95 protein-coding genes and 1 riboswitch (2 of these 96 running past the window's edge) are annotated in these 115,343 nt (G+C 31.4%); of the genes, 39 read left to right on the forward strand and 56 right to left on the reverse strand.

Translation table 11 applies throughout. The annotated features are described in order from the left end of the window. Positions 1 to 48 carry the beginning of a PadR family transcriptional regulator gene (locus tag EQ921_RS04845; RefSeq protein ID WP_128153062.1) on the reverse strand. The gene continues 300 nt to the left of window position 1, outside the view, so 48 of the gene's 348 nt are visible here — the first part of the coding sequence; the start codon lies at positions 46 to 48; its stop codon lies beyond the left edge, outside the window. A gap of 143 nt (positions 49 to 191) precedes the next feature. Between EQ921_RS04845 and EQ921_RS04850 the strand changes: the two genes are divergently transcribed. The 3 genes from EQ921_RS04850 to EQ921_RS04860 all read left to right on the forward strand — a co-directional run bounded on the left by EQ921_RS04850 (position 192) and on the right by EQ921_RS04860 (position 2,663). Beyond that, positions 192 to 1,160: a glycosyltransferase gene (locus EQ921_RS04850; RefSeq protein WP_128330806.1), complete on the forward strand. Its 969-nt coding sequence runs from the start codon at positions 192 to 194 to the stop codon at positions 1,158 to 1,160. A gap of 3 nt (positions 1,161 to 1,163) precedes the next feature. Then, on the forward strand, positions 1,164 to 1,541 hold the full coding sequence (locus tag EQ921_RS04855; RefSeq protein WP_128330807.1) for a hypothetical protein: 378 nt from the start codon (positions 1,164 to 1,166) through the stop codon (positions 1,539 to 1,541). Positions 1,542 to 1,709: 168 nt separating this feature from the next. Then, entirely contained in the window at positions 1,710 to 2,663 is a 954-nt protein-coding gene (locus EQ921_RS04860; RefSeq protein ID WP_128330808.1) for a glycosyltransferase family 2 protein, read from the forward strand. Positions 2,664 to 2,671: 8 nt separating this feature from the next. Here the strand turns inward: EQ921_RS04860 and EQ921_RS04865 are convergent, their stop codons facing one another. From EQ921_RS04865 to EQ921_RS04875, 3 genes are all read right to left on the reverse strand, one after another. Further along, positions 2,672 to 3,538 (reverse strand): SDR family oxidoreductase, encoded by an 867-nt coding sequence (locus tag EQ921_RS04865; protein ID WP_128331158.1) that lies wholly within the window; start codon positions 3,536 to 3,538, stop codon positions 2,672 to 2,674. 82 nt (positions 3,539 to 3,620) lie between these two features. After that, positions 3,621 to 3,857 (reverse strand): hypothetical protein, encoded by a 237-nt coding sequence (locus EQ921_RS04870; protein WP_128153065.1) that lies wholly within the window; start codon positions 3,855 to 3,857, stop codon positions 3,621 to 3,623. A 19-nt stretch (positions 3,858 to 3,876) separates the two neighbouring features. Then, positions 3,877 to 4,209, reverse strand: coding sequence for a MerR family transcriptional regulator (locus EQ921_RS04875; RefSeq protein WP_128153066.1), 333 nt, complete (start codon positions 4,207 to 4,209; stop codon positions 3,877 to 3,879). 62 nt (positions 4,210 to 4,271) lie between these two features. Continuing rightward, positions 4,272 to 4,470: riboswitch (cobalamin riboswitch) on the forward strand. Positions 4,471 to 4,594: 124 nt separating this feature from the next. Here EQ921_RS04875 and EQ921_RS04880 point away from each other — a divergent pair. From EQ921_RS04880 to EQ921_RS04905, 6 genes are all read left to right on the forward strand, one after another. Continuing rightward, positions 4,595 to 6,607, forward strand: a complete 2,013-nt coding sequence (locus tag EQ921_RS04880; RefSeq protein WP_128330809.1) for a TonB-dependent receptor — start codon at positions 4,595 to 4,597, stop codon at positions 6,605 to 6,607. Between the two features lie 9 nt (positions 6,608 to 6,616). Next, complete coding sequence (locus EQ921_RS04885) at positions 6,617 to 7,711, forward strand: YncE family protein (protein WP_128153068.1); 1,095 nt, start codon at positions 6,617 to 6,619, stop codon at positions 7,709 to 7,711. A 5-nt stretch (positions 7,712 to 7,716) separates the two neighbouring features. Further along, the gene (locus EQ921_RS04890; RefSeq protein ID WP_221410469.1) at positions 7,717 to 8,868 is read left to right on the forward strand and encodes a YncE family protein; all 1,152 of its coding nucleotides are present in this window, start codon (positions 7,717 to 7,719) and stop codon (positions 8,866 to 8,868) included. A gap of 3 nt (positions 8,869 to 8,871) precedes the next feature. Then, positions 8,872 to 10,071, forward strand: coding sequence for a cell surface protein (locus tag EQ921_RS04895; protein WP_128330810.1), 1,200 nt, complete (start codon positions 8,872 to 8,874; stop codon positions 10,069 to 10,071). A gap of 31 nt (positions 10,072 to 10,102) precedes the next feature. Continuing rightward, on the forward strand, positions 10,103 to 11,701 hold the full coding sequence (locus EQ921_RS04900) for a DUF5074 domain-containing protein (protein ID WP_128330811.1): 1,599 nt from the start codon (positions 10,103 to 10,105) through the stop codon (positions 11,699 to 11,701). A 132-nt stretch (positions 11,702 to 11,833) separates the two neighbouring features. Then, positions 11,834 to 13,228, forward strand: coding sequence for an NADH-quinone oxidoreductase subunit N (locus tag EQ921_RS04905; RefSeq protein ID WP_128330812.1), 1,395 nt, complete (start codon positions 11,834 to 11,836; stop codon positions 13,226 to 13,228). A gap of 76 nt (positions 13,229 to 13,304) precedes the next feature. On the opposite strand, the gene EQ921_RS04910 is transcribed toward EQ921_RS04905, so the two are convergent. The 5 genes from EQ921_RS04910 to EQ921_RS04930 all read right to left on the reverse strand — a co-directional run bounded on the left by EQ921_RS04910 (position 13,305) and on the right by EQ921_RS04930 (position 17,229). After that, positions 13,305 to 14,450, reverse strand: coding sequence for an acyl-CoA dehydrogenase (locus EQ921_RS04910; protein WP_128331160.1), 1,146 nt, complete (start codon positions 14,448 to 14,450; stop codon positions 13,305 to 13,307). Between the two features lie 170 nt (positions 14,451 to 14,620). Continuing rightward, entirely contained in the window at positions 14,621 to 15,064 is a 444-nt protein-coding gene (locus EQ921_RS04915) for a carboxymuconolactone decarboxylase family protein (RefSeq protein ID WP_128330813.1), read from the reverse strand. Positions 15,065 to 15,130: 66 nt separating this feature from the next. Then, the gene (locus EQ921_RS04920; protein WP_164875583.1) at positions 15,131 to 15,706 is read right to left on the reverse strand and encodes a Crp/Fnr family transcriptional regulator; all 576 of its coding nucleotides are present in this window, start codon (positions 15,704 to 15,706) and stop codon (positions 15,131 to 15,133) included. After that, on the reverse strand, positions 15,706 to 16,128 hold the full coding sequence (locus tag EQ921_RS04925) for a GNAT family N-acetyltransferase (RefSeq protein WP_128153074.1): 423 nt from the start codon (positions 16,126 to 16,128) through the stop codon (positions 15,706 to 15,708). The genes EQ921_RS04920 and EQ921_RS04925 overlap by 1 nt, the downstream gene beginning before the upstream one ends. 12 nt (positions 16,129 to 16,140) lie before the next feature. Further along, positions 16,141 to 17,229 carry an agmatine/peptidylarginine deiminase gene (locus tag EQ921_RS04930; protein ID WP_128330815.1) on the reverse strand — a complete coding sequence of 363 codons (1,089 nt, stop codon included), beginning with the start codon at positions 17,227 to 17,229 and terminating at the stop codon, positions 16,141 to 16,143. Positions 17,230 to 17,269: 40 nt separating this feature from the next. On the opposite strand from EQ921_RS04930, the gene EQ921_RS04935 reads away from it, so the two are divergent. Then, positions 17,270 to 17,809 (forward strand): GtrA family protein, encoded by a 540-nt coding sequence (locus EQ921_RS04935; protein ID WP_128153076.1) that lies wholly within the window; start codon positions 17,270 to 17,272, stop codon positions 17,807 to 17,809. Between the two features lie 87 nt (positions 17,810 to 17,896). Continuing rightward, on the forward strand, positions 17,897 to 18,355 hold the full coding sequence (locus tag EQ921_RS04940) for a GtrA family protein (RefSeq protein ID WP_128330816.1): 459 nt from the start codon (positions 17,897 to 17,899) through the stop codon (positions 18,353 to 18,355). A gap of 4 nt (positions 18,356 to 18,359) precedes the next feature. Here EQ921_RS04940 and EQ921_RS04945 read toward each other — a convergent pair whose 3' ends face one another. The 6 genes from EQ921_RS04945 to EQ921_RS04970 all read right to left on the reverse strand — a co-directional run bounded on the left by EQ921_RS04945 (position 18,360) and on the right by EQ921_RS04970 (position 26,463). Then, complete coding sequence (locus EQ921_RS04945; RefSeq protein WP_128330817.1) at positions 18,360 to 19,280, reverse strand: LD-carboxypeptidase; 921 nt, start codon at positions 19,278 to 19,280, stop codon at positions 18,360 to 18,362. Positions 19,281 to 19,286: 6 nt separating this feature from the next. Further along, positions 19,287 to 19,736, reverse strand: coding sequence for a heme-binding domain-containing protein (locus EQ921_RS04950; RefSeq protein WP_128330818.1), 450 nt, complete (start codon positions 19,734 to 19,736; stop codon positions 19,287 to 19,289). Between the two features lie 37 nt (positions 19,737 to 19,773). Continuing rightward, positions 19,774 to 21,381 (reverse strand): Ig-like domain-containing protein, encoded by a 1,608-nt coding sequence (locus EQ921_RS04955; protein ID WP_128330819.1) that lies wholly within the window; start codon positions 21,379 to 21,381, stop codon positions 19,774 to 19,776. 71 nt (positions 21,382 to 21,452) lie between these two features. Then, complete coding sequence (locus EQ921_RS04960; protein WP_128330820.1) at positions 21,453 to 23,915, reverse strand: DUF2339 domain-containing protein; 2,463 nt, start codon at positions 23,913 to 23,915, stop codon at positions 21,453 to 21,455. 198 nt (positions 23,916 to 24,113) lie between these two features. Then, on the reverse strand, positions 24,114 to 25,226 hold the full coding sequence (locus EQ921_RS04965) for a DUF3810 domain-containing protein (RefSeq protein ID WP_128330821.1): 1,113 nt from the start codon (positions 25,224 to 25,226) through the stop codon (positions 24,114 to 24,116). Between the two features lie 7 nt (positions 25,227 to 25,233). Next, a complete protein-coding gene (locus EQ921_RS04970) occupies positions 25,234 to 26,463 on the reverse strand; it encodes an FtsX-like permease family protein (protein ID WP_128153083.1) in 1,230 nt (409 codons plus the stop codon). Between EQ921_RS04970 and EQ921_RS04975 the strand changes: the two genes are divergently transcribed. Further along, entirely contained in the window at positions 26,444 to 27,745 is a 1,302-nt protein-coding gene (locus EQ921_RS04975) for an exo-beta-N-acetylmuramidase NamZ domain-containing protein (protein ID WP_370449493.1), read from the forward strand. The two genes, EQ921_RS04970 and EQ921_RS04975, sit on opposite strands and share 20 nt — an antisense overlap. Positions 27,746 to 27,790: 45 nt before the next feature. Here the strand turns inward: EQ921_RS04975 and EQ921_RS04980 are convergent, their stop codons facing one another. The 9 genes from EQ921_RS04980 to EQ921_RS05020 all read right to left on the reverse strand — a co-directional run bounded on the left by EQ921_RS04980 (position 27,791) and on the right by EQ921_RS05020 (position 37,019). After that, a complete protein-coding gene (locus EQ921_RS04980) occupies positions 27,791 to 28,414 on the reverse strand; it encodes a hypothetical protein (protein WP_128330823.1) in 624 nt (207 codons plus the stop codon). Between the two features lie 65 nt (positions 28,415 to 28,479). After that, positions 28,480 to 29,286 (reverse strand): 4-hydroxy-tetrahydrodipicolinate reductase, encoded by an 807-nt coding sequence (gene dapB / locus EQ921_RS04985; protein WP_128330824.1) that lies wholly within the window; start codon positions 29,284 to 29,286, stop codon positions 28,480 to 28,482. Between the two features lie 5 nt (positions 29,287 to 29,291). Further along, positions 29,292 to 30,002 (reverse strand): VIT family protein, encoded by a 711-nt coding sequence (locus EQ921_RS04990; protein WP_128330825.1) that lies wholly within the window; start codon positions 30,000 to 30,002, stop codon positions 29,292 to 29,294. A gap of 205 nt (positions 30,003 to 30,207) precedes the next feature. Then, positions 30,208 to 30,861: a DUF2461 domain-containing protein gene (locus EQ921_RS04995; RefSeq protein WP_128330826.1), complete on the reverse strand. Its 654-nt coding sequence runs from the start codon at positions 30,859 to 30,861 to the stop codon at positions 30,208 to 30,210. Between the two features lie 28 nt (positions 30,862 to 30,889). Then, the gene (locus EQ921_RS05000) at positions 30,890 to 31,735 is read right to left on the reverse strand and encodes an alpha/beta fold hydrolase (RefSeq protein WP_128153089.1); all 846 of its coding nucleotides are present in this window, start codon (positions 31,733 to 31,735) and stop codon (positions 30,890 to 30,892) included. Positions 31,736 to 31,762: 27 nt separating this feature from the next. After that, complete coding sequence (locus EQ921_RS05005; protein ID WP_255424437.1) at positions 31,763 to 32,803, reverse strand: ATP-grasp domain-containing protein; 1,041 nt, start codon at positions 32,801 to 32,803, stop codon at positions 31,763 to 31,765. Between the two features lie 181 nt (positions 32,804 to 32,984). After that, on the reverse strand, positions 32,985 to 33,854 hold the full coding sequence (locus EQ921_RS05010; RefSeq protein WP_164875584.1) for a hypothetical protein: 870 nt from the start codon (positions 33,852 to 33,854) through the stop codon (positions 32,985 to 32,987). Positions 33,855 to 34,272: 418 nt separating this feature from the next. Further along, on the reverse strand, positions 34,273 to 35,805 hold the full coding sequence (gene guaA / locus EQ921_RS05015) for a glutamine-hydrolyzing GMP synthase (protein ID WP_128330829.1): 1,533 nt from the start codon (positions 35,803 to 35,805) through the stop codon (positions 34,273 to 34,275). Between the two features lie 35 nt (positions 35,806 to 35,840). Then, the gene (locus EQ921_RS05020; RefSeq protein ID WP_128330830.1) at positions 35,841 to 37,019 is read right to left on the reverse strand and encodes a sigma-54 dependent transcriptional regulator; all 1,179 of its coding nucleotides are present in this window, start codon (positions 37,017 to 37,019) and stop codon (positions 35,841 to 35,843) included. A gap of 169 nt (positions 37,020 to 37,188) precedes the next feature. Here EQ921_RS05020 and ribA point away from each other — a divergent pair, with 169 nt between their 5' ends. Further along, positions 37,189 to 37,776 (forward strand): GTP cyclohydrolase II, encoded by a 588-nt coding sequence (gene ribA / locus EQ921_RS05025; RefSeq protein ID WP_128330831.1) that lies wholly within the window; start codon positions 37,189 to 37,191, stop codon positions 37,774 to 37,776. Positions 37,777 to 37,798: 22 nt separating this feature from the next. Here the strand turns inward: ribA and EQ921_RS05030 are convergent, their stop codons facing one another. Further along, positions 37,799 to 39,481, reverse strand: coding sequence for a putative transporter (locus EQ921_RS05030; protein ID WP_128330832.1), 1,683 nt, complete (start codon positions 39,479 to 39,481; stop codon positions 37,799 to 37,801). Between the two features lie 90 nt (positions 39,482 to 39,571). Further along, positions 39,572 to 40,450, reverse strand: coding sequence for a hypothetical protein (locus EQ921_RS05035; protein WP_128330833.1), 879 nt, complete (start codon positions 40,448 to 40,450; stop codon positions 39,572 to 39,574). Positions 40,451 to 40,622: 172 nt separating this feature from the next. On the opposite strand from EQ921_RS05035, the gene pepT reads away from it, so the two are divergent. After that, entirely contained in the window at positions 40,623 to 41,870 is a 1,248-nt protein-coding gene (gene pepT, locus EQ921_RS05040; protein ID WP_128330834.1) for a peptidase T, read from the forward strand. Between the two features lie 60 nt (positions 41,871 to 41,930). Here the strand turns inward: pepT and EQ921_RS05045 are convergent, their stop codons facing one another. From EQ921_RS05045 to EQ921_RS05075, 7 genes are all read right to left on the reverse strand, one after another. After that, a complete protein-coding gene (locus EQ921_RS05045; protein ID WP_128153098.1) occupies positions 41,931 to 43,862 on the reverse strand; it encodes a site-specific recombinase in 1,932 nt (643 codons plus the stop codon). Positions 43,863 to 44,243: 381 nt separating this feature from the next. Further along, positions 44,244 to 44,717 carry an ankyrin repeat domain-containing protein gene (locus EQ921_RS05050; RefSeq protein ID WP_128153099.1) on the reverse strand — a complete coding sequence of 158 codons (474 nt, stop codon included), beginning with the start codon at positions 44,715 to 44,717 and terminating at the stop codon, positions 44,244 to 44,246. A 69-nt stretch (positions 44,718 to 44,786) separates the two neighbouring features. Then, a complete protein-coding gene (locus EQ921_RS05055) occupies positions 44,787 to 46,226 on the reverse strand; it encodes a catalase (RefSeq protein WP_128330835.1) in 1,440 nt (479 codons plus the stop codon). A 267-nt stretch (positions 46,227 to 46,493) separates the two neighbouring features. After that, positions 46,494 to 47,201, reverse strand: coding sequence for a hypothetical protein (locus tag EQ921_RS05060; RefSeq protein WP_128330836.1), 708 nt, complete (start codon positions 47,199 to 47,201; stop codon positions 46,494 to 46,496). 22 nt (positions 47,202 to 47,223) lie between these two features. After that, complete coding sequence (locus tag EQ921_RS05065; protein ID WP_128330837.1) at positions 47,224 to 47,877, reverse strand: hypothetical protein; 654 nt, start codon at positions 47,875 to 47,877, stop codon at positions 47,224 to 47,226. Between the two features lie 657 nt (positions 47,878 to 48,534). Continuing rightward, the gene (locus EQ921_RS05070) at positions 48,535 to 50,859 is read right to left on the reverse strand and encodes an ATP-dependent helicase (RefSeq protein ID WP_128330838.1); all 2,325 of its coding nucleotides are present in this window, start codon (positions 50,857 to 50,859) and stop codon (positions 48,535 to 48,537) included. A 223-nt stretch (positions 50,860 to 51,082) separates the two neighbouring features. Then, the gene (locus EQ921_RS05075) at positions 51,083 to 51,661 is read right to left on the reverse strand and encodes a DJ-1/PfpI family protein (RefSeq protein WP_128330839.1); all 579 of its coding nucleotides are present in this window, start codon (positions 51,659 to 51,661) and stop codon (positions 51,083 to 51,085) included. A 145-nt stretch (positions 51,662 to 51,806) separates the two neighbouring features. On the opposite strand from EQ921_RS05075, the gene EQ921_RS05080 reads away from it, so the two are divergent. Continuing rightward, positions 51,807 to 52,214 (forward strand): hypothetical protein, encoded by a 408-nt coding sequence (locus EQ921_RS05080; protein WP_128330840.1) that lies wholly within the window; start codon positions 51,807 to 51,809, stop codon positions 52,212 to 52,214. A gap of 99 nt (positions 52,215 to 52,313) precedes the next feature. Continuing rightward, positions 52,314 to 54,581 (forward strand): TonB-dependent siderophore receptor, encoded by a 2,268-nt coding sequence (locus EQ921_RS05085; RefSeq protein ID WP_128330841.1) that lies wholly within the window; start codon positions 52,314 to 52,316, stop codon positions 54,579 to 54,581. A gap of 75 nt (positions 54,582 to 54,656) precedes the next feature. On the opposite strand, the gene EQ921_RS05090 is transcribed toward EQ921_RS05085, so the two are convergent. The 9 genes from EQ921_RS05090 to EQ921_RS05130 all read right to left on the reverse strand — a co-directional run bounded on the left by EQ921_RS05090 (position 54,657) and on the right by EQ921_RS05130 (position 70,244). Continuing rightward, positions 54,657 to 54,932 (reverse strand): RNA-binding protein, encoded by a 276-nt coding sequence (locus tag EQ921_RS05090; protein ID WP_128153108.1) that lies wholly within the window; start codon positions 54,930 to 54,932, stop codon positions 54,657 to 54,659. Positions 54,933 to 55,233: 301 nt separating this feature from the next. Continuing rightward, positions 55,234 to 56,631: a di-heme oxidoredictase family protein gene (locus EQ921_RS05095; protein ID WP_128330842.1), complete on the reverse strand. Its 1,398-nt coding sequence runs from the start codon at positions 56,629 to 56,631 to the stop codon at positions 55,234 to 55,236. A gap of 79 nt (positions 56,632 to 56,710) precedes the next feature. Next, positions 56,711 to 57,844, reverse strand: a complete 1,134-nt coding sequence (locus EQ921_RS05100) for an imelysin family protein (protein WP_128330843.1) — start codon at positions 57,842 to 57,844, stop codon at positions 56,711 to 56,713. 22 nt (positions 57,845 to 57,866) lie between these two features. Continuing rightward, positions 57,867 to 59,237 (reverse strand): autotransporter outer membrane beta-barrel domain-containing protein, encoded by a 1,371-nt coding sequence (locus EQ921_RS05105; protein ID WP_185144509.1) that lies wholly within the window; start codon positions 59,235 to 59,237, stop codon positions 57,867 to 57,869. Positions 59,238 to 59,553: 316 nt separating this feature from the next. Next, positions 59,554 to 59,925 (reverse strand): VanZ family protein, encoded by a 372-nt coding sequence (locus tag EQ921_RS05110; RefSeq protein WP_128330844.1) that lies wholly within the window; start codon positions 59,923 to 59,925, stop codon positions 59,554 to 59,556. Next, positions 59,894 to 60,268: a glycine cleavage system protein GcvH gene (gcvH, locus tag EQ921_RS05115; protein WP_128153112.1), complete on the reverse strand. Its 375-nt coding sequence runs from the start codon at positions 60,266 to 60,268 to the stop codon at positions 59,894 to 59,896. The genes EQ921_RS05110 and gcvH overlap by 32 nt, the downstream gene beginning before the upstream one ends. Before the next feature lie 35 nt (positions 60,269 to 60,303). Then, on the reverse strand, positions 60,304 to 67,347 hold the full coding sequence (sprA, locus tag EQ921_RS05120) for a cell surface protein SprA (protein ID WP_164875585.1): 7,044 nt from the start codon (positions 67,345 to 67,347) through the stop codon (positions 60,304 to 60,306). An 11-nt stretch (positions 67,348 to 67,358) separates the two neighbouring features. Continuing rightward, complete coding sequence (ruvA, locus tag EQ921_RS05125; protein ID WP_128330846.1) at positions 67,359 to 67,940, reverse strand: Holliday junction branch migration protein RuvA; 582 nt, start codon at positions 67,938 to 67,940, stop codon at positions 67,359 to 67,361. Between the two features lie 30 nt (positions 67,941 to 67,970). Then, positions 67,971 to 70,244 carry an NADP-dependent malic enzyme gene (locus EQ921_RS05130; protein ID WP_128153115.1) on the reverse strand — a complete coding sequence of 758 codons (2,274 nt, stop codon included), beginning with the start codon at positions 70,242 to 70,244 and terminating at the stop codon, positions 67,971 to 67,973. Between the two features lie 392 nt (positions 70,245 to 70,636). Between EQ921_RS05130 and EQ921_RS05135 the strand changes: the two genes are divergently transcribed. From EQ921_RS05135 to EQ921_RS05160, 6 genes are all read left to right on the forward strand, one after another. Continuing rightward, a complete protein-coding gene (locus tag EQ921_RS05135) occupies positions 70,637 to 70,936 on the forward strand; it encodes a phage repressor protein (protein ID WP_128153116.1) in 300 nt (99 codons plus the stop codon). 108 nt (positions 70,937 to 71,044) lie between these two features. Beyond that, positions 71,045 to 71,839 (forward strand): hypothetical protein, encoded by a 795-nt coding sequence (locus EQ921_RS05140; protein ID WP_128153123.1) that lies wholly within the window; start codon positions 71,045 to 71,047, stop codon positions 71,837 to 71,839. A 24-nt stretch (positions 71,840 to 71,863) separates the two neighbouring features. Then, on the forward strand, positions 71,864 to 73,654 hold the full coding sequence (locus EQ921_RS05145) for a chloride channel protein (protein WP_128330847.1): 1,791 nt from the start codon (positions 71,864 to 71,866) through the stop codon (positions 73,652 to 73,654). A 28-nt stretch (positions 73,655 to 73,682) separates the two neighbouring features. Further along, a complete protein-coding gene (locus tag EQ921_RS05150) occupies positions 73,683 to 74,123 on the forward strand; it encodes a DinB family protein (protein ID WP_128330848.1) in 441 nt (146 codons plus the stop codon). Between the two features lie 208 nt (positions 74,124 to 74,331). After that, positions 74,332 to 75,168, forward strand: coding sequence for an AraC family transcriptional regulator (locus EQ921_RS05155; protein ID WP_128330849.1), 837 nt, complete (start codon positions 74,332 to 74,334; stop codon positions 75,166 to 75,168). A gap of 92 nt (positions 75,169 to 75,260) precedes the next feature. Next, complete coding sequence (locus EQ921_RS05160; protein WP_128330850.1) at positions 75,261 to 75,800, forward strand: YbhB/YbcL family Raf kinase inhibitor-like protein; 540 nt, start codon at positions 75,261 to 75,263, stop codon at positions 75,798 to 75,800. Positions 75,801 to 75,986: 186 nt separating this feature from the next. Here the strand turns inward: EQ921_RS05160 and EQ921_RS05165 are convergent, their stop codons facing one another. Continuing rightward, complete coding sequence (locus EQ921_RS05165; protein WP_128330851.1) at positions 75,987 to 76,892, reverse strand: DUF4822 domain-containing protein; 906 nt, start codon at positions 76,890 to 76,892, stop codon at positions 75,987 to 75,989. A 371-nt stretch (positions 76,893 to 77,263) separates the two neighbouring features. On the opposite strand from EQ921_RS05165, the gene EQ921_RS05170 reads away from it, so the two are divergent. After that, positions 77,264 to 78,118 carry a serine hydrolase gene (locus tag EQ921_RS05170; RefSeq protein WP_164875586.1) on the forward strand — a complete coding sequence of 285 codons (855 nt, stop codon included), beginning with the start codon at positions 77,264 to 77,266 and terminating at the stop codon, positions 78,116 to 78,118. Between the two features lie 28 nt (positions 78,119 to 78,146). On the opposite strand, the gene EQ921_RS05175 is transcribed toward EQ921_RS05170, so the two are convergent. Beyond that, a complete protein-coding gene (locus EQ921_RS05175) occupies positions 78,147 to 78,821 on the reverse strand; it encodes a helix-turn-helix domain-containing protein (RefSeq protein WP_128153130.1) in 675 nt (224 codons plus the stop codon). Between the two features lie 104 nt (positions 78,822 to 78,925). On the opposite strand from EQ921_RS05175, the gene EQ921_RS05180 reads away from it, so the two are divergent. From EQ921_RS05180 to EQ921_RS05220, 9 genes are all read left to right on the forward strand, one after another. Next, a complete protein-coding gene (locus EQ921_RS05180) occupies positions 78,926 to 79,321 on the forward strand; it encodes a molecular chaperone Tir (RefSeq protein ID WP_370449494.1) in 396 nt (131 codons plus the stop codon). An 8-nt stretch (positions 79,322 to 79,329) separates the two neighbouring features. After that, a complete protein-coding gene (locus EQ921_RS05185) occupies positions 79,330 to 80,031 on the forward strand; it encodes a PspA/IM30 family protein (protein ID WP_128330853.1) in 702 nt (233 codons plus the stop codon). Positions 80,032 to 80,077: 46 nt separating this feature from the next. Further along, a complete protein-coding gene (locus EQ921_RS05190) occupies positions 80,078 to 80,824 on the forward strand; it encodes an OB-fold-containig protein (RefSeq protein WP_128330854.1) in 747 nt (248 codons plus the stop codon). Positions 80,825 to 80,864: 40 nt separating this feature from the next. Continuing rightward, complete coding sequence (locus tag EQ921_RS05195) at positions 80,865 to 83,057, forward strand: flotillin family protein (RefSeq protein WP_128330855.1); 2,193 nt, start codon at positions 80,865 to 80,867, stop codon at positions 83,055 to 83,057. A 4-nt stretch (positions 83,058 to 83,061) separates the two neighbouring features. Beyond that, positions 83,062 to 83,769 carry a serine aminopeptidase domain-containing protein gene (locus EQ921_RS05200; protein ID WP_128330856.1) on the forward strand — a complete coding sequence of 236 codons (708 nt, stop codon included), beginning with the start codon at positions 83,062 to 83,064 and terminating at the stop codon, positions 83,767 to 83,769. A 96-nt stretch (positions 83,770 to 83,865) separates the two neighbouring features. Further along, a complete protein-coding gene (locus EQ921_RS05205; RefSeq protein ID WP_128330857.1) occupies positions 83,866 to 84,654 on the forward strand; it encodes a hypothetical protein in 789 nt (262 codons plus the stop codon). A gap of 87 nt (positions 84,655 to 84,741) precedes the next feature. Beyond that, entirely contained in the window at positions 84,742 to 89,613 is a 4,872-nt protein-coding gene (locus EQ921_RS05210) for a DNA repair ATPase (RefSeq protein WP_128330858.1), read from the forward strand. 107 nt (positions 89,614 to 89,720) lie between these two features. Beyond that, positions 89,721 to 90,773, forward strand: coding sequence for an AbiH family protein (locus EQ921_RS05215; RefSeq protein WP_128330859.1), 1,053 nt, complete (start codon positions 89,721 to 89,723; stop codon positions 90,771 to 90,773). A gap of 17 nt (positions 90,774 to 90,790) precedes the next feature. Then, entirely contained in the window at positions 90,791 to 91,219 is a 429-nt protein-coding gene (locus EQ921_RS05220) for a hypothetical protein (protein ID WP_128330860.1), read from the forward strand. 218 nt (positions 91,220 to 91,437) lie between these two features. On the opposite strand, the gene EQ921_RS05225 is transcribed toward EQ921_RS05220, so the two are convergent. Further along, positions 91,438 to 92,598 (reverse strand): hypothetical protein, encoded by a 1,161-nt coding sequence (locus EQ921_RS05225; protein WP_164875587.1) that lies wholly within the window; start codon positions 92,596 to 92,598, stop codon positions 91,438 to 91,440. Positions 92,599 to 92,826: 228 nt separating this feature from the next. Between EQ921_RS05225 and EQ921_RS05230 the strand changes: the two genes are divergently transcribed. After that, complete coding sequence (locus tag EQ921_RS05230; RefSeq protein ID WP_128330862.1) at positions 92,827 to 94,347, forward strand: YgcG family protein; 1,521 nt, start codon at positions 92,827 to 92,829, stop codon at positions 94,345 to 94,347. Between the two features lie 387 nt (positions 94,348 to 94,734). On the opposite strand, the gene EQ921_RS05235 is transcribed toward EQ921_RS05230, so the two are convergent. Next, positions 94,735 to 96,120: a hypothetical protein gene (locus EQ921_RS05235; RefSeq protein ID WP_128330863.1), complete on the reverse strand. Its 1,386-nt coding sequence runs from the start codon at positions 96,118 to 96,120 to the stop codon at positions 94,735 to 94,737. Between the two features lie 169 nt (positions 96,121 to 96,289). Next, the gene (locus tag EQ921_RS05240; protein ID WP_128330864.1) at positions 96,290 to 96,907 is read right to left on the reverse strand and encodes a hypothetical protein; all 618 of its coding nucleotides are present in this window, start codon (positions 96,905 to 96,907) and stop codon (positions 96,290 to 96,292) included. Between the two features lie 501 nt (positions 96,908 to 97,408). On the opposite strand from EQ921_RS05240, the gene EQ921_RS05245 reads away from it, so the two are divergent. Further along, positions 97,409 to 98,719: an MFS family transporter gene (locus EQ921_RS05245; protein ID WP_128330865.1), complete on the forward strand. Its 1,311-nt coding sequence runs from the start codon at positions 97,409 to 97,411 to the stop codon at positions 98,717 to 98,719. 69 nt (positions 98,720 to 98,788) lie between these two features. On the opposite strand, the gene EQ921_RS05250 is transcribed toward EQ921_RS05245, so the two are convergent. The 8 genes from EQ921_RS05250 to EQ921_RS05285 all read right to left on the reverse strand — a co-directional run bounded on the left by EQ921_RS05250 (position 98,789) and on the right by EQ921_RS05285 (position 109,228). Further along, positions 98,789 to 99,907 (reverse strand): MFS transporter, encoded by a 1,119-nt coding sequence (locus EQ921_RS05250; protein ID WP_128331162.1) that lies wholly within the window; start codon positions 99,905 to 99,907, stop codon positions 98,789 to 98,791. 175 nt (positions 99,908 to 100,082) lie between these two features. Further along, a complete protein-coding gene (locus tag EQ921_RS05255; RefSeq protein WP_128330866.1) occupies positions 100,083 to 101,585 on the reverse strand; it encodes an NAD(P)H-hydrate dehydratase in 1,503 nt (500 codons plus the stop codon). Between the two features lie 58 nt (positions 101,586 to 101,643). Next, on the reverse strand, positions 101,644 to 102,162 hold the full coding sequence (locus EQ921_RS05260; protein ID WP_128330867.1) for a DNA-3-methyladenine glycosylase: 519 nt from the start codon (positions 102,160 to 102,162) through the stop codon (positions 101,644 to 101,646). A 617-nt stretch (positions 102,163 to 102,779) separates the two neighbouring features. Further along, a complete protein-coding gene (pckA, locus tag EQ921_RS05265; RefSeq protein ID WP_128330868.1) occupies positions 102,780 to 104,372 on the reverse strand; it encodes a phosphoenolpyruvate carboxykinase (ATP) in 1,593 nt (530 codons plus the stop codon). A 204-nt stretch (positions 104,373 to 104,576) separates the two neighbouring features. Continuing rightward, complete coding sequence (locus EQ921_RS05270; protein ID WP_128330869.1) at positions 104,577 to 105,776, reverse strand: ABC transporter permease; 1,200 nt, start codon at positions 105,774 to 105,776, stop codon at positions 104,577 to 104,579. Beyond that, positions 105,766 to 106,935 (reverse strand): ABC transporter permease, encoded by a 1,170-nt coding sequence (locus EQ921_RS05275; RefSeq protein ID WP_128330870.1) that lies wholly within the window; start codon positions 106,933 to 106,935, stop codon positions 105,766 to 105,768. Before EQ921_RS05275 ends, EQ921_RS05270 begins: the two co-directional genes overlap by 11 nt. 1 nt (position 106,936) lies before the next feature. Further along, positions 106,937 to 107,932, reverse strand: a complete 996-nt coding sequence (locus EQ921_RS05280; RefSeq protein WP_128153149.1) for an HlyD family secretion protein — start codon at positions 107,930 to 107,932, stop codon at positions 106,937 to 106,939. A gap of 12 nt (positions 107,933 to 107,944) precedes the next feature. Beyond that, the gene (locus tag EQ921_RS05285; protein ID WP_255424440.1) at positions 107,945 to 109,228 is read right to left on the reverse strand and encodes a TolC family protein; all 1,284 of its coding nucleotides are present in this window, start codon (positions 109,226 to 109,228) and stop codon (positions 107,945 to 107,947) included. 240 nt (positions 109,229 to 109,468) lie between these two features. Between EQ921_RS05285 and namA the strand changes: the two genes are divergently transcribed. The 5 genes from namA (at position 109,469) to purH (ending at position 114,367) form a co-directional block, all read left to right on the forward strand. After that, on the forward strand, positions 109,469 to 110,527 hold the full coding sequence (namA, locus tag EQ921_RS05290) for an NADPH dehydrogenase NamA (protein WP_128330872.1): 1,059 nt from the start codon (positions 109,469 to 109,471) through the stop codon (positions 110,525 to 110,527). 263 nt (positions 110,528 to 110,790) lie between these two features. Beyond that, positions 110,791 to 111,150 (forward strand): DUF1573 domain-containing protein, encoded by a 360-nt coding sequence (locus EQ921_RS05295; protein ID WP_128330873.1) that lies wholly within the window; start codon positions 110,791 to 110,793, stop codon positions 111,148 to 111,150. Positions 111,151 to 111,174: 24 nt separating this feature from the next. Beyond that, on the forward strand, positions 111,175 to 111,585 hold the full coding sequence (locus tag EQ921_RS05300) for a DUF1573 domain-containing protein (RefSeq protein ID WP_128153153.1): 411 nt from the start codon (positions 111,175 to 111,177) through the stop codon (positions 111,583 to 111,585). A 196-nt stretch (positions 111,586 to 111,781) separates the two neighbouring features. Beyond that, a complete protein-coding gene (locus EQ921_RS05305) occupies positions 111,782 to 112,822 on the forward strand; it encodes a hypothetical protein (protein ID WP_128153154.1) in 1,041 nt (346 codons plus the stop codon). 36 nt (positions 112,823 to 112,858) lie between these two features. After that, entirely contained in the window at positions 112,859 to 114,367 is a 1,509-nt protein-coding gene (purH, locus tag EQ921_RS05310) for a bifunctional phosphoribosylaminoimidazolecarboxamide formyltransferase/IMP cyclohydrolase (protein WP_128330874.1), read from the forward strand. A gap of 72 nt (positions 114,368 to 114,439) precedes the next feature. Here purH and EQ921_RS05315 read toward each other — a convergent pair whose 3' ends face one another. Continuing rightward, positions 114,440 to 115,343, reverse strand: the 3' portion of a protein-coding gene (locus EQ921_RS05315) for a calcium:proton antiporter (protein ID WP_128330875.1). 215 nt of this gene lie beyond the right edge of the window; 904 of the gene's 1,119 nt are visible here — the last part of the coding sequence; the start codon falls outside the window, past its right edge; its stop codon occupies positions 114,440 to 114,442.

Below are 115,343 nucleotides of genomic sequence, written 5' to 3' on the forward strand. Positions count from 1 at the left end.
TTCTAAAACACCTTTACGCATCTGGGCCTTAATATTTTCCGTGTTCATTTAAAACTTTTAATTAAATAATACAGCAAATATAGTTATTATTTAGTATTATGCAATACAAAGTACTATTTTTTTAAAATTATTATTTTAAAATTAATATTCATACTTTTGTATAATTATTAAAAATACTTTATCTATTAATTATGTCTTCTCCTTTAGTCTCTGTTATTATGTCTGCCTATAATGCTGAAAAGTATATAGCTAAAGCAATAGAATCTGTAATTAATCAAACATTTACCGATTTTGAATTTTTAATTACTGATGATTATTCTAATGATTCAACAGCACAAATCATACAAAATTTCACCCTTCAAGATAAGAGAATTATCTTTATTCAAAATGAAAAAAATAGGGGTTTCGAAGGATATGTTGACAACCTAAATAATATGATTTCTCTAGCAAGAGGAAAATATATAGCGAAATTTGATGCGGATGACATTTGGTTATTAACTAAATTAGAAATTCAGTGCAATTATCTGGAAAAAAATCCTGAAACCGTCTTAATAAGTGCCAATGCTTATGTTATCGATGAACAAGACTCTATAATCGATAAAATTGTAACATCTAGTAATCAAGAAGTTATAAAGAGTAATTATTTAAAAAGCAATCCTTTTCATCATCCTTCCATCATGTTCAGGAACGAAGAAATTACTTACAGATCTAAAATGTTTTATCATGAGGACTATGATTTGTATTTACGATTATTTTCTTCTAATAAAAAGATGGAGAACTTTGAGGAAATTCTCTTTAAGTACCGAATTTTAAAAACTTCACTTTCAAGGAATAATTCAAATTTTATTAACTATCTTTTTAAGTTAAAAACAATAGAATTTTATAATCAAAGAATACAAAATAATAATAAAGATGAATATGACTCTTTCAATCCCCAAGACTTTATTCAAATAAACAATCTTAACTATAACTCTAAAGAAAGTGATCTGAAGTTAGGTCTAAAGGCTACACTGGTATTAAACGATTATATGAATTTCAAAATAATTGCCCGCAAATACAATCGTACTTCTTCTAATAAATTATTTATGCTAATCAGCTCTTTCATCTGTCTTAACAAAAATACTTTTGGATTAGCACATACACTGTATTCTAAATTATAAAAGATGGATATTCTTATAAAATCATTTAGTAGACCATATTATCCAGATAGATGTTTATTCAGCATTTATAAAAACATTAAAGATTTTAAAAATATACTTTTTAAATATCAGGAAGTTAATATAATAGAATCAGAAGCTTATTTAAAGAAAAATAAATCTATTGAAAAAAAACCTAAAACAGGAAAAAAAATTAACGGTTTTGAAATTCATTCTAAACTATGGATTGATTCTGTTACAAATAGTTCCAACTATGTTATTAGTACTGAAAATGATGTTTGGTTTACAAAATCAAATAACGTAAATCTTCTTTTAAAAATAATGAAAGATAAAAATATTTATCTACTTAAATTAAGTTGGTTTGGAAAGAAAAAAAGAGAATAAAATATCAATGACAACAGCCAGTGATATTTTAGGAATCAAATCGACTTATTCACTGCTACTTATTTATAATTAATATGTATTTTTTTAATCTCATAAACAAACTATTTCAAAATTTTGTTTTACGTAAAAACTTGTTAACATCAATCTTTTCTTATAAAAAATAAATATATGAAACCATTAGTAAGTATTATTTCAACATTTTATAACTCTGAAAAGTTTATTAAAAATGCTATGGACTATTTGCTTAATCAAACCTATTCGAATATAGAATTTATATGTGTGAATGACGGATCTGTTGATAATACTTTATCCATACTAACCAATTATTCAAAACAAGATTCCAGAATAAAGATTATAAATAAAAAAAATGAACGAGCTGCTCATTATGCAAGAGCCGCAGGTCAGGATATAGCTAGTGGGAAGTATTGTTTTTTATTTGATCATGACGACAAAATAAGTCTTGACCTTATTGAGTGTGCTGTAAATGAACTGGAAAAAAATGTGTTTGATATGGTTTCTCCTACAGTAATATCAAATGATAATTCTTTTTTGTTATCTCAACCTATTTCTGGTCTTGATGCTTTCAAGTTGACAATAGGAAACTGGAAAATACACTTAAGACCCATAATGAAAAGAGAAATTTTTCAATCTGTTTCTTTTAGAGATTTACCTCATGCAATTCTTAATGGTGATGAATATATTGATAGAAAAATCTTATTAAATTGTAAAAACATAGGTTTCTGTAATGGGACTTATTATTACACTCCTCATGAATTTTCTGAAACTAAAAATCAATCTGTTAGATTAATCGGAACTCTGGAAACTGATATTTTACTAAAAAAACTATTATGTGATATAAAATTATATGATGAGCTAAAATATAATTTAGAAAAATATAACCTGAGACATTTATTTGCCATGTTCAATTTATTGATGCAACTTAAGGGTAATATTTCTAAAGACGAATATGATATGAATATGTCTTTAATCAGAAAAGCTTATCATAATATCAACAAAAAATATATTCTTAAAATTACTAAAAATTTAAAAGTTAAAATTTATTATTCAATTATTTTATTTAGGTTCAACATATTATACAATTGGATTAAAATTAAAAATTAATATAAAATTTATTCCCGTTTTATACTTATTTCATCCCATTCTTCAGGGGTAATTTGGTCAAATATATTAAATTCTCCAGCACCTTGAAGCCATTCTCCTCCATCGATAGTTATAACTTCTCCGTTTATAAATGAAGAATAATCTGAAATAAGAAAAGCTGCTAAATTGGACAATTCCTGATGTTCACCTACTCTTTTCAATGGGTTTTTACTAGTTAAATCAAATTTTTCTTTTAAATGCCCAGGTAATAACCGTTCCCAGGCTCCTTTAGTGGGAAAAGGACCCGGAGCAATCGCATTAAACCTTATCTTGTATTTCCCCCATTCCACAGCCAAAGAACGTGTCATTGCTAGAACTCCTGCTTTAGCCATTGCTGATGGGACAACATAACCAGAACCTGTCCATGAGTAGGTAGTTACAATACTCAACACGGTACCTGGCAAGTTATTCTTAATCCAATATTTACCTATTGCCAACGTACAATTTTTACTACCTTTTAACACAATATCAATTATTACATCAAAAGCCCTGGATGATAATCTCTCAGTCGGAGATATAAAGTTTCCAGCAGCGTTATTTACTAAGATATCAATTTTACCCAAATGATCAATTACAAAGTTAACCATAGTTTCAACAGCCTCATATTCTCTAACATCCAAAGCATAAGTAAGAATTTCACCCTGCTTACATTCAGTTCTTAACTGCTGAGCAGTCTCTTTTAATTTATCTGAATTTCTGGAAACAATGACTACTTTAGCTCCCAATGTAAGAAAATATTGTGTCATGGATTTTCCCAAGCCCGTTCCTCCTCCCGTAACTATAACCACTTTTCCTTCAAGTGTTCCGGGCATCATCATTCCTTGATTATAGTTCATCATTTATATGTTTTGTTTATAGTAAATATAAAAAAAATAAGCAGTGATACTGCTTATTTTTCCATTTTTATTTTATTAAAAATTAATTTTCATCTTCCTCTTCGTACTTATCAATTTCGGCATCGCAAAAATCAAAAGCTTGCTGAAGTAATTCGTTTACCTCATTGGTAACATCTTCTTCTTCTCCTTCCAATTGATCGAACCATTCTACTTCTTCTTCCTCTACGTTTAAAATAAAACGAGGATATTCTGTGTGTACTACAAACAAGTCATCAGGAAAGTTAGAGTTGTCTGCAATTAAAAATTTTGGTAATTCCATTTTCTATTTAAATTTAAATTTAATCGTCTAATAAATCTTTTAGCTTAATCAGTTCTGCCTTAACCGCTTGTAAACGGGTAATAATTTCTATTTTTTTTGATATATTTGATTGAGTACTCAATACGGTTCTTGCCCCATCTAAAGTATACCCTTTTTCCTTAACCAAATGATATATGAGTCTAAGATTTTTTATATCTTCCGGTGTAAAAAATCTATCTCCTTTTTTATTTTTTTTTGGAGCAATTATATCGAACTCCTTCTCCCAGAATCGTATAAGAGAAGTATTTACCTGAAAAGCCTGTGCGACTTCTCCAATTGAGTAATACAATTTTTCAGGAAGTTGGATATTCATGATTCAAATCTATGATATTTTATTTACTTAATAAAAAATAATTGGCGAAGTAATTTAAATCTTTATATTTGTAAGTGATTGGTGTTTATCTGTTTTTATTTTCAAACAATATAAACTTAAAGGGAAATCCGGTGTAAATCCGGAACAGGCCCGCTACTGTAATCTCGCTATGTAATTTCAGAGATGTATTGAATCTATATTCATATACAATTCTTTTAAATGGGGAAAGTCAGAAAACCTGCCAAATCTATCGAAATATAGTTTTATAAGCTTTCGAGGAACAAAGCTGTAAACAATTTAAGTAATATTAAAGTGTATTGCTTTTGCTGTTTATTCACTTATTCCAAGCTGCAAATTTATATTTCATAAATATAGCTAATTACGAATGAACAGGAATAACAACATATTATTTTCCATAACCTTAATTTTTATTTCCACTTTTCTTTTTTCCCAGAATATTACTGATTCTGAAGAAAAAGACATTTCTGAGATTATTATTGAAGGAAAGAAACAAAATGATAATATAATTCCATATCAAAAGTTGTCCGGTAAAGAATTGGAAAAACTTAACAGCGTTACTGTTGCTGATGCTATCCGATTTTTTTCAGGTGTACAGTTAAAGGATTACGGAGGTATAGGCGGAATGAAAACGGTTAATATAAGAGGAATGGGTAGCCAGCACGTAGGTGTGTTTTATGACGGAATTCAGTTAGGTAATGCCCAGAACGGAACTGTTGATTTAGGAAAATTTTCATTAGACAATCTGGAATCCATTTCGTTGTACAATGGTCAGAAAAGTCAAATTCTTCAGACAGCTAAAGACTATAGTACTGCAGGAAGTATTTACTTAAAAAGTAAAAAGCCTGATTTTAAAATAAATAAAAAAACTAATTTAATAGTTAGTTATCGATCAGGTTCATTTTCACTTGTAAATCCTTCATTTATATGGGAGCAAAAAATTTCACCTTTTATTAGTACCTCTCTAAGTATTGACTTTCTCAATTCAAGCGGAAAATATAAATTTCGTCAGACTATGAGGACCTCAGGAGGTGCTATCGCTTGGGATACCACTGCAATCCGAAAAAATGGAAACATAAATGCAATAAGAGCAGAGGCAGGTATATTTGGAAATATTTACCGCGGAAAATGGAATTTTAAAAGCTATTTTTATGACTCTGAAAGAGGCATTCCTACGGCTATTGTTAAAAACGTATATGAAAAAAAACAAAAACAATGGGATACAAATTTTTTCATTCAGGGTTCTTTTGAAAAAGAAATAACTGATAAATACAAACTACTCCTAAACAGCAAATTTGCATATGACTATACTCATTATCTTAGCAATGATGAGTCTACTAAATACATAAATAATATTTATAAGCAAAAAGAATTTTATTTTTCACTAGCTCAAAAATATTCTTTATTACCATTTTGGGATTTAGGATTATCCGCAGACTATCAATATAACTCTCTGGATGCTAATCTTTACCAATTTGCTTACCCGGAAAGAAACACAGAACTTGTAGCACTGGCTAGTAATATTCAATTAAAACGCCTGAAATTTCAGGCCAGTGTTTTAGGAACATTTATTCAGGAAAAAATAAATAATAAATTATCTACACAGGCTTCACCTGATAAAAATGAATTTACTCCTACTCTTTTTCTTAGTTATAAGCCTTTTATCAAGAGTGATTTTACACTTCATGGCTTTTATAAGAGAATATTCAGGGCACCTACTTTTAATGATCTATACTATACTGAAATCGGCACTTCTAATTTAAAACCAGAATATACAACACAGTATGATTTCGGAATTAATTACAGTCAGGACTTTTCTTCCTCTGTAGTCAAAAATTGGGGATTTTCTGCCGATATCTATTATAATGAAGTCAGAGATAAAATTATTGCATTGGCTATACAGCCTTTCAGGTGGTCTATGATCAATTTAGGTGAAACTCGTATTAAAGGTATAGAAATATCTACCCAGACATCGGTATTAATTCAGAAAGAGATGTTGATTAATCTGAAAGCAGTTTATACTTATGAAGATGCACAGGATGTTACATCACCTAAAGATAGTTATTATAAAAATCAAATTCCATATATACCATGGAACAGTGGCAGCTTATTGGCTGGGCTGATATTTAAAAACTGGGATTTAAATTACAGTTTTATATACACCGGTGAAAGATACAATATGTCTGCTAATATTCCAGATAATTACGAAAAAGAATGGTATACCCATGATTTATCTCTATCTCATACCATTCAAGCCAATCATTTTAAGTTTAAAATAGCGGCTGAAGTTAATAATATTTTCGATAGACAGTATTATGTTATAAGAAATTATCCTATGCCTGGAAGAAATTACAGGCTTTCATTACGTATAAATTTATAAATTAAAAATATGAACTTTAAAAAATTACTTTTTCTTTTATTTGCAGTATTCAGTCTTATTTCCTGTAATAACGATGATATTTGGAGTGAGGCTTCCGACACAGTCACTTTAGGCAACGGATTATTTGTTCTAAATGAAGGTGCCATGGGTAATAATAACGCCTCACTGGATTTTTTAAATCTGGATACCGGAGAATATACATTAAGTGTTTATACAAAGGTAAATCCTGATATAGTAAATAAGCTGGGTGATATTGGTAATGATCTTCGAATATATAATGGAAAACTCTATGCGGTAATCAACGGTTCTAATTATATTGAAGTTATGGACGCCCAGACCGCCAAACATCTGGGACAAATAAAAATCAACAATTGCAGAAGCATTGTCTTTAATAATGGGTATGCCTATGTTACTTCATTTAACGGTCCTATTGTTTCCGGTCAAAAACGAACTGGTATTGTTTATAAAATAAATACTGCCGACTTATCTATAGTTAATGAAGTTGCCGTGGGTTATCAGCCGGAAGAAATGGCTATTGCCAATAATAAATTATATGTAGCTAACTCAGGAGGATATACACAGGATGATTTAGATAATACTGTATCTATTATTGATTTAAATACCTTTACGGAAACTCAGCGTAAAGTGGTTGCTCCTAATTTGTGGAGAGTGAGAACCGATAAAAATAATAAGGTATGGATTTCATCTAGAGGCAATGCACCCGGTTTGTCTGTTTTATCTCCGGAAAATGATGAAATAATAAAAACTTTTAATATTACGGTAAGTGATATGGCTTTTTATCAGGATAAACTTTATTACTATGGTACCGAATGGGTGGGCAGTACATCAACTAATCAATATGGGGTGATTGATATTACTACTCAAATAAAAATTGCTGATCGCTTTTTGGATGAATCCACACAATCTGAAATTAAAACTCCTTATGGTATAACTATCAACCCTAAAAATGGTGATATATTTATTGCAGATGCAACCAATTATTATTCACCAGGTAAATTGTACCGATTCAATTCAAGCGGAACTTTATTATCTGAAAATCAGACAGGAGTTATACCGGGACATTTCGCTTTCTTAACTAAATAGTTTCCATGAAAACTAATTATATAAAAAACGTAGGGATACTTTGTTTATCCCTTTTCGTTTTCTATTCATGTCACAATGATGAAATTTCGGCATTGGAACCTGAAAACGACCGTATCACTACTCCTGAAGATATTAATACGGATGGATTATATATTCTTAATGAAGGAAATATGGGCTATAATAAAGCATCTATAGATTATTTCGATTATACTAAAGGAACTTACTCAAAAAATATTTATGGAAAAGCTAATCCTTCAGTAGTTGGAAATTTAGGAGATGTAGGCAATGATATTCAAATATATGGTTCTAAACTATATGCAGTTATCAACGTATCTAATTACGTTGAAGTAATGAATGCGAAAAATGCAACACATATAGCAGAAATTAAAATTCCTAATTGCCGTTATATAATATTTGATAAAGGGTATGCATACATCTCATCGTATGCAGGGCCTGTAGGAATGGATCCTAACGCCCAGTTGGGGTATATAGCCAAAGTAGACACTGCTACTTTTGAGATAATTTCAAAAGAAACAGTGGGTTACCAACCAGAAGAGATGGCTATAGCTAATAATAAATTATACGTAGCCAATTCCGGAGGTTATCGTGCTCCTGACTATGATCACACTGTTTCTGTCATCGATCTTTCTACTTTTAAAGAAATAAAAAAAATAGAAGTGGATATTAATTTATGGAAAATAAAAAAAGATAAAAATAATAAACTTTGGGTTACTTCTCGCGGAAACTACAACGATATTCCTTCTAAGACTTTTATTATTGACCCCGAAACGGACAACGTTGAAAAAAAATTAGATATTCCAATTTCTGATATGGCTTTTATAGACGATAAAATTTATTTTTTTAGTTACCAATGGAGTACAAAAGATAAAATTAAAACTTATGGTATCATTGATATAAATACTCAAAAAATAATTTCTGACCAATTTATCAAAAATAATATAGAAAGCCAGATAACTGTCCCTTATGGCATAACGATAAATTCCGATAATGGAGATATCTTTATAACTGATGCTAAAAATTATGTAAGTCCCGGAACAATTTATTGCTTTGATAAATTTGGTTATTTAAAATGGAAAGCCGTTACCGGAGATATTCCCGGACATTTTGCCTTTTTACCTAAAAACTTAAAAAAATAGCCTATGAAAAAAATTATTTATATTTTTAATTTTACTTTACTTTTAGCTTCTACTATTAGCTGCTCTGGTGATGATTCTTCGGATACGGAACAAACAGAAAACATTGGAATTAATGACAGCTACAGTGTTAATAGATTAAAATTGTTGACTCTATCCCCACAATCAACGGCCGAATCCCCTACCACATTTGAATGGATTATTCAAAGCAAAACTACCCTAAAGGACTCTGTTAATATTAAAAATCAACAGTTGGAATTTCTTGCTTTGTATACAGGAGTATATCCTGTAATTTTAAAAATTACTCGGGGAAATGATGTCTTTACTAAACAAATATACATTTATGTAACTTTAGAAACGCCGTCTTACAGTCGTTATATTTCAAAAGTATATGATTTTTTTCCTGCTGTTGGCCAATTTACTAATACTTTACCTGAATGGATAGCTGGTGATTCAAGGGAAACTATGATAAAAAAAGCAGACCAGACATTAACAGGTCCCAATCCCGGAATGATTAGTTTAGGTGGATTTGGCGGTTATGTTATTTTTGGTTTTGACCATACTATAATTAATATAAAAGGAAAAAAAGATTTTAAAGTTTTAGGTAATGCCTTCTGGAGTAATGCTCTACCGAATGAAAGAGGTGGAAGTAGTGAGCCCGGTATTATAATGGTTTCTTATGATAAAAATAAGAATGGTATTCCGGATGATGATTGGTTTGAAATAGCTGGTAGTGAATATTATAAACAAGAAACTATTAAGAACTATTCTCTGACATATTATCAGCCACAAAAGCCTGAAACGGCTGAGGTAAATCCAACTTACATAAAATGGATGGATAATCAGGGAAATAAGGGTTTTAAAACAAAAAATCAATTTCATTCACAAAGCTATTACCCTGAATGGGTTAATTCGTCATCTTTAACATATACAGGAACCAAGCTACAGGATAATTATTACGATCTTAGCGGAAATGGTACTAACTGGATAGGAAAATCTTATGAATTTGGATATGCTGATAATGTACCCAACGACGATGATGCTTCGAATATTGATATAGACTGGGCGGTAGATAAATACGGAAATAAAGTGAGTTTACCCGGTATTGATTTTATAAAGGTTTATACAGGCGTCAATCAGGAAGCCGGAAATTTAGGAGAGGTTTCAACGGAAGTTACCGGAGCTTACGATCTTCATATAAAATAACAACAACAATAATAATAACTAATATAATTTAATGAAAAAACATTTATCCTTTTTTGCTTTCATCTTCTTTTTGGTAATAAGTTACTCTCAGGATTATTCAAAAGGAATATTTATAATTAATGAAGGCTGGTTCGGGCATGATAACGGCTCTGTAAATTTTTTAAACGATCAGGGCGAGTTTACTTATAACGCCTATAAATCAGCAAATGAAAATCTCTATACACTAGGAACAACCACCCAGTTTGCCACTATATATGGAGATCAGTTTTATTTTGTTTCCAAACAAGAGGGTAAAGGGGATTATTCCGGTAAAAAAATAGTGATTTCAGATTCAAAAAACCTTTTGAAAAAAGCGGAACTAACCCTGCCAGCTGATGGGAGATCTTTTGTAGGAGTTGATGAATCTAAAGGTTATATTGCGACTTCTAATGGTATCTATATTTTAAACCTACAAGAAATGTCTTTAGGAGATCTTATTGAAGGAAGTAATGGTTCACAGGTAGGGAATATGATACGAACTTCTCAATACGTATTTGCAGTAAAACAAAATACGGGAATCATAATTATTGATCCATCAAACAATTCTGTTGTAAAAACTCTTTCGGGAAGCTATACAACAATTGTTCAATCTAAAAACGGAGATGTGTGGGCAGGTGCAGGCAGCAAACTTGTAAAGATAAACCCGGTAACATTTACCACTGAAGAAATTCCTTTATCCGGTACATCTATCAGCGGTTCCTGGGGAGCCTGGAATGCCGGCAGTTTGTGTTCAAGCATTCAAAACAATGTTTTATACTGGACGAACAGCGGAACTTTCGGAGGTGGCTCTACCATTAGTAAATATGATATAGATGCTAAGGTATTGAATACTTCTTTTTTCACTTTGCCGGGACAAGAAGGAACTTATAAGCAGATTTTCTATGGTTCTGCACTACGAGTTGACCCTGTAAGTAACCGTCTGATTATTACTGCCACTGAGTCCGGTTGGGGTGCACATTACCAAAAAAATTGGGTACACATGGTTTCTGACCAAGGTGACTTAGTACATACGTTTTCACTTACAGATTATTACTGGTTTCCGGCAATTACTGTTTTTCCCGATAATTATTCACCACTTATAAACAGCCAGTTATCACAAACCATTAACGAACTTAAAAATACGATTCATATTGATTTAAAGAATATGGCAACTGATTCAGACAATTTAGATGCAGCAATTGTTAAGTCTGTTAATTATATTACCAATGAGCAGATTCTGGAAGCTTCAGTAAATAAAGAAGATGAATTGGTTCTTACTCCACTTAAACCTGGTAATGCTGAGATTGAAATTGTATTTAATTCAAATGGCAAGATAGCCCGACATGCTATGATTATAAATGTTCCCACCACTTTATCTAGTGAGGAAATTCAAATAAAAAAGGAACTTACCATTTATCCTAATCCATGTACTGATTATTTCTTTATTGATGTGTCCAAAAATGAAAATCTGAAGATTTTTTCAGTTAATGGACAACAAGTCTATGAACAATACCTTACCACTGGAAAAAACATGATTAATATTTCCCATTTAGCTCAAGGTATTTATTGGGTTAAAACAAGTAACGACAGTTATAAAATTATTAAAAAATAGATTTTATAACGTCTTTTATTTCAAAAAAACAGTTTGTTGTGCAAACTGTTTTTTTGTTTTTTTAATTTCTTAATTTAACTTAAATATAGTAACTTTGGCGCCGAACTAAATAAAATAAAATTCTAATTTAGGATGAGTATTATTATCATTATTTTTGTTACGGCTATCCTTAGTCTTTACTCTGGAGTTTTTGGTTCCGGTAAATATTCGCAACCTATTGCTGTTATCGGATTATTAGTTGCCTTTGCAGCTACTTTTTACGGAGAAGTTCCTTTCTTCTTAAAATATTCCTCCATGTTTGTATTTGACGGAACATCCAAAATTTTTACTCAAATAGTAATTATTGCGACATTATTAATTTTCTTATTGGGACGCTATGCATTCCGGTTAATTGATCATCATCAATCTGAAGTTTATTCTTTAATGTTATTTTCTTTAAGCGGTGGAATAGTACTTTTTTGCTATCAAAATCTTGTAACACTGTTTCTGGGTATAGAAATATTATCTATCCCCCTTTATGTACTGGCAGGGAGTAACAAAAGCGATTTAAGATCGAATGAGGCTTCAATGAAATATTTCCTCTTAGGAGCTTTTGCTACCGGTTTCTTATTATTTGGTATAGCTTTAATCTACGGTACATCAGGTTCATTTGATATTGCTGCTATAAGACACTACAGCCTTGAAACAAAAAATGTTCCTACCATTTATATTACTGGGATAATTTTAATGTTAGTAGGACTATTATTTAAAATTTCCATAGTTCCATTTCATTTCTGGGCACCGGATGTATACGAAGGAACTCCTTCTTTGATTACAGCATTTATGGCTTCTGTCGTAAAAATTAGTGGATTTGTTGCTTTGTATAAATTAGTTGAAACTGTATTTGTAGGTCAGCTAAACGAATGGCAATATGTAATTTTTTATACAGCTATCCTAACTTTACTGGTTGCAAATATTATTGGAATTTTACAAAAAAATGCAAAAAGAATGCTGGCATATTCCAGTATATCCCATGCAGGTTATCTTTTATTAATTTATTTTAATACTGATTCAAATTCTGTTTATATATTAGCATTTTACCTGTTAGCTTATTCTTTAGCTACGGTAGGAGCTTTCGCCAGTCTTATTTATGTTGAGAGAGTATCACATGGTTCTTCTACTTTTGAAGTCTTTAACGGTTTAGCAAAAAAACAACCGCTTCTGGCTTTCACAACCTCTATCTCGTTGCTTTCAATGGCCGGAATTCCTTTAACCTCAGGGTTTATTGCCAAATTATCATTATTTACACAAACTATGGGTACTCAGCCTGTGTTGGTAATTATTGCTGTCATAGGATCTGCTATCAGCATAGCTTATTATCTTAAACTTATTATAGCTATGTATTTTAAACCGGGTTATCAGGAACTTCAGAATGCTCAAAAAGCTCCGGTTATATATAACTTGGTTGCTTTAATCGTAGTAGTCTTGATTATTGCTTTAGGAGTTTATCCTGCACCTATTTTCAATTGTTTATCAATAAGCTGGTAAATTAAATCTAAAAATAATACAACCTTCTATAAAAAAAATCCTCTCAATATGAGAGGATTTTTTTTATAGAAAAAATTTAATTTTGTTGCTGTAATCCTCTAGATATAACTATTTTTTGAATTTCGGAAGTTCCTTCGTATATCTGAGTTATTTTGGCGTCTCTCATCAATCTTTCAACGTGATATTCTTTCACATATCCATACCCTCCAAATATCTGAACTGCTTCAATGGTAGTTTCCATCGCTATTCTGGATGCATATAATTTAGCCATTGCGCCGGATTGATCATAGTTTTTGCGGGTATCTTTATCCCATGCTGCTTTTAAGCATAAAAACCTTGCTGCCTGAATCTGTGTTGCCATATCTGCAAGTTTAAATGCTATCGCCTGATGATTAAAAATTTCTTTACCAAAAGTTTTTCTTTCCTGAGAATAATTTAAAGCCAATTCGTAAGCTCCGGAGGCTATTCCCAATGCTTGTGAAGCAATACCTATTCTTCCCCCTGCCAACGTTTTCATTGCAAATTTAAATCCGAATCCGTCCTCTCCTATCCTATTTTCTTTGGGAACTTTAACATCAGTGAACATTAGTGAATGAGTATCAGACCCCCTGATTCCTAATTTATTCTCTTTAGGGCCTATTTCAAAACCCTGCATATCTCTATCAACAATGAAAACGTTTATTCCTTTATGTCCTTTATCCTGATGTGTCTGAGCAACTACCAGATAAACCGAAGCTGAATTTCCGTTAGTTATCCAGTTTTTTGTTCCATTTAACAGATAAAAATCTCCCATATCTACTGCTGTTGTATGCTGACGGGTCGCATCTGAACCTGCCTCTGGTTCTGATAAAGCAAATGCTCCTAAAATTTCACCCTTCGATAATCGGGGTAAATATTTTTGTTTCTGTTCTTCGGTTCCATATTCTTCTATTCCCCAACAAACCAATGAATTATTTACAGACATAATCACAGCTGAGGAAGCATCTATTTTTGAAATTTCTTCCATAGCAAGCACATAGGAAACTGTGTCCATTCCACTCCCACCGTAATTTGGATCAACCATCATTCCTAAAAAACCCAGTCCTCCCATTTTTTTTATCTGATTAGTAGGGAATTTTTGTAATTCATCTCTTTCTATAACTCCAGGTAATAATTCACTTTGAGCAAAATCCCTCGCAGCTTGTTTTATCATTTCCTGCTCTTCAGTTAATTGAAAATCTATCATAAACTGTAATTTTAAATTTATAGCAATTAATAACCCCTTATTATTACTTGTACTAAATATAATAATTTTTATTCAGATTATATTTATCAAATCAATAAAAAATGCCGGATTTATTTCATAAATAAATCCGGCATTTAAAAATTTTAGTTAAAATTCAGTTTATTTTGCTATACACTTTCAGGCAGCATTTTTGTTGATATTGCTATACGATTCCAAGAGTTGATAATGGTTATGGCCATCAATATTTGGGCTAAATATTTTTCACCTAATAATTGAAGCGCTTCTTCATAGGTTTCATCGCTCACCCCTTTCTTATTAATCAAAGTAACCTCTTCAGTCAGTTGTAATATAATTCTTTCTTCTTTTGTAAAAAAAGGTACTTCTCTCCACACTCCTACTAAATTAATACGTTTTTGCGTTTCACCTGTTTTAAGAGCCTCTCTTGTATGTAAATCTAAACAGAAGGCACACCCATTTATTTGTGAAGCTCTTATTTTTAATAATTCTCTATGAGTCATAGTTATTTCAGAATTATCTAAATATTTTTCGAAACTATACATAATTTTATAAGCTTCAGGCTCTAATTTACTCATGTTTAACCTTGTATCCATAATGAAATATTTTAAATTATTGACTACAAAGTTTGCAATTCATGCCCGAAAAAAAATTAAGCCTGTTTAAGAAATGCTTCCTTTTCTAATTTCGCTTACATATTCTGGTGTAAGCCCTAAAAATGTTGATAAAATTTTCTGCGATACTCTTTGAACAAATTGAGGATAACTTTGTACAAAAGTTAAAAAAAGCTCTTTTTTGGGGGTTGTTAAAATAAGATATATTCTATGCATAGCTGCTGCAAAGGCGCGTTCTAACAACATTCTGAAATATTTTTCCAGTTTAGGTATGTCTTCCAGCAATTCATCCAGTTTTTTTCTGTTAATTTTCAGTACTTCTGCATTTTCAAGTGCCTGGATATAATACACAGAAGACTTATCCTTACCAAAGCTATCGTAATCGGTAATCCACCAATTTTCGATAGCAAATTGTATGGTTTGTTCTTTTCCTTCTTCAGTAAAGGTATACATTCTACATACTCCTGAAATTATAAAATAATTATACTGACATTTATCTCCTTGTTTTAGTAAATACTCTTTCTTGTTTATTTTCTGGTAAGTAAAGTAGTTGGTTAATTTGTTTTTGTCTTCGTTAGTCAGGAGCACGTAATTTTCTATGTGCTGAATTAGTTCTGAATACACTATAATTTTTTTATTAAATATTTGGGGTCTTCTTTATATCCTTGCCTTGTATAAAATTTTTGAGCTAATAGCCTACGACTTTGAGTGTGAAGTTCTATTCTATCACATTTTTTTTCTTTAGCTAGTTGAGTGCAATATTCTTCAATTTCTCTACCAATGCCATTACTTCTTATTTTTTGTTCTACCGCAAAATAAGATATTCTTAGATAGTCTCCTTCTCTGGCTAATTGAGGGATAAAGTGCAAAGAGATAAAAGCAACAACACTACTTTCTTTTTCATATACTAATAATTCGGCATCCTCATTATTAATGAGAATTTTAATTTTATCGGATAAAAATCCTTTTGAAACCGGATAATCCAATTGTTTCAAAAGTTCCCTTATGGCTGGTTCATCATTGACTGTTGCTTTTCTTATACTCATTTTGTATTCTATTTAGATAGCAGGCTCCTGCTGGCTAAGGCAATGAAAACTTCCTAACCCCCATACAATATCTGTAGAATCAATACCTATCACTTTTCTATCAGGAAAACACCGTGCAATAATATCTAATGCCACTTTGTCTTTTTCACAATTAAATATGGGTACAATAACGGATTTATTAGCAATATAAAAATTTGCATAGGATGCTGGTAAGCGATATCCTTCATAAACCACAGGATCAGGCATGGGTAGTTCAATAACATTCAAGGGATCTCCATTCAATAATTTCATTTCTTTCAACTGCTTAAGATTTTCTTGAAGAATTTCAAAATTATCATCTTGCGGGTTGTCTTCTACCACTGTTAATACCGTATTTTCATTAACAAACCGAACGGTATCATCTATGTGTCCGTCGGTATCATCCCCCACAATACCATCGCCTACCCAAAGCACTTGTTTAACTCCATAAAAATCCATCAGATACTTTTCTATTTCTGACTGATTTAAATGTGGATTGCGATTCTTATTTAAAAGACAGGAACGTGAAGTTATTACTGTTCCATTTCCATTAAATTCAACGGAACCACCTTCCATAATAATTCCAGGGATAAAAACAGGCAGTTTTTCTTCTTTTGCTATGTGAAGTGGAATTTCATTATCTAAATGAAACGGAGGATATTTATCACCCCAGGAATTAAAATTCCATTTAACCAACACTTTTTTGTGCTCAAGGGAATTCGGATTGATAAGAAAGGCAGGACCATGATCTCTACACCAGGCATCATTCGTTGGATGAATATAAAAATTTATTTTATCTAAGTCGGCCTCTGTGTTCTGTAATATTTGTAAAGCAAATTCTTTCATTTTTACGTCTACAACATTAATATTAACCACTTCACCTTGTGAAACCTCTGCTATAAACTCTGCATATGGTTTAAATATTTTATCTATTTTACCCGGCCAGGAAGATTCTTTATGAGGCCAGGACAACCAGGTTGCTTTGTGAGGCGCAAATTCTGCAGGAAAGTAGTATCCAAGCTCTGCTGGAGTTTTTCCTTGAAATTCGGCTGGTGTATATACATTTAAATCTTTAAAAGTCATATTCTTATGATTATATTTAATCCTGAATTAATAAATTAACTTGAACAAAATTACTGAAATAAAAAAAAATAAACTATTTTTGCATGGTTTTATTTGTTCTACTAATTTGACACATGATAAAGTGATTGCTTCTTTAAAAAGACATAAACGACAACTTATACTGTTCTTCATAGCCGGGGTTCTTAGTGCTATCATTGAAATTTCTTTAATGAAAATCTTAAGTTTACCTCAAATGTTGCCCAGCATTTTTTCTTTTGAAAATAAATCGTATTCTTATCCTATTTCTAATTTGCTTTCAACAGGAGGTGGAATTTTAAGTAATTATTTTTTTAGTATACGATACGTTTTTGAAAGAGGAAAACACTCCAAGAAAAAAGAATTTTATCTTTTTATTACTCTTTCTATAATTACCATGTTTATGAGCTGGGGTATTTTCGCTTTATTTCATTCGTTTATAAATAAACCTGTCAACTTGTTGGTTTATACTGTTGGCGATATCGTTTTCTGTAAAGCTGCCGCAATTTTTCTGGTTTCCCTGGTAAATTATGTTGCTAAAAAGAAAATTGTTTTTTCTAACTAGCAAAGATTAAATAATTCTTACTTACATGTATAGTAGCTTTACAAAGAATTATTTTGTCTAATCATCTATTTAACTAAAATATTTTATATGATCTTAGCCATTAAAAAGCATAAAAGACAAGTATTCTTATTTTTAATTGCTGGTGCAGTCAGTGCCTGTATTGAAATTTTTTCACTTCTAATTTTTGAAAAATTTCTACCTGTATATTTTTCTTTTGAAAACTTAAAAAACGGATATCCTTTATCCAGTATACTTGCTACCGGGGCTGGAATTTTAAGTAATTATATATTAAGCATTCGATATGTTTTTAAACGTGGAAAACATTCTAAAAGGAAAGAATTCTCTCTTTTTCTAATTTTATCTATTGGAACTGTGATAATGACCTGGGCATTATTTACCTTTTTTCTATCAATATCCACATATTTATTTAGTGATATAGTATTTAAACATTCAAAATTGAATATTATTTTTAGCAGAGCTGCTGCTATTTCCATAGTATCAGTTTTAAACTATTGGTTAAAAAAGAAACTTGTGTTTACGAGTTAATATATTAAAGATTATTAGTAATAACTACCTTGTCTTTTGTGACAATCAGTTTAGTACCTGCTCCCATAATCAATGCCCTAGTATCGTAGATATGTCCTGTAGGAAATCCAAAAACTTTAGGTATATGATAATTTTTAAATCTTTCCGAAATCACTTCGTATGCCATACTATCAAACGGTTCGTCATATTGACTATTTTCTTCCTTTGAATCCATTTTAGTAAAGCCACCGACTATTAATCCTGTAATTCCTTTCAGAGCTCCTGCTCTCTCCAAACCTATAAGCATGCGGTCAATATGATAATAATTTTCATACCAATCTTCTATAAAAAGAATTTTATCTTTAAAATGGTCTAATGTGTTACTACCTAATAAACTATATAATATTGATAAGTTTCCTCCAGTTAGAAGTCCTTGCGCCTCGCCTTGCTGATTAAATGAATCGGGGGAAATTGTGTAATTTAAACTTTGCTGTTGAAGTGCTTGAGTTAAAGTTGAGTAAGTATCCTGAGACTGTCCTTGTGGAAGCGGTTTACATACTGTAGCATGAAGACTGGGAAATCCTCTTCGGTTAAAGTGTTGATGAAATACTGTATTATCTGAATAACCTATCAGCCATTTGGGATTTTTTTTAAATTTATTAAGATTTAAACGATCTACAATTTGTACTCCTCCATATCCTCCTCTTGCAAACCATATTGCTTTGGCATAGGGATGATCTAAGGCCCACTGCAAATCACTTAAGCGTTCTGGTGGCGTTCCTGAATACTTGTATGCAAAATTATATTGGTTAAAAGTATTCTGAGCTATTTCATAATTCCAATCATTAGCTTTTATTACATTTAACGCTGGCTGTATTTGATCCTCCGTAACCATTCCTGCAGGAGCTGTAATTAAAACCGTATCCCCTTTTTTTAATCTTTCCATACCCTTTTATTTATCACTTTTTTTATCGAAAATTTCAAACCAATTTAGTAAAATTGTTTTTTCTTGTGATGTAAGTTCTGCTTCCTTATGCATCCACACATAAGAGCTTAATGGCATTGTTTCTCTTTTTATAGCACTAACCAGTCCTGAATTTATGTGTTCTTTCTGATACATATTATAATTTCCGAATTCGGAGAAGTTTAAGTATTCTTTTCCTTCATTTATATGCCCTTTAATATACCAGGAAATGGGGGCTAAATTTGTATACCAAGGATACTTCACTTCATTCGAATGACAATCGTAACATGCCTTTTTAATAATTTCAGCTATCTGCGCTGGTGCATGTGTTATTTTAATATAATCTTTATTCGGATCTACCGGTGGATTATTTTTATCTATTCTTATAAGCTGTATAAGTAAAATAACTATTATAATTATTCCTATTTTCTTTTTCATTTCCAGCTTTTGTGAATGTCTTTATACTTCATTTTTTCTATAAAACCCATACTTCATTAAGATTCCAAAAAGCTCTGACATCTATCGGAACAGGATATATATAAGTTTTTTCAGCCGGAATAAAGTGCTCTATATCTGCTGCATCCCAAATACCATTGTTATTTTCATCTACCAGAATCCTGATAATATATTTACCCGGTTTTAAATTTTTAAATTCAAAGAAATCCTTTTCTCCATATATTTCCTGAATAGTCTCATATTTTTCTGTTAACAATTGAAAAAAGAATTTAGAATCGGGCTTATTTTGTATTCTCAGGCTTAAATTACCGTAATCGCTTTGTTTTTTGGTCTGAATAGAATAGCTAAGTGTATCTTTATTTTTCTGTCCTAAAAAGTCCTGAACTGCTTCAGAATTAATTTTGATTTCATACGTTGTATCAAAAGTAATCGGAAACTTTATATTCAGCTTTCTGGCATCTCCTTCATCAATTTCTGCATCAAAATCCATAGGCTCTTTTCCCTTTAACAACTCAATCTTTTTTTTATTTACTTGATCTATATAATTATTAGATTTTAATGTAAAAATAGTAGATGGAGTAATTTCTTTTTCTTCTGCTGACAAGGTTAGTTCTGATTCTGATTTTGGATCGTATAAAACATTCAGTGTATCTTTTTTTTCTTTGTATTGAGTCAGGAATTTTATCCTTCCTTTCTTATCTAATCCTTTTAACTCTTTACTGTTGAAATAAATATATAAACTATCTGCAAATGGTTTATGATTTTGTTTTATTTCCGGAAAATTTTTTTCTAAAGGTTTTATCTTAATATTTTCAGGATTACCCTTAAATTTAAATTTAATTACACCCAACGACTCCTGCTCTGCTCCTACTGCTTTATAAGCCTGTTTTAAAGGGGAAAGTATTAGATCGTAAGTTTCTCCTTTTTGTGGATCTACACTTTGTGTATAAAATCCTGCATTTTCTTTGGCGGGATCTAATAGTAAGTTTGAATTTAAATCATTGAATACTATCAGCTTATAATTTCCCTGATGTAAATGTGTTAGCTTATAAGCTCCTGTGGAATCTGTTCTTGATATATAATACGGTTTATTTTTCAAATTAATGGAATCTTTGCCTAAAGAATCCTGATAAATTTTATATAGTGATACTAAAACTGATTTTGGCGGATCTCTTTCAAGACTTTGTCTTACTCTTCCACTTAAACTTAAACTATCTATTCGGTTACCCGTAGAAAAGGTATACGAGAAGTTTGTTAATTTGTTTCCTTCATTATTATCCTGAATTGCTGAACCAAAATTAATCGTATAGGTAGTATTATTTTCCAACGGTTCAAAAAATTTTATTGATATATATTTTCTGGCAGTTGATGATGGCTCAATTGAGGGTGTGATTTTAGGTGGCGGTGAAATAACAACTTGCTTGGAAATATCTTTAACAATTACATATTCATCAAAATTGAGTGTAATTTCTTTAATTTTAGTGTCTACTTTTACAGCTAATGTATCGGGTTTAGAGCCTAAAAATTTGGGTGGTGTTATATCTTTGGGTCCTCCGCTTGGAGTTCCTACTCGTGCACAAGAAATTACCAGACAGCTAAGGATAAACAAATTAAGTGCTTTTTGCATATACAAAAATATATTTTTATAAATGCAAAGATACTTATTGTAATCTATTAATTTACAAACTTAGTTTTTATCTATTTTAGGTCGGTTTCTTCACTTTTAGACTCATCTTCGTTTTTAACCAAAATTTTTAATTTTTGATATAAAAATGACGTGCAAAGTAAAATGATTCCTAAAAGTATAAAAGATATAATTTTACCTGTCTGGCTCATTTGCCATATATCATATAAATACAATTTCAAAATTATTAAACCAAACAAAGCCAGTGATATTTTTCTGAGAATAACTTTATTTTTTTTCATGCCCAGTATAATTAATATCAGACCGGATATCCCCCAAATTATTGGATATACAATTGTATGTATATCAAACAGCACAGTATGCGAATATTTTAACAATACTGTATTATCAATTTCGACACTAAGAGCAATTAATGATGAAACGGCTACTATCCAATAAGGAATTTCGTTGTTTTGATTTGTATTTTTATTACAAAACAATTTAACTAAATAGATAAAAAGTGGGATGGTTAAATAATGTATTAAATGGAGCGTTAACCTGAATTTAGGAGAATAAAATATCATATCTGTCGAGTTGGAAACTACTTTTAACAGATAAACAACTGAATATAAAATAACTAGTCCTCCCAATACAATATAGGATAATTTTGATATTTTTTTACGATTTATAAAATAGTAAATGGCTGCATAAGTGTATATATAAACCCCTTGCAATAATGCAATCTGAGGAAAAGCGTAGTATCTTTCATATAATTGAGAGGTAAGCTCAGATAAGGGAAAGATAAAACCTAAGAACCAAATACTGTTTATAATCCATTCCTTTATATTGGATATGCCGAATATTTTTAATGTTTGAGAATTTAATTCTACTGATTCACAATTTTTAATCATATATTTAATAATCAATAAACATAAGATTATAAACAATGCGGTAATAAATATAGGACTTATAGTTATGGTTTTATACTCTATGCTAAAATGATCCAGATTTACAATCCCGTTTAAAAATATATCCGAAATATAACCATTTACATAGTCTTTTAAGAGTGATAGCATGGATAGGCCTATTAATAAATAAAAACTTTTTTTGAAAATGTTTATTCCTGTATTTTTATACAACCAAAAAACAATGACTGATTCTACTCCCCAGAACATTGTTATTACTGTTCCTTTTAACTGAATAGGTATGGCCAGAGTTATAAATGCTAATACGATTCCTAAAAGTAATTGAAAAAAAAGGCTTTGTTTCTGCTTGGTAATTAATAATATGAAAACGGGTATTACATTAATTACTGCCATTAACATAGTTATCAAACCTTTAACATCTCTTGGATATAAATCGTATATATAAATTAAAGATAAGTAAAGTATGAAATTGTTACTTAATACAATAACTATCTGATATGGAGAAAATTTTATATTTTTATAAAATTCTATTAATGCTAAAGTATAAAATTGAACGAAAAATAACACACTAAAGACTGTTGCTCCTTCTCTATTTTCTGAACGAAAGGAGGTAATTAGCCAGAAACTATAGAAAACAAATGTTAATACATAACTGAGGATGCTTACTATCTTCCATTTTTTCTTATATGCCAATATGAGCATTCCTGAATTAAGTATAAATATATAAGAAAATAAGGTAATATAATTTCCACTTTCTGTACTAACTAAAAGCGGAGAAGCAAACCCTCCGAGTAATGAAAATATTGCTAGTATTCTCTCATTGTAGAATAATGATAATCCTACAGAAATAAGCGTTACTACTATGAGTAAACAAAAGGCTGTAGGTTGTGTAAATAGCATATATTCCCTATAGGCTATGGTTAGAGTAATATAAAATACAGATATTCCTCCCCCAGCGAGTAAAGCTGAAAAAGCTAAATATTTTTTTCTTAGTTTATGTGCGATTCCTATAATTCCTATACCTACAATCATACCAATTGCAACACGTCCTGATTCTCCAATCCAGTTCTGATCAATAGCATACTTTACAAAATAAGCAATTCCGAGCACTAAGGTTGTTATTCCTACCTTACTCAAAATATTCTCACCAAATAATTTTTCAAATTCGAAAGTTTTCTTTGAAGTCTCTTCTTTACTATTATCAACTACATCTTTATTTATATCATAAAATACAGAACCTTCCAATTCAGAGTTGGAATGTTGGATTTCTTGCTCTATTGTCTGATTTATAATTTCAGGCATTTTATCATCTGCAAGATCAGTGTTTAAAATTTCAGATTTTTCCGGTTCAAAAGATTTTATCTCAGAAGCAGTATCAAAATGAAAATCAGATTTCAACCCATCCATTGATTCTTGGTTGTTATCTTTGTTCTTTATTTCAATATCTTCAACCGGTGTATTACTTAGGATTTTATTTAAATTATCTTCTAACTTTTCAAATTTGTCAGTTAATGATTCAAATTTATTAATAACCTGAGTATTGCTAAAACTCAGTTTAAGTAATATGATTATTAATAAAATGATTATTAAAATTAATAGGATTTCCAGCATAATTGCATTAATTTTTAATTGTTTAAATTATTTTAATAAAATATTCAGATAGTATTATTTTGTCTGTAATATATTACTAAACTATAATTTATTTTTATAAATATAACTTCGATACTTAAACAGTATTTTGGCTTAAAGATCTTATCTCTGATTGTATTTGTACTATATTATCGGTTTATGTGTAATATTAATATGTTATTATTGAGTATTATTTATTGGCAGCTGGGATTGTTTAGCTTCTGCAAACAATGACGGGTAGCTATATTTATAAAAGTTAACTATCATTTTCACAACCTTACTGTATGCTAAAACTCCTTCCTGATTATTGGATTTCAAATATGTATCATTCATGTATAGAAATAAGTCAGAACCTATATTTGAACTTTGCGAATAAAATTTTATTTCTCTTTCTCTGTCTTTTTTCATCCCTTCGGAGAAATTAGCTGAAATACGTTTGTAATATAATGAATCACTATTATATATTTCTCTTAATATAAACATTAGAGCTTTATATTTTACACTATACTGAAATTCTTTATTTAAAGAATTTTCTCCCATGTAAAAAGAATAAAAGTTAGCTTCTCCCTCACCTGCTATTCCTGCCTGATGCCCCATTTCGTGAGCTATAGTAAATGGTATTGAGGTATCCGGATATCCTTCAACAAATTGTGCTTCACCTGTAAAAGGATTATAATAACCTGCCACACCTACTTTTCGCATTATTGAGCTATACATTGACACTTTCACATTTGGATGTTGCTCAGGTGTTTCAAAAAATGAGCTTTGTTCTTTGTAAAGAGCAGTTATCATTTCTCTAGTATCAATGGCAAATTCTCCCTCTTTGTTAGTTGATACATTTTTTCTCAACTCAAGACAATTGTTTAACAGATAATTAGCAACTACTTTTAAGTCCGCTTCATATAAATTATCTTCAGGTTTATCAAATTCTACAAACTGTTTACTATTATATAGCAAGCCAAAGGATAGCATAAATAAGCAATAAAATATATTTATGGTAAATAAAATTGCTACAAAATATTTGGATGCTTTTTGTTTCTTTTTTTTTATTTGTAATAAAATTCCTTTAAATAAACAAAAAACAAAAAAAATACCTAATAAGAAATACAAACAATCACCAATCGAGAAAGGAATCAGACCGAAAATACTATTTAAAACACTTTTAATTTTAAGCAGGAATCGAGTATAAAAATTCTCTCCTGATCCTATACTCATCTTTATAATTTGATATAAAAAAAACTGAAGAATCAAGGAAGATATAAGCCCTTCGATATTTACTCTGATTTTTTTCATTTTGAACTTACTGAAATTTAATTGCTTTTATAGGTGAAATTTTAGATATCAAATAAGAAGGCAACAAAAGTACTAATCCACTAATAATTATTGCTGAAATAGATATGATAATTATATGAATAAAGTTAATATAAACAGGTACTGTACTCACATAATAGTTTTCAGGATTTAACTTTATAATTTCAAAATATTTTTGAATATATAATAATGATATTGCTATGATGTTACCTATGATCAATCCAGGCATCATAATGAAAAGTGTATAGTTTACAAATATTTTTCGTATCTGCTTATTAGAAGCTCCAAGTGTTTTTAACATTCCAATAGAATTTATTCTTTCTATAATTAAAATTAGAAGAACCATAATAATATTTATAACAACAACAACCATCATAATTGCCAGTATAATGAATATATTGGTATCAAATATTTGTATCCAGTCATTAATTTGTGAAAAAGTAGTAGTAGCTTTCTCTGCAAAATTGTTATAACCAGCAAACTCTTCAATTTGTGGAAATATTTCATCCAGATTCTCAATATCTTTGATAAATATATCGTAACCACCTATATCTTCGGACTCCCAATGGTTTAATTTCTGAATATGTTGTATATCGCCTATTACAAAAACATCATCAATTTGTTTGATATCTGTACGAAATATACCTTTTACGGTAAAACGTCTGTAAATAGGATTTTGGTTTTCTCTGACAAAGAACATAACGAATGAGGAATTAACATCCAGTTTCATTTCTTTGGATATTTTTTCCGAGAGAATTACATCATTGCTAAGCTTATCTTTAGTAAATTCCGGAATACTTCCCTTTACTATAAATTCTTTGAAACGTTCTTTATCAAAATCATCAGTAACACCTTTAAGGATAACTCCTGCGAAACTAACTTCTGTACGTATTACTCCGCTTTTGGTAGCATACTCCTGAACGTTTGATACTTCGGGATTACCTGTAATTTTATCTATAAGAACATTCTTTTTATTTAACCTTGAACTGTTAAAAGAATTATTGCTATCATAACTTCTAATGGTTATATGACCATTAAAGTCAGCCATTTTTTGTTTAATAGCTTTTTTAGATCCTAATCCGATTGCAAGAGTTATTACAGAAACTATGATTCCTATGGCTACTGCAGTCTGCCCTATTCGAATTATAATTTGTGATAGATTATTTTTATTACTTTTGGAAAAAGCAATTTTCTTAGATATGAACCAGGTGAAACTCAACTCCAAAAATTTTTTTTTCAAATATACTCAATTGTTTAGTATTTTCTTTTGTTTTTGTTTGATTTCCTTATCCGCTCAGAATATAAAATCTACCAAGAACACAAATGAAACAATAATAACTGGGGCCCAACAGTATGAAAAATATATTCCTCTTCTCTCTGATAAAAAAGTTGGAATTGTAACGAATCAAACAGGAATTTTATATGTACAAAATATTTACAACAATTCGGATCATCCTGATATGAGTGAAAAATCTATAAAAATAGATACTATATCTATTGTAGACTTTCTTCTTTCAAAAAACATAAAAATTGAGAAAATATTTTCTCCAGAACATGGTTTTAGAGGAAAAGCTGATGCTGGAGAGCAGGTGAAGGATGAAAAAGATTCTAAAACCAATATCCACGTGATCTCATTATATGGAAAAAATAAAAAACCGACAACAGAACAACTTAAGGGGGTTGAAATAATTTTATTTGATCTGCAAGATGTAGGTGTACGCTTTTACACCTATATTTCTACTCTTCATTATGTAATGGAAGCTGCTGCTGAAAACAACATTCCTGTAATTGTTCTGGATAGACCTAATCCTAATGCTCACTATATTGACGGACCTGTCTTAAAACAAGGGTTTGAATCTTTTGTCGGGATGCATAGAGTACCCGTAGTTTATGGAATGACCATCGGAGAATATGCTTTAATGATTAATGGAGAAAAATGGCTGAAAAATAAAGTTTCTTGTGATTTAACCGTTATTAAACTACAAAATTATAATCATAAATTGAAATATTCTTTACCTGTAAATCCTTCTCCTAATTTAAGAACAGATCATGCTATTAATTTATACCCCAGCTTATGTTTTTTCGAAGGAACTAATGTTAGTGTAGGACGAGGTACTGATTTTCCGTTTGAAATGTATGGTTCTCCTTTTAACACTGCTTTTACGGATGAATTTATTCCCCAACCTAACAAGGGTGATAAAAATCCGAAATATAAGGGGCAAATTTGCTATGGTGAAGATTTAAGAGACGAGCCGTTTCTTTCTGAAATAAATCTTGAATGGCTACTCACTATATATTATAATAGCACAAATAGCACCAATTTACCTGTCGGATACTCTTTTTTCAATAAAAATCTGTTTTTTGATAAACTTGCAGGTACAGACCTGCTAAGAAAACAAATACTGGCAAGAAAATCTGAACAAGAAATTAAATTATCCTGGAAAAAAGATTTAGAAGATTTTAAAATTGTACGTTCCAAATATTTATTATATCCAGATTGATCAATAATAAATATGGTAAAAATTGACAATACATCTTAGATTAAATCAATTTTTTAAAAGCTTATTTTTTCGTATGTTAAGCATTATAGGTAGGGTATCATTCACACTTCTGTATAACAATAACTTATCATCAGACTTACCGTCACCGTCATTATCAGTTTTAAAGAGTGCAAATACATAATAATCTTTCGATCTACTAAATAAAAAATTCTGGTAAAGAAACAATGTATCATTTCGGAGGATGTAACTTCCTTTCATTACATCTACACCAAAGCATACATCTCTTTCCACAAAACTCTGATCATTTTTAAATTTTACCCGAATCATACAGTTTGCAATTCCCTCAGCTTCTGCAATTAACAAATTCTCATCTTCCCATTCATCATAATTCATTATGCCCATTGGCTTATTATATATAAATATAAGAATACCAGCAATTAATAAATTAACAATTAATCTGCTTTTATTTTTGAAGTTTTCTTCAACAGAAAAATAAATTTGATATAAGAGAGCAACAATAAGAGATAAATAACCGATGAATAAAATCAGGTAAACTGCTAGCGCAGAATCACCAATCCAAACTTCCCAATAGTATTGAGTGTTAACTGCCAGTAAAAATAAAATTACAATTAATAAAAGTAATTTATAACTTGTCAAAACTTTCTTCAAAGCATATTATTTTAGTAAGATTTGCTTAAATAAAAGCCTCAAATATAATAAAAATCATTTATTAATCAGAAATCCATAACTGTATCCAATCCTCTTCTGAGACCTGTGAAAGAATTTACTCTACGAACAGCTAGTAAGGCCCCTGCTACATAAGGCTTTGCACTACTTCCTGCTTCATGTCTTAAAATAAGCTTTTCATCTTCCATACCAAAAATAGTTTCCAGCGATATTACATAACCGGGTAATCTTACGGAATGTACCTGAGTACCTCCCATATCAGCTCCTCTTGTTTCTTTTATTCCTTGAGTATTATTAATTTGTACAGTTTTTTTAGATTTCCCATGCTTGGAAAGTCTATAAGCTAATTCCAATGCACTACCACTGGGCGAATCAATTTTTTTATCGCTTGCATAATCAATGATTTCCCAATAATTCATATAATTAGCAGCTATTTCAGCAAATTTGTTTAATAATACGACACTGATAGCAAAATTTCCTACTGCTAATACAGATCTATTATTATCTTCTGCAGCTTTTTGTATATTTTCATAATCATTATCTGAAAGACCAGAAGTTCCTATTACTACATTAACACCTTTATTTAATGCTGCCAAAACATTATGCTTTACAATTTCAGGTGAAGTATAATCAATAAGAACATCGCAAGAAATATTCAGAGCCTCTTCAATTGTTGAAAAAACTGGTATATTAACTCCTGTATTTAAGTTTAAAATGCTGTCTAAATTACCTGAAGCATTTTTTCTGGAAATTGCTGAAACGATTTCCATGTCAGGTGTTTTTACCATTTGTTTACATAATTCAGAAGCTGCCCAACCAGTTGCTCCTGCTACACATATTTTTAATTTTCTCATATATTTTAACCTTTTATATCAAAAAAAGAGCCTATTAATGCTGTTACCCCCATAGCTAATGTTCCCCAGATACATATTCTTACTAAACTTCTAATAATATCTGCTCCACCGGTTTTAGCCGCAATAATCCCTAATAATATCAAAAATACGAGAGCAAAAATATATTGATAAGTTACCATTTGTGAAACAGGGGCTAAAAACGAAACCAATAATGGCAAAATTCCTCCAATGATAAAAGAAATTAAAGAAGCTAAAGCCGCTTGTAATGGTTTTGCCTTACTAACGTCATTGATTCCTAACTCCTCTCTAGCATGAGCTTCTAAAGCATTATATTCAGTTAACTGACGTGCTACTTTTGCAGCTAGCTCTTCATCCAATCCTCTTTTGATATATATATTTTCCAATTCTTTTAGCTCAAGATCCGGAATTGTATCCAGTTCTTTTTGTTCTCTCCTTAAATCTGATACTTCAACATCTTCCTGAGAACTTACTGAAACATACTCGCCAGCTGCCATAGACATAGCCCCCGCTACCAGACCAGCTACAGCTGACACAATAATTGCCCCTCTATCCGCATTGGCAGATGCTACACCTATTACTAAACTAGTTGTTGATATTATTCCGTCATTTGCACCTAATACTGCTGCGCGTAACCATCCTACCCTATTCACATAATGTCTTACGTGAACTCCAACAGATTTTTCTTTCTGCTTCATTTTTAAATTTATATTAATATTCTTAACCTAATATGTAATGCTATTTTATGAAAGATGTGAAATAATTTGAAAATTTATCAAAAAAACGGATAGCTCAGATTAATTTTATAGTACAGCAAATTTAGATACGAAATTCTACACTAATAAAATTTGTTTACTAAAAATATACTGTTTCAATATTCAAATCATCAATTTTAAATTTAATTTAATCAAGAATTAAATTATTTATGTAATCATTGAAAGGTTGCATATTTGTGTAGACAGATACAGCCAACGTAACAAAATGAGTATCCAGTACCTGTTGATCTGTAATAGATTTAGTTACATAGAAATTTTTAAATTTGAGATACTCGGAGGAGGGATGTTCTTTGTCGAAACCATTGGGAACTCTTTTAAGAATAGTTTCATCTTTAGTTAAACCTCCAAATTCTTTGATAAAATTTTTATTTTCCACTATTTCCCTAAAAGATTCAAAATCATCATATATTCCTTTTCTTATTTTTTTTATCTGCTCTGGTGGCAACATATAGTGACCGCATGTAAGAAAACTTTTACCGGGTTCAATATGTAAATAATATCCTGAGTTTTTAATTTCACTAAATACAGCACTCATATAATTTTTATAAGGTGTTTTATCTGGTGAAAAACGGATATCTCTATATATACGAAATATACATTTTTTAGGATTTAAATATTTTATTGTGATATCTAGTTCAGATAGTCCGATTTGTAAATCTTTAACTAAATTTTCAAAATCTAAGCGAGACGTTTCGTACCAATCTTTATTTTCTGAAAACCACTCGCGATTATTATTTTTTTTTAAAGATTTTAAAAACTTTAACGTTTTTTTATGTAACATATCTTGCTTTATTTATGTTTTATGCTTATTAATTTTTTTCAACCCTTGAAATCCAATCCTTAAAATAAACCTTCAGTAGTTCAGGATGTTCAATTTGTAAATTATGCCCTGTATTATCTAATACTGAAAAGGTTAAATGTTCAAAATTAGGAGTGAGCTTAAAAGCGTCTTCAAATCCTACACAAGCATCCTGACTTCCTGTAAGAATTGTTGAAGGTTTTCTGAATTTTAAATTTTTCAATTCATTATGATAAGTATATTCGTAACCCGTTGCCTGTAATTGGTTTATAAACTCTAAATCTGCAATTTTCATTCCGGGTATAATATCTTCCTGATATTTTTTCCAAGTTTGTTCATTTCTGACTTCTGTGAAATTCAGATAATCAACAAACGTTTCTTCTTTTTTATACTTATTTATAAACGGATTACTCCAATCTAACTCCTTTTTAACGGGGAGAATACGTTTTGATCTATCCGGAACTGTACAAGGACATATCAAAAAAACACCATTTATACTATTTACATTTTTAAGCAATAAGCCTAAAGACAAATAGGCTCCATAGGATTGACCTACGAGTAAAAATTTAGCATCACCTATAACATCTGTTATAAATTCATTTAAAATTTCCACCATGTCATCCGAGCTATAAACTCTATTAATTTTTCCGGACTGTCCCATGCCCGGCAAATCCAAATATATTCGCTTATAGCCATTAATATTTTTTAAAGAATCTTCCATTGGATTTTTTAATGCTCTTCTGTCTAATGGAATCCCATGCAAAAAAACAATAGGTACTCCTTCTCCTATTTGTTCATAGCTTATTGATTTCCAACTTAATGTTGTTGTCATTGTTTCTAATGATTGAATTGACATGAATATTAATTTTAGTTTTTGTATTGATTACCAGCATTGGTTAAGCATATTTATTAATAAATCCGGGTACGTCCAGCCAATCCCTTTGGCTGCCAACATAGTTAAGCTGTCCTGCTCTTCTCTGTTAGGCCTACCGGCACCTGTCATGTTTGGTTTTAAATTAACATCAAACAAAAAATAATTACCATTTTTATTGGCTCTACAATCTACTCTTATGGGAGCTCTTGCTTCAATAAGTTCCGCAGCTTTTTCACATTGCTTACATAACATCTGTATTTTTGGCTCCTGAATTTCTCCTTTTGTCAAAATTTTACTGTTTGACATTACTGCAACAACTCCATTATATGGAGCGACTCCTTTTTCATGATTAAATCTTTTTACCGGTGGTAAACTCCAATAATTTGGTAGGTCTAATTTTTGATTTTCAATAATATAACTTCCAGGAGGCATAACAGTTATTGTTAATTCTTCTCCTGATAAAAATTCTTCCAGATACATATAATCACCATATATTCCACTTTTAAAAAGAGAGCTTGCTGTTTCCCATAATTCTTCCTTGGTATCAATCTTTGTAACCCCCTGACTGCCCCTGCCTCTAACTGGCTTTAGTATTACAGGATAATTCAGTTCAGATGGAATATCTTCTTTGTTAAAATTTCTGTTTAATAAATGGGAATAAGGAATCGGAAAATCGTATTTTTTCAGCCAAAGATTAGTTAAGTATTTATCATCATATTTATCAACAATTTCAGGTAATTGTCCAACTACTTTTACACTTTTTAAAAAGTCTTCTATTGGATGACCTTGATACAATACCGTATTTAACCATAAAACTTCAGCACCTAAGTCAATTGCTTCTGCGATACCAGTAAATGTATCCGGAAAAACCCAGTCTAAATCTATTCTAGGATTAGCAAAATTAACGGGAGTTATGACCGGAATTTTATTTATTTTTAATGCGTAAGCTATATCTGCTCCACTATCTGCATAACCTCCTTTCTTTAGCGGCTTAATAATTCCATTTTTTTCGGGCGGAGAAGAAAACTGATAAAGTACTGCTGTTTTCAAATTTTCACACTTTATGTAAAGCTACTAATTTATTACTAATACAGAAGAATGAATTTTTTTATTAAAATTTTATTATCACAATACTCCTGTTTTAATAGGAATTTATAAAAAACAGTTAATGCTTTTTTATTGTTATTAATAAATTTTAGTAGTGAGTAACTATCATAAGTACTAACCAAATTCAGGAATAAATCTTATTTACTATTTTTTTATCCTCTTTTATTTCTACTTTTGACGTATATTGAATTTCATTATTTATAAATTCAGATAAAACAACTTCTGAAGTAATAATTCTTCCTGTTTTCTTATCAAACTTATAATCTGCTAAAATTTCAAATTTATACTTATAATCAGGTAGTGAATCAATTTCATTAATTATAGACCCTACATCTGATAAATTGGCAATAATAGATTTTAATTTAACATGAATTATATTACCATAATCTTTAATAAAGACAGGATATAACTTATACTTAAGAACCAGTTCATTTATTAAATGAGAATTAAATATGTATTGACTTGTATAATTGGTTGATTGAAGATTATTTGATTTAAAAGAATAACATTCCGGAAATAATGCGATATATTGAATTTCTTTTTTAAAATTCCCTTCAAGATATATAAGGCTGGATTCTAAGTCCTCAATAAAGTTTTCCTGCTCTATTAGTTTTCTCATATATTCTGTTAAATTTTTTTCCTTCCAAAGATTCCATGATTTTTTGATTTCATCCGGATTCAACAACTTCTCAATTTTACCGTTCAAATTTCTTTTAATTGACATTTTTGTCATTATATCTGATAAAATCAATATTTTCTCAAGAGCACTCCTGTTTTCTTCATTTTTAGTTCCTCCATTAGCTGAAAGTAACACAGTTGTATTATACAAACTATTGTTTTGTATTCTTTGAACAAAATGAATATGTGAAACTGTATTTAAAGATAAATTAGGTGTTTGTGGACCAGCTACTGAATTGTAGCTTATCTGAATTCTATAGAAAGTCTCAAAACTTTGGGGCGATACAAGATTACTTTTGACAGACAAATTAAACATATTCTTTTCTTAAATAATTATTTATTAAAGTTTTTTTGATTACTTATTAAATTTTATAATTCATAGTTTTTGTTATAAGATTTAAACGTCAATCGCTCAACAGGCCTAAAGTAAGTATCTATAGCTTTTATATATTTACATTATTCATTAATTATAGTTTATAAACAATCATTTTATCTTAAAATTTTAAAATGAACTTAGATTGTTTTTATAAAACATAAATATAGTCATAATTTATAATAAATAAATATAGTTTTACGTATTTTTTAGTATCAAAAGAAATAAATATTAAAATGAAGTATCTAACAATTTAAATATCAGCATTTTATATTTATTATTTTTTATTTTTATTTTTTCTTTTATCAATAAAAAAAGCCTGATTAAAAATTAATCAGGCTTTTTTTTATATAATAATATTTTATTCCCATTCAATAGTTGCCGGTGGTTTTGATGAAATATCATAGGCAACTCTGTTAATTCCTTTAACTTCATTAATGATACGATTAGATATCAATTCTAAAAATTCATAGGACAATTTTGACCAGGTAGCTGTCATAAAATCAATAGTATTTGCAGATCTAACAACAGCAGTATATTCATACGTACGTTCATCTCCCATTACCCCGACCGATTTAACCGGAAGTAGTACTACAAATGCCTGACTTACTTTATCATATAAATCATTTTTATACAGTTCTTCTATAAATATATCGTCTGCCTCTTGTAAAATTTTTACTTTCTCTTCATCTACAGCTCCCAAAACCCTAATACCCAATCCTGGACCCGGAAAAGGGTGTCTGTAAACCAATTCTTCAGGAATACCTAATTCTACCCCTACTTTTCTTACCTCATCTTTAAATAATTCTCGTAAAGGTTCTAATAACTCCAGTTTCATTTCATCAGGTAATCCTCCTACATTGTGATGCGATTTAATCACTGCAGATGGACCTTTTACTGATTGAGATTCAATAACATCCGGATAAATAGTACCCTGAGCTAAAAAATCTACATTTTCAATTTTGTGAGCTTCTTCATCAAAAACCTGAATAAATTCGTTTCCGATAATTTTTCGCTTGCGTTCTGGATCATCAACACCTTTTAGTTTGAAAAAGAAACGTTCTTCAGCATTTACCCGCTTAATGTTCATATGAAAATGCTCTCCGTAAACCTGCATTACTTTATCTCCTTCATTTTTACGCAATAATCCTGTATCGACAAAAATACAGGTTAATTGATTACCTATCGCTTTATGGATAAGAACAGCAGCAACTGAAGAATCTACCCCTCCAGATAGTCCTAAAATAACTTTTTTATTTCCGACCTTTTCTTTAATTCTCTTGATTTCAGCCTGAATAAAATCTGTTAATTCCCAATTTTTTTCACAATTACAAATATCAAAAACAAAGTGTTTGATAATTTCACTACCGTATTCAGTATGGGATACTTCCGGATGAAACTGTACTGCATATATTTTTCTATCATCATTTGCCATGCAAGCGATAGAGTTGGTTGATGTACCAATTAATTCAAATCCTTCCGGTAACTGGCTAACTTCATCGAAGTGACTCATCCAAACCGTTGAATTTTCTGGAACCCCTGCTAATAGTTTATTTTGTTTTGATATTTTAAATTCAGATTTTCCATATTCACCCTTTATTCCTTCACTTACTACCCCTCCTAAAAGTTTAGCAGTAACCTGCATACCATAACAAATTCCTAAGACAGGAATTCCCTTCTCATACAGTTCTTTCTCTACCAGATTTGCATCCGGAGCATTCACTGAAGAGGGTCCTCCGGAAAGAATTATACCTTTAGGATTATGGCTTAAAATTTCATCCAAAGGAGTGTAAAATGGTAATATTTCAGCATAAACTCCAAATTCTCTTATACGGCGTCCAATCAATTGATTGTACTGAGAGCCGAAGTCTAATATAATAATTCCGTTTTTCATTAATATTAATTATTGGTTTATTAGTATGTTTTTTTTTAACAAAAGCTTTTAACATCATCCGGAGTAACCGGATCTCCTCCTAAAATGATTAACCGTTCCACTACGTTTCGCAATTCTCTGATATTCCCTGTCCAATCAAAAGATTGTAATAAATCTATAGCCTCTAAAGAAAATCGTTTTACTTTTGCTCCCTGCTCTTCTGCGATTACCTCTGCAAAATATTCAATTAATAAAGGTACGTCTTCTTTACGTTCTTTTAGTGATGGAACTTTTAATTCAATTACGGATAAACGATGAAATAAGTCTTCTCTGAATCTTCCTTTTTTTATCTCTTCTTTTAAGTCTTTATTCGTAGCTGCTAAAACCCTCACATCAACAGATATTTCGCTATCACTTCCTACTCTGCTGACTTTGCCTTCCTGTAATGCTCTTAACACTTTAGCTTGAGCCGGTAAACTCATATCTCCGATTTCGTCTAAGAAAATTGTCCCTTTATTAGCCAATTCAAACTTACCTTGTTTATCTTTTACAGCGCCGGTGAAAGACCCCTTCATGTGTCCGAATAATTCACTTTCAATTAGTTCGGAAGGAATTGCTGCACAGTTGACTTCTATTATAGGCATTATGGAACGTTCACTTTTTTCGTGAATGGAATGTGCTACTAATTCTTTTCCTGTTCCGTTAGGACCGGTAATTAAGACTCTGGCATCGGTTGGAGCTACTTTATCTATAATTGTTTTTATTTCCTCTAGTTTTTTAGAGTTTCCAATCATTTCGTATTTTTTACTGACTTTCTTTTTCAGTAATTTATTTTGATTGGATAGCTTTTGGTTTTCATGTAACAGATTCTTTTTATCTAAGGCATTTCTAACCGCACTCAATAATCTTCCTAAATCCGGTGGTTTAGATATATAATCAAAAGCACCTTTTTTAATACAGTTTACTGCTATTTCAATGGTACCGTGTCCAGATATCATGATAAAAGGCAAAGTAGGTTTATCAGACATCACTAAATCCAATAATTCTTCACCATCCATTTTAGGCATTTTAATATCACAAAGAACCAAATCGAAATCTTCTTTATCTATTAATAATTTGGCCTCTGCTCCATCAGGAGCTTCACTTATTTCAAATTCTTTATTTTCATCCAAAAGAATATTTTTCAATACCCTTCGTATAGTTTCTTCATCTTCTACAATCAAGATTTTGGCCATAATATTAATAAATTTTAATTTGCAAAGATACTTGTTTTTTTTTGCTAAAAAAATCAACTCTATAGGTTTGAATTTTAAAAATATAATTCAAATATCAATAAAAGATATTATAGACCTATTTACTGTGAACATATTTATACTAAATTTGTTGTAATCATAAATAATGAAGATGAAACGACAAGCAGAAGCCATACTACCTACAGATTGGGGAGAATTCGAAATGATTGCCTACTCAGATGATAATTCTAACTGGATGCCTCATCTTGCCCTTATAAGCAAAAAAACTGATTTAAGTAAAACAGTGAATATCAGAATTCATTCTGAATGTATTACTGGTGATCTATTTCATTCTAAAAGATGTGACTGTGGTAAACAGCTGGATACTGCTATGAAATATATTCACGAGAATGGTGGAGTTCTTCTTTATTTAAGACAAGAAGGCCGAAATATTGGTATAATTAACAAATTAAAGGCTTATAATCTTCAAGATCAAGGACTCAATACCGCAGAAGCAAATATTAAGCTTGGTTTTCCAGCTGATGCACGCGATTTTAAAATAGCAATTGATATTTTGAACGACCTAGGTATTGAATCAGTTAATTTGCTGACAAATAATCCTGAAAAAGTTCATTTTATTGAGGATAGCACAATTACATTAGAAAAAAGAATTCCTCTGGAAATTCATCCTGAAAAGGAAAATCTGGAATATTTAAAAACAAAAAAAGATTATTTCGGTCATTTTTTAGACCTGAAATAATCTTTTCTAAACCATTTTTTTATTAAAAAAACAACAACAAAATAAGTTGTGCCCCCATTATACGCATAAAGGTAGTCAAAGGGTAAACTGTGGCATAAGTAATCGCAGGTGCATCTGAACCCGCTGACTGGTTTGCGAAAGCTAATGCAGGAGGATCTGTGGATGCTCCCGCCATGAGTCCACATATTTCAAGAAAATTTAATCTAAAGAAAAACCTACCAACTAAAGCTCCGACAATTAAAGGTATTAATGTTATAAATACTCCATAAAGCATCCAATATAATCCTTCTCCTTCAGTTAGTGCTTTCCAGAATGTATCTCCAGCACCTAGCCCTACACTGGCCAAAAATAAAACAATTCCGATTTCTCTTACCATCAGGTTAGCGCTGCTTGATACATAATGAGTAACAGATATTCTACCTCCATAGCGACTAATTAAAATAGCAATAATAAGAGGTCCTCCGGCTAACCCCAGTTTTACGGGGACCGGAATTCCTGGGAACTGAAAAGGTATGCTACCTACTAAAACTCCAATTAGTATGCCTAGAAATAATTCTGCAATATGAGGAATTCCTAACTGTTTTTTTGAGTTTCCAAAATCTTTGGCAAGAGCTATAATATTTGCGTCTTCTCCAATTACTACCAGTGTATCTCCAAACTGAAGTTTGGTATTTCTGTCGGGTATAAATTCTACTCCTGCCCGCACAACCCTGGAAATTGTAACTCCATATTTATCTCTGATTCCTAATTCACCTAATCGTTTGGAATAGGCATAGGATTTAGTTACATTTATTTTTTTCGAAATGATGTTTTGTTTCCTTCCTTCGGAAGATAAGTCTATTTTAATTCTTTTTCCAATAACGCTCTCCAAAGCTTCCATGTCTTCAGCCGAACTGACAATTAATAATTTATCACCTTCATTTAATACATATTTTTTATCCGGTGTGAAAATACCTTCATCATGTTTTACTCTGGAAACTACAAAGTTAAATTTCATTATTTTCCATAAAACCCTAAGTTCTTTTCCAACAAGAGCGGGATTAGTTACTTCCACAACAATTTTTTGCAGTGTGCTACCGGTTTTGTGTTTTAGCTGATTTAACCTAGTCTCTGCTATTATATCTACATGGAAAAGCTTTTTCATTAATAACATGGTAAAAATAATTCCTATTACTCCAAACGGATAAGCTATAGCATAACCTGTTGATAGTGTCTGCATAATACTACTGTTTTCAGAATGATCAACAACTAAATCTTTTATTGTTTGCTGTGCAGCTCCTAAACCGGGAGTATTGGTAACAGCCCCGGACATAATTCCTACCATGGTAGAAATGGATGTTCCGCTTATGTAGTGAATGGCAACTGTGACAATTCCTCCTGTCACTACTATAATAATAGCTAATAAATTGAGAGTCAGCCCTTCTTTCTTAAACGATGAAAAAAAACCCGGTCCTACCTGCAATCCTATGGTATAAACGAAAAGAATTAACCCAAATTCTTTAATAAAATGTAGAATATGTTCATTGATTACATAACCGAAATGAGAAACAAAAATTCCCATAAACAAAACAAAAGTTATCCCGAAAGAAATACCAAAAAATTTAATTCTTCCTAAGGCCACACCTACACTTATAACGAAACTGTATATTAATACAGTGTATGCAACCGATTCATGATTGCTTAACAAATCCCATAACCAATTCATTTCAAATATATTTTTATAAGAAACAAAATTAGATAAAAAACAGGACGCTAAGAATGATTCTAATCAGTAAAAAACCTGTTATTTGTAAGGTTATTTGAAAAGTAAAGGTAAATATTTTGAGTTAAACAGTTCATCTATGCTTTTAAAAGTTTCTACTGGCTTGTCTAAATTTTTAGATGAATAAACATTTATATTCATTCCATTAGAATTACCGACCGGTTCATCTTGTGTATCAGAAGTACTCTTATCCATATACAGTTCAAAATACTGGCCATCTATATTACCCATTGTAAGAAGTATTTCCGATTTTAAAAAGGTAATATTATAAAGGAACAATAATGATTTTTCAGTATTACTAAAATCTCCAGATTCTTTATTACTATCAATTTTACCTATAAGTTTTTCCTTATTCGAAGATAAAGAGTATGCATAAATAATTCCTTTTAAATCTCTCCTGAATTGTATTGTTTTTTCAGAGGTTCTGTAAGTAGCTATAACTATTTTTCTTGAATCAGAATTATTGAAATAAGTTTCATTTTTTACTTTAGTAAATTCAATAGGAATCATAAAATAGGAAACCACTTTTTTACCATTTAACTGAGCCGGAATTATGTTTATTTTACCTGATTGTATAGAATCTTTTAACTTGCTCATTGCTAATAAAGCAGACTTTTTTAGCTTTGAATCATTATTACTGTTTTCTGTAATTGAAACAAGTAAATCTTTATCCTCTGTCAAAACATACTCTATCCAGATTTTTCCTTCCGCTTGACTATTTTTCGCATCTGCAAAATGTGTAATGTTATATGTTATAAACTTTTTCAGTTCATATTCATTACAAATATCTTTATCCACAGGTAATGAATTTTTGCACTCTGGAAATTCTATATATCCTTTCAGATCTTTTTCCTGTGAAAAAAACACTACCGGATATAATATTAAAATTGTTATGTATTTTGCTATATTCAATCTTTTTTACTCAAATATACTATAATATTTTCAGGTCTATATTTAATTAATGCCTATTGTAAAAATATTTTATATATCATTTAATTTTAATCTTATCAATTTCAAATATTACTAAATTTTTCTTTTAATTTTTATTATTGTTTTGATTAATTTTGATAAAAAATAGTTTGATATGTATTTAACTTCTTCAGCCGAATGGCAAGATAAACTTTTACAGCGATTTTTAACTTATGTACGAATATATTCTACCAGTCAACCCGGAGAAGATATTACTCCCAGTACTTTAAGGCAATGGGACATAGCCAAGCACTTGTTTAATGAGTTAAAATCTTTGGGGCTTGAAGATGTAAGTATTGACGACCATGGTTATGTAATGGGATATGTACCTTCTACACATGAAAAAGATTTACCCACGGTAGGATTTATTTCACATTATGATACATCTCCTGACTTCAGTGGTGAAAATGTCAATCCGATAATTTGGAAAAATTATGATGGTAAAGACTTATTGCTAAATGAAAAAACTGGTTTTACCTTAAAAGTCCTTGATTTCCCTGAATTAAAGGAACACATTGGCGAAAGTATTATAACTACTGACGGGACCACTCTTCTGGGAGCTGATGATAAGGCAGGTGTAGCTGAAATTGTAACAGCTGCAGAATATTTATTAGCTCATCCAGAAATAAAGCATGGTCGTATTGCTATTGGTTTTACACCGGATGAAGAAATTGGTAAGGGTGCAGATTTATTTGATGTTGAAAAATTTGGTGCCGAGTGGGCCTACACAATGGATGGTGGTGAAGTGGGTGAACTGGAATATGAAAACTTTAATGCCGGAGGTGCAGTAATTTCAATTGTTGGTAAAAGCGTACACCCAGGATCCGCTAAAAACAAAATGGTTAACGCAGCTTTACTTGCAGTAGAGTTTTCAAATCTAATGCCAGCAAATGAAACTCCTGCAACTACTGAAGGATATGAGGGATTTTTTCATCTGACCCATATTACAGGAAATGTGGAAAAAGCCAAATTGCACTATATTATCAGGGATCATGATCGTAAGTTATACGAAGAAAGAAAATTGTTTATGATTGAAACTGTTAATAATCTCAATTCCAAATATGGTGATAAAACTTTCAAAATTGATATTGAAGATCAATATTTTAATATGAAAGAAAAAATTGCTGGTAAAATGTTTATTATTGACATTGCTGAAAAAGCAATGAATAAAGTTGGAATTAAAGCCAATATAAAAGCTATTAGAGGTGGTACTGACGGTTCTAAACTTTCTTATATGGGATTGCCTTGTCCTAATATTTTTGCCGGAGGTTTAAACTTTCATGGTCCTTATGAATTTGTACCGTTAGAATCTATGATAAAAGCTACTAATGTGATTATAGCTATTGCTGAAAGTATTGATTAAAAAATTATTAATAATTTATTCATTAAAGTATAACAAGGAGAGTATTAAATTCTCCTTGTTTTATTTTATAGGCAGGAAAAAACGAACCGGGTTTTTAAGGAAAAGCTTAAATGCTGAATACAAAATCTTACCCATTTCCCTGGTTGGAACATTAACAGATTTCATCGCTACCCAAAGCGATAAAGAAAAGCTTATTAAAAAATTGAATATACCAATTCCAAAAATACCTGCAATTCCTAAAAGAAAGTCTTTCCATGATATATCGAAATGAAAATAACATAAAGCTATTGCATAATTTCCTCCAGAGAAAGTTATATGCCGTATATCAAAAGGAATTCCTAAAAAATTTCCAACTAAAAATGCACAGCCTAGGCATAAACCTAAAAAAGCATTACCTGCTATACCCCCTATTTTATTTTCGTACCAGTTTACCCATTTCCTTCTTCTTTTTTCCTTTATAAATCTTTTTAAAACCGGGTGATGAAACAATCTTTCCGGTATATTATGATAACGGGTATAATTTTCTGTAATTCCTGATACTAAGCCAGACATGAAAAGAAATATACCTGCTATAGCTCCAAACCAAAAAATTTTCCAATCCCACTTAACCACTTCATCTCTAAAAGCATGTGCTTTAGCCTGACTTATCAGTTCTACATCCATAAAATAGGTTATGGAGTAATAAATTAATGTTGCTGTTATAAACACTGCTACTACATTACCTATAAAGGCTATGAATTGGCTTCTGAACAACCGTGTAAAAAATAGTCCAAACTCGGTGTAATCACTCGCTGACTTTTCATCTTGATTTAATGTATGAGCCAATGCCGCAGCTGTCATTGCCGGCTGTTTAGTCGCTAGCGTCCAGTGAAGTAAATAAATAGCTATAAACCCCCATGCATAATTAAAACTATATAGAACAGCCTGTATAAAAGGAGTATGTACGCTCATACCCATCTGGTTTTTTATAAAGCACAAAACAGCTACTAATAAACCTCCTCCTGCTGCGGAATAAAACATCCGAAGATATTCTCTAGGAGTTGAAGTAATATATTTTTCACCAATCTGACGATTGTGCCAAGTAATAAGAAACGTAACAACATATAGGGTACTTTGGAAAGAGTTAATAACCCCGCTTTTGGGAGAATAAAAACCTAACCAGTTTTTAGTTATATGAGCCATTGCTATTGATAATGGTTTGTCATCCAGCAGATATAAGGCATTTAATAAAATACTCAACCGCTCCAGTTGTTGTCTTAAACGAGTAATCTTTATAGTTATTCTTAATGAAATTCCTTTTTTTTCTTTTTGACCTACCAGATTATCCAGATATAAAAGACATAATTTAGTCTGATGCTTTAGCTGATCGATTTTATCAGAATTAATAATTTCATGATCCTGAAGCGTGCGTATAAGGTTTAGTGTTAATTTCTGAAAAGGATTTTCTTCTATTCCTTTGATATAACTCATTTTAAATACTTCGGGATCTGCAGCTCCACCTATAATTCTATCTATTAAAATTATAGCTCCTTCCCTGATTTGTTTTTTAACATATTCTCTGTTACATATAACTGTATCATCGTTAAATAAGGCTTCGTAAAATTTAATCCATCTGTCAACAGGTATAATTTTAACAAAGTTGTGATTTCCATTTGAATACAAGACTTCATTACTTAACGAAATTAAAGTTTGATCATCGGAAATTTGCGGAAGTATTTTGTTTCCAATTTGTCTAAAGAATAAAGTGACCAGCTTATCATCAGAAAAAATTCTAAAATCAGTCATAAACTTCTGCATATGCAGATTTCTGAACAAAGGAGATAATTGTTCCAATAACTTTTCTTTTATTATTGGATTGGTATTAATTGCTTCGGTTAAAAAATCAATAAATTCAATTGAATTATCAAAATCTCTTTTACCATATTTAATCAAACTTAATAAAAAATTTCTCTCTCCTGTTTTCGTTAAAATGGTTTCTAATTTTTCAGTCATTTTCTCTTTTTCAGAATAACAAATATATTAAAAATTAATTTCATTAAATAGTATATTATCCTTAATTTATAATTAAATCAATATTTTTAGTTAAATTTTATCATTATTGTTAGTTTAAATAATACTACAACTCTTTTATTTGATTAAATTGTTTTTTTATTATCATTTTAGATTTATTTTATTTTTTTAATCTGTATTAAACTTAAATATCCTTTTAAATTAAACTACTATTTATTAAAAAATTATTGATTTTTAATCTGGAAAAAGGAACTCTTTAATTAAAAAGTTCCTTTTTCTACATTTTATTTTATAAACAGAATGCTAATTGATATTTAAAGTAAAATCCCTGTTTATTATAACGATTAACTAAAAAATAATCTTTTAAACTTCTAAAAGTTCAGCAATTTCTTTAAGACCTTGCATTCGTGCCTGAGAAGCTGCTGTATTTCCTCGTATATCTTTTATTTCGGGATTTGCTCCGTGTTTCAGTAATAATTTCACAAGATTTTTCCGGTTAAATGTTGCTGCATATACCAATGCCGTTGCTCCGCTGTGATTAACTTCGTTGATATTGGCCCCTTCATTAATTAAATTTTCTGCTATTTCTTCAAAACCTTTAAAACAAACTCCCATCAGTGCTGTATTTCCCGAAGCATCTTTTTCATCGATTAAAGGATGTAATGAAAGCAAATACTTAGTAATTTCTAAATTTCCATAATAGGTTGCCAGTAAGAGGGGAGTTGAACCTCTTCCATCTTTAGAATTTAAAAGAGTAATATCTTCATTTAGTATTTTTTTAACCGTCTCAGTATCCTCAGATCGTATTGCCTGAAACAATATTTCTTTATTTTCCATATGATTATAATCTATATAAAAACTGTACCCAATGATTTTAGATATCAGTCTTTCATATATTTTTTATTATTAAATTCCTAAAGCTTTTCTCACACCGTTTCCGTATTCAGGATCGGCAGCATCAAATAATTTCAACTGACGTTCTATAACTTCTCTTGAAACACCAGCCATAGCATCTTTAATATTATTAAACAATCTTTCTTTTTCTTCCGTACTAAATAAACGGAACAAATCTCCCGGTTGTTTAAAATCTCCATAGGTATCATTTTCTTCATAACGAGTAGCATCACCCTCAATTTTTAACGGTGGTTCCTGATAAGAATGATCTTCAACCGGTCCGTTTTTTGAATTAGGCTCGTAGTAAGCATCCGGATTTTCATTAAAATTATCAAAAAAACGCATTGCTCCGTCTTTATGATAGTGGTTAATTTCGGCTACTGCATGGTTTGCTGGTAGCATTTCATAATGAGTTCCAAGTCTATACCTATGAGCATCTGCATAGGAGAATATTCTTGCCTGTAACATTTTATCCGGGGAAAAACCTATTCCCGGTATTACATTAGAAGGAGAAAATGCAGCATTCTCTATGTGCTGAAAATAATTAGACGGATTTTCGTTCAATTCCATCAAGCCTATTTCTACTAAAGGATAATCTGAATGTGGCCAAACTTTGGTTAAATCAAATGGGTTATAAGGTGTTTGGGTAGCTTCTTCTTCCGGCATAATTTGAGCATAAACTTTCCACTGTGGAAAGTCTCCTTTTTCAATTGCTCCATATAATTGTTCCTGATAATATTCTCTTGTTTTGCCGTTTATTTGTTCTGATTCTTCGTTGGTAAAATTTTTAATTCCCTGCTGGGTTTTAAAATGAAGCCTTATCCAAAATCTTTCACCATTATTATTCCAAAAGGAATAGGTGTGAGAACTAAATCCGTGCATATGCATCGGGGTTTGGGGTATTCCTCTATCAGACATAAGTATTGTAACCTGATGCAAACTTTCCGGAGTTAATGACCAAAAGTCCCACATTGCTTCATTAGAACGTAAATTAGTTCTTGGGTGTCTTTTCTGAGTATGAATAAAATCGGGAAATTTATAACCGTCTCTTACAAAGAATACGGGAGTATTATTCCCCACCATGTCCCAGTTACCTTCTTCTGTATAAAATTTTAATGCGAAACCTCTCACATCTCTTTCAACATCAGCTGCTCCCATTTCACCGGCTACCGTAGAAAATCGAGCTAACATGCGAGTCTGTTTTCCAATCTGTGAAAATATTTTAGCCCTTGAATATTGAGTAATATCATTAGTTACTGTAAAAGTACCATATGCTCCCCAACCTTTTGCATGTACAACTCTTTCAGGAATCCTTTCTCTGTTTTGATGTGCTAATTTTTCTAACAATTGATAATCTTGTATCAAAACGGGCCCTCTTTGTCCTGCTGTTATTGATTTTTGATTACTCGCTAAAGGATTACCTGCACTGGTGGTCAATTTCTTCTTGCTCATATAATAAGTTTTTTAATTTTTAAATGATGGTTTAAAGGTAGATACATTTATATATTTACAATATATATGAATATCTCTTCTTTAAATTTCAAAATAGAAATAATCTATTTAAAATAATTAGTTGTTAGCAGTAATATATTATCTATTATCATACCAAAGAGCATTTAAATTTAGATGAAAAGCCTTATTTATCCTTATTTATATTTATTAAAAATAAAAAAGACCTTTAGGTATATTAAAGGTCTTTTTTTATTTTTAATTTAATTTCTATTTAAGATATTCTAATACATAATTATAGTTTCCTGCTTCATATACTACTGATACATTTGGTGCACCTGTAATAATTTGCCTGTTAGCTGCATCGAAAGAAAATACTGTATTGGTAAACAATTTTTTATCTTTATTGTATATAGTAACTCTGTAAAGTGTCGTTATAGCACTTGCAGTATCTGCTGGCAAATCACTTAAAGTTATTAATGTAGTGCTTCCATCTGCAGTAAATGAGCCTTTAAAACTGAAAACCTGATTATCATCAATTGCTAAATTTGTCACCATTTCAGTTTTATCAACTATATCCTGCCCTCCCAATCTTTTCCATTGACCTGAATTTAGACTAGCTGCCGTTGGATTTGAAAAATAATAAAATCCGGGACTTACATTAACTATTTTCCCCTGATTTGTCATAGTTTTTCCTGTACCCGAATTAAAAGCTAAAACACCATCAAAATAATATTCATTTACCAAAGCAAGATCCTGAGACAGTGTAATAAAGGTAAATTGTGTTAAATTTGCCCTTGGAAAACCTAAAAGTTTACCAAATCTATTTACTTTAAGCCCCATCAAACTAGCATCCAAAAAATAATTTGAATCTGATAAATTATTATCTATTTTCGAAAAAGCGGAAATTTGTGCATTTCCATGTAAAACAATAAATATTGATAAGAGTGTAAAAATTTGTACTATTTTTTTATACATAATTTCTAATTTTTCGAGTTTATTATTGTCGTCCGGCCATTAAGTACCATTTTGTACCATCTGAATACAAATGCAACGCCGCACCTTTAACTAAATTTGTAATATTACCCGGTGTCGTTCCTGTAAATGTCAATATTTGCCCACAATTATTAAATAAATAAACTGTACCGGTGATTGTAGTTGCGGAAGGAAAATTTACAGTACTATTATCTACACCTTCTGGATTAACCATCTCAAAGTAATTATACGAAGTATAACCAGACCAATCCACACTCGTGGAAACATTTACAGAGACTGCATTAGGAGTGAAACTTCCATTACCATAATCTTTAGCTTCTGATGATGCCGGAGCTACAGCTGTCCATTTTAAAGTAGTATTATTATAATAATAAAAACCTGTGCTGGTTATACCGGCTGTTTTTGGTGAAGATCCTCCGGTTACATCTGTAACAAATATCAATACTCCGTTTTGATTTTCTAAATAAACATCATCTTTAGCTACCAGTTGAGCTCTTGTAATCCGTGGAATTAAAATTCCATCCTGAGCTCCAGTATCATTTGGTTTACCATCTATTTGTAATGTAACTTTTGGGTCAACAGTATTTACTCCTACCTGCGCATTTATTAATGAACACATTCCTAAAATCATTGTTGATGCTATTAAACTTTTTTTCATAACTTAATTTTATTTATTATAACAATTTAGATTTTTGCCCTAATTATAGCATGCTGAAATTTATATACAACATATTAATATAAAAAACTAATTAAAAAATAATTATTACTAATATTATATACACTAAATAATATTTAGACACCATAAAATCCTATTATTATCAATTAATTATTTATTACACAACAATAATTTAATATATCTAAAAGAACTTTTGTTCGCTAAAAAAAAATTTATTAATACTATACATATGTTTCTAATTTTACATCATAAATATATTTTAATAAAATAAACTACCTTAGTTTAGTATAAAATACTATTCACAAAAGTCTAACATTTTTCATAAAAAAACAAATTAAATTTGATCTTTTTATAAAAATATAAAATAAATTTTTTTTTTATTTGTTTAATACAGCATAGAATATCATATATTATAAATTTATTTGTTATTAAAGTCATTTTTTATTATTAACTAATAAGCCATTTCTAAATTTTAACAAATTATTTTATAAATGATAATTAACCAATTCAGTTTACTATCATATGGAAACTATAGATATTTAATATAAGAATAAAGTATAAAGTATACAATACATAAAATGATTGCACTTATATAATACTTAAAGTAGATTTAAAATGAGTAAGAATATAAGCTTATTATTACAAAACTTTTAATTTAGCAAATTTCAATAAAAGTTTCTTTTCACCTTCATTTTCAAATTTAATAAGAGCTTTAGCATTCTCCGGATCACCTTCAATAGCAAGGACAACTCCTTTACCAAATCTATCATGCAAAACTTCATCCCCTGTTTTAAGATTTGAAATAGATCCACCCACAGGATGGGATATTTTGGCATTATTTATAGGTTTTAAATTCTGTGATACCGGTGCAGTTTTAGTTTCTTTAATTTTCTGATATTTAGGATTGGGACCTTTGGGGTATCGAGGAGCAAAATCGTCGTCAAATAAGTCTGAATCTAAGCCTGAATTGTTTTTAAATGCATTCCCAAATTCAATATTTAATATTTCTAAATGTTTATCACTGATTTCTTCCAAAAATCTGCTAGGCTCTCCATCCACAATTTTCCCCCATCTGAATCGGGTGGTAGCATAGGTAAAATAGGCCTTTTCTTCGGCTCTGGTTAAAGCTACATAAAAGAGACGTCTTTCTTCTTCCAAATCCTGGCGAGTATTCATTGACATTTGAGAAGGAAATAGGTTTTCTTCTAAGCCAACAATAAATACAACTGGGAATTCAAGGCCTTTAGCCAAATGAATGGTCATAAGAGAAACTTTATCTTCTTCTTCATCACCGTTATCCAAATCAGAGGCCAATGCAATATTTTCTAAAAAATAATTTAAGCTGGGATCTCCTTCATCTAGTTGTCTTTGCTCATCTACGAATCCTTGAATGCTATTCATTAATTCCTGAATATTCTCAACTCTTGATATCCCTTCAGGAGTATCGTCTTCTTTCAAATTTTTTAAAAGACCAGAAGTAACTGCTACTTTCATTGCTACTTCATAAACATCTTCGGTTTTAAGAAGTACCTGAAAACTCTGAATCATAGTCCAAAAATTGGAAAGTTTATCCGTTGTAGGTTTATTTAAACCTATAGCCTGACCATACATAGCTATATTTTCTAATATCTCATCCAGCGTTTTACCTTGTTGATCTGCTCCAACTATTAATTTATTTAAAGTTGTATCTCCAATACCTCTTGCCGGATAATTTATAATACGTAAAAGGGCTTCCTGATCTTTAGGATTTACTAATACGCGTAAGTAAGCTAATAAATCTTTTATTTCTTTTCGCTGATAAAATGATAATCCTCCAAATACCCTGTAAGAAATATTTTTTTTTCTTAATGCCTCTTCAATAGCACGTGATTGAGCATTTGTCCTATATAAAATGGCAAAATTCTTATTTTTTCTTTGCTGGGACATTTTTAATGAAAATATCTCTGCAGCTACATAATTCGCTTCATCTGCATCTGACAATGCTCTATAAATAGGAATTTTATCTCCGGATGGATTTTGTGTCCATACATTCTTTTCCAATTGTTCCCTATTCTTGGATATAACTTCATTTGCAGCTTCTACAATAACCTGAGTTGAGCGATAGTTCTGTTCCAATGGTATTACTTTTGCATCAGAATAATCTTTTTGAAAATTTAGAATATTTCTAATATTTGCTCCTCTAAAAGCATAAATCGACTGCGCGTCATCACCCACTACACAAATATTTTCAAAGCGAGAAGCCAATGCTTTTACTATAAGGTATTGAGAATGGTTGGTATCTTGGTACTCATCTACCATAATGTATCGAAATCGATCCTGATATTTAGCCAAAACTTCAGGAAATCTTGTAAGCAATTCGTTGGTTCGAAGCAATAAATCATCAAAATCCATTGCTCCAGACTTAAAGCATCTCTCTACATACGATTTATAAATTTCACCAATCTTAGGTCGCATGGCAGCAGCATCTGCTTCCATTAATTCTGGGTTATTGTAATAAGCCCGGACTGTAATCAAATTATTTTTATAAGTAGATATTCTGCCCAACACTTGTTTGGGCTTATAAATGTCAGTATCTAACTGCATTTCATTAATAACCTTTTTTATAACATTGACGCTGTCCTGTGAATCATATATTGTAAAATTAGATGGAAATCCTAATTTTTGAGCTTCAGATCTAAGTATTCTTGCAAACACGGAGTGAAAAGTACCCATCCATAAATTTTTTGCTTCCGTCCCTCCTATCAATGAAGATATTCTTTCTTTCATTTCTCTTGCTGCTTTATTAGTAAAAGTCAGGGCCAAAATATTAAATGAATCTACACCTTTGTCAATCAGGTGAGCAATACGGTATGTCAAAACTCTTGTTTTACCGGAACCGGCTCCAGCAATGATCATTAAAGGTCCATCTGTGGTACTAACGGCCTGTCTTTGAACTTCGTTTAAGTCTGCAAATAAATCTTTCATACAAGGCACAAAGTTACGGAAATTTGTGTTTTTGTCTGCTTATTTTTTTTAATCCCCAACAGGTTAAAATTTACCTTATACAAATTTTAAAATTTTAAGTTTACATTCTTATGTTAAAAAAAAAGAGGCTTATTTCGTATAAATAATATACTCTTTAAATGTATAAGTAATTGAAATAAAAATCTCACAGATATAGACTGTGAGATTTTTATTTGAAAAAGAATTAAAGAGATATTTTAACTCCCAATAATTTATAGAATTCTGATAGTAAAGCTGCATTGCCCGGCCAGGCTGGCGATGTCACTAAATTTCCATCTAAAACAGTATCTGCAGGTCCTACTTTTTTATAATTTCCTCCTGCCAATATTACTTCTGGTCCTACAGCATCGTAGCATGTAAGTGTTCTTCCTTCAATTACATTAGCAGCTGTAAGCACCTGTATACCATGACAAATAGCAGCTACCGGCTTATTATTTGAGAAAAAATGTTGAGTAAACTCGATAATTTTATTGTTTAATCTAATATATTCCGGCGCTCTACCTCCGGTTATAAATAATCCATCATATTCACTGACCTGAACTTCTGTGAAAGTTTTATTAATTACGAAGTTATGTCCCCGCAATTCCTGATATGTTTGAAATCCTACAAAATCATGGATAGACGTAGCAATACTATCACCTGATTTCTTATCAGGGCATATAACATCAACTTCTATTCCAATCGAAAGCATTGCCTGATAAGGAACCATGAGTTCATAATCTTCCACGAAATCGCCGGCAAATATCAAAATTTTTTTTTTCATAATTTTTATCTGAAATTTATGAAATAAAAATATAGTATTAAAATTGGAAACTAGTTTTAACAGAATATTAATGTTTGTTAGGTACGTATTTTTGAATTTCGTTTTATTTATAGGCTGATTTATAAAATAGTGGTAAATTTGCAATGTGAAATTTGTACAGTCATTATTTTTAGTTTGTCTTATTCTTTTTGCAAACATGAACTTTTTTGTGTACCAGAATTGGTGCCATGGAGAAAATATTGGCTATACTATTAACTCAAAAAAATTTAATAAGGCTCTCAGGGCTTCTACGCATAAAGAAAATACAAGTTTTAAAAAAGATAATTGCTGTAAAGATGTATTAATTAAATCTCATAGTCAATCTCTCTTTTCTACAGACAGCGGTTTTATATTATCAGTTTTAAATATTAACGGAATTATTCAAGAATGGAATTGGGATTTTACATATGTATCAAGCCTGGAACAAAAAATTATTCCGGGTCTATGTCCTAATCCTCCTCCAAAAAATAAGCAACTCTTTAAGCTATACTGCAGGTATACATTTTACGGTTAGTTTTCATTTGATTTTCGATTCATTAACATAATAAACTCAATCTGATCTGATCTGATTTGATTGGTTGAATTATGAATTATTATTTATTAAAAAAATCAAATGAAAACATATATAACATTATTATTTATAAGTGTGGGAATGCTTGTTTCTGCACAACATTCAATATTGAAAGGAAAATTATTTACATCTACAGAAGATGGAATAGTAGTACCTATAAATGGTGCCGATGTTCATTGGAAAGAGCATCCCGTTATGAAAACCGTATCCGATAGTCTTGGCAATTTCGAACTCATGTATCATGCCGGTTTATATAACATAATTGCTGAAAAAGAAGGATTTGTTCAGTTGGAAATGAAAATAGAATCTGTTAATGAACCTGTAGAGCTTTTTATGGAGGCTGAAAAAACTGCTGGAGAAAAATCTTTAAACGAAATTATAATTCGGGAGCGAGCCAAAGCTGTATCTATAAAATCAAACTCAGTATCGCTTACTTATACTATAAATAAATCGGAACTACTTAAAGCTGCTTGCTGTAACCTTGCAGAAAGCTTTGAAACTAATCCTACTGTAGATGTGTCTACAACCAATGCTGTTACTGGCTCTAAGCAAATAAAACTTTTAGGTTTAGATCAAAAGTACACCTCTATAACCGTCGAAAATATGCCTGAAGTGCGTGGCCTGACTTCTGCTAATGGTATTAATTACCTTCCCGGCACCTGGATTAATTCGATACAACTTACTAAAGGGGGAAGTACGGTAAACAATGGTTATGAAGGTATTACAGGACAAATTAATACTGAACTACTTAAATTTAAAGATAAAAATTTTACTCATATCAATTTTTTTGGTAATCAAAATGCAAGGCTTGAACTCAACGTAGTCAATGCTACTAAACTTGATCGTGATTGGAGCAACACATCACTTATCCATTTAAACGGTCGTTTTTCCAAAGAAGATATGAATCATGATGGTTTTCTTGACATGCCCCTTTCCAAACAGGTAAATGCTATGAACATTCTCCGGTATGATGGTATACAAAAAAATGGATGGGGATCCATTTTTGCAGTCCAGGCATTATATGATAAGCAAATCGGTGGTGAAAAAAAATTCAGAGAATCTACTGACAGACTTACGCAAAATTATTATGGACTTGGTATTGAAAATTCACATTTTGAAATCTGGAATAAGACAGGTTATGTTTTTTTAAATAAACCCTATCAGAGTATTGGATTACAGACTAAATACATTCATCACAATATCGACAGCTATTTTGGTCAAAGATTATATATTGGAAACCAAAATACGTTTTTCACTAATCTGATTTTTGAAAGTATTATTGGTAATACTAATAACAAATATTCACTGGGTGCGAGTTATCTGCACGATTCATATAATGAAGATTTTGAAAATGTAAATTTTAATAGAAATGAAAGTGTTCCTGGTTTGTTTGCGGAATATACCAACACTTCTTTAAAAAACTTAACTGTTGTTGCCGGAATACGGAGTGACTTTCATAATCTAGCGGGAACTCAGATACTTCCACGTTTAAACGTAAAATATTCTTTATTTCCTAAAACCACTTTACGTATGTCTGGCGGAAGAGGTATGAGAACCGCTAATATATTTGCTGAAAACATGCAATATTTTGCTTCATCCAGAAAACTACATATTAAACAAAATAATGGAGATGTCTATGGCCTTGAACCTGAAATTGCATGGAATTACGGTATTAGTATGATACAGGATTTTAATGTAGGTAAAGTTAAAAATACATTTACCATCGATTTTTACAGAACTGATTTTACTAACCAGGTGCTTACAGACCTTGATCATTCTGCTCAGGAATTATGGATATATAATCTTGAGGGGAAATCGTATTCGAATTCGTTTCAAGCCGTATGGGATATTTTTCCTATTCAAAATCTTGAATTGCATTTTGCCTATAAGTGGTATGATATAAAGGCTGAATATATGGATGGAAAAAAACAGGTTCCGTTTACTTCTAAAAACCGAGGGTTATTTACGGCTTCATATTCAACAAATGAAACCGACAAAAAAAGCAAATGGGTATTTGATTTTACTTTGCAGTATATAGGAAAACAAAGGCTCCCTGATACTTCCAGAAATCCTTTAGAATTTCAAAAAAGAGCATATTCTCCAGACTATGGACTTATGAACGCTCAAATTTCCAGACATTTTTCAGAAAAACTTCGTCTATATATTGGAGTAGAAAACTTAGGGGGTTATAAACAAAATCATCCGATTATTGATTCGGAGAATCCTTTTGGTTCTTATTTCGATACCTCAGTAGTTTATGCACCTATTGTTCCGGCCATGTTTTATGCAGGTTTTGATGTAAAATTATAATTAAAATGATAAATAAAAAAGCTCAAATACATAGTATTTGAGCTTTTTTATTATTTGCTTTATTTTAAAGCTAAATTAATAATTTCTTCTAAAATTATTTCTAGGTCTTTCTTCTCTTTCTCTTGCTTGGGAAACGTTAATTACTTTTCCGTCTACTTCTTTTTGATTTAGTTCTTCGATTGCTTTTCTTGCATCATCATCTGCCATTTCAACAAAACCAAATCCCCTTGATCTACCTGTTTCTCGATCGTTAATAATTTTAGCAGATTGTACATCTCCGTATTCAGAAAATAGGTCATGTAAATCTTCGTTTGACAACCTGTAGTTCAGGTTTGAAATAAAAATGTTCATATAAAAATATTAAAATTGATAAAAAAATTGTTTGAGAAAAAAATCAGACTAAAAACTATTTAATTGGGTACTAAAGTAGAAGAAAGTATAATGAAAATCTCAATGCGCTAATGTACATATTTTTTATTGAGAAACTACTATTTTATTGTTTTATTTTTTACATAATTAAAATTTAAATAATTAATTATGCTTTCATAATAAAAAAACTCTGAATAAAGTTTTATTCAGAGTACTATTCATATATTGTTTTAATATAAATTAATATAATAAATCCTTGGTTTTATTATCATGAATTTCCAGATTATAAAGAGTTTAGAAATGCTAGTAAAGACTCTCTTTTCTCAATGCTCAGAGCTTTAAATTTTTCTTTAGATGTTTGTGCTTCACCTCCGTGCCAAAGGATAGCTTCTGTTAAATTGTTCGCCCGGCCATCATGTAAAAACATTGTATGACTATTTACTTTATAGGTTAAGCCTATTCCCCATAATGGGGGAGTTTTCCACATGGTACCATCTGCCCGGAAGTCTGGCCGATTGTCTGCAAGGTTTTCTCCCATGTCATGTAATAACATATCCGTATATGGATAAAATGTTTGATATGACAATGTACTTACTGGGTTATATCCTGTTTTTTGTTTAGGTGTGTGACATACTGCGCAATCTAATTTTTCAAACAATGCTGCTCCTTTTTTTACCTGAGAATTGTTAATATTTCTTGGTGCCGGTACAGCTAATGTTCTACAGTAAAACTCAAGATATCCAATGTGTTCATCACTAATTTCAGGATCATCATCTAACCCATCCAACAATACCGGGTTATTTTCGTAAGGTCTGTAGGAGCTGGTGATTCCCATGTCTCCGTGTAATGCTCCTATAGTTTGCACTAAAACCGTTGGATTATTACCTTTCCATCCGAACCTACCTAAATCCATTTTTTGATTCACTTCATCCCAAACCCAATTTGCTATACCTTTAATTCCATTTCCATCTTTATCTGTGGGATCTTCCCGACTAAGTATATCCTGTACAGGAATGCTTTCAAGTAATCCTAAGCCAAAAACGGGTCTTCCTATCCTTGGAGAAAGCATATAACTGGCAGGTAATTTTGCTAACGGATGAATATCTATTAAGGAATAATTAGGCTTTTTTAATACAACCTGAGTTCCGTCTGCTAATGTTTCTGTTATTTGCGTGTGTGTAACTTTAAATCTTGCTTCTGGTTGAAATCCATAAACAGCCTGATTTTGAATCTGATCACCGAAAAAAGGATCTGGTTTAGGTCCGCCATGTTCATTGGTTCCCGGAATACTAATTCTTAAAAAAAATCCGCTTAAATCATTTATACTGGAGGGAAATGGTGCTCGTCCATCGCGCGGATGACAAGATTCACATGATCTGTTATTATAAACCGGCCCCAGCCCTGGTCGTACAGGATTAGGCGCTTTTACAAAGTTAGCTTCAAACAACACGTCTCCTCTATCATGTTTATAAATTTCGCCAGATGAAAGTCCATCAATCCTTTCTCCATAAGCTAAGTATGAGGTAGAAAATGTTGTTGTTGCTCCACCTGCAAATAAACGATCGCTTATATCCAATTGTTCTTCATCAACCACTGGTACATTTAATTCATCGTCTGAACAAGAATAACTTATTATAAGCAGTAGAGTTAAAATTATCTTTTTTAAATCTGTGTATTTCATGTTAGTTTTTACCATTTTATTTTTGAGTTAAAATGGCTGTTTTATTTTAAATTGGTTTTATTTTAAAAAGTTGTTAGTCTTAGAAATTATTTTGAATATACGGCTTAAGCTCCTGATCAATTATCAGTTGCAAATCATTAACTTTTTCCTGTGCTTGTTCTACTGCTGTAGGATTATTTATAACTGCATTGGTAAAATTGCCTAAACTTTTTATACTAGCTATTGCAGCATCCATGGCATTAATGATTTTAGTATCCAAAACAGGATTTTTGTCTTTCAGCAGGTTAGATAGAGAAACTCCTGAAGAAGTTCCGTATATTCCTGTATAGCTATTTTTAACTCCTTGAATATTATCTGCAAAATCTGTTACGGAATTTTTACTGAATCTTGATTCTTCTTGTGTTAAGTCAGCACTGGCTCCTGGAATAGGATTTCCACTTTCGTCTTTTGGAGCTAATACATTCCCAATTTTTTTATTAGCAACTTCTCCTGTAATTTCCTGCATTCCCTCAATTAATTGAATCAATACATCTTTATAAGTTAAAAAATCACCTTTGTTGCCTACACTTGGAGAGGTAAATGTATAGTAGTATTCCTGTTCCCACGCATCTTTAACGGCTTTTGTTTTAGCTACTAAATTTTGTGCTACCGCTTTAGCGAATTCTAATTCTCTCGAATTAGTAATTTTTGTTTTTTCGGTGAAATCTACCTGTTGATTTTCCATTCTTTCCGCCCAAAGCATATATTCTAAAGCATGAAACCCTCCTGTATTTTCCCCGTCAATAACTTCTGCGGTAATAGGTTTATTGTTATCCAAAATCTGATTGGTGGTTGTAACATCTATAGGCCAGGTATCAATAGCATCATCAACATTTTCCACACAAATTGAATTATGCTCTCCATGAACCGGACCAAATAAGAAAGCTTCAGAGTTTTCCCATGCTACACGAGCTTTTCTCCAGGCTTCTTTAGCTGTATTCAAAGTTGTTACATCATTAAGCTGAATAGCATTAACAGCCGTTTGTAGTTCCAATGTCTTAGTATATAAATCTCTATAATTCTCTACAATTCGATCAGCATTGTTTGCTACAATGTTTTCAATTTTCTTTTCTTCTGCTACTACCGGAATATCGTTTGAATCATTGTTACTGCAATTTTGAAAAAAAAGACTTCCTGCAGTGGCTAAACTTAGATAAAATAAAATTCTTTTCATTTTTGTTATTTTTATTTATTTATTAAAATTTAAAACCTAATCCTAGGCTAAATGTATTTTCTTTTTCGTGTTGTTTAGAAACAGCTAACGTATTACGATCTTGTTTGTAAGAACCCAGTACTCTGGTGGCATAATGTGCTTTTAATACCACCTGAGGGGTTACAAGCCAGTTTATACCTGCAGTGTATACATTACGTTTCCATCTTGGTTTTTTCACATATACTCCTTCTACTCCCTGCATGGTATTGTAATAATCATATCTGATAAAAGGATAGAGTGCCTGGTTTGTATTTTTGAAAAAAACCGGAAGTATATCGTAACCAATCTCTGCTGCTATTCCTAAGGCATTTTTACCTACAGGAGTTCTTTTATTTCCTAAACTTTTAGGTGAATACTTATTTGCTAGAGAAATTACATCTGAATTTTGTATATCTCCGTATAAAAAACTTGTATTAAATCTTAAGCGTTTTTCATTGTAGGTAAGATAAGCTCCTATTATTTTCACGTAACCTTTTTTATCTCCTATCCTAAGCTCGTTTTTCTTAGGTCGGTTTGCATTTGCATCATTTATATAAGCATAAATACCCGCATAGGTATCTTTATGAGTACCAAATTTATAGTTTATAGCTCCTGATACGGCTACACTTTCTGCATTTGCCATTTCGAACTTGGTCTGCTGTCCTTTTTTAATCCAATTCTTTGAAGAAAATTCAGATGAATCCAATCCATTGGTAAATGATAATTCGTAAAACCAATGGTTATCTATAAAACCATAGAACTGAATTCCATTCTCATACCAGCCTAATGGAAGCATAGTATTTTCCATTTCCGGACGATAAGCTGTAAAATATTGAGTCGGCGCATCTAATCTTTGTGCCAATCCTATATGTATTTTCATTCTTCCCAGCTTAATTTTCATCCATTTTTTTATATCAAAATTAATATACAATTGTTCGAGATTTACTTCTCCTCCCTGTTCAATTTCCTGTTCAAATTCTCCGGCTTCTTCATCTACATCATATTCCATAGTTGTTCCTACACCTCCATGTTCAAACTCAATCTCTGATCTCATACTTAGCCAATCGTTAAATCTGTATCCTAAATATAAATTCAGACGCTCCAGGTCTGTTTGATTTTTCAAATACGGATTTGTATCGTATTTATTGTTAAAATAGTTGATTGCCCCGTATCCGTTTAAAGTGAAGTTTTTTAAACTAAAGGCTGGATTTTTGTCGTTAAGATCTTTTTTTAATTCAGAAGCTATTTCAGCCCTTAATTCAGCTTTAATTTCTTCCTTAATCTTTTCTCTCTCTAAAGAGTCTATAGATTTTGTTTGGGATTTAACAATGATCATAACATTGCATAAGAGCAATAAGCAAAGGAACCTTTTCATATTGGAAATTTGTTAGTTTATATAATTTTCCAAATGTATATTTTTATTTAGTCTAATTTTACATAAAAGATATGATATATATCATATATATCAAGTTTATCATCTATTTATATATATATGATATAAATTGTGAATTTGCAAATATGTATATTAAAATAAATTACAAACAAGCTAATGATTATTATTTTAATTAAAAAAATGTAATATTTATAATTATTACATTTTTTATCTACTAAATTAATTTAATCGTTTAAACATTTACTAGCAAGTATCTCTTGAAAAAACAAAAAGCCTGAAAAAATCAGGCTTTTACTAATTATCTTTTAATTATATAAATCGGTATTAATGCCAGTAGACAACCTACAAAATCGGCAAACATATCAGAATATTCAAAAGATCTTCCCATGTTCATATATTCTTGTAAGAACTCTATAATTATACCATAAACTGTAAATATAAAAAGGAAAATAAGACTATGAATCTTAGGAAAGGACAAGCAAGCAAGCAATGTTAAAAGAAAAAATGTAACAGCATGCACCAACTTATCATTATAACTAAATTCAGAGAATAGCCCCCCATTTCCTGATGGCCTGAGCAAAAGCCATGCTAAAACAAAAAAATATATAAGAAATACAATTTTTATTTTTGGCTGGTATTTATCCAACCAATTCTTTATATTTTTCGGCATTTAATAAGTGAGTTGTAGATGAATCTGTTAGTTCTACCTTAATAATCCAACCTTTTCCATACGGATCTGAGTTGACTAAATCCGGAGTAGACTCCAACTCCTGATTAAGTTCCAAAATTTTACCGCTTACAGGCATATACAAATCAGAAACAGTTTTTACAGCTTCTACACTCCCGAAAACTTCTCCTGAATTTAAAGTTTCATCTAAGGTTTCAACGTCAAGAAAGACAATATCACCAAGTTCTTTTTGCGCAAAATCTGTAATACCTACATAAGCAATATTACCTTCTATTCTTACCCATTCATGTTCTGGGCTGTACAATAATTCTGATGGAATATTCATAAAATTTTATTTTAGATGTTCAATTGTTTTTTAAATTAATTTCCAAAAGTAAATGTTGCGCTTAATCCTGCTCTGATAGTAGATAAAGGATATGCCGTTGAAATTTTATATTTGGTAATCATTTGTTCATAGAAAAATTTCAGATTAAAATTTTTGGAAAAGTTATAGTCGGTTGAAAATTTAATGGATACTAAATTTTGACCTCCCGTCACCTGCGAATCCAATTCAACAAGCCTTCTTACTGTTGTTTTATTATCTCTGAAAGAAATATCACCACGAATGTTTAAGTCTCCTTTAATCGTTTTATCAGCTCCTCTATATCTCATTTTCAGCTTAACATCTTTAACTATATAACCCATTCCAAAAACAATTTCATTGCCATAATCTTCCTGCAAAGTATAATTTGTTAAACCTAAGGATGAAATTCTATCTTTGTTATAGGCTACCCGAATCTGAATATTGTTTCTCATAGTCATATCTGCACCAATTAATGGACTAAACCCTTCAGACATCACTACCGTACCATAGGTATAGTAATTAACTCTATTATTATTTAAATCCATAGCATCACTGTTCTGATAATAATCAGGATTGGTTTGTACTCCATTTACGGTGTAATTAGATACGTAACTATGGTTAATTCTAAATTCTTTAAACCAATAATTAATATAAGGAATATTTTTTAGACCTCCATAGGAAACCCTCCAGTTAGGTATAGGGAATCCCCTTTTATATCCTAACTTTTGTTTCTCCGGATTTTTACCTGTAAAGGCAGAGACAAATGCCGGCATTAAAACTTCAGAATTAGTAAGTCCGTATCCGTCCACATATCCGTCGTTATCTGTATCTGTTATTGGTTGTCCCTGTGATCTTGCTACTCTTTGTGAAAGTATTTTAGAGTTTTCAATCATTTTGTTATACACATAATCCCCAGATTTGAACGCTGTACCTATGGATATAACTGTTGAACTAAACATAGAAGTTCTATTTTCAAAAGTACGTGGCTGTATTGGATTTATCGGATATTTAATGCTTCCGTCGGAATTTGTTTCAACCAGATTATACCCTGATTGAGAAAGAGTTTTCTGATGATTTCTCAGAATATTTAAATCAATTTGCAACTGGTTTATCGGTTCTAACTGTAAATTAGCTGTCAGTTGAGAATTAGTGGTTCTTACATATGGAGTGGTCATTAACTCATTAGGTGATATCCATCCCTGTGTTATGGCTTTATTCCTTAAATCGAACTGTGAGCCAAACAAGAATCCAAATGTTGGTCCGGAAGTAGAACTTCCATAATTACCCACACCAAAAAAGTTAGGTTCCGGTAAAAATCCAGGTAAGACAGTTCCTTTATTTTCATTTAACTGTACCTGACCTCTTTTTAAACTACCTGCAATCATCCAAAGATAATCAGTAGGTTTATATTTGGTTTTAATGCTGTACTTTTTAAACGATTTTGGTTTTTTGAGTACAAAGTTAGCTTCATAGGCTCTGTTTAGAGAATCAATTTCTCTTTGTCTTTTACGCTTACGGTCTTCAAAGTTTTTGTAAGCATTAAAATAAGAATAAAATTTAGTAAAGTCTGCATTTCCTACTAATGTTACTGTTTGAGCATTTTGAGCTGTATTCCCCATACTTACTGATTGTTGTGTCAAATATGTTGAACTAGCCTGCCAATCGTATTGCCCTGTATAGCCTGCCTCCAGAGAGGTAAAATCCATATAAGGAAGTAAATGAATCGGAAGTTTGTAGTTTGCCTGAAATCTCTGGTTGTAATTGATAGGTCTTCCAGATTTAAATAGCCCACTCCAAATCATTCCATCATCCGGTAACCCGTTTCCGATATCGTCCAGAATAGTTCGAGTACTTGACGTAAAATCAAGCTTTAAAGAACGGGTAAGGTTAAAACCTACGTTATACTGCCATCCAAATAAGAAATTATTAGAGAATACAGGATTATAGCTACTAGGACTTCCATTCAGATAAGCATTTATATCTCTGTACTGAAATTCATTATAAGTTCTTGCTATATCTGTACGAAAAGATATCCGTGTGGGTACCGGATTAAAATTAACTTCTTTTAATGCTCTCAGATATTTTGCAAATCTACTTGTGTCCTGTACTATTCCTAATTTACGGAAAGGTTCATAAAATTTACCTTTAGGAGTAAAATCATAATTGAAAGCTGCCTGTAAATTTTGTTTTAAATTATATGATGTATATACATCTCTGTAATAATCTGTGGTATAAGAAAAGGAAGCGGATAAGTTTTCAACATCATAAAAACGTGCTTTTTTATTTCCTACCCTGTCTTTTCTCAAATTTGCTACTGAAAAATTCTTTTGAGATGAATAAGTTCTTACAATTTTTTTCAATTCATTTTCCCTCGGATCATTTTTCAGCTTAACATCATTATCTAAAGGATTATACTTTGGATCTATAAATGTTTCTGCTATACTTACACTTACCGGTATTTTAACCCCCCATTTTTCGGGAAGAACCTTGTCAACATTTACTGCAGCACTTACCATATACTGTTTAGTTTCATCCTGACTTCTTTCACTAGGTTTACTGTCTAAAGCCCCAAATCCGGCAGATTGATACGTTCCTGATGCTGATACTTGAGCAAAATCAGCCAAATTAAATGTTAAACTGGCATTGGCTGCATAACCTCCTTCATTGTCAATATCGGAGAGCCTTAATTCATTCAGCCACAAAATTATATGTTTAGTACTACCATTAGTACTACGTACCCCCATCATAATAGATGAAACATTACCTATTGAAGGTCTTCCTTTTACATAAATTAACTTATCTGCATCTCCTGTGATTGTACTCATGTATCTTACAGTGCTGTTATAAGCATTATTTCTGTCTTTTTCACTTTTAGCTGAAACCAAGTCACTTAGATTTAATTCTATAGTATTGTCTAAAGGCCAGATATCTAACGGAGACGTGGCTGAAACCGGAGTATATTTTAAAGGAATTTCATATTCATAATAGTTATCTGATAAATCACTTCCTAATCTAATGAAGAACTTAGTTTCTTTATCTACATAATTACTACTTATATCATTCATATTTTCGGCGTGTACAAACATTTTCAATGTTTTATAACGTCTCATATCCAGACCGATATTTTTATATATACCTCTGGGTTCGGAAGGTTTTAAGTCTTTAACTTCTAATTTTAAAGAAGATTCATTTTGCATTTGAGTACCTGTAGTGTTGCCTAGAATTTCTCGAGATATTCCCGGAGGCAAAACGTATGGAGGTCTGGATGTAGAATTTTCTTCCAAATTTACAGCACTTATCGCTACATTATTTACCGGCGCAACTGTAGCTACTCCTTCATTAGTATCATCTCCGCTATTTCCGCTTATTGCTGAAATATTTCTTTCATATTTCCTCCAGTCACTTCGTACCAAATCAAAGGTTGCAAATCGTAGGGTTACTGTATTCGTAAATCCTTTCATCAACATTCGTAAATAACGTACATTGTTTAAAATCTCGGATTTTCCTTGTGTTCCAAAATCTGAAACAGGTATACGAACCAAGTACCATGTATTAGTGCCAGGATGCCCGTTAGGCAATGTTGTCCTCCATATTTTTTTATCTGCTATATATTTATTGGTTGAGCTTTCCAAATCTGCATGAGTAAGCGTTAGTTTATATTGATTGTAATTTTCTGTTTCATCCAAGTTAAAATCCTTATTTAAATCTTCAGAATCCGGAGAAGCCGATGAAGCATCTAAAGAATTGGACGGAGAATTACCTTCAAGGTTTCTAAAATATTTATACCTGCTTACAATAGAACTTCTATCGTTGGAAGAATCCCAGGCATTATGCATGTAAAAAACAAAGTCATCTGCCGAAGGATCCAATTCATTAGTGAGCGGATTTCTATAGTTGGCCTGAACTCTTTTACCATAAAAAATACTTTCTTCCCAACTCATTAGCCCATCGTACCCCACGTCTTGTTTTTTTCTCGCTTCACCTTCTGTATCAAAGGCATAAATCAACGGATAATTTTTGGGCTGATACCCCCATATACTTTGCGTCATTTGAGTTCTATCATCGGTAACGCCATTTTCATACATCATATATCCATCTTTCAAAACATCTTCGGAAACATTTCCCAGATGAATAATCAACTCAGGATTATCTCCTAACGGATTTGATCCCGGTGATTGCATATCTGCATAGGGATCCATCATCCAAAACTCAAGATATTCAATATTAGCCTCTGAAAAATTGGTTACGCTTATAGGTCTCATTAAACCTCCCCAGCGTTTGGTATATTGACTAAAAGAATCGTCTTCTTCCGGGCTGAAATTGTACGGTCCTCTTTCCCTTGGATAGAACGAGACATCAAAAGTATTCATAAACAATTGTTCTCCGGCAATGTAATCTCTTTCTGAAAAAAGTTCTTTATTTTCAACTCTTCTCTGCATATGTAATGAAAGAGCATCTTTATCTATACCGGCAGGCTGTCCGCCTCCTATTCCAAAAAATCTAGGGTCTATGTTATACCAGCTTGTCAAGGCCCTCCCAAATCCGAAACTTAAAGAATCGGATTTAAATTTTGGTTCAACATCAAAATCACCATACAATTCAGGTCTACTGGCAATGCCCCAATAACTAGGGTCTTTTAAGCTTATTTTAGATGCTGTTGTTTCAAAATCATCTATATATGATTGATTACCAATAGTGGAGTTTTCACCTGGAAGTAATGCTGCTCCTTCAATTTTAAGACTCATATTTGAACGGGCTTCCGTTTTTACTCCCGGAATCCAGTTTGCTAATTTAGTTAAAAAAGGTACCTCCTTATTCAGCATCATATTTATACCCACCATAGAATTATTTACGGGTTCTGCTCCATATTGAACTTTTTGTGTTAAAGGACGTTCTTTATAATTTAAAAAGGTAGCACCTACTAAAAATTCTTCACTGAATTTATGTTCTACATTTAATCCCATAAATCTTTTTTTCTGCATATTAAATGCAAATTGATTTTCAAGACTTATATTTATAGGTACTCCTGAATTTTTATATGTTTCATTTATGATGGTAACCATACCCATTTGATAATCTACCACATAGTCGGCTCCTTCTACTAATGTTTGTCCGTTGGCAGTTACTTTTACAGAACCTCTGGGAACATTAAAAGCACCTAGTGGTATGCCGCTTCCTACTGTTCCTTTAAATCGTCCTTCAATGGTGTATCTTTCTGCTAAGGGGTCTGATGTAACTTCACGGCTTGATTTGAGCTTACGGTATAAATTATCAAATACAAATCTTGAATTGACTGACTGACTGGTCAGGTAATTACCGAAAGGTTCCACTTTAGTAAAAATCAATTTCCCTTTTTGAGAATTTATGGTTATTCCTTCGACAAAGTCAAATATACCATCGCCTTTGCCATTTGCAGAAGCATCATTGTTTAAATTTAATCTATCCCAGTTTAGTAGTTGGATCAACTGACGATTATTAACATTCGGATCTGGTAAATAGTTAATTTTACCTTGAGACGCATCCTGATACAAGACGTTAAGCATAAAGTCTTCAGAGGTAATTTGGGAACCGTCTAAACCATAAATATTTTTCATCATTAAATTCCACATCGGTGATTCTGTAACAACTACCTGATTGGGTTTTAATAACTTAACAACTAAAACTTTGGATGTTTCACTGGAAAATTCACCAACTTTATATATTTTAGAAGGATTCCTTGAATCTGTATACTGAAAAGCAACCGCAAGCAACTGATCATTATTCAGCTTCTGATTTAAGGATATATAACCTAATTGAGCGTTATATGTATACTCAGATTCAGAAAGCTTTTTTACCCGTTTATGGGTAACAAAGTTTTCTCCGCTCACGTAATTTACTACTCCGCCCTGATAGTCGGGAAGAGATCTTCCATTTACAGCATTGTAAACTGTAGATGCATCTCTTATTATATCTCCGAGACTTGTGATTGATGAATAAATTCCCTGGTTATCATTGCTTGGTAAATCGGAGCTTAAGTTTGATTCTCCTAAGTCTCTTAATGCTAATATAGGTCTTTGTTCCTGCAAATTAGAATTTCCCTGATCAATACGCCAGACCTCCATTCGGGTAATATTGATAGTAGAATTTATATAAGGATAATTTAATAAGGCGTTATCATAATTGTTTCTAAAATATTGACCTAAAAAATAGTGTTGATTTTCTTCGTATTCGGCTACTTTGAGTTTAAAGGTATTCACAACCCCTCCTCCCTGAACAGTAATATTACGTGCTTCAGACTGCTGTTCTGAAAAAACAGTGGTAAGATAGGTGTTTCCAAACTGGAACTCTCCTTTTACCCCAAATAAAGATTGAGCTCCGGTTATCAGACTGGTACTTAAAGGCATACTTACATTACCAAATTCTATTTTCTTTACGATCTGATCTTCTCCTCCGGCCAGGGCGTCTGGTTTCCATGCCAGGTTTAGCCTGTTTTCAAAATTAAATCCGGCCTGTGTATCATAATTAACTCCTAACTGTACATTTTTACCTACACTTCCCTGTAAGCTCATTTGTATTCTCTGACGGAGATCTATGGTAAAATTCTTTCTGTTTTGAGGTAGGATTTGAGGATTATCAATTTTTTGATATAAAATACCCAAATCAAAGGAAGCAAATCCGGAGGGTCTTAATTCAATACGATTTCCACCGAATATTTTTTCAAATATTTTTGACTTGACAGTAATTCCTGGAATAAATCTTTTATCTTTTCCATTGGTTCCTGACTTAGCTGTTTTATTTGCTTCTTCCTGTAATCTGTTTTTTTCCCTGTAATACTCTTTGGATTTTTGTTGCATTACGTATTGGGTATATTCGTCAGGTGTCATCGTCACAGGTGTACCTACCACTACTCCTCCCACCTTAGGGTAGAGTATGTAATTTCCTGCTTTATAATCATAATAGGCTTCATACTTAACGGGATCGTCAAGACTAAGGCCTTGTTCATCTGTATTTTCCTGAGCTAATAAAGAATTGTTTCCTATGATAATAAATAAAAAAAGTAAACAACAATAAATTTTCCTCAAAGCTTTCAAGTTTATAGTTTTTTTAGAGTTTCTTTTATCAGGGTTTCCACTTGTATTTCCGGATTGCCCTCTAATATTTTATCGATAATTTTTTCTGTAATTTTTTTGGAAATACCTAGTACTTCTAAAGCACTTAACGCTTCAAATTTGTTTTTATTGCTTGAACCTGCTTCTAAAACTTCGGATGTTTCCAAGCCTGTAATTTTATCTCGAAGATCGAGTATAATCCTCTGTGCAGTTTTTGTACCTATTCCTTTAATCTTTTGAAGGGCAAGGTTATTTCCACTGGAAATTGCTGTAGCAATTTCAACTGAAGACATGGAGGACAACATCATTATTGCTGAGGCTGGACCTACGCCATTCACACTTATTAATAAATTAAATAAGGCTCTTTCTGCTTTGGTTGAAAAACCATATAACAGGTGTGCATCTTCTCTTATAATTTCCTGAACATATAAGTGTGTTTTATCTAATTTCTGCACCTCTGTATAGGTTTGCAAACTTATAGTTGCAGAGTATCCCACTCCGTTACAATCGATTACGATACTGGAGGGGGATACTTCAAATATATTTCCTGACAAATGAGTTATCATATATTAAATAACTTTTGGCTAAAATAATTATTATTTTCTTAATTGGGCATCAATTACTGCAAGTGTTGCTAAATTAACTATTTCGTCAACACTGGATCGTAAACTCATTACTTGTATTGGCTTGCTTAGTCCCATTAAAACCGGACCAATAATCTGTGATGATTTTAATCCTTTTACCAGTTTAAAACTTAAATTTGCTGAAGTTAAATCAGGAAATATTAAAACATTAGCCGGCTTGTCTCCAATTTTTGAAAAAGGAAAAGCACTTAACAATTCTTCATCTAGTGCAAAATCCGGCTGCATTTCTCCATCTACGATTAGTTCCGGATCTATTTCATGCAGAATTCTAACCGCTTTTGCTACTTTTTTGGATATTGGTGAATAATTTGAAAAGTTTTCATACGATAATAGAGCTACTCTTGGTTTAATAGCAAGAGCTTTTGCAAAATTTGCAGTTAGTTGAGTAATTTCGACTAAATCATCAGTAGTAGGATCTACATTTACAGAAGTATCTGCAACAAAAATAGGTCCTTTTTTGGTAACCATAATCATAGCAGAAGCTACTTTCTTGGAAGTTTCCACTCTATCTATAACTTCAAGAATTGGGTGAAGTACACTTTTATAACTTTTTGAAAATCCTGTAAGCAATGCGTCAGCATCGCCCATTTCAACTGCCAAAGGTCCATAGTAATCCCGACTTTTTAAAAGTCTGTTTGCCTGATATATTGAACTTATTCCGTTTCTTTTTCTTTTGTTGTATAAGTAGTCTGCATATTTTTCAAATCGTTCTTTATTTTCTATATCATCCATATCCCAGATTGGAATATTATCGAAATCCAAATTATAATTTTTCTTAGCAGCTTCTATTTTTGATCTTTTTCCTAACAGGATAGGTTTTGCAATACCTTCTTCAGAGAGGATTTGAGCTGCTTTTAATACATTGTACTCTTCTGCGTTATTCAGTAATATTTTTTTCGGATTTGCCTTTGCTCTTGTTTGTAAAATACGGATTAGCTTTTGATCAGTACCTCCCAGCCTATCCAGTAATTCTTCTTCATAACTGTTCCAATCTTTGATTGGAGCGCCTGCAACCCCACTTTCCATAGCTGCTTTGGCTACTGCCATTGAAACTCTGGTTATTAAACGGTTATCAAATGGTTTAGGAATTATATATTCTCGACCAAATTTCATGTTCTTCACATTATATGCCAGACTTACCTGCTCCGGTACGCTTTCTTTTGCCAGTTCCGCCAATGCTCTTACAGCTGCAAGCTGCATTTCCTGATTGATATCTGTAGCACGAACATCCAGCGCTCCTCTAAATATATAAGGAAATCCTAATACATTATTTACCTGATTAGGATAATCACTTCTACCGGTTGCCATTATAACATCTTTTCTTGTCTCAATAGCCAGATTATAATCAATTTCCGGTGTTGGATTTGCCATAGCAAAAACAATTGGGTCTGCATTCATTGAGGTTAGCATGGACGGGGAAACTATATTACCTTTGGAAAGGCCTATGAATACATCACTGTTTTTCATGGCATCTTCCAATGTTCTGTCAGAAGTTTCCACGGCAAATTCCTGCTTTTCTTCGTTAAGATCTGTTCTCCCTTTATATATTACTCCTTTGCTATCACACATAAGTATATTTTCGGGTCTTGCTCCTAGAGCTTTATATAATCGTGTACAAGATATAGCTGCTGCTCCGGCACCGCTAACTACTATTTTAACTTTTGAAATATCTTTGGAAGTTAATTCCAAAGCATTTAAAAGAGCTGCGGCAGATATAATTGCCGTCCCGTGCTGATCATCGTGCATTACAGGAATGTCCAATTCTGCTTTTAATCTTTTTTCAATTTCGAAAGCTTCGGGAGCCTTAATATCTTCAAGATTAATTCCACCAAATGTGGGTGCAATTGATTTTACTATTTCTATAAATTTATCCGGATTGGTTTCATTAACTTCAATATCAAATACATTAATACCTGCAAATATTTTAAATAACAACCCTTTTCCTTCCATTACAGGTTTTGAAGCATCTGCTCCTATATCTCCTAATCCTAATACTGCTGTACCGTTAGATATTACAGCTACTAAATTTCCTTTTGATGTATATTTATAAGCGTCTGCAGGATTTCTGTTTATTTCCATACAAGGTTCTGCCACTCCAGGAGAATAAGCTAAAGCCAAGTCTCTTTGGGTAGAATGTGGCTTAGTGGGAACTACTTCTATTTTTCCTTCAGGTTTAGAACTGTGATATTCTAAAGCTGCTTCTCTTAAATTTTTTTCTTTTGACATTTTTTATCGTTTTTTCTTAGCTTTTTTCTGTTTTTATAACTTACAAAAGTACATTTTTTTTATTTAGATGTTGAGTTGTTATACAGATTTATCTTTATACAAACTCTATTTATTTTCATGTGTTTACACTATATAAATAAAAATACATAAAACTATATACGATAAGATACTTACATTTAGTATATGCTCTACACATTATTTAAGTTTACTATCAGCTAAAGTTGCAACTTTATATAATTTTTCACATTATTTTCTAACTACGCAAATACACTTCGTCTTTCATTTCTACCTTTGTGCTGTCTTATTATTATATGTTCATTAATTGATTGTTACTGCTTACTTAAATAATATATACTAAGGTTCTATTTATTATTTAAATAAATTTTAGCAATATGAATAAAAATTGGAAAATAGAAAAACTCCTTAACGGAGAAACTATTGTTTCACGAGAACCAGGTAATTCTATGTTACCTATTTTAAAATCTAAACAGGCTGTAATTTTAGAACCTGTAAGATGGGAAGACTGTTGTGAAGGAGATATAGTTTTCTGCAAAGTGCGGGGAAATATATTTACACACCTTGTAAAAGGTAAAAACACCAAAAGAGGACTTCTTATCGGGAATAACCGTGGACACACCAACGGATGGACAAAAAGTGTGTATGGCAAAGTCATTGAGATTCTTAATGACTAGCCTAAAAAAGTTAAAAAACTATTTTTATATTTTCAATACATGATTTGCTTAGTTATATTTAATATTTAGGTTTGTACCTAAAAAAATGTAATTTTGCAAAAAAAATTCATGAAAACTCCTTTAGATACTCGTGTTGAAAAGTTGAAACAACAAGGTTATGATTTATCTTTAAATAAAGTTCTGGATGATGCTTTTAGTGCCTGGAAAAAAATACTTTTTATGGGTATTGTCTATGTACTTTTCTCTTATTTATTCAGTAATCTGGTTTCTTTATTCTTATCCAACATTTTAGGAACTAAAGACTTAGATACTGAATTTAGTAATTCAATAATGAGTTTAAGTCAAAAACCTAATGGTTTTACTGAAATGATCCCCTTATTTCAGGAATATATGTACAACCCCCTAATTTTATCTAAAGCATTCATCTCTTCTTTCATTAACTTACTTATTTTCCCTATGGGAGCAGGGCTTATTTACTGTGCTTATCAGGCCGACAAAACAGGTACTACATCTTTTAAAGATCTGATCAGAGGATTTCAGGGCAATAAATTTATTAACCTTTTAGGACTAACCATTATTGTTTCTGTAGTAACTCTTTTAAGTGCATTTTTACTGTTTATTCCTTTATTATATATAATTCCTGCATTTTTACTTGCTGGAGCTTTTATTATTATAGACGAGGTTTCTCTATCCAAGGCCATCAAAAATAGTATAAAAATTGTTAATATGAATTTTGGTAAGGTTTTACTTGTATCCGTTGTATCTTTTTTGATAAGTAAAGTTTTAGGTGTTGCGATGTGTGGAATCGGATTAATTATTACCATACCATACTCTTTTGCTATTGTATATTCAGTGTATAAAAACACTATAGAGACCGTAAAAACTGAAGACATTTCTGAATAAAGTATAATTTTAAAAATATAAATTTTGATACCCACATTATTAAAGAGGCTTCGTATAAAATACAATATTGCCATTCGTAAGTTCAGGTATCAAAATCCGGAGGCTTTTGTATATCTGGTAAGTACCTTAATCGGCATTACTGGCGGATTGAGTGCTGTTATCTTAAAGAATCTTGTAAGCTTTACAGAGGAGCTTGTTTATCACAATGAAAATATTCATTATAATTACTGGACTATCATATTACCAGCCATAGGTATTCTGCTTACGGTTATTTATATCAAATATTTTGTCAAAGCAAACATTAGCCATGGAGTTGAAAAAGTACTATATGCTATATCTAAAAACAGGAGTAAAATTGACAAAAAAAATACTTATAGTTCCGTTATATCAAGTAGCTTAACAGTAGGATTTGGCGGTTCTGTAGGATTAGAAGCTCCTATAGTATACACCGGAGCTGCTATCGGATCCAATATAGCTCAAAAATTTAATTTAAATTTAAAATTAAGAACTCTTTTTATAGCTTGTGGCTGTTCAGCAGCAATTGCAGGAATATTTAAGGCACCGATAGCTGCCATTATTTTTTCTTTGGAAGTTTTAATGATTGATTTAAGCATGTGGTCTTTAATACCTATTTTAATTTCGTCCACTACCGGAGCTTTAGTTTCTTATTTTTTATTGGGAGATAAAATATCTTTCTATTTTGCTATTTTTGAACCTTTTGATAAAACTAAAATTCCCTTTTATGTTCTGTTAGGAATGTCCTGCGGTTTTTTCTCCCTATATTTTACTAAGGTAAGTCGCTTAACCGAGAAGTTTTTTTCAAAGTATAAAAATAAATATTTGAAGGCTCTACTGGGAGGTGGTGCGGTGGGAATTCTCATATTTGTATTTCCCCCTCTGTTTGGTGAAGGATATATTGGCCTCCAGCATTTAATGAGTGATCACCCGGAAAGCATTGCTAATAATTCTTTTTTTTATTCACTCCGTTCCCATGATTATTTTCTTATCATTTTTTTGATTGGAATATTATTTATTAAAGTTATTGCCAGTAGCTTTACAACAGCTTCCGGCGGTATCGGAGGGGTTTTTGCTCCGGCTCTTTTTACTGGTGGAATTTTAGGTTTTGTTTTTGCAAAAATCATCAACCTATTTAATTGGGTTAAACTTTCTGAGCATAATTTTACATTAGTAGGAATGGCTGGTGTTATGGCAGGAATTATGCATGCTCCTATGACTTCTATTTTTTTAATTGCTGAAATTACCGGAGGCTATAATTTATTATTTCCATTAATAATAACCTCTTCAGTTGCATATTTAGTGAAATACCGACTAGATAAATACTCTGTCTATACGTATAACCTAAAACGGCAAAATCAGATGATTACACATAATAAAGACAAAGAAGCAATTCGAAGGATGAATATGGAAGATTTAATTGAAACTGATTTTATTACAGTTCCCTTAACCTTATCTTTATCAAAATTTATTAAAGAAGAAATTCCTAAATCAAGGAAAAATCTATTTGTTGTTGAGAATGTTGAAGGAATTTTTATAGGTGTTATTTTGGTAGACGAACTTATGGATGTCTTATTGAACAAAGAAAAATACGAAAATTTAAAGATCGTTGATGTTGTATCTAAACCTCCGGCAGTCATTAATCTTCACGATGATAATGAGGCGGTTTTTAAATTATTTGATCAAACTAATTCATGGTACCTTCCTGTTGTTGAAAATAAAAAATATATAGGTATGCTTTCCAAATCCAAATTACTTCAGAAATACAGAAAATTAATCGTAGATTTTTCAGAGGATTAAATTCTTTAGATTGTAATTTAAAATAAGCATGAAAAAATCTGATATAAGTCCAATGCCTCAGTATTTTGACAAATATATAAATTTGGTAAAAGATATTGAGTTACTTGATGCTTTTGAAAGCAGCCTTGAAGATCTTTATACTTTGGATACTTGTCTTTTAGAAAAAATAGGAAATAAGACCTACCTGAAAGATAAATGGGAAATTAAAGAGATTATACAACATATTACTGATATAGAAAGACTTTTAACTTCAGGCGTATTACGTTTTTCCAGAAATGAACCTAACTTTATTATCAGTTTTGACGAAAATAGACTTACAAAAAACTCTAAAGCTAAAAACAAAAAATTGGCTTATATACTAGAAGAATTAATATCAGTAAGAAGGTCTACAATTTGTCTTTATCAGAGTTTTGATGAAGAAGATTTACAAAAAAAGGAATTAATTGGAGATATGAAATCTCTGTATTAGCAATGGGTTTTAACATTATAGGACATCAGATGCATCATCTTAATTTTATAAAATCTAACTATTATCCACTTATAGAATTTTAAATTTTCCGACAATTAATATACCATTTAACATCTAAATTGAAAACCTAGCTGATAAATAATTCCCTTTACCTTTACATTACACCAATGTCATATTATTTCTTAATTATATATTTATCTTTTTTATTATGCAATCTTTATTTAAACTACCGGAAGATTTATTTCACAATCAAACTGATATAAATTTTTACATTTATACTAATAATTCATCCAACCGAAACCGGATAGTATTTTCTCATCATGTACTATGCTTTCTTATTAAAGGTGTCAAAGAAATTCATCATGCCAATTTTCACCAAACTATAACTAATTCTCAGTATTTTCTGCTTCCCTCCGGAAGAACTTTAATGACTGATAAAATAAATAATAATGAATATAAAAGCCTATTGTTATTTTTTTCTGACAATTTTCTTTCCCAATTTTGTCTTAGTAATACTATAGACTTTACGAATAAAAATATGGCTACCAATATTGAAGTCTTTAAAAAAGATAATTTTATACGTAATTATGAAAACTCATTATTGCTACTTAAAAATGAAATTCTCAACAGTGAAGAATTAAAAAAAATAAAATTGAATGAAATTCTTAATTATATACTTATAAATTCGAAGGAAAAGATGTTTTCATTTATCAGCAACTGTTTTCGGCAAAAAGACAAAATAGTATTTATGCAGGTTATAGAAAAGAATAAATATACCAATCTTACAATCAAGGAACTTTCTTTTCTTTGTAATATGAGTATTTCTACATTTAAACGCAATTTTCATGAAATATACGCAACTACTCCAAAAAAATATTTTATTGATCATAAAATGTTGAAAGCTAAAAAACTCCTAATGAAAGGTAAATACATATCAGACATATCTGAAGAACTACAATATCAAAACTTATCCTCTTTTAGTAAAGAGTTTAAAAAATATTTCGGTGTTTCTCCCAAAGAATTTACTAATAATATAACTTACTAAAATTTGAACGTTCTGGATAAGTAATAAATCTTTTAAGATAATCTTTCTTACCACTTCTAATCATAGTTTTGTTGAAAATAAAAAACAAAATTATGAAAAAAGTATTTTTTATACTGATAACTTGTGCATATTGTTCCATACAGGCACAAAACTTTACTTTAAAAAGTAACACACTTCAGGGGCAGGCAGAAAGTAATCTCATGTTTAATGGAATGGGATGTAATGGAGAAAATATGTCTCCACAACTATTTTGGGAAAATGTACCAATTCAGACTCAGAGTTTTGCTATTACCATCTTTGATCCGGATGCACCCACAGGAAGCGGATGGTGGCATTGGGTGGCGTATAATATCCCCTCAGATATAAGAGAAATGAAAGCAAATGCAGGAAATATAACAAAAAAGATCGCGCCTTTAGGAACTATACAAAGTAAAACAGATTATGGTACGTATGGATATGGAGGCCCCTGTCCTCCAACAGGAGATCGTCCACATCAATATATAATTACAATATATGCATTAGACACCCCACTTTTAGATTTGGATAAAGATGCTTCACCTGCTTTAGTAGGCTTCTATTTACAACAACATACTATTCAAAAAGCATCTTTGATATTTTATTCTCAACGTTAAAATTTATAAATTACATGTATTAAATCTTAATTTTTAAGTATTTACATTTAATTTAATCTTTATACATCTTTTACTTTAATATAAATTTTCAAAAGATTAAATTCTTGCGTTTGCAAGAATAAACAAAGGGTGTCAGGATTTATAAAACCTGACACCACTTCTTAAATAAATTTATTATGAAAAAATCTATTGCCCTAAAGGCTCATGCTCCACGCGTAATAATCTGGAATCTACCTGAATATCGTAGGTAAATTTTGTTGAAGTAAGTTCCGTAATAGCTACTGTTCGGCTCCATAGTACTTCTCCGTTATTATTTTTTGCAATTAAATTTCTTAATTTACCATCTAACGAAACATACCATTCTCCTTGAGATCTTACATTGGATTTATCTCCATAAGCAGTAATCATAAAATTACCGTTTGAAAATTCCCCCCTGTCGTTTTTAGGAAAATATAAATTTCCTGAGTTATTGATATAATAAGCATCTCCTGAGAAATTAGAAGCAGGTGCCACCGTCCTGTCCATTTCAACTGCATTTTCTTGTCCGTTGGTTATGTCCCACACTTTTGTAGTTGTCCAATCCGTTGAAGCCAGAACCTGAGCCGGGGTTAAAACCTCATTATGATTAACAGGTATATGTTCAACATAATAAATTATGGAAGGATCACTGCTATCAGGGATAGCATAAGTAAAAATAGTATGACTTAAAGCCATAATATCTACATTTCTTTCAAAAGCTACACTATTATCAGAGTTATAAACTACCAGTTTTCTCTGAGATTCATCATTGATTAAAGACCATTCACCAAATATTTTGGGCTGATCTGTAAAATCAACAATTCTAAATGTACCATCGGTTCTATAATACGCATATCCTGCATAATTTGAAGCCGGTGCAACGGATAAATCTAATTGATTTCCACGGTTATCAGTTACTTTAGTAGTTATCCAAACGTGAGTGGATAAAATATCACTTTTAGTTTCTCCCTGCGGAGATAAATTTGTTACTAAGTCATCATCTGAACAGGATACATTTAGAATTAAGGTAGTGATAGACATAAATATTACACTAATCAAACGTTTTGTTGTCATTTTAAATATTTTTATTAGTTTCAAACAAAACTATTTCTAAATTTAGACTAATCTCTTATCCTAAATCAATTTTTAATACAAAATAATTGTTATCTTTGATTGTCTGTAGCTGCCTTAAGTATGCTCATTCGATAATCATATTGAAAGTAAAGATTCATTCAAAATTTCAAAATATTTATCAAATAAAATTAAATTTTAAAAACTAATTTATCTATCTTAATTTGTATTTATTCTATTAAACTATTTATAATAAATTATTTATTGCTAAATAATTTATATTATACTTAGCAATACCCTTGTTTAAATATCATAATAAATAATGTAAATTTATGAAATCGAGTAATTGTCTTATATATGTAATTTTCCCAGTAATGTTGCTATTTCTAGCAGGGTGTAAAACTCAATCTATAAAATCTGAATTCAATGATTCTATTTATCATTTAATTAAAAATAAAAAGTTAGATATAGGGATTTCAGTAAGAGATAATACCGGTGATGAAATTGTATCATATAACCAAAATAAAAAATATAAATTGTATAGTGTATCAAAATATTTTTTAGGATTATATATACTAGATCAGGTTGATAAAGGTAATCTTAATTTAAACCAACCTGTAATATTTTCCAAAAAAGACCTAAAGCCTGATCTTTATAGTCCTTTAAGAGATAGTAACCCACTAGGAACAACTCTAACTTTAAAAGAATCAATTAAATATTTAATAGAAGATAGTGATAATAATGTATTTGATAAATTGATTGATATTTCAGGAGGATTTCAAAGGTTGAATTTATTTGTGCACCAAATTGTTCCAAACAAAAATAAATTTGCTATTAATGCAGGGTATTCTGATTCAGAAACATTGTTCCAATCAAATGTAATTACTCCCAGTCTAACAACTGAAATCCTTTACAAGATGGAAAACAGACAAATTATTTCTGATGAAAGTTTAAATTTACTGAAATTTTATATGCAACACTCTGTAAATAATAAGCGGATTCAGGGGTTGTTACAAACTAAGACAAAATCTTTTCATAAATCAGGCACATCAGGAAGAAAAGATGGAATTATAACTGCTACCAATGACATTGGCATTGTAGAATTACAAGACGAACAATCATTTAGTATAGCTGTATTTATTTCAAACTCACACGAAGATGATGCCACTAATGAATATATAATTGCTAAACTGGCAGATATAATCTATGATAGATTAAACAATATGTAAAATTGTAGGCTTACCTTTTTATAGACTATTAAAACTCCTGAGAATACAAAGCTCTGAGTACCCAGTATTGATTATTTGAATTTAAATTGAATTCGTATTTAACCAGCTCGTTTAAAACCAAGAAAATACCCTGATTGTTTTTTTCAAAAATTCCCATTTTTATACCTTCATCATTAATACTGATTCCGAATCTACTGTTGAGCCTATGAATATTTTCCTTACTGACTGATTCCAATATCAGTATATCTCCGTTTTTATAAGCAAATTTTTCCGGAAGATTATATGAATTATCTATTTCAATGGCTAATAAATCAAAAGGTGAATCATTAGGAATACACATCATAGGTAATTTTTCCAAAAAGTCCGATTCATTAAAATTCTGTATAAATTCAGAAAAATTAGCAGAAGAAATATAAGGTATTTCAACAAACTTATCTTTCCTTTTTAGCATTTCCATATCTATAACCAAGCTGGAATCAAAGTGCAGCAATTCATTCACCGAAAGATCCCTTAAAATAAAATCATCCAGCGGAATGCCAAAATATTTAGCAATATTAACTACAATTTCTATTTTAGGTTCTGCTCTTAATTCTTCATAAGAACTTATGTTTCCCCTTGTGAGCTTGAATAAATCAGCAAACGCTTGTTGACTCAACCCTTTGACTCCTCTGATTTTTTTTATATTTCTTCCGATTTTACTCATAAAAAGATGCTAAAAATTTTTGCAATTAAAAAATATTTAGCTATATTTGCTAAAATTATTAGCAAATATATCACTTATATTTGATATGACTAAAACCTATGATCATGTATTTTAAAAAAATTGAAACCTTTATTTCTGAACTTGGACATACCATATCCTTCAAAGATGAGGAAAAAGGCATTTTCTGCATTGAAAATGAAGAAGATGGAATCAAAAACCTCGTCATAGGAGTTGCTCCGCCCATTGTTGTACTAGAGCAGTATATTTTTACATTATATCAGGATGACAAAGAAATATTTAAATCTTTATTACAAAAAAACCGGGATATAGTACATGGTGCATTTGTACTGGACGAAACCGGAAAAAGAGTTATATTCCGCTACACGATGCAAATTGAAAATCTCGACATAAATGAACTGGAAGGAGCCTTAAACTCTTTAGGATTATTACTAAGCGAATATTACGAACAAATACTGACATTTTCTAAAACAAAAAAATAAAAACCATCATGAATATATTTAAAAGACTTTTACGAATAGGCACAGCGGAAATACACTCCGTTGTCGATAAAATGGAAGATCCGATACGAATGACCGAACAAGGCATCCGGGAGATGAAAGAAGATTTGGAAAAAAGCCTGGAAGCCTTAGCAAGAGTAAAAGCTTTAGCTATACGTGCAAAAAATGACAGTTCTAAAAAAACTTCTGAAGCGGAAGATTATGAAAATAAAGCTTTTTTACTCATGTCCAAAGCCCAAAAAGGTGAACTTGATGCTGCACAGGCAGAAAAATTAGCCAAAGAAGCCCTCTCTCTTAAAGCAAGACTGCATTCTGAAGTAGAAATTCTTAATGGAGAAAAAATCCAGCATGAAAAAGCAGTGGATGAAATGCAAAAAAATGTTGAAATTCTTAAATTTAACATCAATAAATGGGAAAATGAACTAAGAATTCTACGTGCCCGGGTAAAAGTGAGTAAAGCCACCAAAGAAGTTAACAAACAGCTAGCCCAGATAGATAATAACAGCACGATAAGTATGCTGGAAAAAATGAAAGAGAAAGTAGCAGAAGAAGAAGCTTTAGCACAGGCATACGGAGAGCTTGCAAACCAAAACATATCTCTTGATGAGGAAATTGATCGGGCTATTGGTAAAGATTCGATGCAAGTCAACAGCGAGCTCGAAAACATAAAAAAAAGACTGGGAATGGAATAAAAAACCCAACTCTGTACTAACTTTTTAACCTGAAACTATCTCTATTATGACCGAAATACTACACTCCCTTTTTAATCCGCTGTCCAATGCCATTATGAGTGGCTTTATGATAGTTATTCTTATCTACTGGCTATTCTCTTTTCTTGGTATAGGATTAGGAGAAATGGATTTTGATACGGATTTCGGAGCAGATATTGATTCAGATATAGACGTAGACGCTCAAGTAGATACGGATACCCAGGTAGACACGGATCATCATGGAGAACCTTCTCCGCATGCAGAGGTTGATGATAGTCATGTTACGCATGAGAACGCAGGTGACAGCCTGTTTATACGATTCCTGAAATTTATGAATGTCGGAAAAGTTCCTTTTATGCTGGTATTGTCCACTCTGAAGTTCTTTACCTGGGCAGGTGCTTTAGTTACCACTCAGTTAACCATTGCCGGAAGCTGGGGTTGGAAATCGGTTTTTATTTTAATTCCTTGTTTTATTGCCGGAGTTATTCTTACCCGTTATGCAACGAAGCCCTTGGCTCGTTTTCTCTCCAGAACCGGATATCAGGGGGAAGAAAGAACCGAATTTCTGGGAAGATCCGGTAGAATGATGTCTACTATCACTAAAGATAAAATAGGAAGTGCAGAATTTATTATCGAAAAAAACCCGATTCGTCTCAACGTAATTAGTCATAACGGAGATGAAATCAAATACGGTGAATCTGTCATGATTACAGATGAAACACAAGACAAAAAATTTTATTACGTAACCAAAGAAGTTACTATTGATCAAAATTAATCACATATAAATTTTTCAACATTTTAAAACATTACATATTATGGAAATTGGAGGCATAATCGCTATCATTGTCGGAACATTTATGTTCATTATTTTATTATTCTTGGCAATCCTTGCATCATTTTACAAAAAAATCCCTCAGGGAAAAGCCATTGTAAGAACAGGTGTGGGAGGAACTAAAGTTGCTTTTAACAAGGGAATTTATGTTATCCCTGTCTTTCACAAAATGGAAATTATGGATATTTCCGTTAAAAAATTACAAATTGAAAGAATGGAACAGGATGGATTAATCTGTAAGGATAACATCCGGGCAGATATAAAAGTAGCCTTTTTTATTCGTGTAAATAAATCGGTGGACGATGTCATCAACGTAGCGCAGACTTTAGGTTGTGAAAGAGCCAGTGATGTGGAAACTCTTAGAAATATATTTGAAGCCAAATTTTCAGAAGCGTTAAAAACCGTAGGAAAAAAATTCGAATTTATTGAACTTTATGAAGCACGCCGGGAATTCAGGGATGAAATCCTGAATATAATAGGCACAGATCTAAACGGTTATAACCTGGACGATTGTGCTATTGATTATCTGGAACAAACTAATTTAAGCTTTTTGGATCCTCAGAATATTCTGGATTCCGAAGGTATTAAAAAAATTACCGAATTAACAGCTACCCAAAACATTAATGCTAACCTAATCCGAAGAGATGAGCAAAAAACCATCAAAAAACAAGATGTGGAAGCTCGTGAAGCGATTTTGGAACTGGAAAGACAGCTAGCTGAAAAAGAAGAAAAACAAAGACGGGAAGTAGATAACATCAAAGCCCGCGAAGAAGCTGAAATCTTAAAAGTTCGTGAAGAAGAACGATTAAAATCTGAAACTGTACGGATTACCACAGAGGAAAGTCTGGCTGTGCAGGAAGAAAATAAACTCAGACAGATTATCATAGCTGCTAAAAATAAGGAAAGAACCGATGCGGTGGAAACGGAAAGAGTGGAAAAAGACCGTGCGCTGGAACAAACCGAAAGAGAAAGAATTGTAACACTTGCTCAAATTAATAAAGAAAAAGTCGTAGAGGAAGAAAAGAAAAATATTCAGGACGTTATCCGAGAAAGAGTACAGTTAGAAAAAGGCGTAGTAGAAGAACAACAAAATGTTAAAGACATAGAAGTACTACGGGAAGTAGAACGTAACAAACAAGCCGGTATTACGTTAGCCAGCCAGCAGGCAGAAGAAAATTTAATAAAAACGGTAAAAGAAGCCGAAGCTTTAAAACAAGCCGAAGAACAAAAAGCCCAACAATTACTTATTGATGCAGAAGCTCAAAAAGAAGCGGCTGTAAAAAATGCAGAAGCCAGAAAAACCTTAGCCGATGCTCAGGCACGGGAAGATGCTACTTTTGGGCTGGCAGAAGCCGAAGTAATTAAAGCCAAAGCAGAAGCCGATGAACAAAAAGGTATCGTTGAAGCCAACATAATTGAGAAAAAAGCCAAAGCTGAAGCTGTAGGAATTGAAGCCAAGGCAGAGGCTAAACGCAAAGAAGGATTAGTGGAAGCCGAAGTAACCCGTGAAAAAGCGTTAGCGTCCGCAGAAGGAGAAGCCAGCATTATTGAAAAAACTTCAGTGGCCGAAGCTACCGGTATACAGGCAAAAGCCGAGGCAAAACGTAAAGAAGGATTAGCAGAAGCCGAAGTAATTAAACAAAAAGCATTGTCTGAAGCCGAAGGTATTCATGAGAAAGCCGAAGCTATGAAAAAATTAGATGGTGTGGGTAAAGACCATGAAGAGTTTAAACTGAAATTACAAAAAGACAAAGATGTGGAACTGGCACAAATACATATACAAAAAGATGTGGCTCAAGCACAGGCTTCCGTATTGTCTGAAGCCATGAAATCTGCTAAAATTGACATTGTCGGTGGTGAATCTACTTTCTTTGAAAATATGATTAACCAGATATCAAGAGCCAAAGGATTTGATAAACTTGTAGGAGAAAGCCAAACGATTTCTGAGATTAAAGATGCTTTACTTGGGGATGGTAGCGGAGAAGGCGATTTATATGAAAGAATCCGGAACTATGCAGAAAAACTGAATATTTCCTCTGAAGATATCAAAAACCTGAGCATTGCTTCCCTGATATTTAAAATGCAGCAAAATGCCGAAAGTGATGACCAAAGCGTGTTGGGTAATTTGTTCACATTGGCTAAAACTCTGGGTATATCTAATAAAAAATTAGGATAATAAAATGAAAAATATACTATTTATTCTGTGTATAGTCTTATTAGGAAGTACCAGCAAAGCACAAACCATAAAGGAGGAATCTATAACTATATATGATTCTCTTAGAGCTCGGAACATACCCTTTGCTATATATTCTGATACGGCTATACCCAGAGGAATAGTTATTTTTAATCACGGGTATGGAGAAAATTATGGGGGAAGTTATAAAGACTATGCTAAACTCAATAAAAAAATAGCCTCGTTAGGGTACTATGTCATAAGCATTCAGCATGAATTGCCTACTGATGATTTACTAGCTATGGAAGGGAATTTATATATAACCCGGATGCCTAACTGGAAGCGCGGAGTAGAAAATATAGCTTTTATTCGGAAAGAACTCATGAAGCTAAAACCCGAACTTCCCTGGAATAATTTAATTATTGCCGGACATTCCAATGGAGGAGATATGATCCTGTTGTATGCCCGAGAGTATCCGGAACAAATCACCAAAGCTATTTCACTGGATAATCGCAGAATGCCAATACCCAGAACTTCCAAACCAGAAATCTATTACCTGAAAGCCTACGATTTTCCTGCGGATGAAGGAGTACTACCTACCCCTGAAGAAGAAAAGAAATTCGATATTCACATAATTAAATTTCCAACCATTAAACATAGTGGTATGGGAAATCAGGAATTAATAATAGAATGTGTGGAAAATATATTGAAATAAACTATTATTTTAATAAACAAAATTTTCACCTCTTTTTTATAGTATTTACTTAAGTATAATAAGGATTTAAATATATATGTTAAAATTTTTATATAAATGAAAAGTCTTGTATTAATAGTTTTTATACTTTGTTTTTTATCCTGTAAGAAACAAAATTCAAATTTTCAGTCTTCATTGGGAAATGACAAAAATAATAATCACCATATAAATACAAATAAGACTTCCGAGAAATTTGTAAAAAAACCTGTTCATATGAAAGTTATTGAAGATAGTGTTTTTAATCCCGGAAAATATATTAAATTCAAGGATACAATAAGAATTAACTATGAATATAATGAAGATTTATTTGAAATTCTACCTTTAATTCCTGATAGCGCTATGAATAGTTGGAGATGGTCAAAAAAAGAAAGAAAACAATTAATTTCCTCTATTAAAAAAAATAATTATTTTGTTGATACTGATCCTAGATACAATAATGTGCAGATTATAAAACCCAATTACTTTCGAACTCAGGTAGTTGATGGATCTTGGTGCATGAGCTTATATAAGATACAAAAAGATCATTTTATAATAATCACGAATGATATGGTTGGAGATGGAAAAGAAATAATGAGCTTTGAATATAAGAACAACGTATTGACTCCTTACGAACTAAAAAATATTTATTATCAATATCCTAATAATTTAATCAATGACAGTAAATGTAAAGAGGAGTTAGAAGAAATTCTTTCTTATATAGATTATGATTTTTATACTAAAAATCAAATAAAAATCTATTATCCTATTTCAAAGAAAGATTGTTATAACGGTAATTTAATTACCTATATATTTAATAAAAAAGATAAAAATTTTCATATTACTGATATTACTTGGATTTTAGAATAAGGATTAATAAAAAAATTTAATAATCTATAAATAAAGATACTCTCAAATTAATCCGAATATATAAATAAACAATTTGTTTATCAAATTATGGCAGAATTAGAAGAAAATAAAAAACCGGATTCTTTAGATTCCGGTACCTACGAAATAATAAAAAAGAGGCTTCAAAGCCAGAAAGAAGATCTTAACGCTCGTCTGAATAAACTGAACGAGTCCCGGAAAGAAGTCTTTAACTCCGTAGAATTTACTCTGGCGGCTAATCAAAGAATCACTACTGAAAATAATTGCACTGCACGCGGAATTCTGGCATTAGGCAATCTTTGCATGTTTGCTTATAACGTTCACTTTGGATTACGAACCGATATACAACTTAGCGATGTTTTTAGTATATATGCTTTTGATGCTGATAAAACTCATCAATTTATTCCTCAATCGTTAGATTTAATTAACGATGAAGCTTTCATCAACGATTATAAAAACTTATATCAATACTACCGGGATTCAATATTTTCACGATTCAGAAGGACGGAAAATTATTTATACATGATTTTCCAGACCAGTAAAAATATAGATGATTTGAAAGCCTTTAAGTGGCTGATCAAAGACGATAAACTCATCTATCAGGACGACCGAAGCATCCATGAGGTTCAAAAAGCACGGCAGCATGAATTTAAATGGGTAAAAACCTCGCTGGATAATCGCAGGCTGGGAATACATCCGCATATCTCTATCCTGGATAAGGTTTTCATAGAAGCCATCAACGGTGACATTACTTTTAAAATTGAAGACAACACCGATACCGGAAAGGGAATTTATTCCGAAACGGTAGAAAACAAGGATCAGCAACTGGATGATGCAGAATATTACTATGCAGACCTCGGAAATTTTATTCTTATTCGAATTAAACCCTATCAGGAAACTTTCCGGGCTTTTGTTTTTAACAATAAAACCAAAGAAGTACTGAATATTCCTACCCTGAATGAAACCGGAATCTTATTGCCCGACAATCAGGGAATTATATTTGCCAACGGGTATTATCTGCAAAACGGTGAGTATAAGATTTTTGAAAGTGAGCTGAAAAATCTGGAATTTGTACGTCGTATTCCTTCAGCCAATGGTGAAGACTATCTTTTCATTTTTTATCATAATGAAAAGAATACGTATGTACTTATGTCTTACAATATAATTAAACAGCAGGTGGAAACCCCTATTATTTGTAATGGGTTTACCCTGTTTAAAAATGGTAAACTCATCTATTTCCGTTCGGAAGAAGAAGCGGTTAAGCACCATGTCGTTCAGATTTGGCAAACCCCGTATCAATCGGAAATTATTGAAAACAAAGATAAAAAAGATAATGAGCTTTATAAAATAGGCAATAAAGATATTGTAAAAGCGATGGCGGAATGTCAGGAAGTTATCCATCTGATTAGCAAAGAAGATTCGTATGAAGGACTTTATGAAGATATTTCCAAAAAAGCCAATGACATTACCGATTCCTTTTTCTGGATTGCCAACCCGTCGGCATTTCAACTTTCGGAACCGTTAAAACAAATAATATCTATTGCCGACACAGCGGTTGATGAGTTTGAAAAAGTTCAGCAGCAAAGGAAAAATGCTTCTCAGGCACTTGAGAATAGTACTGAGAAAGTGGATAAACTTTTATTCAGCATAAAAAACTCAAAGGGCGATTCATTGGAAAGTCTGGTAAAACTACTGGCTGAAAACCGAAAGCTGCAAGGAGAAGTATTGGAACAGGGACATATTAAGTATATAGACCTGGAAAAAATTGAACTGTTAAAAGAGAAACTGAGCAAAAGTAACACTAAGCTATCCGACCAAACGGTTGATTTCCTTTTACGGGAAGAAGCCTTACTTCCTTATGAAAACAAAGTACTGGATGAGCGTGAACGGGTGGATGAAGTTACTAAAGTTATTGACGGGCAGCTAGTAGACGAAAATTGTAAGCTGATATCTTCTGAACTGGAACTGCTGATAGATATCTTAAACAGCTTAAAAATTGCAGACACTACGCAAACTACCCGAATCATTGAAAAGATATCTGTTATTTTTGCATCCCTGAATGAAGTACGGGCTCAGCTGAAACGAAAACTCGATTCGTTAAAAAGCAGTGAAGCTGTGGCCGAATTTCACGCCCAGCTCACCTTGCTGGATCAAAGTATTGTAAACTTCCTGGAATTATCCAACTCTCCCGAAAAATGCGATGAGTATTTTACCAAAGTGAGCGTTCAGGTAGAAGAAATGGAAAGTAAATTTGCAGACTTTGATGAATTTATCAATAAAATAGCTGATAAAAGAGAAGAAGTAAGCAAGGCTTTTGATTCTAAAAAAGCTCAGCTGGTAGAACAAATTAACAGACGAACTGCTTCGCTGGAGCAAATAGGGCTTCGCATTCTTAAAAATATTGAAAATAAAGCCGGTGCATTTAAATCCAAAGAAGAAATTCAGGCTTTTTTCTCTACAGATTTGATGATTGACAAAGTACGGAAGCTAGCTGTAGAGTTAAAGGATCTGGGAGATGTTTCCAAAGCTGAAAATCTGGAAAACAGCCTGAAAACTTCTCTGGAAGACAGCCTTCGTTCCCTGCGGGATAAAACGGATTTGTTTGTAGATGGAGATAACATCATAAGTCTTGGAAACTACAAATTTGCAGTGAATCGTCAGCCACTGGATTTAACAATCGTAAGAAGAAACAATCTACTTTACTACCACCTTACCGGAACCAGTTTCTTTTATGAAATACAGGAAGATAAAATTTACAAATACCAATCCCTCTGGGAGCAGGAAGTAGTATCGGAAAATTCAAAAGTATACCGTGCGGAATATTTAGCCTACCAGACTTTTCTAGAGAGTCTGAAAAACAAAAATATTAAACCGGAAGATTATATAAAACTAAAAACGGAACAGAGTTATGCAGAGTCTTATCTGAAAGGTGTACATGACTTTGATGCTTTGAAAATATATGAAGCTTTGCAGCAGCTTCATACGAACTTAAAAACTTTAACCTACTCTCCTTCCCTGCGTGCTGTAGCCCAATTATTCTGGAACAGCCTAACTGAAGAAGATACAGATAAGCTGAATAAACTTATTACCTCTGCGAGCTATGTGTTGAAAGTTTTTCCGGAATCCGAAAATTATAACTATGTGATCCAACGACTACAAACTAAATTTGAAGAATGGAACGGTTCTTTTTCCGCTATGGAATTTTCATCTGAAACTATAGCCCGATATTTATTTAGGGAATTTTCGGATTCTCCGTTTTTTACTAAAAGTATTCAGGCCGATAGTCTTAAAAAAGAGTTTTTAAACTATCTGAAATCGGAAAATGCAGTTACCATTTTTGAAGCGGATGGCAACGATACATCCCTGGAACTGGCTGAACGGTTTTACCTGATACAAAACTGGCTGGTATCTTTTATACACCTGTCCGATACCTATTCGGATTTTGAGAAATATTTAGATGAAGCCTGTTGTTTGCTCTTATTTGAAAAAGATATTACTTACCATTTATTAGAGTATACCGATCAAGTAACTTTAGATACCTTAAAAGGCAGTCATCTGGTTATTGAAAAAGATCTTTACACTCTGGATTATCATCGGTTTATAAACAAGCTGAAAGAATTTTCAGAAATCAGTGTTCCAGAATTTCAGGAGTTTTCGCAAACCAAAGAACAATTGCTGGAACAATATAAAAAATCGTTGAAGCTTAATGAACTTCAACCGAAGGTTCTTACTTCTTTCGTCAGAAACAAACTGATTAATGAAGTATATTTTCCACTGATTGGAGCCAATATGGCTAAACAAATCGGTGTAGCCGGAGAAAATAAAAGAACCGCCCGAATGGGAATGTTACTATTAGTATCTCCTCCGGGATACGGAAAAACCACTCTGATGGAATATCTGGCTAAAACATTGGGATTAAACTTTGTGAAAATCAATGGGCCTACTATTGGACATTCCATAACTTCCATAGATCCTAACGAAGCAAAAACTTCAGGCGCACGGGAAGAGCTCAAAAAAATTAACCTTTCTTTTGAGATGGCAGACAATGTAATGCTCTATCTGGATGATATCCAGCATTGCAGTGCCGAATTCCTTCAAAAATTTATTTCTTTGGCAGACGGACAAAGAAAAATGGACGGAACGTTTAACGGAGAAAGTAAAACCTACGATTTACGGGGAAAACGATTTTGTGTTGTAATGGCCGGAAACCCTTATACGGAAAGCGGAGAAAAATTCCAGATTCCAGATATGCTTGCCAACCGGTCGGATGTCTATAACCTGGGAGATGTAATAGGAAGTACCGAAAATCTATTCAAGCTCAGTCTTTTGGAAAATTCCATTGCTGAAAATACCTATTTACAAAAACTCAGCAGCCGCAGCTTTGATGATTTTTATCAACTCATCACCTATATGGAAACCGGAAATGAAGAATTGTTAAATCTGGAAGGAAATTATTCTAATCAGGAAATTGAAGAGTTTATATCAGTTTTGAAAAAATGTATGCAGATACGCGAAGTAGTGATGAAAGTAAACCAGAATTATATTCAGAGTGCTGCCATGGATCATGCTTACCGTACAGAACCTGCTTTTAAGTTACAGGGTTCTTATCGGGATATGAATAAAATGGTAGGGAAAATTGTTCCTTTGATGAATGAAGAAGAGGTGCAGGAGCTCATCATGACTCATTATGAAAACGAATCGCAAACTCTAACTTCAGATACGGAAGCCAATTTACTGAAATTGAAAGAGCTTATGAAGTTATTAACTCCTGAGGAAACTAAACGATGGACCTCTATCAAAGAGATTTTTGTTAAAAACAATAAGTTAGGCGCTTTAACGCAGGATAATCAGGTAGGACAGGTAATCGCTCAATTAATGGACTTTAATGTAAATCTGGAAGGTATTGTGAATGTGCTGAATATAAACGGAAAGAATAAATAAATTGTAATATTTACTTAATTCAAAGTATATATAAAAGTCCTCAAAATATTTTGAGGACTTTTTTTAGCTTATTTTAGTATCTTTATATAATTATTTATTTGTTATATATGAATCGAATTATTTTAATAGGAAACGGCTTTGATTTAGCTCATGGGATGAAAACCAGTTATGGGAATTTTATGGATTGGTTTTGGAATATTAAACTTTCTGGAATAGTGTATGAAGGGCCAAACTCTCAATATGAGGATGAAGATATTAAAATCACTCAAATCCCACTTAATTGGAATCCTAATTCTAAATTTGATAATCCAATATCAACCTTATCAACAAATTTTCCTTCTTTAGAATATAAAAATAGATTTCTAAAACATATTACTGAAAAGCAATATATCCAAAACTGGGTTGATATCGAAAATGAATATTATAAACTTTTAAAAGATATAATGAGTGAAAAAGAAAAATACTATTCCATTTCAGAATTAAATTCAGATTTTGAAAAAATAAAAAATGAGTTAGAAAAGTATTTGAATGAGGAACAAAATAAATTTGAAAGAACTAGACATGAACAATTAATAAACTGCATTAAACAAAAAATATATTCTGATTTTAAAACCAATGACTTTATTGAGAATATAGAATTTCAAAAAAGTAAATGCAATCCGGACAATATTATTTTTCTAAATTTTAATTATACTTGCACAGAAATATTTTATCAAAATCAAGATTTTAATCATGATATTATTCACATACATGGTTCTCTTTCTCCAAATGATAAAAATCACATAATCTTTGGTTTTGGAGATGAATTGGATGAAGAGTATAAAAAAATTGAAAACCTCAATAATAATGAATATCTGGAAAATATAAAATCTATAAAATATCTGGAAACAGATAATTATAAAAGGCTGTTGGAATTTGTCAACAGTGATGAGTACCAAATCTTTATTTTCGGACATTCCTGTGGAAATTCAGACCGAACACTCTTAAATACTCTTTTTGAACATGAAAATTGTGTTTCTATAAAGCCTTTTTATCATTTAAAAGAAAATGGCACAGATAACTACAGCGATATAGTAAGAAATATTTCCCGAAACTTTAATAATAAAGCGATTATGAGAGATAAGGTAGTTAATAAAACTTTTTGTGAGCCTTTGGCTTAATTAATCTTAAACTGTATATGAAGAAAATACTTATTCTTTTTATTATAATTCAAATACCTTATTCCTGTAATTTTCTAGCTCCTAAAAATATAGATGGAATTAAAGACTGGAATAAAAACAAAGAAAATTATAAAATAATCATTCATGATATTTTAAAGAATTCAAACCAAACCTTTAAAATAGGAGAAAACAACTTTCCTTCTTATTCTAAATTCAAATACGATACTTCGTTTCGTATTTTAAAGCCTTATCCAATAAAAGATTCTGATACAATTGATATTCATAATCTGACAATATATTTTTATTATGATCGAGGATTGCTGGATCACTTCTCTGCCCTTATCTATTCTAATGATTCTTTACAACTTTCAATTTTGGATGCGAATGTTAAAAATGGAGGAAATGATTATAAATTGGAAAACAATTGGTATCTGATTAATGATTGAGTACTTATCAAAATATCGACTTAAATAATTAATTACTATAATATAGTTTTCTATATATGTAATTTACACATTACAAAAATGTGTATTAATTGTTAAGCAAATATTATCTAATTCTAAATTACATTTGAAGTGTCTATGCTGCTACAAAAATTTGATTATCAAAATATAATATAATTAAAAAATCATATAACTAGTCATCATTTTCAGATTTAAGAATTTTATTCAAATAAATTAATAATCTCATCCGGAGTCTGGTCTTTAATGATATTTTTTGTTTTCTTATCTGTGTAATCAATAATTGTATATGTACCTTTTTCTGTACCTTCTTCAATGTCTATTCCATACGGTTTTCCATCATCATCTAAATAAAAATAAAATGTTGATTTCGGTTTTATCCAATAACCCTGTTCAAAATAATTTATTACATCTTCTGTAGTTATTGGAGTATAAATATACGGGATATCATTGATTAATCCTAATAATGCTGTGGTGATGTCTTCCCCCTTTTCTAAATCAATCAATTCTTCTTCCGATTCATACTTTTTCTTATTTATATATAAATGATTATTCATAAAAAAATAAGAAATATTTCCTTTTTTCAATTCTTCTTGTTTTGTTATTTCGTTAAATTCTTCATATTGATTATCAACCACTACCAAAAACTGTTCTTTAGAATCTAAAAATTCTATTTTCCTTCCTGAAGGAGAATACGCGATCCTGACTTTACCTTTTCCGAAGCTGTCAAAATAGTATCCGTTTTTTAAATTAGATACTGTTATAATTTCTCCATAATGCATTGCAGCAAATAACATAGTAAAATTTTCTTCTTTACTTTCTTTTAATGAAGTAGCCAACATTACTCTTGCTCCTTTCCATGAAAGAAGATTGGGGTATAGTAAGCTTCCCGTCCATATTTTATTATCTTTAAATATATTTTTCTTATATAATACCCTGGTGTCCATTCCTATGTCTCTTCCTTCTATTATTCCTTCAAAAAAATCATTATATAATTGATAAGCAAGTTTCCCATTTTCGTAATAATCAAAGATTAGATAGCTATTGTACGAAATATTGTAATTTCTAAAAAAACCTGAATACTGTTTTCCATCCTTATACTCTCCATATAATCCGTGAGGAAATTTATTCTCTATATATTTTTTATTATCATCATCATAAACTTTTTTATCTATATACACTCCAGTCCATTTTCTAACCATCAGTTCTCCTTCTTTATAGCAATCTATACAGTCAACATTAAATATTGAAAGCGTATCATTTTTTACACAATTATACTGCTGTGCATTTTGAGTTTGAGAAAATGTTAAATTTAGTGTGAACAAATATACAAGGCTAAAGAAAGTTTTCATTTTGCTATCCATAATTAAGTTTGTTATAAAGGTGTAAGTTATGTAATCTTCTTCATACATTCATGTGGTTAAAATAATAATTACAATATTAGTATAATAATCATTTCCCAAAATTCCATGAAAATGAAGACATGAAAAATTTAGTAGTTCCTAAAGTTACAAATAAGTCTTTGATTTATTGCTTTAAAAAAAGTATCTTTACTAGTAATAATCTTTTTGTTTATTACTAGTTAGATTACTATGATGCCTTTTTTTAAAAACTTAGTATTTTATTTTTTTATTCTTTTTTCGGTATTTTCATGCAAATCTTCGCAAGAAGATTTAATAAAAAGAATTCCTGATCCTAAAACATTAAATGAAACCTATGTAAGTGATCCTGATAATATCTTAGATCCTTCTACTGTTAATTCATTAAACTCCAGATTAAGGGAACTGGATCTATCCGGAAAAGCTCATATTGATGTGGTTTTGACTAACTCTATTGGAGATCAGGTTCCTAAAGATATTGCCTATAAGCTTTTTAATACTTGGAAAATCGGACGTGAGGATACAAATAACGGATTACTTATTTTTTTGGTATTAGACCAGAGAAGAGTAGAGTTTGAAACCGGATTAGGTTTGGAATCGGTTCTTACAGACATGATTTGCGGAAGCATCCAACGAAAATACATGATTCCTTATCTAAAACAAGAGAATTATGACCAAGCTATTTTAGCAGCCGTATCTCAAATAATAGAAGTTTTAGATACCGAAAATTATAACTTTGATGTTGACGATATTTATAAAAATTATAGCGAATATTACTTAGAGGATTCACCAGAAGCGGACAATCAGTATAATTATGATCAAAAAGAAACCTTAATTAAGTTGCCAAAAAGACATAGTTATTCTTTTAGTGATTTTATTTCCAATCATGTTTCTTTTTTATCTTTATTTATCACTGCCTTATTAGTAATTATTATCATATTCAATAGCCTTAAAGATAACGAAAGTTGTTTAAATTCTTTAGTTGCGTTGTCGGGTATTTTACTTTCTTTATTCACTTTATATATGTTAATTTTATATGTTATTTCAGCCTCACATAATTTAGTAGATTTAATTTATTTTTTTCTGATTTTCTATCTTATCATAAGTATTTTGTTTCATATAAAATACATTATAATGTTTTTTAAAATCCCAGAACAAAGTAGATATGATAAGTATTGTTATTTAGATAAATATAAAAGAGGGCTAAAAAAATGTATTTATTATTTTCCTGTTTCTTTTATGTATTTTTTATATATAAAAGTTTGTCATGACATGAAAAAATATCGTTATGAACCGTATAGATGTGATAAATGTCACAAACCCATGGTACTAGAAAAAGAAAGAAATTTATCCGAAGGAGAATTGTTAGAAGAAGAGTTAAAATCTGTAGAGCATGATGTATGGCTTTGTAATTCATGCAATTTAGAAATAATAATTAAATATCCTAACATTCATTCAAAAGTTAAAGAATGTAAAAAATGTCATTTGATTACAGCAGTATTTGAAAACAAAATGGTAGTTAAACATGCTTCGACAAGCTCCTCTGGCTGGGGGTATGAAATATATATATGCAAATTTTGTCATGCTGAGAATAGAAAAAAATATATTATCCCCAAAATATCTGATAGTTCTACTTCTTCAGGATCTTATAGTGGTGGGGGGCGTTCGTCGTCCTCATCTTCTTCCAGTAGTGGGGGGCGTTCCGGAGGAGGTGGTGCCGGAAGTAGCTGGTAAAAATTCATCATAAATCAACTATCGCTACTATAAAGTAACCTGAAATTTACTAACAAAATAGTAGTGGTATATAAAATAATAACTTTGAATTAAAGAATAACTATATGAAATTATAAATTTTATGAATGTTTATGATTTTAATTAACAAGCAGTAAAAAATCCTGTGCACGTATTGAAATCAAAGATGGAAAAATTATTTATTTTAAAAATATAAATTTATTTTATCCTGACAATAAATGGAATATTTAAAACAACTCGCAAAAACAGAGAATTTCATTTAGATCTATTGAACAAAGTCAATACTTTCTCAGTTTATAATACGCACAAAAAAATATCCTGAATATAAATTATAAATTCAGGATATTAGCATTATAATATATTTAATGCTTAACTCGATAAATCGTTTATAGGTACAGCATAGAAGTAATTTTCACGAAATACACCTACCCATGTGTTAGAGGTTGTGATAGCTCCTCCGGCTGCAAATTCACATAACTCAAATGCCAGGTAGATTCTTTTGGTATCTTTCCCAGCATCAGTAGCAGTTACAGTAACAATAATTGTTCCTGAAGCAAATGCGAAACAATTGTCTCCCGTTACCACAGAACCAGTAGTAGTAGACACTAAGGCTCTCTCATAAGCACTTGACGGCACCTGCATGGTAAAACCATTATGAGTTAATCCTGCTAAGGTTGTGTTGTTCGGGTTTGAATTGTCAGTCAATGTAAATCGAATCCATCCTCCACTGGAAGCTGTCGTTGCATTTTTACCCGTAGTAATTAATTGTCCTATGTTAACAGCCCATATTCCAATAGGTAAATCCATATAAGTATCATTCAGAACCCCATAGCTTCTAACAGCTCTTGATGTGGTACTTTTCACCTTACCAATAATTGTATTTTTGGTAGCATTTACTGTTTTCCACATCGCCAATCCATTTGCATCACTAACAAGTATTTTACCATTACCCTCAGAACCATCTTTTAGCTGAAATCCTTTTCCATCGGTTGTGTTAATGTGAATTTTAGCTTGCGGATCGGTCGTGTTGATTCCTAAATTTCCCGTATTACCTTGCAATAATATTTGAGGATTATTATCGGTTTTCCCATTTCCATTGGCCCAAAATGCAAAACTGGATGCAGCTGCACCTGAAGTTATTCGTTTCCAACCAGCCGAATTACCTATTTCCAAAAGTGGATCACTCATGGATGAGCTAATGCCAGAGGGATAAAATTTAAATTGGCTGGCAACATCTAATTTAGAAACAGGGCTGGATGTACCAATCCCTATTTGACCGGTCCCGCTAAAAGTGATATTGTTTCCAGCAGTTGCAATATCTGTGGCTTTAGTTAAAGCTCCTCCTAGTTGAATATTATCCGTAGACAAAGTTAAACCGTTATCTGCTGTCATAGATGCGGAACCTTCAGTACTCCCCGTTAATTTTTGCCATAAGCTACCATCAAAATAGTAATACCCTACAGAATTTATATTTATTCTGTTTCCGTCCGTATTTCCACCGCTTGTGTCCGTTATATATAATATGGCACCGGTTTGTTCGGATCCGTAGGTGGCTGTATTAGCTGATAACTCTTGCCGGGTTAATCTCGGCGCCTGAATACCATAGGCTATTGAATTATTAGTTAAGGTGCCTTTTTCATCTCTGATTGCGCTAACATCCAAAGAGGATTTAGGCTTATCTGTGTTGAAACCGACTTGAGATAATAAATATGTTGATGTTAATAAAAATGTAATTGTAATTGTTAGTTTTTTCATCTCGTTCAAATAATTTAAGTACTGAAAGATCTAAATTATATTAAAAAAAAAAGCATAAAAATACCACTTAGCTTTTTACTAAAAGCTATATCTGATATAAATGTAATAAAATTGGTATATTATAAGATTTGTTTTTACAATTATTAGAATTGTAAAATAGATAAGTAATTTATAGATTTGTAACAAGCATACCGGGAGGTCCTCTTAACTTATGATTAACGTTAAAAGTACATTCTGATTTAATTTGATGTATACAATTAACAGCTTTTGTTAAATTAAAATACAAAAAACTGGATTTGTAATTTTGAAAAGGAATAGTACCCAGCGGTTGATAATTATATATTGAAAATATACTTCCTGTTAATCTGGGATTATACGCATATAACTTACTTGTATTGGGGATGGGTCTGAAAATACAGTTATTCCAGTCAATTTTATTAAACCTTCTTAATTTAACTTTGGAATAATATTTAGAATTATTAAAACGTAATTCTTTTCTTTTTTTTATTTCCTCATTAAATATATATATGTCTACTTGCTCATTAGAAGAATCCGATACAAAAACAGCTTTCTCATTTTTATTTTTAACAGTGCATTCATTTGAACATGTAGTATGACTATTATAAATGAAAATACTTATGGGGCTTTTATCTATAACCTGTGTACAAATTAAAAAAATAATAAAACAAAAGATAGTAAATACACCCCAGTAAAAACCAAACGGTTTCTGCTGACTAACAATGCTTTTAAGGACAGTATTTTTTGTTATAGTTATTTTTTCAAACACTTAATATATATTATTTTTTATTTGCAATAAAAAGTTTAAACATTTAAAATTTCACGATAAATATTTTATTTAAAATTACAACTATTCAATTAATATATTTCTTAAATTATTTGCAAATTTATAAATTGTTTTCATATAAACAACAATTTATAAATCATTTTATCCCATATATTTTTTTTCTCAATAATAAAATAACCGTCTCTGAATGCTGAAAATATTAAAGTTTCTTTGCATTCATTCATATGCTGTTTTAATAATTTATAAAATAGAGGGTAAAAAGTTTTAGAAGGAAAAAATATTTATTTTTATTTCTTACTGAAAAATAGAAATTTAAAATTACGTTAAATAAAATATATGCATTAAGCTAGTTTTCAAACGATTTTGATAGACGACTGCATACTATGATCATGTTATTAACAATATATCTTAATTAATCACTAGTTTTTATTTTTTTATCTGCCATAATTTCGGATATTTATGCTTCATAAAAATTAACTAAATATGACACCTCAACAAACTAACACAAAAAAAAATCAATACACTAAAGAACAGAAAAAAAACAGCATTATCGCCATTGTAAGTGCTTCTTCCGGGAATTTGGTTGAATGGTTTGATTTTTACATTTATGCATTTACATCTATATATTTTGCTCATTTATTTTTTCCAGATGGGAATGATACCACTAAATTATTGAAAACAGCAGGTGTTTTTGCTGCCGGTTTTTTAATGCGCCCTATCGGAGGGTGGATATTTGGGCGTATTGCTGACAGGCATGGGCGTAAAAAATCATTGGTAACTTCTATTGTCATGATGGCTTGTGGGTCATTCATTATTGCTCTAGTACCTACATATTCATCAATTGGAGTATTTGCTCCTGCGATTTTGTTAGTTGCCCGACTTATTCAAGGTCTTTCAGTAGGTGGCGAATACGGAGCCACAGCTACCTATATGAGTGAAGTTGCATTACCGAACCAGCGTGGTTTTTTCTCCTCATTTCAATATGTAACACTAATCGGAGGACAACTTTTAGCTGCTCTGGTACTATTGATACTTGAATTGACTCTATCTAAAACAGATCTATCTACCTGGGCCTGGAGAATTCCTTTTTTCATAGGTGGTTTAACCGCTCTTGGATCTTTGTATTTGAGAAAACACCTTAAGGAAACTGCCCCTAAAGATAGTGCTAAAGATAAAAATGCAGGAACATTATCCGAGTTATTTAAAAAACATACTCCAGCATTTTTGACAGTTTTAGGTTATACCTCGGGTGGTTCTCTTATATTTTATACTTTTTCCACCTATATGCAGAAATACCTTGTCAATACAGCACATTTTGAACTTACTACCGCGACTCGTATAATGACAGCTTCTTTGTTTGTTTTCATGATAGCTCAACCTTTTTTTGGTATGCTTTCTGACAAAATAGGAAGAAGAACCTGTATGATGCTATTTGGAGGTCTGGGATTACTATTTACCTACCCTGTTATTTATACACTTCCAAGAATTGGAACTAATCCTTATTTAGCTTTTATTTTATTAAGTTTTATTTTTTGTATTATCAGTTTTTATACCTCTATTGCTGGAATTGTGAAAGCTGAAATGTTTCCTCCGGAAATTCGTGCTTTAGGTGTAGGACTATCATATGCTATTGCAAATGCTATGTTTGGAGGATCAGCTGAATTTGTTGCTCTAAGCTTTAAAAATTATGGCCATGAAAACGGATTTTATATTTATGTTACCATCATGCTTTGCATCACCTTCCTAGTGAGCACACGGCTTCCTAAAAAAGCTAATTATTTAAATGATAAATAATTGATTATTAATTAAATTTAAGTCTACCATTTTTTACATATAAGAATAACAGATATTCTCTGTTATTCTTTATTTTTTCATAGCAGATTTACCTGGTAAAAATACAGTAAGTAAACCTATTAATGGCAGATATGAACAAAGAGAATAAACATATTCTATACTGGTTAAATCTGCAACTCTACCCAAAATTGCTGCTCCTAACCCTCCCATGCCGAAAGAAAAACCAAAAAATAATCCTGAAATCATACCTACTCTTCCCGGCAACATTTCCTGAGCGAACACTAATATAGCTGAAAATGCTGACGATAAAACCAATCCTATAACTACTGTTAAAATAATAGTCCAATGCATAGAGGCATACGGCAACGCTAACGTAAATGGAGCTACACCTAAGATTGATACCCAGATTACATATTTCCTGCCTATCTTATCTCCGATAGGACCTCCTATAAACGTTCCGGCAGCTACAGAAAATAAAAATATAAATAAATAAATTTGTGCATTTTGTTCGGTAACAGCAAATTTATGCATCAGATAAAAAGTATAATAGCTGGTTAAACTGGATAAATAAAATGCTTTTGAAAATACCAGTATTAAGAGTATAACTAAAGAAACTATAACAGTTTTTTTTGGTAAATTATGAGTTTCTATTCTCACTTTTTCTTTTTTAGCCGATTGCTGTTCTGCATACCACCTGCTAATTTTTAATAATATGAAAACACCTACTAAAGCAAATAAAGCAAAATAAGCAACATTTGTTTTTCCATAAGGAGTTATCAGCAAAGCCGCTAATAAAGGTCCCAATGAGCTACCAAAATTACCTCCAACCTGAAAAAAAGACTGTGCAAATCCATAGCTTCCTCCGGAGGCCATTCGTGCAACTCTTGAAGACTCCGGATGAAAAACTGCAGAGCCTATTCCTACTAACGAAGCCGCAAGAACAACCATTGAAAAATTAAATGAAAATGCTAATAATATAAGTCCCACAAAAGTAAATGCCATACCTATAGGCAATGAATACGGTTTTGGATATTTATCCGTATAAATTCCGATTATTGGCTGCAGAAAAGATGCTGTACATTGATATGTAAAGGTTATTAATCCTATTTGAGTAAAATTAAGCGAAAAATCACTTTGTAAAATAGGATAGATAGCTACAATTAATGACTGCATCATATCATTAAGCATATGAGAGCTACTGATACCTGTAAGAATTGGTAAATTAGTTTTTTTACTGATCACGGTTTAATAGATTTAAACCATCAAATGTATTACATATTTTTGTTATTGGAAGTTTTATTTTTAGGATAAAAAAATAGAACCCGAAGTATATCCGGATTCTATTTTTTATATTTAGTACATACTATTTATTAGTGTATTCGTGTATATATTTAAACACATCTGCTAAACAGTGAGTGATATTCTGCGCAGTCATAGCTTCCTGAGAAAACTTTTCTGCGGCGTAATCGCCTGCTTTACCGTGTATATAAACTCCAATAATAGCAGCCTGAACAGGTGAATATCCTTGTGCTAACAAACCGGTAATAATACCTGTTAGTACATCTCCACTCCCTCCTTTAGCCATTCCGGCATTACCTGTTATGTTATAATAACAGTTTCCGTCGGGAGTTAAAATAGATGTATTATGACCTTTTAACACGATAATAATTTTAAACTCTTTAGCTTTTTTTCTTGCTAGTTCACATTGCTCAAGACTTGAACTCGTTTTTCCAAATAAACGTTCAAATTCCTTTGGATGCGGAGTAATAATAGTATTTTCACAAAGAAGCTCCATTAATTTTTTGTCTTCGGAAATAATATTTAAAGCATCCGCATCTAAAACCATTGGTTTTTTAAAATTATTCAACAAATTTCCAAAGGCCTCCTTGGTTTCTTTTTGTTTATCCATTCCAGGTCCAATTCCTAAGGTTACTTCGTCTGATGGCAGATTTATTTTTGAAATAAATTTATCTCCTCCTGAAATAAACATTGCTTCAGGTTCTGAAATCTGCATAATATCACAACCGCATGAGGGTGCCAAAGTAAATACCAGTCCGGTTCCTGTTCTAAGTGCTGCCTGGGTAGATAGATTGATAGACCCCATTTTCCCATAACTTCCTCCTATTAATACCGTTTTTCCATAATTTCCTTTATTACTTAAAGGATTTCTGTTTTTAAAATTATCAAAAACTTTATCTTCTGATATAATGTAATTAGAAGTGTTTTCTTTTTCTATAAATTCATTGCTCAGACCTATATCTAGAACGTGCACCTTTCCTGCAAACTCCGATCCTTCAACATGTAGAAAAGTTCGTTTATAAAAACCAAAAGTCAAAGTATGATCTGCTTTAAAAATGGTTTGTTGTTCTTTTGGAAATTCATCGGCAAATAATCCACTAGGAATATCAATCGCTATTTTTTTTGCCTGTATTGAATTTAATTGTTTTACAATTACTTCAGACATACCTTCTAATGGTTTATTTAACCCTATTCCAAAAAGAGCATCAATAATTATTGCTTTATCTTCCAGAATGGTAAAATCGTCTCCTTCGATAAAATCTACAGAATCAGGATATTTTTCAAAATTTACGGATGCATCTTCTGAAAAATCTGATGAAGAGTTAATTACAAAAGTCTGCACTTTATAATTTTCATTTAATAACATTCGGGCGAGTGCCAAGCCATCCCCTCCGTTATTGCCTTTACCACAAAAAATATAATATGTATAATCTTCGGAATATCTAGCTTTTAGCCATTCAAAGCAAACAGATACGGCTCTTTCCATTAAATCTATGGAGTAAATTGGTTCATGCAGAATGGTATACTCATCACATTGTTTAATTTGTGAAGTCTTAAATACTTTCATTGAAAAATTTAATTTGTTAGTTTTTAATTTTCGATTTAATTTTTAGTTGTTTTTTAAATTATTTATCTATTGTTACAAATCTCCAAGGTTTATTTTTCCATATCTCTCCAGCATAGTCAATTCCGATACGGGGTGTCATAATAAAGTCTAAGCCGGTTATTCCTTCTTCAAGCCATATTCTCCGGGAATTTGACAGATCTTCTCCATAAAAACTCTTATTAAGTCTAAGTAGTTTACCCAACCTACCCGGGCCTTTACATTCATTAACACTTCTGATTAAAACTGCTTGCGGATGTTTTTCTAATCCTGTCACTATATTTAACATCCAATAAATTCCATATATAAGGTATACATATATTTTACCTCCTTCATGAAACATGACTTCTGTTCGTGGTGTCCTTCCTTTGCTTGCATGGCATGCTAAATCATCTTCTCCTATGTATGCTTCTGTTTCTGTTATTATAAACTTTTTAATTTCACCAGATTCATACACTCTTACAAGCTTCATTCCTATTAATTGCTCAGCTACAGTTATTGCATTTTGACAAAAGAAATCAGAACTTACTCTTGTATTCATTTTGGTAAAAATAGATACTTTTTTCGAATTATAATCCAAAATAATAATTATTTTATTGATTAAACCAAACTGAAAAATATCAAATATTAGTTTTTCATTAAAAAAGCTATACTTATTTCAATAAAAATAAATTTTCTGGGTTTATTTTAATATTTTGACTAGGATTTACTGTCTATTATTCTAATTATTTATTTTATATCTTTTCCTCATAAGTTTACGAGTAAATTAAAGGCCTTACTATTTAATAATTAATAACTTAGATATTTTACCATATATTTCACTCGAAATCTTATTCATGAAACAATAATCAAAAACATAATGTAGGTTAATTTTTTTTAAATACGTAATCTATCAAAATATGGGGTTAGTATCTATAATTTAAATGTTTTAATATTTTTTTTTTCAACATTTAACAATTTTTATCGTAAAAAACATATACCCAAAGTTATCTTTATTTTATATTATTTTGATTTTTTCGTAAAATCAATCGTAAAAATAATATGAAGTTTAAATGAGCATACTTCTTCACTAAACTTTACGTATTCAATATTTTAACAAAAAAAAGAGCAACTATAAAAAGTTGCTCTTTTCAGAATGTAATTATTTAGATACCAAATCTATAATTGTGGACCAGCTGCCACAAGTCTTTTACCTTCTTCAGTATCTGTATATTGTTCAAAATTTTTGATATATTTTGCCGCTAAATCTTTTGCTTTTGTTTCCCATTCAGAAACCTGTGAATAAGTGGTTCTAGGATCTAATATATCAGAAACGTGTTCTAATTGCTTAGGGAAAGTAAGATTTAAATACGGAATTGTAGCTTTTTCTGATTTTTCAATTGAACCATCAATTATAGCATCAATTATAGCTCTCGTATCCTTCAAAGATATTCTTTTTCCTGTACCATTCCAACCGGTATTTACCAAGTAAGCTTTAGCTCCGTGCTCTTTCATTTTAGCTACTAAAGTTTTGGAATACATGGTAGGGTGAAGTGAAAGAAACGCTTCTCCGAAAGCTGGAGAAAATGAAGGTAGAGGTTCAGTTATCCCACGTTCAGTTCCTGCTAACTTTGAAGTATAACCGCATAGGAAGTGATATTGTGCTTGTTCTTCGTCTAAAATTGAAACCGGAGGTAATACTCCAAATGCATCTGCAGACAGATATATAATTTTTTTAGCATGCCCTGCTTTAGATGGCAATACTATTTTGCTAATATGATAGATTGGATAAGATACTCTTGTATTTTCTGTAATAGAATTATCTTTATAGTCAACTTCTCCATTATCTTTTACAACAACATTTTCCAGTAGCGCATCTCTTCTGATAGCTCTCCAAATATCCGGCTCTTTTTCTTCTGACAAATCAATTACTTTAGCATAACAACCTCCTTCGTAATTGAAAACTCCGTTGTTATCCCAGCCATGCTCATCATCACCTATCAAATATCGTTTAGGATCTGCTGACAATGTAGTTTTTCCTGTACCGGATAGCCCAAAGTATACTGCAACATCACCTGCTTCACCCACATTTGCAGAACAATGCATAGATGCCATTCCTTTTAATGGAAGATAATAGTTCATCATTGAAAACATTCCCTTTTTCATTTCTCCTCCATACCAAGTTCCTCCAATAATCTGAACTTTTTCAGTTAAGTTAAACATAACAAAATTTTCAGAATTTAATCCTTGATCTTTCCATTTTGGATTAACTACTTTTGATCCATTCATGATAAAAAAGTCAGGTTCCCCGTAATTTTCCAATTCATATTGAGAAGGTCGGATAAACATATTTGTTACAAAATGTGCCTGCCATGCTACTTCCATGACAAAACGAACTTTCATTCTTGTATCTTTGTTCGTTCCACAAAATGTATCAACTACATATAATTTTTTATTTGAAAGCTGATTAGCTACCAGTCCTTTTAAATCAGAAAAAATTTCAGAAGATGTCGGTCTGTTGATATTACCATCCCACCAGATAGTATCTTCGGTTACTGAATCTTTTACAATATATCTATCTTTAGGTGAACGACCTGTAAAAATCCCTGTTTTAACAGACACAGCTCCAGAAGTAGTTAATTCCCCTTTTTCATATCCTTCGTTTGCCGGATCCATTTCTGCCTGAAATAACTGTTCATAGGTTGGATTGTGTACAATTTCTTTTACACCTTTAATTCCATGTTTCTCTAATGATTTTATTAAGTTTTCCATGATTTAAAATAAATTTATTTTTTTCTTGTTTTTCCTCTACCAAAGCTACTACTAAATATCTTAATTTTTATTTTTTACAATATGATATAATTCACACGCTGAACACATATGATTTTAAACATATAAAAAAAACAAATTAAATATATAAAATATAAAACATGATTTAATATAAAAAAGAAGAAAAAAATATTTTTTTAATTAATATTAATCAACTGACTTATTTAAATTAAGAAAATATAATCTTTTAAGAGATAGTACGGCTAAAATAAAGTAAAAGAAAGTTATTCCCCAAAGCTGAAACCATGTATTTTTGATTTCTTGAAAAGATGCGCCAAACTGTGTAATTTCAACATATCCTTTCACACCTAATGTAGATGGAGAGAATATTGATAAAACTTTTAGCCACTCAGGGAATGCTATGGTCGGCCAGGATACCCCACAAAGAAATAAGGCTGGAATTGAAAATATAGTCACCGTCATTACAGCATCTTCTCTGTTTTTGAAGAAATTTGTTAAAAATATCCCTAAAAAAGTTACTGATAAAATAAATGGTATTAAAAACAATATTGCTTCCCAAGGATTTCCGCGAAGAGGAAAATCAAAAATACGCATAACAAACCCCATTTGTAAAATCATTATGAGTGTTGATAACAATACATAAGCCCCAGATCTACCTATTAAAATAAAAATTACACCAAAAGGTCTTTTCATAAATTCATAATTTTCGGGGTATTGTTTCTTTTCTCTTTGTGTTCCTCCAATAATACCCATTCCGGATATTTGTAAGGTCTGTATGGCTATTAGAAAAACGACAGGCATTAAAAAGGTAGCATATCCGGCATCAATATTATATAAAGGTTTAGAAATAGGATTCACCGGCCGGCGTGAGTCCAACGCCTGTCTTGAAGTTAAACCGCTACCAATCAACTTGTTTATTTCAATTCCTGCACTAAACGTACCGGCAGAGGAAGTTACAGCGGTAAGCATCTGTTTATAGTATAGCATGTATGAGGCATCGCAGTATACGGATAAAGCAGGTACTTCACCTTTTTGAATTTTTTTAGAAAAATTATGATTTACTACAACAACACCTTTTACCAGCCCCGAATCAAAAAGTTCATGTGCCTGAGACATATCTGAAACAGAATACTTCACACTTACCTCCTTAGTAGCATTAATCATTCGTACTAATTTGTTACTCATCTGAGTCTGATCTAAATCCACTACTACTATTGGCAATTCGGAAATAACCTCTTTAGAGTAAACGTAAGAATATAATATTCCAATTAATAAGGTGGCTCCTATATAGGAAGAATATACCGCAGCATCTGAAAAAATCAGACGTATTTCCGTTCTTAAACTATCGCCTATTGCATAAAAATATTCTTTAATGTTATTTAACATCGTATCCTCCTTTTTTAAGTTTATTACCGTAAATAAACATAGAAACAAACCCAAGGATTAAAAAAATGATTAAAGCCAAGATATATTTCCAGTCATATATATTTATATTCATTCCTCTGACAGCATAATTTATAGTTAACCGTAAATAAGAGGTAAAAGGGAAGCAATAATTTATAAATTTAATAACTGTTGGCATACCTTCTTCCGGAAATGTATAACCTGCAAAAGAAAAAGATATTGCCGCAAAACCTCCTCCTATTGTTAGTGCAGCTCTTAGACTTGTAGAAAGAGAAACAAAAAAAAGAGCAACACATTGACATATTATTATAAAAAAAATAAAGTACAAATTAATGATCCAGATATTTCCATGCATTGGTATTTTTATTTTATAATAAAGAAGAGAATTCATAAAAAAACCAATGATTGAAAAAATAATTGTGTAAGGAAGCAATTTAGCCATACATATTACTCCTATTTTTTGATTACCAACCTCCAATAGTTCTTTACCTTGGTCATATTTTAGTACGGACCCCAGACTAAAAATTGAAATTACAATTATTACTATCTGTATTGACATTGGCATTAATGACAAATTAAGATAATAGGAGTAATTGGTATATGGATTGAACAATATATGTTTATCGGTATTTACAGGAGAGGTAGCCGCTAATGCCTGATATGATGAGTTTCCTTTTTGCATCAGGGCTTTTATATGAGCTCCGGCTGAAAAAGTTCCCACCACTGTCTGAAAAGCTTTATTAATGATTCCACCGGCTAAAATATATTGGGAATTATAATAACATACTACAGAGACAGAATTACCTTTAAAGATATTTTTTTCAAAATCGTCAGGAATTATTATAAAGGCTAATGCTTCATCTGTACGTACTTTCTTTTCCCCGTCTTTATAACTAAAAACTTCTGAAACTATATTTAAAGAGGAGGAAGAATTTAACATTCTTCCAAGCTGTCTCGATGTTTGGGTTCTATCCTGATCATATAAAACAACTGGTAATTTTTCCGGTACACCTGAATTCAGAAGGCTAGTGTAGTATATAAACAATCCTAAAGGAATTCCTATTATTAAAAAAAGCAATCTTGGACTTGTAATAATTCTAACAACTTCTGATCTAAAAATGGAAAAAAAACCTTTAAACATTTTATTTTTTCTTCAGTAAACTTTGATCTATCAGTACACTCATCCCTGGTCTTAGTCCTTCTATTTTTTGTGAAGGATATGCTTTTATTTCAAAAGTTTTCATATCAAAGCTTCCCTGGGTTTTGGTAGCGCTCCAGGTTGCAAAATCTCCCTGAGCAGCTATGTAACGCACTTGTAATCTAATTTTTTTATTATTCAATGCAGGAATTATTGCTTCAAAAGAATTTCCTTTTTTAAAGAAGCCCATAAAATCTTCTCTTATATTAAAAACTACCCATATATCATTCAAGTCTACCAGATTAATAACGGGATAGCCTGCGTTTACCACTTCTCCTTTATTAGGAACAATTTTTAAAACTTCAGCATTTACCGGCGATACAATATTAGCTTCTTTCTTATATGCCAACACCTCATTTACAGCACCCTGCGCCTGGCTCACCTGAGCCGATGCAGCCTCCTTATCTTCAATTCTTGCTCCATTTACTGCCATCTGATAGTTTGAATATGCAGCTTTTTCCTGTTCTCTATATGCTTTACTCTGGGTAAAGGCTTCATCTCGCTTTTGTGCAGGTATTACTTTGTCATTATATAAATTTTGCATTCGAGTATAGGTCTTGTCAGCTAATTCCGATGCTGCTTTAGCTTGCTGCCAGACATTATATGCTGCTTGTATCTGTTCTGCCCTTGTCCCCCTCCTTGCTTTTTCATTTTGAGCTTCAGCGGCAGCCTTTACGGATTCAGCCTGAAGCAACTTAGCATCCAATTCAGGAGTTCCCAATACAGCCAAAATTTGTCCGACCTTTACAGAATCTCCTTCTTTTACCAAAATTTGCTCTAGTCTCCCCGGTATTTTGGGTGAAACATTGATTTGTGTTGCATCGACCTGTCCTTGTAAGTAGCTAACTTCCGGAGAGCTAAGCATAAACCAAACAGCTACTCCTATAATTGCTATAATTACAATCAGGCTGATTACAGCACTTATAAGTTTACTTTTCATATATTGAAACTATTATTTAGTATATGTTAAAAATTCTTCGCTTAATCCACTGTATTCCAACAAAGATGCCAGGTCAGTGACATAATTGTACTCTGCTTGTAATTTTTGCAGTCGTACACCAGATAAATTGGACTCTGCATCTACCACGTCTATTGAAGATGCCACCCCCTCAGAAAAAGCAAGATTCCGTACTCTGACTAATTCTTCTGCAAGTTTAATCTGTACTTCTAAATTTTTAATTTGTTCGTCCTGCTTCTCTAAATCATAATATATCTTTTCTATTACTGTTTTAATGTCAATATTTGCTCTCTGCTGATATAGTTCAACGCTTTCTTTAGTTGCTTTTGCTGATTTAATCTCATTTTTATGCTGTAAACCTTCAAATAAAGTATAACTGATCCCTACACCTAATAACCATGGTTTTTGATCTTTTTCAACTAGTCCTACAGGGTTGTTATGTACTAAGATTGCCTGACCAAAGGTCGCAACTGTAGGATAATGAGAAGATTTCTTAGCTTTAATTCCCTGCTCTGCCAAATCAATTTGTAATTGCAACTTCTGCAATTCCGGATAATTTAATATGGCTGCGCTTTGATAGTATTCCAGTGGTTTAATGAAAGGTGATACAAAAAAATCAGTGGATAGATCTGCAGATTGAATTTCAGTTTCCAATGTGTTAGATAACGCTACCCTGGCTAAAGCAGCATCTTTTTTTGCAGCTAAATACTGCCTGTTTGCTTCTGATACTGCAACATCTGCCTGTAATTTTTCAACAGGAGCAATAATTCCTTGCTCTTCTAGTTTAGTTGCATTATATAAATGGCGATTCATTCCTTCTAAAACTTTTTTTCGAACTATAACAGCTTCATCTGCTAATTTTACCTGAAAATAACGCTGAGCCAACTCTGAAATTAACTTATTTTTAGTACTTATGGTTTCCATTTCACCAATTTCAGATTTTATTCGGGAAGCTTCCACAGCAGCGTTAATCTTTCCTCCACTAAATAATGGCCACAAAAAATCCACTCCTCCAAAAGCTATACCTCTTTTTAGTAATGTTACATCCCAATTTCCCAAAAGACTTGGATCCGGTAAGTGCAATAAACCTCCAATACCATTCCTTATGCCATTTAAATCGGCTCCCAACTCTTTATTTAGATATATACCCATTCCGAAAGCTCCTATTTTTGGATAACGTAATCCTTGAGAAGTTTTCAATTCGTATTTGTGTACTTCCTCTTTTTTTTCTGCTACTTTAATCAAGCTGTTATCCTTATACATTATATCCTTCGCCATCGAAAAGGTCAAAGACTGTGCATATATTTTATTTGCAAAAAATAAAATTATAACAAAAGGCAGATATCTAAACCAGCTTAATATCATTCGTGCTAACTATTAATTATTTATATTTTGTACTTTACAAAAGTAAAACTATTTTATATTGCTATAACCAAAAATAATATGATTTTTCAAATCATATTTACTCAATTAAAGTTACTAACTTTGTATAAATAAAAACACTAAACCTTAAATGTTATGTCTAAATTATTTTCATCTTTAAATTTAAAAAACAATATTCTTAAGAACAGAATAGTCATGTCTCCGATGTGTCAGTATTCTTCGCATGATGGTTTTGCCAATGAATGGCATTTTGTTCATTACGGATCCAGAGCTGTAGGCGGGGTGGCAGCAGTGATTCAGGAAGCAACGGCAGTTTCTCCTCAAGGAAGAATTACATATAAAGATTTAGGTATATGGAAAGATGAACATATGCTTGAACTTAACAAAATTGTTAATTTCATACATAATCAAAATTCACTGGCTGGCATTCAGCTTGCACATGCAGGAAGAAAAGCCAGTACTACTATTCCCTGGATGCCAGACGAAAAACTTGAAGAAGGTTATAGCCAGTGGCCTGTTGTAGCTCCTTCTGACATAGCGTTTGATTCAGATTCATTAGTTCCTAAAGAACTTTCAATAGATGAAATTAATATTATAATTACTGATTTTAAAGAGGCTGCCAGCCGTGCAGCCAAAGCCGGCTATGATATTATAGAAATTCATGCAGCTCATGGATATTTAATTCATGAATTCTTATCTCCTTTAAGCAATCAAAGAAAAGATATATATGGTGGCGAATTTAAAAACAGAATTCGGTTTTTACTTGAGATAGTTGAGGCTTGTAAAGAAGTTCTTCATAATCATAACTCGCTTTGGGTACGTATTTCTGCTACAGACTGGGCAGAAGGTGGGTGGTCTATTGATGAATCTATAGAATTAGCAGAAATATTAAAAAATAGTGGTGTTGAAGTAATAGATGTTTCTTCCGGTGGACTTCTGCCTCATGTTAAAATACCTGTAAAACCAAATTATCAGGTTCCATTTGCTCAGAAAATAAAAAATGAAACAGGTATATTAACAGGATCTGTAGGATTGATTACTCATGCAGTTCAAGCTGAAGAAATTCTTGAAAACGAAGAAGCTGATCTCATTTTTATAGGAAGAGAATTACTTCGTAATCCTTATTTTGCTTTACAATCATCAATTATTTTAGAGGGTAGTAAAAATTACCCCTCTCAATATGAAAGAATTTAGAAAAGCTTTTTACCTGTAAAACACAATATTTGTTCTTTTACAGGTAATTGTAACATTTATATTTATTAAAAAATAATTTTAGAAATCAAAAAAAGATAAATTTTTAAAAGTATAATTTATTTTTTTTATCTAAATTTACCGTGTTAAATGTTAAAATACATGAAATACTTTAACATTTTTTGAGTGTTTTTTGGTATTGTTTTTGACTTTACATTGTTTATTAATTCCAAATTTCAATTATTAACATTATATTATAGATACAAATGAAGAAATTTATTGCTGTTTCATTTTTATTAGGAATTGGATTTTTATCTGCTCAATCAATCTCTTTCGAACAGGAGCAAATAGATTACGGTTCTGTAAAAAAAGGTGAAAACGGAACCAAAGTATTCAAATTTACAAATACAGGAGATAAACCCTTAATAGTATCAAATGTAAAATCTTCTTGTGATTGTAGTGTACCGTCATGGACAAAAACACCCATATTACCTGGTAAATCAGGAGAAATAACTGTTAAATACGATACAAAAATTAATGGTAAATTTTCTAAATCTATTGAGGTTTACACTAATGATACTAAGTATTCAAGGAAACTATTAAAAATTAAAGGAGAAGTTAAATAATAAATTAAAAAATAATTCTTAGATATGAAAAAAATTATTTTAAGTTCAGCATTCGTTTTAGGTGCTTTCTTACTAAGTAATGCACAAGAACTAAAAATAACAAATTATGAAAATAATATTGTTGAGTACGGCAACATAGCAAGAGGTTCTGATGGTAAAAGAATAATCAAGATTCAAAACGTAGGAAAAAAACCACTTATTATATCTAAGATTAATACTTCTTGCGGGTGCACTGTGCCTTTATGGCCTTCCGAACCAATTGCACCTGGTAAAAAGGGTGAAATTACTGTAACTTATAATACTGCTAGCGGAGGAAACTTCAATAAAGTAATTACTATTAACTCTAACGATGTTAATAATCCGACTTTAGCTGTAAGGATTCAGGGTAAAGTTGAGGATGCCCCTGTAGCGGTTGAAGCAGTTTCAAAAAAATAAACTTAATATTTATAACAAAAAACCTATCGAAATGATAGGTTTTTTTGTTTATCGGCTAAAATTATAATTAAATTCTTATTATAATAGTTTGTTTTATCTATTATAATCAATGTTTTTTGTAGTTTTGTAAACTATGTGATTCGGGTTATTAAAATTGTATTTTTTATACAGCTATTTATACTTTATTTAATTTTACATGAAAAAGATTGTTAATATTTTATTGTTAATTATATTGCTATTTGCAATAGCGGGATGTATTATCCCTTCTTTTCTACCTAAAAACATTAACTTTCAGGTTTCCAGAGAGTATAACAATCCGATTAGTGAAGTTTTTCTCGAATTTAACGATTTAGAAAATTACGGAGTATGGGGTACTATGGTCAGTGAAGATTCCATTAATACTCGAATTAATTATTTTGCGCCATATAAAGGTGAAGGAAGCAGCTTAACCTGGTCCAATAAAAAAGACACTAATATAGGTAAAGGAGAATATAAAATTCTTAAAAGTAAAATCAATAAATATATTCAATCTCAAATCATTTTTGTTGAAACAGCTGTTATCTGTATAGAAGATATATACTTTAAACCTGTAGATGGCTCCACTCAAGTAACCGTTAATCTAAAAACAGAAGACTTTTCGTATTTTAACCGAATTTTTGCTTATCTGTATGCAGAAAGATTACAGGATAATTTAGAAGAAAGCCTTGCCCGGCTGGAAAAAAAATTAAGTAAAGGTAATTTAAATAAAATTCTTGCTTCTGGTGATACTGAATATACAGATCTTCAGGGAATTCAAATGATTGCCATTAAGAATGAAACATCTACGGATGCTGAAGATATTTATAAATCAATGCATAAATCTTTAGGCGAAATAACAGAATATCTTACTGATAGTCTTCGCTATATTCCTAATGATATTAAAAATCCTATTGCGTATTATATTAAATATGATACAATTGAAAAAAGTGCTGTTTTTTATTCCGGCTATCCTGTTAAATTAGATATTCTTCCTCCTAATACTGATATCAAATTAATATCAATACCCGGTGGAAAAGCTATTTATACACCAATTAGCGGTAAAGTTGAAAACCTTATTAATGCTCGCTATACTTTAGATACATATTCTAAGGAAAATGGAGTCAAACTTAAAAATCAATTTTGGGAAGAGTATCTAGATTTTCCTTTATCTTTTGATGATGAAATAAAAGGTAATGCCTACTATTTAATCATCGAATAATCTGAACTAAATTAAACTAAATAAAAATTCAAATTCATGAAAAGAGCTTTAATAAGCGTATCAGATAAATCAAATCTGATTGAATTTTCGAAATTCCTTATATCTAAGGGATATGAAATTATTTCTACCGGAGGTACTTATAAGCATCTTCAGAACAATGGTGTAAATGTTATTGAAATTGATGAGGTTACTCATTTTCCGGAAATGCTTGACGGAAGAGTAAAAACACTGCATCCTAATATACATGGAGGAATACTGGCATTACGTGATAATGAAAATCATTTAAAAACTATTGCTGAACATCAGATACAGACAATAGATCTGGTAGTTGTAAATCTTTATCCTTTTTTCGAAAAGATGAATACTGGTCTTTCTGAACCGGAAATGATTGAATTCATAGATATCGGAGGGCCTTCTATGCTACGATCAGCTGCTAAAAATTTTAAGTCAGTTACCGTAATTTCTCAGGTAGAGGATTATGATTTAATTATTCAGGAAATTACTGAATTAGGTGATACTACTTTTGAAACAAGAAAAAAGCTTGCTGGAAAAGTTTTCAACCTTACATCTGCTTATGATGCTGCTATTTCTTCCTACATACTTCAGGATGATTATCCTCAATACTTAAATGTTTCTTATGAAAAAGTTGAAGATTTAAGATATGGAGAAAATCCGCATCAAAAAGCGGCGTTTTACGTTGATAAAACTAAAAACGGAGCTATGAAAGACTTTGAACAGCTGCAAGGCAAAGAACTTTCTTTTAATAACTTCAGAGATATGGATATGGCCTATAAAGTTGTTAACGAATTTTCTGAAATTGCCTGCTGTGCTGTAAAACATTCAACGCCTTGTGGAGTTGCCCTCGGAAATTCTGTTTCTGAAGCTTATCAAAAAACTTATGACTGCGATCCGGTATCAATTTTTGGAGGTATAGTTGCATTCAATACAGAAGTCAATAAAAAGACTGCTGAGTTACTGGCTCCTACTTTTTTGGAAATAGTTATCGCTCCTTCATTTGATTCCGAAGCTTTACAAGTGTTCGCTACTAAAAAAAATCTTAGAATTATAAAAGTTAACAATCCGGTATCAGACTCCGTTGAATTTGTTAAGGTTGATGGAGGTTTACTTGTACAGGATACAGACAATGCTTTTTCCAGCAATTTTGAAAAAGTCACCGAACTGGCTCCGAAAAAGGAATTAATGAAAGATTTAATTTTTGCTCAAAAAATTGTTAAACATGCTAAATCTAATGCAATTGTTGTAGCTTCAGGACAACAAGCCCTAGGTATTGGTTCAGGACAAACTAACAGAATCTGGGCTGCTGAACAAGCTATTGAAAGAGCTAAAAGTAAAACACAATCTGATTTAATTCTGGCTTCTGACGCTTTTTTCCCTTTCAGAGATGTTGTGGATGTTTCTGCTGCCAATGGTATAAAAGCTATAATTCAACCAGGTGGCTCAATGAGAGATCAGGAAAGTATAGATGCCTGTAATGAGCATAATATTCCTATGATATTTACTGGTGTGAGACATTTTAAACATTAATAATTTTATATTTAAAATAAAAAAAGGTATTCAATTGAATACCTTTTTTGTTTATAATTAATATTTCGTTTTTTAAGGTACAATAGTCGTAAATAAATACGTAGCAAAAATTACCAGTAATACAATTCCCTGAAGTATGTTGGTTTTTCCTGAGTGCAGGGAAGAATAAACGGTAAACAATGATAAAATTAACAGTAAAGTTGATTTTGCATCAATTCCCAAGGTAACCGTCATTCCGGTGAAATAGGATACTATTGCTACTGCAGGAATGGTTAGCCCTATACTTGCTAAAGCAGATCCTAAAGCTAAGTTCAAACTAGTCTGCAATCTGTTATTCTGTGCTGCCCTCCAGGCCGCCATACCTTCGGGCAATAGAATAACTGCAGCTATGATTATACCTACTAAACTCATAGGTGCACCCATTTCTATAACCATGCTTTCTATGGCCGGAGACAATTTTTTTGATAATAGTACCACTGCTACTAATGCCAATATGAGCAAGATTAGGCTGGTAATTGTTGTGGGTAATGAGGGGGGATCTGCATGCTCTGATTCATCGTGATTTATATCTTCTTTTTTTGGTAAGAAAAAATCCCTGTGTCTTATAGTTTGCATGGATATAAAACCTCCATATAAAACCAAAGAAATAATTGCCACAAAAATTAATTGTTTATCAGAATATACACTTCCGGCTTCAGTTGTTGTATAATTGGGTAAAACCAGTGTTAGCATAGATATAGCTATTAAGGTAATCAGTGCTGCACTAACACCTTGTTGTCTATAGTCTTGTTGTTTGTACTTATATCCTCCAGACCAAAGACATAGTCCTATTATACCTGTTAATATAATCATGATAGCTGCAAAAACGGTATCTCTAGCCAGCGCTGAAGGCTGTTCGTTTCCTTCTGACATCATTAATGATACAATAAGTGATACTTCTATGACTGCAATGGCTACTGCTAAAATGATTGTTCCG

Origin of the sequence: Apibacter sp. HY039, assembly GCF_004023655.1 — a bacterium.
GTDB classification, from domain to species: domain Bacteria; phylum Bacteroidota; class Bacteroidia; order Flavobacteriales; family Weeksellaceae; genus Apibacter; species Apibacter raozihei.

Bases quoted from the DNA above. Each gene is read 5' to 3' on its own strand.
- EQ921_RS04850 (WP_128330806.1), top strand. From the start codon at position 192: ATGTCTTCTCCTTTAGTCTCTGTTATTATGTCTGCCTATAATGCTGAA.
- EQ921_RS04855 (WP_128330807.1), top strand. From the start codon at position 1,164: ATGGATATTCTTATAAAATCATTTAGTAGACCATATTATCCAGATAGA.
- EQ921_RS04860 (WP_128330808.1), top strand. From the start codon at position 1,710: ATGAAACCATTAGTAAGTATTATTTCAACATTTTATAACTCTGAAAAG.
- EQ921_RS04865 (WP_128331158.1), bottom strand. From the start codon at position 3,538: ATGAACTATAATCAAGGAATGATGATGCCCGGAACACTTGAAGGAAAA.
- EQ921_RS04870 (WP_128153065.1), bottom strand. From the start codon at position 3,857: ATGGAATTACCAAAATTTTTAATTGCAGACAACTCTAACTTTCCTGAT.
- EQ921_RS04875 (WP_128153066.1), bottom strand. From the start codon at position 4,209: ATGAATATCCAACTTCCTGAAAAATTGTATTACTCAATTGGAGAAGTC.
- EQ921_RS04880 (WP_128330809.1), top strand. From the start codon at position 4,595: ATGAACAGGAATAACAACATATTATTTTCCATAACCTTAATTTTTATT.
- EQ921_RS04885 (WP_128153068.1), top strand. From the start codon at position 6,617: ATGAACTTTAAAAAATTACTTTTTCTTTTATTTGCAGTATTCAGTCTT.
- EQ921_RS04890 (WP_221410469.1), top strand. From the start codon at position 7,717: ATGAAAACTAATTATATAAAAAACGTAGGGATACTTTGTTTATCCCTT.
- EQ921_RS04895 (WP_128330810.1), top strand. From the start codon at position 8,872: ATGAAAAAAATTATTTATATTTTTAATTTTACTTTACTTTTAGCTTCT.
- EQ921_RS04900 (WP_128330811.1), top strand. From the start codon at position 10,103: ATGAAAAAACATTTATCCTTTTTTGCTTTCATCTTCTTTTTGGTAATA.
- EQ921_RS04905 (WP_128330812.1), top strand. From the start codon at position 11,834: ATGAGTATTATTATCATTATTTTTGTTACGGCTATCCTTAGTCTTTAC.
- EQ921_RS04915 (WP_128330813.1), bottom strand. From the start codon at position 15,064: ATGGATACAAGGTTAAACATGAGTAAATTAGAGCCTGAAGCTTATAAA.
- EQ921_RS04925 (WP_128153074.1), bottom strand. From the start codon at position 16,128: ATGAGTATAAGAAAAGCAACAGTCAATGATGAACCAGCCATAAGGGAA.
- EQ921_RS04930 (WP_128330815.1), bottom strand. From the start codon at position 17,229: ATGACTTTTAAAGATTTAAATGTATATACACCAGCCGAATTTCAAGGA.
- EQ921_RS04940 (WP_128330816.1), top strand. From the start codon at position 17,897: ATGATCTTAGCCATTAAAAAGCATAAAAGACAAGTATTCTTATTTTTA.
- EQ921_RS04945 (WP_128330817.1), bottom strand. From the start codon at position 19,280: ATGGAAAGATTAAAAAAAGGGGATACGGTTTTAATTACAGCTCCTGCA.
- EQ921_RS04950 (WP_128330818.1), bottom strand. From the start codon at position 19,736: ATGAAAAAGAAAATAGGAATAATTATAATAGTTATTTTACTTATACAG.
- EQ921_RS04955 (WP_128330819.1), bottom strand. From the start codon at position 21,381: ATGCAAAAAGCACTTAATTTGTTTATCCTTAGCTGTCTGGTAATTTCT.
- EQ921_RS04960 (WP_128330820.1), bottom strand. From the start codon at position 23,915: ATGCTGGAAATCCTATTAATTTTAATAATCATTTTATTAATAATCATA.
- EQ921_RS04965 (WP_128330821.1), bottom strand. From the start codon at position 25,226: ATGAAAAAAATCAGAGTAAATATCGAAGGGCTTATATCTTCCTTGATT.
- EQ921_RS04975 (WP_370449493.1), top strand. From the start codon at position 26,444: ATGAACCAGGTGAAACTCAACTCCAAAAATTTTTTTTTCAAATATACT.
- dapB (WP_128330824.1), bottom strand. From the start codon at position 29,286: ATGAGAAAATTAAAAATATGTGTAGCAGGAGCAACTGGTTGGGCAGCT.
- EQ921_RS04990 (WP_128330825.1), bottom strand. From the start codon at position 30,002: ATGAAGCAGAAAGAAAAATCTGTTGGAGTTCACGTAAGACATTATGTG.
- EQ921_RS04995 (WP_128330826.1), bottom strand. From the start codon at position 30,861: ATGTTACATAAAAAAACGTTAAAGTTTTTAAAATCTTTAAAAAAAAAT.
- EQ921_RS05000 (WP_128153089.1), bottom strand. From the start codon at position 31,735: ATGTCAATTCAATCATTAGAAACAATGACAACAACATTAAGTTGGAAA.
- EQ921_RS05010 (WP_164875584.1), bottom strand. From the start codon at position 33,854: ATGTTTAATTTGTCTGTCAAAAGTAATCTTGTATCGCCCCAAAGTTTT.
- guaA (WP_128330829.1), bottom strand. From the start codon at position 35,805: ATGAAAAACGGAATTATTATATTAGACTTCGGCTCTCAGTACAATCAA.
- EQ921_RS05020 (WP_128330830.1), bottom strand. From the start codon at position 37,019: ATGGCCAAAATCTTGATTGTAGAAGATGAAGAAACTATACGAAGGGTA.
- ribA (WP_128330831.1), top strand. From the start codon at position 37,189: ATGAAACGACAAGCAGAAGCCATACTACCTACAGATTGGGGAGAATTC.
- EQ921_RS05030 (WP_128330832.1), bottom strand. From the start codon at position 39,481: ATGAATTGGTTATGGGATTTGTTAAGCAATCATGAATCGGTTGCATAC.
- pepT (WP_128330834.1), top strand. From the start codon at position 40,623: ATGTATTTAACTTCTTCAGCCGAATGGCAAGATAAACTTTTACAGCGA.
- EQ921_RS05045 (WP_128153098.1), bottom strand. From the start codon at position 43,862: ATGACTGAAAAATTAGAAACCATTTTAACGAAAACAGGAGAGAGAAAT.
- EQ921_RS05050 (WP_128153099.1), bottom strand. From the start codon at position 44,717: ATGGAAAATAAAGAAATATTGTTTCAGGCAATACGATCTGAGGATACT.
- EQ921_RS05055 (WP_128330835.1), bottom strand. From the start codon at position 46,226: ATGAGCAAGAAGAAATTGACCACCAGTGCAGGTAATCCTTTAGCGAGT.
- EQ921_RS05060 (WP_128330836.1), bottom strand. From the start codon at position 47,201: ATGTATAAAAAAATAGTACAAATTTTTACACTCTTATCAATATTTATT.
- EQ921_RS05065 (WP_128330837.1), bottom strand. From the start codon at position 47,877: ATGAAAAAAAGTTTAATAGCATCAACAATGATTTTAGGAATGTGTTCA.
- EQ921_RS05070 (WP_128330838.1), bottom strand. From the start codon at position 50,859: ATGAAAGATTTATTTGCAGACTTAAACGAAGTTCAAAGACAGGCCGTT.
- EQ921_RS05075 (WP_128330839.1), bottom strand. From the start codon at position 51,661: ATGAAAAAAAAAATTTTGATATTTGCCGGCGATTTCGTGGAAGATTAT.
- EQ921_RS05085 (WP_128330841.1), top strand. From the start codon at position 52,314: ATGAAAACATATATAACATTATTATTTATAAGTGTGGGAATGCTTGTT.
- EQ921_RS05090 (WP_128153108.1), bottom strand. From the start codon at position 54,932: ATGAACATTTTTATTTCAAACCTGAACTACAGGTTGTCAAACGAAGAT.
- EQ921_RS05095 (WP_128330842.1), bottom strand. From the start codon at position 56,631: ATGAAATACACAGATTTAAAAAAGATAATTTTAACTCTACTGCTTATA.
- EQ921_RS05100 (WP_128330843.1), bottom strand. From the start codon at position 57,844: ATGAAAAGAATTTTATTTTATCTAAGTTTAGCCACTGCAGGAAGTCTT.
- EQ921_RS05105 (WP_185144509.1), bottom strand. From the start codon at position 59,237: ATGAAAAGGTTCCTTTGCTTATTGCTCTTATGCAATGTTATGATCATT.
- EQ921_RS05110 (WP_128330844.1), bottom strand. From the start codon at position 59,925: ATGCCGAAAAATATAAAGAATTGGTTGGATAAATACCAGCCAAAAATA.
- gcvH (WP_128153112.1), bottom strand. From the start codon at position 60,268: ATGAATATTCCATCAGAATTATTGTACAGCCCAGAACATGAATGGGTA.
- ruvA (WP_128330846.1), bottom strand. From the start codon at position 67,940: ATGATAACTCATTTGTCAGGAAATATATTTGAAGTATCCCCCTCCAGT.
- EQ921_RS05130 (WP_128153115.1), bottom strand. From the start codon at position 70,244: ATGTCAAAAGAAAAAAATTTAAGAGAAGCAGCTTTAGAATATCACAGT.
- EQ921_RS05135 (WP_128153116.1), top strand. From the start codon at position 70,637: ATGAATAAAAATTGGAAAATAGAAAAACTCCTTAACGGAGAAACTATT.
- EQ921_RS05140 (WP_128153123.1), top strand. From the start codon at position 71,045: ATGAAAACTCCTTTAGATACTCGTGTTGAAAAGTTGAAACAACAAGGT.
- EQ921_RS05150 (WP_128330848.1), top strand. From the start codon at position 73,683: ATGAAAAAATCTGATATAAGTCCAATGCCTCAGTATTTTGACAAATAT.
- EQ921_RS05155 (WP_128330849.1), top strand. From the start codon at position 74,332: ATGCAATCTTTATTTAAACTACCGGAAGATTTATTTCACAATCAAACT.
- EQ921_RS05160 (WP_128330850.1), top strand. From the start codon at position 75,261: ATGAAAAAAGTATTTTTTATACTGATAACTTGTGCATATTGTTCCATA.
- EQ921_RS05165 (WP_128330851.1), bottom strand. From the start codon at position 76,892: ATGACAACAAAACGTTTGATTAGTGTAATATTTATGTCTATCACTACC.
- EQ921_RS05170 (WP_164875586.1), top strand. From the start codon at position 77,264: ATGTTGCTATTTCTAGCAGGGTGTAAAACTCAATCTATAAAATCTGAA.
- EQ921_RS05175 (WP_128153130.1), bottom strand. From the start codon at position 78,821: ATGAGTAAAATCGGAAGAAATATAAAAAAAATCAGAGGAGTCAAAGGG.
- EQ921_RS05180 (WP_370449494.1), top strand. From the start codon at position 78,926: ATGTATTTTAAAAAAATTGAAACCTTTATTTCTGAACTTGGACATACC.
- EQ921_RS05185 (WP_128330853.1), top strand. From the start codon at position 79,330: ATGAATATATTTAAAAGACTTTTACGAATAGGCACAGCGGAAATACAC.
- EQ921_RS05190 (WP_128330854.1), top strand. From the start codon at position 80,078: ATGACCGAAATACTACACTCCCTTTTTAATCCGCTGTCCAATGCCATT.
- EQ921_RS05195 (WP_128330855.1), top strand. From the start codon at position 80,865: ATGGAAATTGGAGGCATAATCGCTATCATTGTCGGAACATTTATGTTC.
- EQ921_RS05200 (WP_128330856.1), top strand. From the start codon at position 83,062: ATGAAAAATATACTATTTATTCTGTGTATAGTCTTATTAGGAAGTACC.
- EQ921_RS05205 (WP_128330857.1), top strand. From the start codon at position 83,866: ATGAAAAGTCTTGTATTAATAGTTTTTATACTTTGTTTTTTATCCTGT.
- EQ921_RS05210 (WP_128330858.1), top strand. From the start codon at position 84,742: ATGGCAGAATTAGAAGAAAATAAAAAACCGGATTCTTTAGATTCCGGT.
- EQ921_RS05215 (WP_128330859.1), top strand. From the start codon at position 89,721: ATGAATCGAATTATTTTAATAGGAAACGGCTTTGATTTAGCTCATGGG.
- EQ921_RS05220 (WP_128330860.1), top strand. From the start codon at position 90,791: ATGAAGAAAATACTTATTCTTTTTATTATAATTCAAATACCTTATTCC.
- EQ921_RS05225 (WP_164875587.1), bottom strand. From the start codon at position 92,598: ATGGATAGCAAAATGAAAACTTTCTTTAGCCTTGTATATTTGTTCACA.
- EQ921_RS05230 (WP_128330862.1), top strand. From the start codon at position 92,827: ATGATGCCTTTTTTTAAAAACTTAGTATTTTATTTTTTTATTCTTTTT.
- EQ921_RS05235 (WP_128330863.1), bottom strand. From the start codon at position 96,120: ATGAAAAAACTAACAATTACAATTACATTTTTATTAACATCAACATAT.
- EQ921_RS05245 (WP_128330865.1), top strand. From the start codon at position 97,409: ATGACACCTCAACAAACTAACACAAAAAAAAATCAATACACTAAAGAA.
- EQ921_RS05250 (WP_128331162.1), bottom strand. From the start codon at position 99,907: ATGCTTAATGATATGATGCAGTCATTAATTGTAGCTATCTATCCTATT.
- EQ921_RS05255 (WP_128330866.1), bottom strand. From the start codon at position 101,585: ATGAAAGTATTTAAGACTTCACAAATTAAACAATGTGATGAGTATACC.
- EQ921_RS05260 (WP_128330867.1), bottom strand. From the start codon at position 102,162: ATGAATACAAGAGTAAGTTCTGATTTCTTTTGTCAAAATGCAATAACT.
- pckA (WP_128330868.1), bottom strand. From the start codon at position 104,372: ATGGAAAACTTAATAAAATCATTAGAGAAACATGGAATTAAAGGTGTA.
- EQ921_RS05270 (WP_128330869.1), bottom strand. From the start codon at position 105,776: ATGTTAAATAACATTAAAGAATATTTTTATGCAATAGGCGATAGTTTA.
- EQ921_RS05275 (WP_128330870.1), bottom strand. From the start codon at position 106,935: ATGTTTAAAGGTTTTTTTTCCATTTTTAGATCAGAAGTTGTTAGAATT.
- EQ921_RS05280 (WP_128153149.1), bottom strand. From the start codon at position 107,932: ATGAAAAGTAAACTTATAAGTGCTGTAATCAGCCTGATTGTAATTATA.
- EQ921_RS05285 (WP_255424440.1), bottom strand. From the start codon at position 109,228: ATGGCGAAGGATATAATGTATAAGGATAACAGCTTGATTAAAGTAGCA.
- namA (WP_128330872.1), top strand. From the start codon at position 109,469: ATGTCTAAATTATTTTCATCTTTAAATTTAAAAAACAATATTCTTAAG.
- EQ921_RS05295 (WP_128330873.1), top strand. From the start codon at position 110,791: ATGAAGAAATTTATTGCTGTTTCATTTTTATTAGGAATTGGATTTTTA.
- EQ921_RS05300 (WP_128153153.1), top strand. From the start codon at position 111,175: ATGAAAAAAATTATTTTAAGTTCAGCATTCGTTTTAGGTGCTTTCTTA.
- EQ921_RS05305 (WP_128153154.1), top strand. From the start codon at position 111,782: ATGAAAAAGATTGTTAATATTTTATTGTTAATTATATTGCTATTTGCA.
- purH (WP_128330874.1), top strand. From the start codon at position 112,859: ATGAAAAGAGCTTTAATAAGCGTATCAGATAAATCAAATCTGATTGAA.